The sequence below is a fragment of the Rubricella aquisinus genome, from assembly GCF_014199445.1.
Classification (GTDB): Bacteria; Pseudomonadota; Alphaproteobacteria; order Rhodobacterales; family Rhodobacteraceae; genus Rubricella; species Rubricella aquisinus.
This window is the reverse complement of record NZ_JACIJS010000001.1, coordinates 258,940-370,892: the sequence shown is the minus strand read 5'-3', so window position 1 is coordinate 370,892 and position 111,953 is coordinate 258,940. Positions and strand designations below refer to the sequence as shown.

107 protein-coding genes and 3 tRNA genes (1 of these 110 running past the window's edge) are annotated in these 111,953 nt (G+C 62.4%); 75 read left to right on the top strand and 35 right to left on the bottom strand.

Annotated features, from left to right (window positions below; genetic code table 11):
* Positions 1 to 384, bottom strand: the 5' portion of a protein-coding gene (locus FHS89_RS01765; RefSeq protein WP_184007838.1) for a prolyl-tRNA synthetase associated domain-containing protein. It extends 162 nt beyond the left edge of the window; 384 of the gene's 546 nt are visible here — the first part of the coding sequence; the start codon lies at positions 382 to 384; its stop codon lies off the left edge, out of view.
* Between the two features lie 51 nt (positions 385 to 435).
* Positions 436 to 1,674 (bottom strand): MFS transporter, encoded by a 1,239-nt coding sequence (locus tag FHS89_RS01760; RefSeq protein ID WP_184007836.1) that lies wholly within the window; start codon positions 1,672 to 1,674, stop codon positions 436 to 438.
* Positions 1,675 to 1,766: 92 nt separating this feature from the next.
* Here FHS89_RS01760 and FHS89_RS01755 point away from each other — a divergent pair, with 92 nt between their 5' ends.
* The 3 genes from FHS89_RS01755 to FHS89_RS01745 all read left to right on the top strand — a co-directional run bounded on the left by FHS89_RS01755 (position 1,767) and on the right by FHS89_RS01745 (position 3,582).
* Positions 1,767 to 2,822, top strand: coding sequence for an aminotransferase class V-fold PLP-dependent enzyme (locus tag FHS89_RS01755; protein ID WP_184007834.1), 1,056 nt, complete (start codon positions 1,767 to 1,769; stop codon positions 2,820 to 2,822).
* A gap of 89 nt (positions 2,823 to 2,911) precedes the next feature.
* Positions 2,912 to 2,986, top strand: a tRNA-Gly gene (locus FHS89_RS01750).
* Between the two features lie 170 nt (positions 2,987 to 3,156).
* On the top strand, positions 3,157 to 3,582 hold the full coding sequence (locus FHS89_RS01745; RefSeq protein WP_184007831.1) for a VOC family protein: 426 nt from the start codon (positions 3,157 to 3,159) through the stop codon (positions 3,580 to 3,582).
* Between the two features lie 12 nt (positions 3,583 to 3,594).
* Here the strand turns inward: FHS89_RS01745 and FHS89_RS01740 are convergent.
* The 3 genes from FHS89_RS01740 to FHS89_RS01730 all read right to left on the bottom strand — a co-directional run bounded on the left by FHS89_RS01740 (position 3,595) and on the right by FHS89_RS01730 (position 4,898).
* A tRNA-Arg gene (locus tag FHS89_RS01740) sits at positions 3,595 to 3,671 on the bottom strand.
* Positions 3,672 to 3,738: 67 nt separating this feature from the next.
* The gene (locus FHS89_RS01735; RefSeq protein ID WP_184007829.1) at positions 3,739 to 4,050 is read right to left on the bottom strand and encodes an ETC complex I subunit; all 312 of its coding nucleotides are present in this window, start codon (positions 4,048 to 4,050) and stop codon (positions 3,739 to 3,741) included.
* A 200-nt stretch (positions 4,051 to 4,250) separates the two neighbouring features.
* Positions 4,251 to 4,898 carry a thermonuclease family protein gene (locus tag FHS89_RS01730; protein ID WP_184007827.1) on the bottom strand — a complete coding sequence of 216 codons (648 nt, stop codon included), beginning with the start codon at positions 4,896 to 4,898 and terminating at the stop codon, positions 4,251 to 4,253.
* Between the two features lie 166 nt (positions 4,899 to 5,064).
* Here FHS89_RS01730 and uvrB point away from each other — a divergent pair, with 166 nt between their 5' ends.
* Positions 5,065 to 7,245, top strand: coding sequence for an excinuclease ABC subunit UvrB (uvrB, locus tag FHS89_RS01725; protein WP_184007825.1), 2,181 nt, complete (start codon positions 5,065 to 5,067; stop codon positions 7,243 to 7,245).
* 28 nt (positions 7,246 to 7,273) lie between these two features.
* Entirely contained in the window at positions 7,274 to 7,702 is a 429-nt protein-coding gene (locus FHS89_RS01720) for a hypothetical protein (protein ID WP_184007823.1), read from the top strand.
* On the opposite strand, the gene FHS89_RS01715 is transcribed toward FHS89_RS01720, so the two are convergent.
* A complete protein-coding gene (locus FHS89_RS01715; protein WP_184007821.1) occupies positions 7,603 to 8,196 on the bottom strand; it encodes an REP-associated tyrosine transposase in 594 nt (197 codons plus the stop codon). The two genes, FHS89_RS01720 and FHS89_RS01715, sit on opposite strands and share 100 nt — an antisense overlap.
* A 118-nt stretch (positions 8,197 to 8,314) precedes the next feature.
* Here FHS89_RS01715 and FHS89_RS01710 point away from each other — a divergent pair, with 118 nt between their 5' ends.
* Entirely contained in the window at positions 8,315 to 10,006 is a 1,692-nt protein-coding gene (locus tag FHS89_RS01710; RefSeq protein WP_184007819.1) for an ATP-binding protein, read from the top strand.
* Between the two features lie 6 nt (positions 10,007 to 10,012).
* On the opposite strand, the gene FHS89_RS01705 is transcribed toward FHS89_RS01710, so the two are convergent.
* From FHS89_RS01705 to FHS89_RS01695, 3 genes are all read right to left on the bottom strand, one after another.
* Positions 10,013 to 10,489: a DUF427 domain-containing protein gene (locus FHS89_RS01705; protein WP_184007817.1), complete on the bottom strand. Its 477-nt coding sequence runs from the start codon at positions 10,487 to 10,489 to the stop codon at positions 10,013 to 10,015.
* An 85-nt stretch (positions 10,490 to 10,574) separates the two neighbouring features.
* Entirely contained in the window at positions 10,575 to 12,869 is a 2,295-nt protein-coding gene (locus tag FHS89_RS01700; protein WP_184007815.1) for a glycosyl hydrolase family 28-related protein, read from the bottom strand.
* Between the two features lie 152 nt (positions 12,870 to 13,021).
* On the bottom strand, positions 13,022 to 13,423 hold the full coding sequence (locus FHS89_RS01695) for a DUF4864 domain-containing protein (RefSeq protein ID WP_184007813.1): 402 nt from the start codon (positions 13,421 to 13,423) through the stop codon (positions 13,022 to 13,024).
* 149 nt (positions 13,424 to 13,572) lie between these two features.
* Here FHS89_RS01695 and FHS89_RS01690 point away from each other — a divergent pair, with 149 nt between their 5' ends.
* Together FHS89_RS01690 and folE2 are read left to right on the top strand one after the other, a co-directional pair.
* The gene (locus tag FHS89_RS01690; protein ID WP_184007811.1) at positions 13,573 to 14,760 is read left to right on the top strand and encodes an MFS transporter; all 1,188 of its coding nucleotides are present in this window, start codon (positions 13,573 to 13,575) and stop codon (positions 14,758 to 14,760) included.
* Positions 14,761 to 14,914: 154 nt separating this feature from the next.
* Positions 14,915 to 16,018, top strand: coding sequence for a GTP cyclohydrolase FolE2 (gene folE2, locus FHS89_RS01685; RefSeq protein WP_184007810.1), 1,104 nt, complete (start codon positions 14,915 to 14,917; stop codon positions 16,016 to 16,018).
* A gap of 8 nt (positions 16,019 to 16,026) precedes the next feature.
* On the opposite strand, the gene FHS89_RS01680 is transcribed toward folE2, so the two are convergent.
* Positions 16,027 to 18,219, bottom strand: a complete 2,193-nt coding sequence (locus FHS89_RS01680; protein ID WP_184007807.1) for a primosomal protein N' — start codon at positions 18,217 to 18,219, stop codon at positions 16,027 to 16,029.
* 159 nt (positions 18,220 to 18,378) lie between these two features.
* Here FHS89_RS01680 and fsa point away from each other — a divergent pair, with 159 nt between their 5' ends.
* The 4 genes from fsa (at position 18,379) to FHS89_RS01660 (ending at position 21,591) form a co-directional block, all read left to right on the top strand.
* Positions 18,379 to 19,032, top strand: coding sequence for a fructose-6-phosphate aldolase (gene fsa / locus FHS89_RS01675; RefSeq protein ID WP_184007805.1), 654 nt, complete (start codon positions 18,379 to 18,381; stop codon positions 19,030 to 19,032).
* 14 nt (positions 19,033 to 19,046) lie between these two features.
* Entirely contained in the window at positions 19,047 to 19,721 is a 675-nt protein-coding gene (locus FHS89_RS01670; protein WP_184007803.1) for a DUF484 family protein, read from the top strand.
* Positions 19,718 to 20,632, top strand: coding sequence for a tyrosine recombinase XerC (locus FHS89_RS01665; protein WP_184007801.1), 915 nt, complete (start codon positions 19,718 to 19,720; stop codon positions 20,630 to 20,632). The genes FHS89_RS01670 and FHS89_RS01665 overlap by 4 nt, the downstream gene beginning before the upstream one ends.
* Before the next feature lie 65 nt (positions 20,633 to 20,697).
* Positions 20,698 to 21,591 (top strand): DUF7946 domain-containing protein, encoded by an 894-nt coding sequence (locus FHS89_RS01660; protein ID WP_184007799.1) that lies wholly within the window; start codon positions 20,698 to 20,700, stop codon positions 21,589 to 21,591.
* Here FHS89_RS01660 and ettA read toward each other — a convergent pair.
* Entirely contained in the window at positions 21,581 to 23,248 is a 1,668-nt protein-coding gene (gene ettA, locus FHS89_RS01655) for an energy-dependent translational throttle protein EttA (RefSeq protein ID WP_184007798.1), read from the bottom strand. The genes FHS89_RS01660 and ettA overlap by 11 nt on opposite strands.
* 126 nt (positions 23,249 to 23,374) lie before the next feature.
* On the opposite strand from ettA, the gene FHS89_RS01650 reads away from it, so the two are divergent.
* The 7 genes from FHS89_RS01650 to ltnD all read left to right on the top strand — a co-directional run bounded on the left by FHS89_RS01650 (position 23,375) and on the right by ltnD (position 30,603).
* Positions 23,375 to 23,593: a DUF2798 domain-containing protein gene (locus FHS89_RS01650; RefSeq protein WP_184007796.1), complete on the top strand. Its 219-nt coding sequence runs from the start codon at positions 23,375 to 23,377 to the stop codon at positions 23,591 to 23,593.
* A 75-nt stretch (positions 23,594 to 23,668) separates the two neighbouring features.
* A complete protein-coding gene (locus tag FHS89_RS01645; protein WP_184007794.1) occupies positions 23,669 to 24,265 on the top strand; it encodes a nicotinate-nucleotide adenylyltransferase in 597 nt (198 codons plus the stop codon).
* Between the two features lie 44 nt (positions 24,266 to 24,309).
* Positions 24,310 to 25,248 (top strand): ABC transporter permease, encoded by a 939-nt coding sequence (locus FHS89_RS01640; RefSeq protein ID WP_184007792.1) that lies wholly within the window; start codon positions 24,310 to 24,312, stop codon positions 25,246 to 25,248.
* Between the two features lie 53 nt (positions 25,249 to 25,301).
* On the top strand, positions 25,302 to 26,066 hold the full coding sequence (locus FHS89_RS01635; RefSeq protein WP_425502769.1) for an ABC transporter permease: 765 nt from the start codon (positions 25,302 to 25,304) through the stop codon (positions 26,064 to 26,066).
* A complete protein-coding gene (locus FHS89_RS01630; protein WP_184007790.1) occupies positions 26,063 to 27,754 on the top strand; it encodes an ABC transporter ATP-binding protein in 1,692 nt (563 codons plus the stop codon). The genes FHS89_RS01635 and FHS89_RS01630 overlap by 4 nt, the downstream gene beginning before the upstream one ends.
* 421 nt (positions 27,755 to 28,175) lie before the next feature.
* Positions 28,176 to 29,642 (top strand): ABC transporter substrate-binding protein, encoded by a 1,467-nt coding sequence (locus FHS89_RS01625; RefSeq protein ID WP_184007788.1) that lies wholly within the window; start codon positions 28,176 to 28,178, stop codon positions 29,640 to 29,642.
* A gap of 85 nt (positions 29,643 to 29,727) precedes the next feature.
* On the top strand, positions 29,728 to 30,603 hold the full coding sequence (gene ltnD, locus FHS89_RS01620) for an L-threonate dehydrogenase (RefSeq protein ID WP_184007786.1): 876 nt from the start codon (positions 29,728 to 29,730) through the stop codon (positions 30,601 to 30,603).
* 49 nt (positions 30,604 to 30,652) lie between these two features.
* Here ltnD and FHS89_RS01615 read toward each other — a convergent pair whose 3' ends face one another.
* Together FHS89_RS01615 and ubiG are read right to left on the bottom strand one after the other, a co-directional pair.
* Positions 30,653 to 31,051 carry a (R)-mandelonitrile lyase gene (locus FHS89_RS01615; protein WP_184007784.1) on the bottom strand — a complete coding sequence of 133 codons (399 nt, stop codon included), beginning with the start codon at positions 31,049 to 31,051 and terminating at the stop codon, positions 30,653 to 30,655.
* 5 nt (positions 31,052 to 31,056) lie between these two features.
* The gene (gene ubiG, locus FHS89_RS01610; RefSeq protein ID WP_184008441.1) at positions 31,057 to 31,806 is read right to left on the bottom strand and encodes a bifunctional 2-polyprenyl-6-hydroxyphenol methylase/3-demethylubiquinol 3-O-methyltransferase UbiG; all 750 of its coding nucleotides are present in this window, start codon (positions 31,804 to 31,806) and stop codon (positions 31,057 to 31,059) included.
* Between the two features lie 70 nt (positions 31,807 to 31,876).
* On the opposite strand from ubiG, the gene pip reads away from it, so the two are divergent.
* Entirely contained in the window at positions 31,877 to 32,848 is a 972-nt protein-coding gene (pip, locus tag FHS89_RS01605; protein WP_184007782.1) for a prolyl aminopeptidase, read from the top strand.
* A gap of 100 nt (positions 32,849 to 32,948) precedes the next feature.
* Positions 32,949 to 33,590: a YiaD family glycine zipper/OmpA-like lipoprotein gene (locus tag FHS89_RS01600; protein ID WP_246413511.1), complete on the top strand. Its 642-nt coding sequence runs from the start codon at positions 32,949 to 32,951 to the stop codon at positions 33,588 to 33,590.
* Positions 33,591 to 33,665: 75 nt separating this feature from the next.
* On the opposite strand, the gene FHS89_RS01595 is transcribed toward FHS89_RS01600, so the two are convergent.
* The 5 genes from FHS89_RS01595 to FHS89_RS01575 form a co-directional block, all read right to left on the bottom strand.
* The gene (locus FHS89_RS01595) at positions 33,666 to 34,361 is read right to left on the bottom strand and encodes an orotate phosphoribosyltransferase (protein ID WP_184007780.1); all 696 of its coding nucleotides are present in this window, start codon (positions 34,359 to 34,361) and stop codon (positions 33,666 to 33,668) included.
* 73 nt (positions 34,362 to 34,434) lie between these two features.
* Positions 34,435 to 35,007: a PDC sensor domain-containing protein gene (locus tag FHS89_RS01590; protein ID WP_184007778.1), complete on the bottom strand. Its 573-nt coding sequence runs from the start codon at positions 35,005 to 35,007 to the stop codon at positions 34,435 to 34,437.
* A 104-nt stretch (positions 35,008 to 35,111) separates the two neighbouring features.
* Positions 35,112 to 36,143 carry a dihydroorotase gene (gene pyrC / locus FHS89_RS01585; RefSeq protein ID WP_184007776.1) on the bottom strand — a complete coding sequence of 344 codons (1,032 nt, stop codon included), beginning with the start codon at positions 36,141 to 36,143 and terminating at the stop codon, positions 35,112 to 35,114.
* Positions 36,144 to 36,219: 76 nt separating this feature from the next.
* Entirely contained in the window at positions 36,220 to 38,997 is a 2,778-nt protein-coding gene (locus FHS89_RS01580; RefSeq protein ID WP_184007774.1) for a [protein-PII] uridylyltransferase, read from the bottom strand.
* A 1-nt stretch (position 38,998) separates the two neighbouring features.
* Positions 38,999 to 40,225, bottom strand: a complete 1,227-nt coding sequence (locus FHS89_RS01575; RefSeq protein ID WP_184007772.1) for a penicillin-binding protein activator — start codon at positions 40,223 to 40,225, stop codon at positions 38,999 to 39,001.
* Between the two features lie 92 nt (positions 40,226 to 40,317).
* On the opposite strand from FHS89_RS01575, the gene rsmI reads away from it, so the two are divergent.
* The 7 genes from rsmI to FHS89_RS01540 all read left to right on the top strand — a co-directional run bounded on the left by rsmI (position 40,318) and on the right by FHS89_RS01540 (position 46,189).
* On the top strand, positions 40,318 to 41,175 hold the full coding sequence (gene rsmI, locus FHS89_RS01570) for a 16S rRNA (cytidine(1402)-2'-O)-methyltransferase (protein WP_184007770.1): 858 nt from the start codon (positions 40,318 to 40,320) through the stop codon (positions 41,173 to 41,175).
* Positions 41,172 to 41,525, top strand: a complete 354-nt coding sequence (locus FHS89_RS01565; protein ID WP_184007768.1) for a YraN family protein — start codon at positions 41,172 to 41,174, stop codon at positions 41,523 to 41,525. The genes rsmI and FHS89_RS01565 overlap by 4 nt, the downstream gene beginning before the upstream one ends.
* 101 nt (positions 41,526 to 41,626) lie before the next feature.
* A complete protein-coding gene (locus FHS89_RS01560) occupies positions 41,627 to 42,232 on the top strand; it encodes a BON domain-containing protein (RefSeq protein WP_184007766.1) in 606 nt (201 codons plus the stop codon).
* Positions 42,233 to 42,251: 19 nt separating this feature from the next.
* Complete coding sequence (gene gshB / locus FHS89_RS01555; protein ID WP_184007764.1) at positions 42,252 to 43,193, top strand: glutathione synthase; 942 nt, start codon at positions 42,252 to 42,254, stop codon at positions 43,191 to 43,193.
* Positions 43,193 to 44,104 (top strand): alpha/beta hydrolase, encoded by a 912-nt coding sequence (locus FHS89_RS01550; RefSeq protein ID WP_184007762.1) that lies wholly within the window; start codon positions 43,193 to 43,195, stop codon positions 44,102 to 44,104. Before gshB ends, FHS89_RS01550 begins: the two co-directional genes overlap by 1 nt.
* A 73-nt stretch (positions 44,105 to 44,177) precedes the next feature.
* Positions 44,178 to 45,272, top strand: a complete 1,095-nt coding sequence (hisC, locus tag FHS89_RS01545; RefSeq protein WP_184007759.1) for a histidinol-phosphate transaminase — start codon at positions 44,178 to 44,180, stop codon at positions 45,270 to 45,272.
* On the top strand, positions 45,269 to 46,189 hold the full coding sequence (locus FHS89_RS01540) for a prephenate/arogenate dehydrogenase family protein (RefSeq protein ID WP_184007757.1): 921 nt from the start codon (positions 45,269 to 45,271) through the stop codon (positions 46,187 to 46,189). Before hisC ends, FHS89_RS01540 begins: the two co-directional genes overlap by 4 nt.
* A 2-nt stretch (positions 46,190 to 46,191) precedes the next feature.
* Here FHS89_RS01540 and FHS89_RS01535 read toward each other — a convergent pair whose 3' ends face one another.
* Positions 46,192 to 47,181, bottom strand: a complete 990-nt coding sequence (locus FHS89_RS01535) for a DUF2125 domain-containing protein (RefSeq protein ID WP_184007755.1) — start codon at positions 47,179 to 47,181, stop codon at positions 46,192 to 46,194.
* Between the two features lie 71 nt (positions 47,182 to 47,252).
* Here FHS89_RS01535 and FHS89_RS01530 point away from each other — a divergent pair, with 71 nt between their 5' ends.
* From FHS89_RS01530 to lpdA, 18 genes are all read left to right on the top strand, one after another.
* Positions 47,253 to 47,798 (top strand): gamma-glutamylcyclotransferase, encoded by a 546-nt coding sequence (locus FHS89_RS01530; RefSeq protein WP_184007753.1) that lies wholly within the window; start codon positions 47,253 to 47,255, stop codon positions 47,796 to 47,798.
* A gap of 304 nt (positions 47,799 to 48,102) precedes the next feature.
* A complete protein-coding gene (locus tag FHS89_RS01525) occupies positions 48,103 to 49,176 on the top strand; it encodes a biopolymer transporter ExbB (protein WP_184007751.1) in 1,074 nt (357 codons plus the stop codon).
* Between the two features lie 4 nt (positions 49,177 to 49,180).
* Positions 49,181 to 50,992, top strand: coding sequence for a peptidoglycan -binding protein (locus FHS89_RS01520; RefSeq protein ID WP_184007749.1), 1,812 nt, complete (start codon positions 49,181 to 49,183; stop codon positions 50,990 to 50,992).
* Complete coding sequence (locus tag FHS89_RS01515) at positions 50,989 to 51,456, top strand: YaiI/YqxD family protein (RefSeq protein ID WP_184007747.1); 468 nt, start codon at positions 50,989 to 50,991, stop codon at positions 51,454 to 51,456. Before FHS89_RS01520 ends, FHS89_RS01515 begins: the two co-directional genes overlap by 4 nt.
* A gap of 282 nt (positions 51,457 to 51,738) precedes the next feature.
* Positions 51,739 to 53,151: an FAD-binding oxidoreductase gene (locus FHS89_RS01510; protein WP_246413509.1), complete on the top strand. Its 1,413-nt coding sequence runs from the start codon at positions 51,739 to 51,741 to the stop codon at positions 53,149 to 53,151.
* 217 nt (positions 53,152 to 53,368) lie between these two features.
* Positions 53,369 to 54,364 carry a PhoH family protein gene (locus FHS89_RS01505; RefSeq protein WP_184007745.1) on the top strand — a complete coding sequence of 332 codons (996 nt, stop codon included), beginning with the start codon at positions 53,369 to 53,371 and terminating at the stop codon, positions 54,362 to 54,364.
* Positions 54,365 to 54,376: 12 nt separating this feature from the next.
* Complete coding sequence (ybeY, locus tag FHS89_RS01500; RefSeq protein WP_184007743.1) at positions 54,377 to 54,889, top strand: rRNA maturation RNase YbeY; 513 nt, start codon at positions 54,377 to 54,379, stop codon at positions 54,887 to 54,889.
* A gap of 27 nt (positions 54,890 to 54,916) precedes the next feature.
* On the top strand, positions 54,917 to 55,834 hold the full coding sequence (locus FHS89_RS01495) for a hemolysin family protein (RefSeq protein WP_184007741.1): 918 nt from the start codon (positions 54,917 to 54,919) through the stop codon (positions 55,832 to 55,834).
* A complete protein-coding gene (gene lnt, locus FHS89_RS01490) occupies positions 55,831 to 57,333 on the top strand; it encodes an apolipoprotein N-acyltransferase (protein WP_343051306.1) in 1,503 nt (500 codons plus the stop codon). Before FHS89_RS01495 ends, lnt begins: the two co-directional genes overlap by 4 nt.
* Positions 57,334 to 57,553: 220 nt before the next feature.
* Positions 57,554 to 58,747: an ADP-forming succinate--CoA ligase subunit beta gene (gene sucC, locus FHS89_RS01485; protein ID WP_184007739.1), complete on the top strand. Its 1,194-nt coding sequence runs from the start codon at positions 57,554 to 57,556 to the stop codon at positions 58,745 to 58,747.
* A 35-nt stretch (positions 58,748 to 58,782) separates the two neighbouring features.
* Positions 58,783 to 59,205: a hypothetical protein gene (locus FHS89_RS01480; protein WP_184007737.1), complete on the top strand. Its 423-nt coding sequence runs from the start codon at positions 58,783 to 58,785 to the stop codon at positions 59,203 to 59,205.
* Positions 59,206 to 59,239: 34 nt separating this feature from the next.
* Positions 59,240 to 60,121 carry a succinate--CoA ligase subunit alpha gene (gene sucD, locus FHS89_RS01475; protein ID WP_184007735.1) on the top strand — a complete coding sequence of 294 codons (882 nt, stop codon included), beginning with the start codon at positions 59,240 to 59,242 and terminating at the stop codon, positions 60,119 to 60,121.
* Between the two features lie 83 nt (positions 60,122 to 60,204).
* Positions 60,205 to 63,162, top strand: coding sequence for a 2-oxoglutarate dehydrogenase E1 component (locus FHS89_RS01470; protein ID WP_184007734.1), 2,958 nt, complete (start codon positions 60,205 to 60,207; stop codon positions 63,160 to 63,162).
* A gap of 3 nt (positions 63,163 to 63,165) precedes the next feature.
* Positions 63,166 to 64,704, top strand: a complete 1,539-nt coding sequence (odhB, locus tag FHS89_RS01465) for a 2-oxoglutarate dehydrogenase complex dihydrolipoyllysine-residue succinyltransferase (RefSeq protein WP_184007732.1) — start codon at positions 63,166 to 63,168, stop codon at positions 64,702 to 64,704.
* Between the two features lie 59 nt (positions 64,705 to 64,763).
* Positions 64,764 to 65,123 (top strand): hypothetical protein, encoded by a 360-nt coding sequence (locus FHS89_RS01460; RefSeq protein WP_184007730.1) that lies wholly within the window; start codon positions 64,764 to 64,766, stop codon positions 65,121 to 65,123.
* Positions 65,123 to 65,947: a sulfotransferase family 2 domain-containing protein gene (locus tag FHS89_RS01455; RefSeq protein WP_184007728.1), complete on the top strand. Its 825-nt coding sequence runs from the start codon at positions 65,123 to 65,125 to the stop codon at positions 65,945 to 65,947. Before FHS89_RS01460 ends, FHS89_RS01455 begins: the two co-directional genes overlap by 1 nt.
* Positions 65,937 to 66,332 (top strand): MAPEG family protein, encoded by a 396-nt coding sequence (locus FHS89_RS01450; protein WP_184007726.1) that lies wholly within the window; start codon positions 65,937 to 65,939, stop codon positions 66,330 to 66,332. Before FHS89_RS01455 ends, FHS89_RS01450 begins: the two co-directional genes overlap by 11 nt.
* Positions 66,333 to 66,372: 40 nt before the next feature.
* On the top strand, positions 66,373 to 67,761 hold the full coding sequence (gene lpdA, locus FHS89_RS01445; RefSeq protein WP_184007724.1) for a dihydrolipoyl dehydrogenase: 1,389 nt from the start codon (positions 66,373 to 66,375) through the stop codon (positions 67,759 to 67,761).
* Positions 67,762 to 67,940: 179 nt separating this feature from the next.
* Here lpdA and FHS89_RS01440 read toward each other — a convergent pair whose 3' ends face one another.
* Complete coding sequence (locus FHS89_RS01440; protein WP_184007722.1) at positions 67,941 to 68,336, bottom strand: MAPEG family protein; 396 nt, start codon at positions 68,334 to 68,336, stop codon at positions 67,941 to 67,943.
* Positions 68,337 to 68,454: 118 nt separating this feature from the next.
* Between FHS89_RS01440 and FHS89_RS01435 the strand changes: the two genes are divergently transcribed.
* Positions 68,455 to 69,036, top strand: a complete 582-nt coding sequence (locus FHS89_RS01435; protein WP_184007720.1) for a TetR/AcrR family transcriptional regulator — start codon at positions 68,455 to 68,457, stop codon at positions 69,034 to 69,036.
* 196 nt (positions 69,037 to 69,232) lie between these two features.
* Here FHS89_RS01435 and FHS89_RS01430 read toward each other — a convergent pair whose 3' ends face one another.
* The 7 genes from FHS89_RS01430 to FHS89_RS01400 form a co-directional block, all read right to left on the bottom strand.
* Positions 69,233 to 69,967 (bottom strand): hypothetical protein, encoded by a 735-nt coding sequence (locus tag FHS89_RS01430; protein ID WP_184007718.1) that lies wholly within the window; start codon positions 69,965 to 69,967, stop codon positions 69,233 to 69,235.
* Between the two features lie 18 nt (positions 69,968 to 69,985).
* Positions 69,986 to 70,777 carry a tryptophan synthase subunit alpha gene (gene trpA, locus FHS89_RS01425; protein WP_184007716.1) on the bottom strand — a complete coding sequence of 264 codons (792 nt, stop codon included), beginning with the start codon at positions 70,775 to 70,777 and terminating at the stop codon, positions 69,986 to 69,988.
* A gap of 15 nt (positions 70,778 to 70,792) precedes the next feature.
* Entirely contained in the window at positions 70,793 to 71,098 is a 306-nt protein-coding gene (locus tag FHS89_RS01420) for a hypothetical protein (RefSeq protein ID WP_184007714.1), read from the bottom strand.
* Between the two features lie 217 nt (positions 71,099 to 71,315).
* On the bottom strand, positions 71,316 to 71,882 hold the full coding sequence (locus FHS89_RS01415; RefSeq protein ID WP_184007712.1) for a DUF2239 family protein: 567 nt from the start codon (positions 71,880 to 71,882) through the stop codon (positions 71,316 to 71,318).
* Between the two features lie 49 nt (positions 71,883 to 71,931).
* Positions 71,932 to 73,152, bottom strand: a complete 1,221-nt coding sequence (gene trpB / locus FHS89_RS01410; protein WP_184007709.1) for a tryptophan synthase subunit beta — start codon at positions 73,150 to 73,152, stop codon at positions 71,932 to 71,934.
* Between the two features lie 461 nt (positions 73,153 to 73,613).
* Positions 73,614 to 74,486, bottom strand: a complete 873-nt coding sequence (locus tag FHS89_RS01405; RefSeq protein WP_184007707.1) for an S-methyl-5'-thioadenosine phosphorylase — start codon at positions 74,484 to 74,486, stop codon at positions 73,614 to 73,616.
* A gap of 26 nt (positions 74,487 to 74,512) precedes the next feature.
* Positions 74,513 to 74,935, bottom strand: coding sequence for a DUF1178 family protein (locus tag FHS89_RS01400; protein WP_184007705.1), 423 nt, complete (start codon positions 74,933 to 74,935; stop codon positions 74,513 to 74,515).
* Between the two features lie 165 nt (positions 74,936 to 75,100).
* Here FHS89_RS01400 and FHS89_RS16400 point away from each other — a divergent pair, with 165 nt between their 5' ends.
* The 7 genes from FHS89_RS16400 (at position 75,101) to phoB (ending at position 83,088) form a co-directional block, all read left to right on the top strand.
* On the top strand, positions 75,101 to 76,387 hold the full coding sequence (locus FHS89_RS16400) for an ATP-binding protein (protein ID WP_184007703.1): 1,287 nt from the start codon (positions 75,101 to 75,103) through the stop codon (positions 76,385 to 76,387).
* Between the two features lie 114 nt (positions 76,388 to 76,501).
* Complete coding sequence (locus FHS89_RS01390) at positions 76,502 to 77,491, top strand: substrate-binding domain-containing protein (RefSeq protein ID WP_343051302.1); 990 nt, start codon at positions 76,502 to 76,504, stop codon at positions 77,489 to 77,491.
* Between the two features lie 146 nt (positions 77,492 to 77,637).
* The gene (gene pstC / locus FHS89_RS01385) at positions 77,638 to 79,014 is read left to right on the top strand and encodes a phosphate ABC transporter permease subunit PstC (RefSeq protein WP_184007701.1); all 1,377 of its coding nucleotides are present in this window, start codon (positions 77,638 to 77,640) and stop codon (positions 79,012 to 79,014) included.
* Positions 79,015 to 79,033: 19 nt separating this feature from the next.
* Positions 79,034 to 80,815 carry a phosphate ABC transporter permease PstA gene (gene pstA / locus FHS89_RS01380; RefSeq protein WP_184007699.1) on the top strand — a complete coding sequence of 594 codons (1,782 nt, stop codon included), beginning with the start codon at positions 79,034 to 79,036 and terminating at the stop codon, positions 80,813 to 80,815.
* Positions 80,816 to 80,848: 33 nt separating this feature from the next.
* Positions 80,849 to 81,637 (top strand): phosphate ABC transporter ATP-binding protein PstB, encoded by a 789-nt coding sequence (pstB, locus tag FHS89_RS01375; RefSeq protein ID WP_425502768.1) that lies wholly within the window; start codon positions 80,849 to 80,851, stop codon positions 81,635 to 81,637.
* Positions 81,637 to 82,362: a phosphate signaling complex protein PhoU gene (gene phoU, locus FHS89_RS01370; RefSeq protein ID WP_184007697.1), complete on the top strand. Its 726-nt coding sequence runs from the start codon at positions 81,637 to 81,639 to the stop codon at positions 82,360 to 82,362. Before pstB ends, phoU begins: the two co-directional genes overlap by 1 nt.
* Before the next feature lie 24 nt (positions 82,363 to 82,386).
* The gene (gene phoB / locus FHS89_RS01365; protein WP_184007695.1) at positions 82,387 to 83,088 is read left to right on the top strand and encodes a phosphate regulon transcriptional regulator PhoB; all 702 of its coding nucleotides are present in this window, start codon (positions 82,387 to 82,389) and stop codon (positions 83,086 to 83,088) included.
* 18 nt (positions 83,089 to 83,106) lie between these two features.
* Here phoB and FHS89_RS01360 read toward each other — a convergent pair whose 3' ends face one another.
* Together FHS89_RS01360 and FHS89_RS01355 are read right to left on the bottom strand one after the other, a co-directional pair.
* Complete coding sequence (locus tag FHS89_RS01360; RefSeq protein WP_184007693.1) at positions 83,107 to 83,754, bottom strand: hypothetical protein; 648 nt, start codon at positions 83,752 to 83,754, stop codon at positions 83,107 to 83,109.
* Positions 83,755 to 83,824: 70 nt separating this feature from the next.
* On the bottom strand, positions 83,825 to 84,439 hold the full coding sequence (locus FHS89_RS01355; RefSeq protein WP_184007691.1) for a GcrA family cell cycle regulator: 615 nt from the start codon (positions 84,437 to 84,439) through the stop codon (positions 83,825 to 83,827).
* A 132-nt stretch (positions 84,440 to 84,571) separates the two neighbouring features.
* Here FHS89_RS01355 and FHS89_RS01350 point away from each other — a divergent pair, with 132 nt between their 5' ends.
* Positions 84,572 to 84,949, top strand: a complete 378-nt coding sequence (locus FHS89_RS01350) for a nuclear transport factor 2 family protein (protein WP_184007689.1) — start codon at positions 84,572 to 84,574, stop codon at positions 84,947 to 84,949.
* 4 nt (positions 84,950 to 84,953) lie between these two features.
* Here the strand turns inward: FHS89_RS01350 and FHS89_RS01345 are convergent, their stop codons facing one another.
* Positions 84,954 to 85,595 (bottom strand): LysE family translocator, encoded by a 642-nt coding sequence (locus FHS89_RS01345; RefSeq protein WP_246413507.1) that lies wholly within the window; start codon positions 85,593 to 85,595, stop codon positions 84,954 to 84,956.
* 59 nt (positions 85,596 to 85,654) lie between these two features.
* Here FHS89_RS01345 and FHS89_RS01340 point away from each other — a divergent pair, with 59 nt between their 5' ends.
* Positions 85,655 to 86,476 carry an ABC transporter permease gene (locus FHS89_RS01340; protein ID WP_246413505.1) on the top strand — a complete coding sequence of 274 codons (822 nt, stop codon included), beginning with the start codon at positions 85,655 to 85,657 and terminating at the stop codon, positions 86,474 to 86,476.
* Here the strand turns inward: FHS89_RS01340 and FHS89_RS01335 are convergent.
* On the bottom strand, positions 86,466 to 86,918 hold the full coding sequence (locus FHS89_RS01335; RefSeq protein ID WP_184007687.1) for an NUDIX domain-containing protein: 453 nt from the start codon (positions 86,916 to 86,918) through the stop codon (positions 86,466 to 86,468). The two genes, FHS89_RS01340 and FHS89_RS01335, sit on opposite strands and share 11 nt — an antisense overlap.
* Positions 86,919 to 87,078: 160 nt before the next feature.
* Here FHS89_RS01335 and hslO point away from each other — a divergent pair, with 160 nt between their 5' ends.
* From hslO to FHS89_RS01310, 5 genes are all read left to right on the top strand, one after another.
* Positions 87,079 to 88,077, top strand: a complete 999-nt coding sequence (gene hslO, locus FHS89_RS01330) for an Hsp33 family molecular chaperone HslO (protein WP_184007685.1) — start codon at positions 87,079 to 87,081, stop codon at positions 88,075 to 88,077.
* A 135-nt stretch (positions 88,078 to 88,212) separates the two neighbouring features.
* Positions 88,213 to 90,063, top strand: coding sequence for a prenyltransferase/squalene oxidase repeat-containing protein (locus FHS89_RS01325; protein ID WP_184007683.1), 1,851 nt, complete (start codon positions 88,213 to 88,215; stop codon positions 90,061 to 90,063).
* 73 nt (positions 90,064 to 90,136) lie between these two features.
* On the top strand, positions 90,137 to 91,438 hold the full coding sequence (locus FHS89_RS01320; protein WP_184007681.1) for an FAD-dependent monooxygenase: 1,302 nt from the start codon (positions 90,137 to 90,139) through the stop codon (positions 91,436 to 91,438).
* Positions 91,435 to 93,411, top strand: coding sequence for an RND transporter family protein (locus FHS89_RS01315; RefSeq protein WP_184007679.1), 1,977 nt, complete (start codon positions 91,435 to 91,437; stop codon positions 93,409 to 93,411). The genes FHS89_RS01320 and FHS89_RS01315 overlap by 4 nt, the downstream gene beginning before the upstream one ends.
* On the top strand, positions 93,408 to 93,866 hold the full coding sequence (locus FHS89_RS01310) for a hypothetical protein (protein ID WP_184007677.1): 459 nt from the start codon (positions 93,408 to 93,410) through the stop codon (positions 93,864 to 93,866). Before FHS89_RS01315 ends, FHS89_RS01310 begins: the two co-directional genes overlap by 4 nt.
* Here the strand turns inward: FHS89_RS01310 and FHS89_RS01305 are convergent.
* The gene (locus FHS89_RS01305) at positions 93,863 to 94,999 is read right to left on the bottom strand and encodes a citrate synthase (protein WP_184007675.1); all 1,137 of its coding nucleotides are present in this window, start codon (positions 94,997 to 94,999) and stop codon (positions 93,863 to 93,865) included. The genes FHS89_RS01310 and FHS89_RS01305 overlap by 4 nt on opposite strands.
* 77 nt (positions 95,000 to 95,076) lie before the next feature.
* On the opposite strand from FHS89_RS01305, the gene FHS89_RS01300 reads away from it, so the two are divergent.
* From FHS89_RS01300 to leuC, 3 genes are all read left to right on the top strand, one after another.
* The gene (locus tag FHS89_RS01300; protein WP_184007673.1) at positions 95,077 to 96,402 is read left to right on the top strand and encodes a CoA transferase; all 1,326 of its coding nucleotides are present in this window, start codon (positions 95,077 to 95,079) and stop codon (positions 96,400 to 96,402) included.
* A 214-nt stretch (positions 96,403 to 96,616) separates the two neighbouring features.
* A complete protein-coding gene (locus FHS89_RS01295; protein ID WP_184007671.1) occupies positions 96,617 to 97,678 on the top strand; it encodes a hypothetical protein in 1,062 nt (353 codons plus the stop codon).
* Positions 97,679 to 97,886: 208 nt separating this feature from the next.
* Positions 97,887 to 99,287, top strand: coding sequence for a 3-isopropylmalate dehydratase large subunit (gene leuC / locus FHS89_RS01290; protein ID WP_184007669.1), 1,401 nt, complete (start codon positions 97,887 to 97,889; stop codon positions 99,285 to 99,287).
* Between the two features lie 105 nt (positions 99,288 to 99,392).
* On the opposite strand, the gene FHS89_RS01285 is transcribed toward leuC, so the two are convergent.
* Positions 99,393 to 100,607, bottom strand: coding sequence for an MFS transporter (locus tag FHS89_RS01285; RefSeq protein ID WP_184007666.1), 1,215 nt, complete (start codon positions 100,605 to 100,607; stop codon positions 99,393 to 99,395).
* Positions 100,608 to 100,718: 111 nt separating this feature from the next.
* On the opposite strand from FHS89_RS01285, the gene leuD reads away from it, so the two are divergent.
* The 3 genes from leuD to FHS89_RS01270 are packed head-to-tail and all read left to right on the top strand — an operon-like array spanning position 100,719 to position 103,288.
* A complete protein-coding gene (leuD, locus tag FHS89_RS01280; protein ID WP_184007664.1) occupies positions 100,719 to 101,324 on the top strand; it encodes a 3-isopropylmalate dehydratase small subunit in 606 nt (201 codons plus the stop codon).
* A 45-nt stretch (positions 101,325 to 101,369) separates the two neighbouring features.
* Positions 101,370 to 102,167, top strand: a complete 798-nt coding sequence (locus FHS89_RS01275) for a hypothetical protein (protein ID WP_184007662.1) — start codon at positions 101,370 to 101,372, stop codon at positions 102,165 to 102,167.
* Between the two features lie 32 nt (positions 102,168 to 102,199).
* The gene (locus tag FHS89_RS01270; RefSeq protein ID WP_246413503.1) at positions 102,200 to 103,288 is read left to right on the top strand and encodes an endonuclease/exonuclease/phosphatase family protein; all 1,089 of its coding nucleotides are present in this window, start codon (positions 102,200 to 102,202) and stop codon (positions 103,286 to 103,288) included.
* Here the strand turns inward: FHS89_RS01270 and FHS89_RS01265 are convergent.
* Positions 103,249 to 104,175, bottom strand: a complete 927-nt coding sequence (locus FHS89_RS01265) for an NAD-dependent epimerase/dehydratase family protein (RefSeq protein WP_184007658.1) — start codon at positions 104,173 to 104,175, stop codon at positions 103,249 to 103,251. The two genes, FHS89_RS01270 and FHS89_RS01265, sit on opposite strands and share 40 nt — an antisense overlap.
* A 103-nt stretch (positions 104,176 to 104,278) precedes the next feature.
* Here FHS89_RS01265 and FHS89_RS01260 point away from each other — a divergent pair, with 103 nt between their 5' ends.
* The 7 genes from FHS89_RS01260 (at position 104,279) to FHS89_RS01230 (ending at position 110,226) form a co-directional block, all read left to right on the top strand.
* On the top strand, positions 104,279 to 105,160 hold the full coding sequence (locus FHS89_RS01260) for a LysR family transcriptional regulator (protein WP_184007655.1): 882 nt from the start codon (positions 104,279 to 104,281) through the stop codon (positions 105,158 to 105,160).
* A gap of 54 nt (positions 105,161 to 105,214) precedes the next feature.
* Positions 105,215 to 106,321 carry a 3-isopropylmalate dehydrogenase gene (gene leuB / locus FHS89_RS01255; protein WP_184007653.1) on the top strand — a complete coding sequence of 369 codons (1,107 nt, stop codon included), beginning with the start codon at positions 105,215 to 105,217 and terminating at the stop codon, positions 106,319 to 106,321.
* Between the two features lie 160 nt (positions 106,322 to 106,481).
* Positions 106,482 to 107,459 carry a DMT family transporter gene (locus tag FHS89_RS01250; RefSeq protein ID WP_184007651.1) on the top strand — a complete coding sequence of 326 codons (978 nt, stop codon included), beginning with the start codon at positions 106,482 to 106,484 and terminating at the stop codon, positions 107,457 to 107,459.
* Between the two features lie 48 nt (positions 107,460 to 107,507).
* A tRNA-Pro gene (locus tag FHS89_RS01245) sits at positions 107,508 to 107,584 on the top strand.
* Positions 107,585 to 107,687: 103 nt separating this feature from the next.
* Complete coding sequence (locus FHS89_RS01240; RefSeq protein WP_184007649.1) at positions 107,688 to 108,122, top strand: ion channel; 435 nt, start codon at positions 107,688 to 107,690, stop codon at positions 108,120 to 108,122.
* 77 nt (positions 108,123 to 108,199) lie between these two features.
* The gene (locus FHS89_RS01235; RefSeq protein ID WP_184007647.1) at positions 108,200 to 109,033 is read left to right on the top strand and encodes a fumarylacetoacetate hydrolase family protein; all 834 of its coding nucleotides are present in this window, start codon (positions 108,200 to 108,202) and stop codon (positions 109,031 to 109,033) included.
* A 119-nt stretch (positions 109,034 to 109,152) separates the two neighbouring features.
* Complete coding sequence (locus tag FHS89_RS01230; RefSeq protein ID WP_184007644.1) at positions 109,153 to 110,226, top strand: Hint domain-containing protein; 1,074 nt, start codon at positions 109,153 to 109,155, stop codon at positions 110,224 to 110,226.
* Between the two features lie 3 nt (positions 110,227 to 110,229).
* On the opposite strand, the gene FHS89_RS01225 is transcribed toward FHS89_RS01230, so the two are convergent.
* Positions 110,230 to 110,583 (bottom strand): hypothetical protein, encoded by a 354-nt coding sequence (locus tag FHS89_RS01225; RefSeq protein WP_221229198.1) that lies wholly within the window; start codon positions 110,581 to 110,583, stop codon positions 110,230 to 110,232.
* 296 nt (positions 110,584 to 110,879) lie between these two features.
* On the opposite strand from FHS89_RS01225, the gene FHS89_RS01220 reads away from it, so the two are divergent.
* A complete protein-coding gene (locus FHS89_RS01220; protein ID WP_184007642.1) occupies positions 110,880 to 111,902 on the top strand; it encodes an aspartate-semialdehyde dehydrogenase in 1,023 nt (340 codons plus the stop codon).
* Positions 111,903 to 111,953 lie beyond the last annotated feature (51 nt).

Here is a 111,953-nt window from a genome sequence, read left to right as displayed (position 1 = left end):
CTGCGCATCCAGAATGACGCGCACGGCCTGCCTGTCGCGGTCGTGATGGGCGGCAAGGGGTGTGACCGCGCCAGGGGTCACGCCCAGATGCTCCTGCAACACGTCCGGCTTGGCGAAGCTCAGTTTCTTGACGCCGATCACCTTCTCCAGATCGCGGATGCGGATTTTGCGATCCTCAAAGCAGGTCACCAAAACCAGCTCCCCCGCCTTGTTCTTGAGGAACATGTTTTTGCAATGCGCCCCCGGCAGATCGCCGCGCAGGGCCTGACTGTCCTCCACCGTGAAAAGGGGCGGATGCCGGTGCATCGTCCAGCCGATGTCGTGGTCGGCCAGAAAGGATAGAATGTCAGCTTCGGCAGCGGGTGGGGTGGGCGTGTCGGTCATGATGGCGCGGAACCTAGCGTGACCGTGGTCCGGTGCAAAGGGGCCGGGGCGCTATTTCTCCTTCGGAAATCTCAGGATCGCCACGCCCAGCACGAACATCGCGGCCAATCCGGTCGCACCCATCCAGAACGGCAGGCGTAGCGCTGCCTCCCGACCCATCCCCGGCTCCGCCCATGTCACCACAAACCCCGCGGCGAGCGCACCAAGCGGGATCGTGCCCCAGCCAAAGAACCGATAGATGCTGTTCACCCGACCCAGCAGCGCATCCGGGATCACCCGCTGGCGATAGGACACCGTGACGACATTCCACAAAAGGGCCGCTGCCATCTCCAGAAACAGGGCGAGGCCCGCGAGGATCGGGGAGCTTGTCACCGCCAGCAGAACCAGCGGCACTGGCATCAGGGCCAAGGCCAGCAAAAGGCTCGCGCGCGGCCCGATCCGGGCGGCCAGCAGCGGGCAAAGCACGCCCCCGACCACGCCACCCGCCGCACCAAGGGTCAGCAGCAGCCCATGCCCGACCGCATCCAACCCCAGCACCTCCTGCGAATACAGGACAAGCACGGTCATCGCCATCGCGCTCATGGCGTTGAGACAGCCAAGCATCAGCGCCAGCCGCAGGATCAGCGCATGGGCACGCAACCAGCGCAAACCTCCGATGAATTCGGTCACAAACCGGTCCCGTGCGGCACGCGGCACGTCACTGGCACGCGGCAGGATGCACCAGATGCCGAGTGCGGACAGGGCAAACATCAGCGCGTCAAACGCGAATGGCGCAGGCACGGCAAAAGCGATCAGCAGCCCGGCCAAGGGCGGGCCGACAAACGCGCCCATGATCTGCTCCACCGACCAAAGCTGCCCGTTTGCGCGCTCCAGATCCGGTTTGTCCACGATTGAGGGCAGGAAGGTCTGCGCCGCGTTGTCGCGAAACACCTCCGCCGTGCCAAGCAGAAAGGCAAGGGCGGCAAGGGCAAAGATCATGCCCTCCTGCCCCATCCCCATGGTGACCAGCGCCACAGCGCATAGGCTCAGCAACAGCCGTATCAGATCGGCCCGCACGATCACCATCCGCCGATCCGCCCGGTCGATCAGCACGCCAGCGGGCAGCGCGAACAGGAACCACGGCACCTGCCCGGCAAAAGCGACCAGCGCGATATGCAGGGGATCGCGGGTCAGGAGCGTTGCAAGCCACGGAAAGGCAAGTGCCGCCACCCCATCGCCTAGGTTCGATGCGGCACTCGCAGACAAAAGCAGTCTGAAGTTTCGATTGCGTGACAGCAGCGCGCTGGCCATGGGGATTCTCTTAAAAGGGTTATGTCAGCCTATCGGCTAATAAGCTGTCCGCAAGGCTTGACACTCGGCTGACGTGAACGTCACATCGGCATATGACCGGGTCTCTTTATTTCAACACCGCCAGCCTTGGCCTGCCGTCCACGGATGTGATCGCGCGGATGCACGCCCATATGCGGGTGATCGAGGCCAAAGGACCGCTTGCCGCAGCCGAGATCGCGCAAGAGGAGCTTTCCGCCTTGCCGCAGAGCGCCGCGCGGCTTTTGGGTGGGGATCGGGACGGGATCGGGCGGACGACGACCACTTCGGCCACGCTGATACAGATGCTTGGTTGGTGCGATCTGGCGGGCAAGCGGGTGCTGGTCACACCCCATGAATGGCACAGCACGCTCTACTACCTCGCGCTGCACAAAGGGGCAAAGGTGGAGCCGCTTCCGATGCTTGATCTTGATGCGCCGGACCTCAGCGCATGGCAGGACCGGATCGGGGAGGATGTCGCCGTAATCTCTGCCCCGATGGTGAGCAGCATCACCGGGCGGGCCTATCCGATTGCCGAGATTGGTGCGCTCAAACGCCCCGAGGGGTGCCTGTTCCTTGTCGATGGCGCGCAGGCGTTGGGGCAGGTGCCACTTGATATGGCTCAGCTTGGCTGTGACGGGTTTGTCGCGACCCGCCGCAAATGGCTCGGTGGGCCGCGCGGCACGGCGCTGTTCTGGATGTCGCAAGCGAAGCGGCGGCGCGTGCCGGTCGATGTGCTGGAGCCGTTTGACCTGAACGACCTGTCGTGGATCGGGGCGCTCGCCGCGATGAACGCGGCGCTTGACGAGGGTGTGGAGCAACGGCGCGCCGCGATCCGGCAGCGGGCGGACGTGCTCTACAACGGCGCGGCCACCTATGGCTATTCCGGCCCGGCGCCGATGACAGGCGCGGTGACGCTGCATGTCCCGCAAGCACGGGTAGAGCCGCTCAAAGCGGCCTTTACCGCGCGTGGCATCACGGTCAAATGGCCGAACCCGGCAACGGATGAGCCGCTGTCCCCCCGCGCGCCAAAAGGGCATGTGATGCTGCGCCTCTCCCCCGGCCTGACGGCGACGGGGCAGGATTTGGACGCGTGCCTTGCCTGCCTGAAAGCGGCGGCAGACGGTTCTTGATCGCTTCGACAATCGCCATGGAAATTCGGTGTATTTTGCTCTTGCGCTCCTGCCGCGAATCCTTATACATCGCCCACATTCCGAAGGAGGCGGGCGTAGCTCAGGGGTAGAGCACAACCTTGCCAAGGTTGGGGTCGTGAGTTCGAATCTCATCGCCCGCTCCATTGGAAACCTCGCAAAAGGGCCGCGTTTCGCGGTCCTTTTTCGTTTGTGGTGGCGGTGACGCGGCTTGATTTGAGGTTCGGTGGGCCCTGTCGATTGCGCTCCTGCTGCGGCTACTCCTATCCTGTCATGGCATGAAAAGGGCGCCGGCGGGCGAAAGAGGGGCTTTGCGATGATTGCTTATGTCACGGTGGGGGCGGATGACATTGCGCGGGCACGGCGGTTCTATACCGCGTTTCTGCCTGCTTTGGGCTATGACATGAGCGAGGGGCCGGAGGGCCTGAGTTTTGCCCTGCCAGTGGCACCGGGGCAGGCGCCACACCCCGATTTCTATGTAAAACCACCGTTTGACGGGGCGACGGCCAGTGCCGGGAATGGCGCGATGGTTGCGTTTGAAGCGCAAAGCCAGCAGCAGGTGCGCACGCTTCACGCCGCCGCAATCGCAGCGGGTGGATCGGATGAGGGTGCGCCCGGTTTTCGGGCGGCCTATAGCGCGGGGTTCTATGTCGGCTATTTGCGCGATCCCCATGGCAACAAGATCGCGCTGTTTTCAAACAACCCAAGCGAGCCGGGCCGCAATGGCGAGGTTGGCGGGTGACAAGTGGATAACTGGCGATCCCGGAAGGACTCGAACCCTCAACCCCCTGATTAGAAGTCAGGCGCTCTATCCAGTTGAGCTACGGGACCGCAACGCCCCGTATATGCCGCGAAGGGGCGCGGGAATTCAATCGTGGATTTGCCGTTTGGGGTCGGTTTAGTGGGTCCAGGCGCCGCGGCGGTTCGATGCGAAATTGTCGCCATAGCCGCGGGGGCGGATCGTCTTTTTCCGCGGTTTCGGCTCGAATGTCTGGAAGGCGATCCCGTGCCGGCGGGCATAGTCCACGGCGGCTTCCTTGGACGAAAAGGTCAGCCGCACCTGCCCGGTCGTATCCGCCGAACCAGCCCAGCCCATCAGCGGGTCGATTTTCTTTGCATCGGCAGGTTCGAATTCAAGCACCCAATGGTTTGTTTTCGCCTGACCGGAGGACATCGCCGTGCGGGCTGGTTTGTAGATGCGTGCAAGCATGGGATCACCTTTGCCAATAACTTGCCCCGTTATCGGGGATGCGGCGGTTGGTTTCAAGATGCCATGGGCGCGCAGGCAAGTCGTTGACCGGCGATTGGGAGCGAGGGGTGGGTGGGTGCCAATCGCCGGCCAACTATGCTGCTTGCAGGTTCCACCCTATGGATGAGGTGTGAACGGAACGTTAACAGCGGAGGAAAAACTTAGCGAAAAGGCGCGCGCCATCCGGCATCCAGCGCCTCACGCTCTGAACAGAACCACCGCTCGCCCCGCGCGGGTGAAATCACGGTGCGGTCATAGTGGCGCGAATAGGGTGTGTGATAGATGCGCGTGCCATCGCGGTTGATGTTGCCCTTGATCGGGCATTGATTCGATGCGGTTTGCGCCGCGCCATCCCATTGCGCCGCGCGATACTCCCACGGTGCCTCAAACGGGCCGGACCACATTCCGGCGTTGCGTGCCTGCGCCTTTTCTTCATGGGGGACATAACGCACGCTATAGCGGCGAAAGGCGAGCGCGTGGCCGCTTTCGACCATCGCGGCGTTCAGGTCCGTGCCATTCGCGCTACACTGCCCGATCAGGCGATCATAGGCGTCGCTGGATTGGGCGGTGCAGGTCACGGTGGCGCGACCGATCAGGCTGCGCAATGCCTCCGTCGCGGCGTGACCACATGCAACTGCGCCGCAGGTCTGGCGCGATTCCGGCGCGTCGATCCCATCAAGCCGCACGATTTGCCCTGCGACCTCGATCGTGTCGCCATCCACGATCCGCGCGGACCCTTCCACGATTTGTGCGGTTCCGGGCGTGGCAAATTCGGCAAGGACCGCGATGAGAGTGAGTAAGTTGCGCATCAAAACGATATGGGGTCGTAATAGTTGCGTTTTAAGATGATTGTGAAGGATTGCGAAACGCGCCGCTCCTGACACACCCTGTCAGGAGGCCACGCCGCGCTTGGTTGACCTTGCCCACCCGACGCCCATATTTTCAGGCAACACTCCACACAGGAAAGCGCGCGCGATGCCCGATACCGTCCACCTCCCCGAGGTGCACCATCCCGACCGTGAAAAGCTTGAAGGTGGCAAGCGGTTCGTTCTGCATGCCCCGTTCGAGCCTGCGGGCGATCAGCCGACGGCGATCCGCGATCTGGTCGAAGGGATCACACAGGGCGAGCAAAATCAGGTGCTGCTCGGGGCGACGGGGACGGGCAAAACCTTCACCATGGCCAAGATCATCGAGGAAACTCAGCGCCCCGCTATCATCCTTGCGCCGAACAAGACGCTCGCCGCACAGCTTTACGGGGAATTCAAAGCGTTCTTCCCGGAAAACGCGGTGGAGTATTTCGTCAGCTATTATGACTACTACCAGCCAGAGGCGTATGTCCCCCGGTCCGATACCTTCATCGAGAAGGAGTCACAGATCAACGAACAGATCGACCGGATGCGCCACTCCGCCACCCGTGCGCTGCTGGAGCGCGATGACGTGATCATCGTGGCGTCCGTGTCATGCATTTATGGCATCGGTTCGGTCGAGACATATACGGCGATGACGCAGGATCTGGAGGTGGGCAAACACTACCCCCAGCGCCAATTCCTCGCCGATCTGATCGCCCAGCAATACAAGCGCAACGATGCGGGCTTCCAGCGCGGCACGTTCCGGGTGCGGGGCGATACGCTGGAATTGTGGCCCGCGCACTTGGATGACCGGGCGTGGCGGCTCTCTTTCTTTGATGATGAGTTGGAGAGCATGGTGGAGTTTGATCCCCTGACCGGGGAGCGGACGGGGACCATGGATAAGGTCCGCGTTTACGCCAACAGCCACTATGTCACCCCGCGCCCGACCATCGCGCAGGCCATTCAGGGCATCAAGGGGGAGTTGAAACTCCGCCTCAAACAGCTTGAGGATGAGGGCAAACTGCTGGAGGCGCAGCGGCTGGAGCAACGCTGCACCTTTGATCTGGAAATGCTGGAGGCGACGGGCGTTTGCAACGGGATCGAGAATTATTCGCGCTACCTCACGGGCCGCTCCCCCGGGGAGCCGCCGCCCACCCTGTTTGAATACATCCCCGACAACGCGATCGTGTTCGCGGATGAAAGCCATGTCTCCGTCCCACAGATCGGCGGGATGTATAAGGGCGATTACCGGCGCAAATTCACGCTGGCGGAGCATGGCTTCCGCTTGCCGTCCTGCATGGACAATCGCCCCCTCAAATTCGAGGAATGGGACGCGATGCGCCCGCAATCCGTGTTCGTCTCCGCCACCCCATCGGCGTGGGAATTGGAACAGGCAGGCGGCGTGTTTGCCGAACAGGTGATCCGGCCCACGGGTCTGCTTGATCCGCCTGTGGAAATCCGCCCGGTGGAGATGCAGGTCGATGACCTCTTGGATGAGATCCGCATCGTCGCGGGGCAGGGCAACCGCGTGCTGGTCACGACGCTCACGAAACGCATGGCGGAGGATCTGACCGAATACCTGCACGAGCAGGGCATCCGCGTGCGCTACATGCATTCGGATATCGACACGGTGGAGCGGATCGAGATTCTGCGCGATCTGCGGATCGGTGCGTTTGACGTGCTGATCGGGATCAACCTGTTGCGGGAGGGGCTCGATATCCCCGAATGCGCGCTCGTTGCCATTCTGGATGCGGATAAAGAAGGGTTCCTCCGCTCCGAGACGTCATTGGTGCAGACCATTGGGCGCGCGGCGCGGAATGCCGATGGCCGCGTGATCATGTATGCCGACCGCATCACCGGCTCGATGGAGCGGGCCTTGGCGGAAACGAACCGCCGCCGGGACAAGCAGATGGCCTATAACGAGGCCCATGGCATCACACCCGAAACGGTGCGCAAGAATGTCGAAGATATTCTGGATGGCACATGGCAGGGGGATACGGATCAGGCCCGGATTACCACCAAGGTGGATAAAAAGGGTGTCGGCGATAACCTCGCCGCGCATCTGGAGCATTTGCGCAAGGAGATGCTGAAGGCTGCCGAGAACCTCGAATTTGAGGAAGCCGCGCGGCTCCGCGATGAGGTCAAACGCCTCGAAGCGGTCGAGCTTGCGATCGCGGACGATCCGATGGCGCGCCAATCCGCGATTGAGGCCGCAGTGGACGCTGGCCAGAAAACCGCCGCCCGCTCCACCATGGGCCGTGGCGGGATGCGCGGCGGCGTGAAGCGGAAGAAGCGGCGGGGTGGGTAATCCCGTCCGCCCTCGTCGGGAGAAAACCATGCGCTTTTTCGCCGTACTGCTTGCCCTGTTCCCTCTCCCTGTCCTCGCCTGGGAGGTGGAGATCGGGCCGGTCTGCACCCTGACCCATGCCACAGCGGATGCGCAGGTGGTGCTCACCTATGACCCTGCCCGCCCGTGGTATTCGATCACCGTGACACGGGATACGGACTGGCCCGCGGCGGCGTTGTTTTCCATGGAATTTGTTGGTCCTGCCCCCAACCGGATCAGCACCAGCAGGCATCAGTTTTCCGCCGATCAGCGGGCCATCCGGGCGGAGGATCGCGGTTTTGGCAATGTGCTCGACGGGCTTCAGTTCAACGAGGTTGCCTATGCCATCGCAGGGGACGCGCGGGTTGCGATCCCGTTGGACGGGGCTGCCGATGCGGTGGCGCTGTTTCGGGACTGCCGCCCGGTGGCGGGGGTGTGAAGCGCGCGCAGGCTCGCGTTTTGTTTCCGCATATCCCGGTGGAGCGATGAATAGGGCCAGTCTTCGGGCCGCGCGCACAGCCCATGTTTCACCGGATTGTTCCAGCACCACCTGACAGCATTGGCTCGCGCCTCCGCCGTTGGGATCGGATGATGATCATACCCGCGAAGCCAGATGCCCCGCTCCCCGTCCCGCATTTTCGGCACACCGGGGGAGGGCGCCACATCGGGCAGCGCGCGGGAAAACCGGGATTTCAGCATCCCGACCCTGTTGCCAATCTCCGTAGCGGTTTCAGGCATCGACCACACGGCATGAAGGTGGTCGGGTAAAACGACCATCGCGTGGCATGTCACGGGATGGTGCTTCTGCATCTTGAGATAGGCGGCGCGCAACGCGTCCACCTCCGCCACCAGGGAAACGACCGTGGGTCGCGCCAGACGGATCGTCAGAAAGAAGCAGCATAGATCATCGAAAAGGTCAGTTCTCTGGGTCATCCCGGAACATTATTTTTGGAAAGGTAAAGACGTGCTTAACAAGTCGTGATATTTCTCCCCGAGGAGTGCTGAACACGGGCATTTCTCATGGGATTAGCTTGCTGAGACTGGCTCGATTATGGCCTTTAGACTTACCCCTCGCGCGCTTGACGAGTTGAGGCGACAAAAGTCGGTTCTCGCCGCTGATTTTCGTGGGCGGGGCGCGGCGAGTATTGCGGCTTTCATCCTGACTGCCGTCATTCTGGGCCCCGAAATTCCGCTGATTTTCGGCACGATCTATTTCATGCTGGAGCTGTATCAGCCGCGTCATTTCGAACGGCTGGAGGATCGGCCAACATCGCTGAACTATGCGTTTCTGCTGATCAATGGTTTCTTGATGATGGCCGTGTTTTCGCTGCCCGCGGTGTTTGTCTGGCAGGTCGATGGCTTTACCCCGAAACTCACGGCGGTGGTTTATCTTGTGGCCACGCAGATGCATGTCGTGCTGGTGCGCTCTACCCATATTCCCTTTGGCGTTTTCAACATGATCCCGATGATCGTGGGCTATTACGTCCTGCTCTACCTCTATCACCTTGAGGGCGGCGCGATGTGGGAGCTGCAATTCGGGGTGATTGGTTGCACGATCCTGAACGGGTATTTCATCTTTGCCATGGTGTTGAACAACCGTGTCGCGCGCGATCTGGCCGCCGCGCGGCATAAGGCGGAGGCGGCGAATGCCGCGAAGTCTCAGTTCCTGTCCGCGATGAGCCATGAATTGCGCACCCCGCTGAACGGGATCATCGGCATTGGCCAATTGATTGCGGAAGACCCCCACCATCCCGACCAACCCGAGCGCGCGGCGCGGCTGATACAGTCCGCGCGTGCCTTGCAACGGATCGTCGATGACGTGCTGGACCTGACGCGGGTCGAGCAGGGGCGTGTCCGCCTTGAGCCGGAAACCGTGCGGCTGCGGGACGAAATCTGCGCTTTGGTCCACCTTTATGAGCCGGAAGCCCGCGAGCGTGGCCTGCGCCTTCATGCGGATGTGGCGGAGAACTTGCCGGAATATGTCCACCTTGATCCGGTGCGCCTGCGTCAAATTCTGGGCAATCTGATGTCGAACGCCGTCAAATTCACGGTAAAGGGGGAGGTCGGCCTGTTCGTGATGCGCGGCCCGGACTCGCAACTGGTGATCCGCGTCAGCGACACCGGCATCGGCATTCCGGCGCAGACGCTCCCCAATATCTTTACCGCGTTTTATCAGCAGGATCACGGGACGAGCGCGATGATGCGGCGTGGCACCGGGCTGGGGCTGACGATCTGTCAGGATCTGGCGCATCTGATGGGCGGGCAGATCACGGTCGAAAGCACCGAAGGTGTCGGCACGACCTTCACCCTGGAATTGCCGCTTGTCGCCACGGAACGGCCCGCTGATGTGACAAGCCCCGCCCCGGCAATCCCGGCACTGCCTCAGGGCCTCACCATTCTGGTGGTGGATGACACGCCCACCAATCTGATGGTGACAAGCGCGCTTTTGTCCTCTCAGGGGTTTGATATCCATGAGGCACGCTCGGGCAAGGACGCGCTCGATCAGTTGACCAGTCTTAAGGCGGCAGTCGTCCTGATGGATGTGAACATGCCGGAGATGGACGGGGTGGAGGCATTCCGTCAGATCCGGGCGCGGAACAATCCCGTTCCGGTCATCGCGCTGACTGCCGATGCGATGGCGGGCGATGAGCAGCGCTATCTTGACCTCGGCTTTGATGGCTATCTCCCAAAACCCGTGGGGCGGGATCAGATGATCCAAGAGATTTCCCGCGTTCTCGCCTAGGGGCGTTCACCAGTGATTTGTGCCCGGCGCGCCCTTGACCGTGCCAATCAGGTTGGGCGTGACCCATCCGCCATAGAAATTGCCGGGCTGTGGCGTCACCTGAACGTCCCCGACGAAACAGGCATCCATCGGTTCGGCATAGACCGCGATATGGCCCCGCAGGGCCGCAAAGGGGGCGGTTGGTGTCGGGTAACACCACGCGGCCCCTGCGGCCTCACTGGTGCCGAGCACGATATCGAAATAGCGCGCCTCCCCTTTCCATTCGCACAGGCTCTGCCCCTTGGCCGGGCGCAGGCAGCCGGGCAGGAAATGGGCTTGCGGCAGGTAATAGGTGGGCGCGTGATGCGTCTCCAGCACCCGGAAACCGCTGTCGGTCCGGGCGATTTCCTTTCCTGCGAAATGAATGGTCAGCGGCAGATCGACCCGTTCCAGCTGTGGCGGGCGGGGATAGCATTGCACGTTTTCGGGTGTGAGTTCTGTCATGGTCCCTCTCCTGCCGCGGAGAGGGGAGGATAGGGCGGTTCTGCCATGAGAAAAGGGGCATCCCGACGGAATGCCCCAAATCCCCTCAGATCGGCTGATCGCTGCGCAGTCGCATCGTGATATAGCCGGTCACCGGCTCCGGCCAATGCAGCGTCACCGCAGCGCCGCCCTCCTGATTGACGGTGATGTAGGGCTGAGCATAGACGATGTTGCCCGCCGCGTTGCGCACTGGCTCCATCATCATCAACCCTTCAGCGGATTGCACTGGCCCGTCAAATGGCAGGCGCGCGCCGCTATAGATCGTCCATGTGCTGGACGGGCTGTTCTGGAAAAACCGCACCCGGCCGGGGCTTTCGGTGCGGATCGCCACGCTTTCATAGGTGTTGCCGATGAACATGACGTCGCGCGCGGCTGCGTGATTGATGGTGCCATAGGTCGTGTCGATACTGTCCACGCGCAGGATCGTATCATTGCCAATCGTCTTGAACGAATTGCCCACCACCGAAATCCCGTCCATCGTCAGGATAGAGCCATGGGGCACCAGCCGGATATAGGTGAAGCCGGGCGCGATATCGGACGCGGTGAAGATATTGCCGACGATGCTCACCGCACCAAATGGCAGGCCGACATCGGGTGTCGCGTCATGCTCATTGGACAGCTCGATCCATGCGTTGTCGCAGTAATTGCCGGTGAGCGTCGTTTTGGTATTGGGCTGTGTGAGCACGATGCCCGCGCTCCGCTCTGCGTTCAGCACGACCGCATCGCCCTGCCACCAATGATTGCCCGTGATGATATGCCCGCCGCCCGCCATCACCGCGAAATGCTTGAACTGCACCGCGCGGTTGTTGCGCACCTTCATGTCGTTTGAGTTGGTGTTGAACGCGATGGAGGTGCGATCCCCGACATTGCTCAGGAAATCGGTGCTGAGGAATTCGTTGGTTTCAATCGTGATCCCGTTGCAGCCCCGGTTGAAGGACGTGATCCCCCGATCCTTGGGCCGCACGAACCAGCAATCATGGATGTGCCACGCGATCCCGTTATACCCCAGCATCACGGCGGAGGCATTGTGGACACAGAGAAACTCGATCTCCGACAGAACCTGACGGCTCATCGTCTCAAACCCGGAGAAATCGAGCAGATAGCGGAACCGGGTAAAGGTATAGCTTTGGCTTGGTTGTGCGCCAAAGAGCGGCTGGCCCAGCGTGACGGTGCCTGCGGCCTCATCCTTGGAAATGACATAGACCTCCCGCCCCACACCAGCGCCGGACACATGCGAGCCAACCTCGATCGCGGCGATGTTGGCGATGCCCGACAGCCGCGTCGGGTTGGCATCGTTGAAGGTGGCCGTCGTGGTCACGACACCGGAATTGAAATCTGACGAATTCGCCGCCTCGATCTGCCCGTTGCGGATAACGCGCCGGTTGGCGAAATGGGTCCGGTTCTTGACCACGGCAGCGACGTCGATGGGGCGTGTCAGCTTGATCCGGCGGCCATTCAGGTCAAGACTGTCATGATCGGTGAAATTATAGAGCGCCTCCAGCGCCCGTTCGAGCGCGATTTGCTCATCCTCGAACGCGTCCTTATAGGCGGCAAAGCAGTAATTGTTGGTCAGTGCGATCAGCCCGGTGGACGCGGTGGAGATGCGCCCCTGAAACCGGACCTCGGCATCAATCGTCAGCGTGGAATTGACCAGATAGGTGCCTTCCGACACCAATAGCCGCTTGCCGGAGGACACGGCGGCGTTGTCCGCCGCGGCAAGGGCGTCGGTGTCGTCGGTTACGCCGTCGCCAAGCGCGCCGTAATCGCGCACGTCGATCCAATCCATCAGGTCGCGGTGGAAAATGTTGGTCGCGTCCTCGATACGGATCGACTCGATGCGGACAAATCCGCCCGTGTCACCAATCAGATCGACCCCGAAATGGCCATAGGCGGGGGTCATGCCCCACACAAGATCGACGCCCGCGCGGTTGCCGGTTCCGACCAGCGCGCTGACCTCATAGACCTGATTGTAGTTCTCCAGAAAAACCGCGTCGCCGGTCACATCCAGCCCGGTGATTTCCACGCCGCTGCCACCTGCGGCAAAGGCCCCAATGCGGACGGAGGGGCGCGCGCCCCCGGTCACTTTCACCCGGGCGGAGATCTTCAGATAACATCCGGGCAGGATCGGCGTTTGCCCGGTGAAGCGGAGTTTTTGGGTGACATCGAGCTTTTCCAGCTCAAGGCACTGGCCAAAATTCGTGTCGGAGGTGATCTGCGTCGCGCGCGGATCACCGTCATAGGTTGGATCACCTGGTCGCCCATCGCCGCTGGACCACACTGTCAGCCCATCGTTAAAGGCGGGCGGCATCAGGGCCAGCCCTTCAGTAATTGCCTTGTTCATATCTGTCCTTACCGGCCCCGGATGCACGGGCCGATCGGACCATTTACGCGTCGCATACCGGCCCGGATCGGGCCATGGCTCGCGTTGTCAGGAGCGGCACGCCATCACGCGCACCGCATCGCAATCCTTAACGAAAACCCCTTAATGCCGCGTTAAGCGCCAAAGGACGCGTCGGGCAGCATTCGCACGCCGTTGATCTTCCAGCCGGTGTCGAGCTCGATCATCTCATATTCCGTCAGATAGCTGCGACCCGCCGTATCCTCGAACGCGACATATTGGTAGATGCGCCCCTCCCGGTTTTCATACAGCCCGAACCGCACACCCGCAGGCCGCCACACCATCGGATAGCCGGTCTGCACCATCTGGCCAAATCGTTGCGGTGTGCGGAACATATGCTGGATCAGGGGTGAGGCGTGATCGAACGCGGCGGCGAAATCATCCCGCGAAAAGGCGTCGATCTGGCTGGCGATCACATCGCGCACAGCACCTTCATCGGCCTTCGCGGGCAACAGCCCGAGGATGCTGATCAGTAGGGCAAGTCCAAGTCTTTTCATCATTGCTACCTCCACATTCCTAAGAGGGTGGCTTTTCGGGCCGTTCTGTCAAATCCGGCGCGGCAGTCTTCCGCCCGCTGGAACGCCCCTCCAAATTCGGGTGGCGCGGCTTGAGTGAACGAAATCGCCCCTCGCGGCATTAACCCCGCATGACACAGACACAGCGCAATCGCCTTATCCACACGCTTTCCCTCTCTGCCTCAAAGACCGCCGATGGGTTTTTGGATGCAAAATTGGTCCTCTCTTGGCTGATGAGCACGCTGGGCGCGCCCTCCGCGCTTATCGGGTTGCTTGTCCCCATTCGGGAGGCCGGGGCGCTGTTGCCGCAACTTGTGATCGCGCGGGTCATGGCCGGATGGGCTGAACGGCGCTGGATGTGGGCGTTGGGCGCGTTTGGGCAGGCGCTGGGCGCGCTGGTGATCGGGGCGGCTGCACTACTGCTGGAGGGGACGGCGGCAGGGATCGTGATCTGCGCGGGCCTCGCCTTTGCCGCGCTGTCGCGGGCGGTCTGCTCGACCAGCTATAAGGACGTCCTGGGCCGCACGGTGCCCAAGGCGCAACGCGGATCGGTGACCGGTCTGGCCTCCTCCGTTGGGGCGATTGCGGTTGTGGCCTTTGCCGCGCTGCTGATCGTGGGGGCAGAGCGGATGGCCATTGTGCTGGCGGCTGTGTTTGGTGCGGCCCTCTTTTGGATGATCGCAAGCCTCACCTTCACCCGCCTCAAAGAAGACCCCGCTGAGACAGAGGAAAACCCCGCGCCGATTGCCTTTCTTGACACGCTTCGCGCGGCTCCTGCCTTGCGCCGCTTCATCGCGGCGCGCGCGGCGTTGACGGCGACGGCACTGGCCCCGCCGTTCCTTGTCACGCTTGATCGGGCCGGGTCGGAAAGCTGGTTTTCGGGGCTGGGGGCGCTTCTCTTGGCCTCCGCGATTGCCGCTTTGATCAGTGGCTGGGCGTGGGGCCGGGTGTCTGATCACTCCAGCCGCCAAACGCTCGCCATCGCGGGAGCGATTGCCAGCGTCACCCTGATCGCCGCTGTTTTCATCCGGGTGGAGATCGCTGCACCTTTGGCCATTTTTGCTATCATGTTCGCGCATCAGGGGGTGCGCACCGCGCGCTCCACCCATCTTGTCGACATGGCAGCGGAGGAGGATCGCCCCGCATGGACCGCCGTGTCCAACACGGTCATCGGGGGTGTTTTGGTGCTGGGCGCGGGCCTTGGCGTGCTGGCTGACAACGCGGGTACGGAGGTCACGCTGATCGTGCTCAGCGCCATGGCTGCACTGGGTGCGCTGTTGTCCCTGACCCTTGATGAAGTGCAGACAAAGACCGATTAACGCGGTTTTTCATTGCATTGAGCGGAGGCAAACCTACTTGTTATGGCGCAACGCGGTGCAGTGCGCTGAGTCTGTCGGTGTGATCCGATAGGTGAGTCTGGGCGTATCACGCTGCACAAAAGATGCGGATCCCATCGGCTCTGGGGAGAGTGAAATGAATATGATCACCACGAAAATCGCTTCCGAAACGGAAGTGTCCAAACCCACCACCGATGAGGCGCAGGCCGCGCTGGAAACGCTGCGCCGATTGGCCGAAGCCGATCCGTCCTCTGCGGCAGCGCTTGATCTGTCCGCGCTGATGGCGCTGCAGCCGCGCGCGCAGGGCATGCTCAATCGCGACTACCCCGAGGATTTCACGCCCGATGCGCAGTACAAGGCCACGATGCCCGATCTGCAAAACGGCCCGGAAAGCCTGATCAAAGGCGCCCATGCGGAGATTCAGCATGTCGGCATCTCCAATTTTCGGCTGCCGCTGAAATTCCGCACCCGCGACGGGGAGGTTCTGACGCTCGAAACCTCCGTCACTGGGTCCGTGTCGTTGGAGGCCACGAAAAAGGGCATCAACATGAGCCGCATCATGCGGTCCTTTTACGCCCATGCCGAGGATTGCTTCGATTTTGAGAAAATCGACGCGGTGCTCGACAGCTACATCACCGATCTGGAAAGTTTCGACGCGCGCATTCAGTTGCGGTTCCGCTATCCGATGCTCAAGACGTCGCTGCGCTCTGGTTTGAGCGGGTATCAGTATTACGACGTGTCCTTTGAGATGCTCAAGCAGGATGGTGTCAGCACGCGTGTGATCCACCTTGATTACGTCTATTCATCGACCTGCCCCTGCTCGCTTGAGCTGTCCGAACATGCCCGGCGGGAGCGTGCGCAGATCGCCACACCGCATTCCCAGCGGTCGGTTGCGCGCATTTCCGCTGCCCTTGAAGGCGATGCGCCGCTCTGGATCGAGGATCTGGTGGAGATGTGCGCCACCGCCATCCCGACGGAGACGCAAGTGATGGTCAAGCGGGAGGATGAGCAGGCATTTGCGGAATTGAACGGCGCGAACCCGATCTTTGTCGAGGATGCCGTGCGGCTTCTTTGTGAAGCGCTTGAAGGTGCGCAGGCCGCCGGGGATTTCCGCGTGATCGCCAGCCATCAGGAAAGCCTGCACAGCCATGACGCGATCTCCATCCTCACGCGGGGGGAGACATTCGCGCAATCGAGCTATGATCCGCGCCTGCTGGAATCGTTGATCCACAGGGGCTGATCACGTCCCTAGAAAAAGGATTGCGGGTCAATGTCCAACGTGACCCGCACGCCATTCGGGGCTTTCACCCGGTCCCGCCATTCCGCCAAGAGGGGTTGCAGTGCGACGCCCTTGGGCGCTTTGACCAGCAATCTGACGCGGGTGCGGCCCCTTACCTTTGCCACGGGCGCGGGCGCGGGGCCAAGGAGGCTCGCGGATGCTTGGGTGAACAGGCCTGCTTCGCGTGCCAGCGCACGCGCGGTGTCGAATGTCAACCGCTCATCCGGTCCGCTGACGATCACTCCGGCCCAGCGGCCATAGGGTGGTGCGCCAAGCTGTTGGCGCGCGGCGGCCTCGCTTCGCCAGAACGCCTCATCATCGCCTGACAGGATCGCGCCGATCACCGGGTTGTCAGGCAGATGCGTCTGGATCAGGCACAGGCCCGGCTTGTCCGCGCGCCCGGCCCGGCCCGCGACCTGCCGGATCAGTTGAAACGTCCGCTCCGCCGCGCGCAGATCACCGCCTTGAAGCCCCAGATCCGCGTCGATCACCCCCACCAGCGTGAGCAACGGAAAATTGTGCCCCTTGGCGACCATCTGCGTGCCGATGATGATATCCGCCCCACCGTCGGCAATCGCGTCAATCCGGTCGCGCAGGGCGCGCGCGCTTTCGGTCATGTCCGATGACAGCACCGCGACGCGCGCGTCGGGCCAGCGGGCCGTGACCTCCTCCGCCAAGCGCTCCACACCCGGCCCGATTGCGGCGAGCGTTTCTTCTTTCCCGCAGGCCGGGCAGGCGGGTGGAATGGGCCGGGTTTCCCCGCATTGGTGGCACATCAGCCGGTTGATGAACCGATGCTCCACCATGCGCGCATCGCATTGGTGACAACCGACCTGCTCCCCACAGGCACGGCACACGGTCAGCGGGGCATAGCCGCGCCGGTTCAGAAACAACAGCGACTGCTCCCCGGTGCCAAGCCGCGCGTCGATCCCTTTCGCCAATTCCCCACCGATCCACTGATCGCGGGGCAGGGCCGCGCCGCGCATATCGACCGCGCGCATCTCCGGCAAAAGGGCGGTCCCGAACCGTTCTGTCAGCTCGATCCGCGCGTATTTCCCGGCCTCCGCATTGGCCCATGTCTCCAGTGCAGGGGTCGCGGTGGCCAGCACGGTTTGCGCGGCAGACAGGCTCGCGCGCAGCACGGCCATGTCGCGGGCGTGGTAAAGCACGCCATCCTCCTGCTTGTAGGAGCCGTCATGCTCCTCATCCACGATGATCAGGCCCAGATCGCGGAACGGCAGGAACAGGGCAGAGCGCGCGCCGACAACGAGCCGTGCCTGCCCCTCCGCCACCGCTTTCCACGCGCGGCGGCGATTGGCCGGGGTCACGCCCGAATGCCATTCGGCGGGTTTCGCGCCGAACCGCTTTTCCACCCGCTCGATAAAGGCCCCGGTCAGTGCTATCTCAGGCAATAGAACAAGCGCCTGACGTCCGCAGCGCAGTGCCTCCGCCACGGCCTCCAAATACACTTCGGTCTTGCCCGATCCGGTCACGCCCTTCAGCAGGGTGGTGCCATAGGTGCCGCTGCGCACGGCTTCGCGCAACTGCGCCGCCCCGCGCCGCTGATCGTCGTTAAGCGGTTTGGACGGGCGGTCGGGATCAAGCGTGGGGAAGGGCGCGTCGCGCGGGGCGGCCTGCACAATGAGGGTGCCCGCCTCCTCCAGCCCTTTCAAAACGCCAGTGCTGACACCGGCGAGCTGCGCCAGGTCAGCGGGCGGCAATGGTGCCCCGCCCAATTCCTCCAGCGTGGCGATCACCCGCGCACGCGCGGGCGTCATCCGGTCGGGCCGCGCGTCACCAAGCCGATACACCCGCCGCTTGCTCGGTGGATCGGCCAGCCCCGGCGCGCGGGTCGCCAGCCGCAGCACCGCATCAAGGGGGGTTAGCGTATATTCCGCCACCCGCGTCAGAAACTGTTTCATCCCCGGCAGCATCGCGGGCGCGTCGATCACCGTTGCCACCGGGCGCAGCTTTTCCAGCGGATAATCCCCGTCCCCGGCGGACCACACCACACCCGTCACCTTGCGCGGGCCAAGCGGCACCTGAACATAGGCACCATTGCTCACGCCGCCCTCTGGCGCACGGTAATCCAGAACGCGCCCGATCGGCTCCGATGTGAGGATGCCGACGCGATCGCCTTCATGGAAAAACTCTGGGGTCATGGCCTGTGTTTGCCTGCAATCACCCTGCCCGCGCAAGAGCCGAGCGCTGCCCGTCGAATTATGGCCTCGGAGCGCCTTTTTGGCGCAATTGACGTATTCCCCCCTTGCCCCCCTTTCGCTATGGTCCGCGCAAATCCACACAAACGAAGGGCCACACGGATGAAATTCTTTGTAGATACCGCCAATATTGACGAAATCGCCGAACTGCACGAGCTGGGATTTGTCGATGGTGTGACGACGAACCCGTCCCTGATCCTGAAATCCGGTCGCGATATCCTCGAAGTGACCAAGGAGATTTGTGACCTGATCCCCGGCCCCGTCAGCGCCGAAGTCGCCGCGACCGACGCCGATGAGATGATCGCAGAAGGCCGTAAACTGGCGCAGATCGCAGATAACATCGCCGTTAAGGTTCCGCTCACCTGGGCCGGGCTCAAAACCTGCCGCACCCTGTCGAGCGAGGGGCAGATGGTCAACGTCACGCTTTGCTTTTCTGCCAATCAGGCGCTGTTGGCGGCCAAGGCGGGCGCGACCTTCATCAGCCCGTTCATCGGGCGACTTGATGATATCAACGTGGATGGCATGGAGCTGATCGCGGATATTCGCCAGATCTATGACAATTATGGCTATGAGACGGAAATCCTCGCGGCCTCTATCCGTACGGTGAACCACATCACCGAATCCGCCCGGATCGGCGCCGATGTGGTCACCGCACCGGCTGCTGTTCTGAAAAAGCTGGCCGATCATCCGCTGACCGATGCGGGTCTTGCCGCGTTCCTGTCGGACTGGGCCAAGACCGGGCAGAAAATCGTCTGATCGGAGCCTGAGATATGACTGACGCCATCGCCGCGATCCGCGAAACGATCCTCGCTCATCCTGACATCGTGCTGGATGATCGGGAGGTGATGGCGCGCCTACTGGACGCCGGGCAGCCCGATGGGGGCAACATCGTCGATCTGCGCGGCGTGTTCGTCGAACGGCTGGAGGGCAAGCTGGGCCAGCTTGAGGAAACCCACCGGTCCGTTCTGGCGGCAGCCTATGAGAATATCGCGGGTACCAATGCGATCCAACGCGCGGTGCTGAGCCTTCTGGAGCCGCAGGATTTCGCGGGCTTCCTGTCGGTGTTGCAAGACCGGCTCGCTCCGGTGCTGACCGTCGATGAGGTGCATCTGGTGCTGGAAGCCGACGGCGCTGCCGCCACCGCTCTTGATCAGTTGCAGGGGGTGAAGGCGCTCCCGAAAGGCTCCATCGCGACCTATTTCGGGGATCGCGACGGGGACGCGCGCAAGGGTATCCTTCTGCGTGCGGTTGAAATCGACGGGATCGTCGCGCCGGAGATCACCTCGGAGGCGGTGCTGCGCCTTGACCTTGGTCCCGGTCGGCGGGCGGCGATGCTGGTGTTTGGCGCACAGGATGCGGGCCGCTTTGCGCCGGATCAGGGCACCGACCTTCTGGCGTTCTTCGCGGGCTGTTTTGAGCGGATCGTGCGCCGCTGGATCGAATGAGTGCGGCGCATGAGGCCGAATATCTGCTGACCCGGTGGCTCAGCGAACTGAGCGCCGCGCGCGGTGCGTCCCCCCATACCATTGATGCCTATCGCCGGGATGTGGCCGGTTTCTTGGGCTTTCTGGTGATCCATCAGGGGGAGGGTGCGGGCCGCGTGGCGCTTGGCAAAGTCACCCAATCCGACATGCGCGCCTATGTGGCCAATGCGCGGGGCCGTGGCCTGAGCGCGCGGTCTGCGGCGCGCAGCCTGTCGGCGGTCAAATCCTTCTTTCGCTGGCTCGCGGATGTCGAAGGGATTGAGGGAACGGCGGTCCATGCCGCCCGCTCCCCCCGCGCGAAAAAGCGGCTGCCGCGCCCGATCAGCGCCGATGCCGCGTCAGAGATGATAGAGATCGCCGCCGCGACCGAACCCCGCTGGGTGGGCGCGCGCGACGCGGCGGTGCTGACGCTGCTCTATGGATTGGGCTTGCGGATATCGGAGGCGCTGTCGCTCACCGGCGGGGACGCGCCCTTGGGCGACGTGCTGACCATCCGGGGCAAGGGCGGGAAAGAGCGGCAATTGCCCGTCCTGCCCGTCGCGGCACAAGCGGTGGAGGCCTATGTCGCGCTCTGCCCGCATCCGCTGGAGCGGCACGCGCCGCTGTTTCGCGGTGTACGCGGCGGGCCGTTCAGCGCCCGGCTGGTGGCAAAGCGGGTTGCGGAAATTCGCGCTGAGCTTGGCCTACCCGAAACCACCACGCCCCACGCGCTGCGCCATTCCTTCGCCACGCATCTTTTGAACGCGGGCGGTGATTTGCGGGCGATTCAGGAATTGCTCGGCCACGCGTCCTTGCAATCGACGCAAATCTACACTGGGCTTGACGAGGCGAAACTGATGGATGTGTACCGAAAGGCGCATAGACGATTCTAAATTGTGTTATTTGACAAAATTAATATTTTGAGATTATTTAATAAAGTGCGTTAAAGGATTCACATATGTCAAATATAATCGAGTTGCGTTATCGAGGCAGCGCTGCTGACGATGCTCAAATCCAATTTTATGATGTTGCGCAGAGTCTAATTGGTTTTGAGAGAGTTATTTCTCTAACTACGCATTTATTAATTAATGGAACAATCAAAACACAGTCGCCCAGCACTCAGGGTTTTCAAGTTTTGGCACAAATAAGTGAGGAAGGATCTTGGAAGCAGGCAGTCGCTGTCAGTTTAGGGACCGCAATTCTCTCTTCTGGTGTGGCTTCATCTGATTCCAGTTTTGGGTGGTTGATGAAGTCTGCTGTTTCTTATGTCATTGCGGAGTCTCTAGGGTTTGAACCTAACTTTGAGGAGGTTCTTGGTAGCCAAATAAGGGAGCATCGTAACCGAGTTGACTCAGATTTTGTGCTTCCGGATAATCTTACTGAAGAACGCTTTGATGCTGTTATTGAAAAATGCGAAAGTGGGATTTTATCAATTCATAGACCCATCGCTTTCTCAAGAACGGCAAATATAGCCGATATAAATTTTAATATTTCAGGAGAAAATGAGCAGCTAGACTACTACTTTGATATAAATACCTATGATTATGTCAAAAAAACCATTACATCAGAGGATTTTTCAGATTATCACGGAATTGTTTCTAGCTACAATGTAAATACTTATAAGGGGCGCTTTTACATACCAGAATTAGAAAGAACTGTATCATTTGAGCTAGGAAACGATATGAAAAATAATGACTTCATTGCTAAGATAACAGATAGCTTAGCTCGAAATGCTCTCTCTCGCATACCAATATCCCAACGCAATTCTGATATTTCATTTAGAGCATTACGTAATGAGAGCATTAACAATCGCTTGAAATCGCTTTTGGTTATTCAAGAAATCACCTCGTAAACTTCTTATACTTAATGCGCTTCGGCTGCGCCGCATCGGCCCCCAGACGGCGGATTTTGTCGGCCTCGTATTCCTCGAAGTTGCCCTCGAACCATTCCACATGGCCTTCGCCCTCAAAGGCGAGGATATGCGTACACAGGCGATCAAGGAAAAATCGGTCGTGGGAGATGATCACCGCACATCCCGCGAAATCGGTCAGCGCGTCCTCAAGCGCGCGCAGCGTCTCCACGTCCAGATCGTTGGTCGGTTCATCGAGCAGCAGCACGTTCCCGCCGGAGCGCAGCAGCTTGGCCATATGCACCCGGTTCCGCTCACCCCCCGACAACAGGCCGATCTTTTTCTGCTGATCGCCGCCTTTGAAGTTGAACGCACCGACATAGGCGCGGCTGTTCATTTCCGCATCGCCCAGCTTGATGATATCAAGCCCGTCGGAGATTTCGTGCCAAACGGTCTGCGCGTCATCAAGGCTGTCGCGGGACTGATCGACATAGGAGAGTTGCACCGTGTCGCCAAATTCCACGCTGCCGCCATCGGGCTGTTCCTGCCCGGTGAGCATTCGGAACAGCGTCGATTTACCCGCGCCGTTCGGCCCGATCACACCGACAACCGCCCCCGGCGGGATGGAGAAGTTCAGGCCATCAATCAGCAACCGATCCCCGAAGCCTTTCTTGAGGTCCGTCACTTCGATCACCTTGCCGCCAAGCCGCGGGCCGTTGGGGATAACGATCTGCGCGCGGGTGACTTTTTCCCGCTCGGATTGGTTCGCGAGGTCGTTATAGGCGTTGATCCGAGCCTTTTGCTTGGCCTGACGCGCCTTCGCACCCTGCCGGATCCATTCCAGTTCGCGCTCAAGGGTTTTCTGGCGGGTCTTGTCCTCCCGCGCTTCCTGCGAGAGGCGCTTGGCCTTCTGCTCTAGCCATGCGGAATAATTGCCTTCATAGGGAATGCCGCGCCCGCGATCCAATTCCAAAATCCATCCGGTGATGTCATCGAGGAAATAGCGGTCGTGGGTGACGATCAGGATCGTGCCCTTATAGGCGATGAGGTGCTGTTGCAGCCATGCGATGGTTTCCGCATCCAGATGGTTGGTCGGCTCGTCAAGCAGCAGCATCTCGGGCGCTTCAAGGAGCAGCTTGCACAGTGCCACCCGGCGGCGTTCCCCTCCCGACAGGGTTTCGACATTCGCGTCATCGGGGGGGCAGCGCAGGGCTTCCATCGCGACGTCGATCTGCGCATCCAGATCCCACAGGTTTTCCGCGTCGATCTGATCCTGAAGGGCCGTCATCTCCTCCATCAGTTCGTCGGAATAATCCTCTGCGATCTGCATCGCGATCTCATTGAAGCGGGTGATCTTGGCCTGCTTTTCCGCCACACCCAGCATGACATTTTCGCGCACGGTGAGGCTTTCATCCAGATGCGGCTCCTGCGGAAGATAACCGACCTTGGCACCTTCGGCGGCCCATGCCTCCCCGGTGAAATCCTTGTCGATCCCAGCCATGATCCGCATCAGGGTGGATTTCCCCGACCCGTTCACGCCCACGACACCGATTTTCACACCGGGCAGGAAGGACAGGCGGATATTCTCAAAGCATTTCTTGCCACCGGGATAGGTCTTGGACACGCCGTCCATGTGGTAAACGTATTGATAAGCGGCCATGGCAAAGCTCCTTGCGGGAATGACGGTTTCCCGGATCATCTAGCCGAAGGCGGGCATGGGGGCAATGGAGGGGTTCTTTTCCGCGATGGCGGCCTCTAGATTGCAGTCAGGTGTAAGGAGGGGCCAATGATACCGGCAAAATACCCGCAAGTCCTGTTTGGCTTCATCCTGTCGGGGCTGATGTCCCTGATCGTGTCTGGCATCGCGACGGCGCGGGCGGTTGGCATTGCAGATCTGTTCAGCTTTTGGCCCGGCGCATGGATCAGCTCATGGCTGGTCGCATTTCCCGCCGTGCTGATCGTCGCCCCGATTGCGCGCAAACTGGTTGCGAAAGTCACGCGGTAGGCGCGCCTTCGGCTTGGCTCCGGTGGAAGTATCGCTGCGCTTTACGCCCCGCGCCCGTCCGCGTATCACCATGCGATGTTTCATGGGTATCCAGTCGCAGTGCCGGGGATGACGGTGGGGTTGCTCGGTGGGTCGTTCGATCCGCCGCATCAGGGCCATGTGCATATTACCCGACAGGCGCTTAAACGGTTCGGGCTGGATCGGGTCTGGTGGCTTGTCACGCCCGGCAATCCGTTGAAAGAGCAGGGACCAGCCGCCCTGTCGCGTCGGATGGATGCGTGCCACACGATCATGCAGCACCCGCGCGTTGAGATCACGGATATCGAGCGTCACCTCGGCACCCGCTACACCGCCGAAACCCTTGCAGCATTACAGTTCCGTTACCCGGGCGTCCGCTTCGTGTGGCTGATGGGGGCCGATAACCTCGGCCAGTTTCACCATTGGAACGAATGGCAAAGCATCCTCGGGCGGATGCCCATTGGCATCCTCGCCCGCCCGGGGGAGCAGGTGCGCGCCGGATTGTCCCGTGCCGCGCGGCAGTATGATTTCGCCCGGCTTCCCGCCGCGCAGGCCCGCGCCTTGCCATTTTCACCCGCGCCGCGTTGGTGCATGGTGCCCGGCCCGATGGTCGATCTATCCTCAACGGCGATCCGCCGCGCTGGGCACTGGTAGCGCATCCGCTTGACGCCCCATCCGCGCCGACCCAAGGTGAGCCCATGCTTCGGTATCTGCTCATCAGACTGGTTTCCCTCACCGCGACGCTGATCGCGGCCTCAGTGGTAATTTTTCTTGTGATGGCGGTGATCCCCGGTAATCCGGCGGTGCTGATCCTTGGCATCAACGCGCAGGAAGACACGCTCGCTGCGTTGCGCGCTGAACTTGGGCTGAACCGCACCCTGCCGGAGCAGTATCTGGCATGGATCGGCGGATTGGTGCAGGGCGATTTTGGCACCTCCTATACCTATAAGGTGCCAGTGGCCGAACTGATCCTTGATCGTATCTGGATTTCGCTGCCGTTGACGCTCTATGCGCTGGCGCTGTCCACGGCGATTGCCTTTCCGGTTGGTATCATCGCGGCGACGGCGCGCGGCGGTGTACTCGATTTCGGGATCATGGGGGCCACGCAGCTTGGCATCGCGATCCCGAATTTCTGGTTCGCGATGATGTTGGTGTTCGTCTTTGCGGTGACGCTTGGCTGGTTCGGGGCGGGGGGCTTTCCCGGCTGGGACGATCCTCTTGCCGCGATCAAGGCGCTGACCCTGCCGGCCATCGCCCTTGCCCTACCGCAGGCGAGCATCCTTGCGCGGGTCATGCGATCCGCCCTTCTGGAGACGCTTGATGAGGATTACATCCGCACCGCGCGCGCCAAGGGGCTGAGCCGGGGCGGGATGCTGTGGCGCCATGCGCTCAGAAACGCGATGATCCCGGTGTTGACCATCCTTGGCCTGCAATTTTCGTTCCTGCTGGCCGGGGCCATCATCATCGAGAACGTGTTTTTCCTGCCCGGTCTGGGGCGGCTGGTGTTTCAGGGGATCACGCAGCGCGACCTGATCGTGGTGCAATCTACGGTCATGCTGTTGGTGTTTGCGGTGATCGTTGTCACGTTTCTGGTCGATCTGGCTTATGCGCTGGTTGATCCGAGGCTCCGGCGATGAGGGTGCCGTTCGCGCTGGCCCTTGGTGGCATTGTTTCGCTTGTGTTCGTCGCAATGGCGGGTCTGTCCTACCTCTGGACGCCCTATGACGCCGAAGCGCTGAGCATCGCGAACCGGCTCAAGCCGCCCTCGGCGGAGCATTGGTTCGGCACCGATCATTTTGGGCGGGACATCTTTTCGATGATCATGGTCGGCGCGCGCACCTCCATCGCGGTGGCGGTTGCGTCGGTTGGCATTGGCATGGGGCTTGGCGTGCCGCTGGGCCTTTGGGCTGCGGCGCGGCGCGGATCGTGGCTTGATGAAGTGATCATGCGCGGCAACGATCTGGTGTTTGCCTTCCCGTCGCTGCTGATCGCGATCATGATCGCAGCCCTTGCCGGGCCAAGTGTGATGAACGCGATCCTCGCCATCGGCATTTTCAACATCCCCGTTTTTGCCCGGCTGACGCGCGGTGGTGCGCTGAGCCTGTGGCAGCGGGAGTTTGTCATGGCAGCCCGCGTAGCCGGGAAAGGGGCCGCGCGGATCAGTGCGGAGCATATCCTGCCAAACCTCGCCAATCTGCTGATCGTACAGGGCACCATTCAGTTTTCGGTGGGTATTCTGGTCGAAGCTGCTCTCAGCTATGTCGGGATCGGCGCGCAACCCCCGACGCCAAGCTGGGGCCGGATGCTCGCAGAAGCGCAAACGATGGTCAGCTTCGCCCCGCATATGGCGCTGTTTCCGGGGCTTGCTATTGTGTTGACAGTGCTGGGGCTGAACCTGATGGGCGATGGCCTGCGCGATCTGCTGGACCCGCGCGGGCGGGAGCGGACGGCATGAAGGGCTTGGAGAAACAATCCGGGGCGCGCAGCGGCCCGGATCGCGCCCGACCCGCCCCCCAGGGCGGGCGCGATACGCCCACCCTCGGGCCGGGCGCGATCCTCTCCGTTCGCAACCTCACCCTCCGCATCGCGGCAACCCCTATCCTCGACGATGTGTCTGTCGATCTGAACGCGGGTGAGGTGCTCGGCATCGTCGGCGAAAGCGGCTCGGGCAAGTCGATGACCGCACTGGCGATCATGGGCCTCTTGCCGAAACAGGCGCACGCCAGCGGCCAGATCATGCTGGAAGGGCGGGATATCCTTCCCCTGCCAGATCGCGCGAAACAGGCGATCCGGGGGCAGGAGATCGCCATGATCTTTCAGGAGCCGATGACGGCGCTGAACCCGTTGCACAGCATCGGCGATCAGGTGGCCGAAACCGTCCGTCTGCACACCCGCGCCAGCCGGGCAGAGGCACGGGCGCGGGCGCGTGACGTGCTGGATCGTGTGGGGTTGAGCGGCCCGCGCTTTCCATTGACGAAATATCCGCATGAATTGTCCGGTGGTCAGCGCCAGCGGGTGTTGATCGCCATGGCCATCGCGCTACGCCCCAAGGTGCTGATCGCGGATGAGCCGACGACGGCGCTCGATGTGACTACGCAGGCAGAGGTGCTGTCGCTGCTCACCCGATTGGTGGAAGAGGACGGCATGGGCCTGATCCTGATCACCCATGACCTTGCCGTGGTGGCCAATATCGCGCAGCATATCGCGATCATGGAACAGGGCCGGATCGTCGAGGCGGGAAAGGTCGATACGGTCTTTGCCCGGCAGGATCATCCCTATACACGCAAACTCTTCGCGGCCTCCGCGCATCAGCCTGACCGCACCATGGCGCGGGGCGATACGCCGGTTCTGGAGGTCCGCGATCTGGTGCGCGACTACGCCCTGCCGCGCAAGCACCTCTTTGCGAAGCAAGAGCATTTCCGCGCGGTGAATGGGGTGAGCTTTACCCTTAGGCAGGGCGAGAACCTCGGCCTTGTGGGTGAAAGCGGCTGCGGCAAGTCAACGCTTGCGCGCGCGATCCTTGGGCTGGAGCCGGTGCAAGGGGGTGATATCCACCTCAACGGTGCGCGCGTGACGGATGGCATGACGTTTGCGCAGCGACGTGGGATCGGGGTGGTGTTTCAGGACCCCTATGGCAGCTTTAACCCGCGCCATAAGGTGGGCCGATTGGTGGCCGAACCGTTCCACCTGCTCGACGATCCTCCGGGCCGCGCGGAGCGCCGGGAGCGCGTGGCGGATGCGCTGCGCGACGTGGGCCTGCACGCCGACGATATGGACAAATACATCCACGCCTTCTCTGGCGGGCAACGCCAGCGGATCGCGATTGCCCGCGCGCTGGTGATCCGCCCGTCGGTGATTGTGCTGGATGAGGCGGTCAGCGCGCTTGACGTATCGATCCGCGCGCAAATCCTTGATCTGCTGGCGGAATTGTCCGCGATCCATACGCTGAGTTACCTGTTCATCAGCCATGATCTGAGCGTGGTGCGGGCAATCACGGATCGTGTTTTGGTGATGAAGGATGGTGAGATTGTAGAGGAGGGCGCGACCGAGAGGCTCTTTACCTCCCCCGAGCACCGCTACACCCGCACCCTGCTCGCCGCGAGCCCGCGATTGCCTGATCGGGGCCAGACAGACGCTCCCTGAACATGGCTGCAAATTAGAGCAGGCCCTCCCGCCCGTCGTTCAGTCGCTGACGCTCCTTCCTCCCGTTGGGCGTGGCGCGGCTACGCCGCGAGAAGAGAAGATTGCGCTGAGGTGTTTGAGGAACAGGTGTGTTCCTCAAATCACGCCTCTCATTTTGGGTGTCACGATTCGCCCGCGCGTCAAGGCCACTCGTGCCTCGGACCTTGACCCACGGCCGAATCGCGGGGGCTGCTCTCGCCACACCAGGTCCAATTCACTTTCTTCAAATATACCCCGCCGGAGGCATCCGCCCGCGTCAGCGGGCGGCCCGGCCCAAAGGGAGCGTCAGCGACGTGCGGGAGCGCCCTTCTGTCAATCTAGACACAGGGGCCGCTTTCCGGCACGGTTGCATAATAAGATGATCCACCAACTGGGGAGCCCAATGAAACATCTTCTTCTGACCGCCTGTGTGGTCGCCCTTGCCGGACCCGCCCTTGCCAAGACGGATATCACCCTTGGGATGCAGCTTGAGCCGCCCTCACTCGACCCGACCGGCGAAGCGGCTGCGGCTGTGGACGAAGTGCTCTACGCCAACGTCATGGAAGGGTTGACCCGGATTGCATCTGATGGCTCCATCCAGCCCGCTCTTGCGCGCGCTTGGGACGTATCTGCGGACGGGTTGGAATACACGTTCCTGCTCAAGGATGGCGTGACCTTCCATGATGGGACGACCTTTGAGGCGTCCGATGTTGTGTTCTCTCTCGACCGAGCGCGGGCCGAGGATTCGACCAACGCGCAAAAAGCCCTTTTCGCCGGGATCGAGAGTGTTGAGGCGCTCAACGATATGGTCGTGCGGATCACGCTTTCCGCGCCAAACGGCAATTTCCCGTTCAACCTTGGTTGGGGGGACGCGGTGATCGTGGCGCCCGAAAGCGTCGACACGATCGCGACCAATCCGATCGGTACTGGTCCGTTCAAATTCGAGGAATGGCGGCAGGGCGATCAGATATCCATCGTCAAGAACCCAGATTATTGGGGCGCGCCGGTGGCGCTTGATCGGGCGGTGTTCAAGTTTATCTCTGATCCGACCGCCGCTTTTGCTGCGATGATGACCGGCGATGTGGATGCCTTCCCGGTGTTTCCGGCCCCTGAAAACCTCGCCCAGTTTGAGGTTGATCCGCGGTTCCGGGTGATCGTCGGCTCCACGGAGGGGGAGACGATCCTGTCCACCAACAACATGCAGCCCCCGTTTGACGATGTGCGCGTGCGACAAGCACTTGCCCATGCGATAGACCGGCAGGCGATCATCGACGGGGCGATGTTCGGCTATGGCACGCCCATCGGCACCCATTTCGCGCCGCATAACCCGGCCTATGTCGATCTGACGGCCCTGTCCTCTTATGACCCGGACCGGGCGCGCGCGCTGCTTGCCGAGGCGGGCTTTGCCGATGGGTTCACCACGACGCTCAAGCTGCCGCCGCCCTCCTATGCCCGGCGCGGTGGGGAGATTATCGCGGCCCAATTGCGGGAGGTCGGGATCGAGACCGAGATCAGCAATCTGGAATGGGCGCAATGGCTGGAGCAGGTGTTCCGGGGGCGGGATTATGGCCTGACCATCGTCAGCCATACCGAGCCGATGGATATCGGCATCTATGCCCGTGACGATTATTACTTCCAGTACCAGTCCGAGGATTTCAAAGCGATCATGGAGAGCCTGAACCTCGCTACCGATCCGGCTGAGCGCACCGCGATCCTCCAGCAGGCGCAGGAACATATCGCCCGCGATTACGTCAATGGCTATCTGTTCCAGTTGGCCAAGACCGGTGTGGCTGATGCCCGTATCCGCGGACTTTGGGCCAATGCGCCGACGCAGGCGAATGATCTGACCGGCGTGTCCTGGGAGGAGTGACCCCTTCCCATCGCCGCGAATTTCGCGCAGCCTTTACCCCGGCCCGAAACGGCCGGGGTTTTCGTTTGCGAAGGGGAGTGGTGGCATGGCGCGAATGGCGGTGATCGGGCTTGGCTCGATGGGATATGGAATGGCGCAATCGCTTTTGCGCGCCGGGCATGAGGTCGATGGTCGGGACGTGGCCGCGGCGCGTGTTGCGCAGTTTCAGGGCGAAGGGGGCCGCACGCTTACGGATGATGTGCTTGAGTGTGTGGTGATCGTCGTGCTGAACGCCGCGCAGACAGAGACCGTCATCACCGATCTGGCCCCCCGATTGCGCAAAGGCTGCGTTTTGCTGTCCTGCGCGACCGTGGCGCCGGAATTTGCCAAACGGATGGAGGCCGAGGCACACGCGTGGGGTCTGCACTATCTTGATGCCCCTATCTCCGGCGGGGCGGCGAAGGCCGCGCAGGGTGCCCTGTCGATCATGGCCGCCGGGACGCCGGAGGCGGTTGCCGCCGCGCAAGAGGCGCTGGATGCCATGGCGGAAACGGTGTTCCGCCTGGGCGATCAGGCCGGGCCGGGCTCCGCGATGAAGGCGGTCAACCAGCTTCTCGCCGGGGTGCATATCGCGGCCATGGCGGAGGCCGTCACCTTTGGCATGACGCAAGGGGTCACCCCGGCGCAAACCGTGGACGTGATCCGCCATTGCGCGGGCACCTCATGGATGTTTGAAAACCGGGGGCCGCATATCGTGGACGGGGATTACAGCCCGCGTTCGGCGGTCAATATCTGGCCCAAAGACCTTGGTATCGTCATGGATATCGCCCGGGACGCGCGGTTCAGCGCGCCGCTCACCGCCGCAGCGCTGCAACAATTTCTGGCCGCCGCCGGATCAGGGCTGGGGGCAGAAGATGACGCGGCGGTGGCCAAGGTTTACGCCCGCAATGCGGGGCTGACTTTGCCGGGCGACGGTCGCTAGATTCTATGCCTCCGGCGGGAGGTATTTAGGGAAAAAAGAAACGCTGGGGTCAGCCAGCATATTGAGCGTCGGTGACATGCTCCATCCATGTCACGTTTGAGCCGGTCTCATCCGCTTCCTGCATCGCGATATGGGTCATTGGCATGTCGGGGGCCGCGCCGTGCCAGTGCCGCTCCTCCGGTGCGATCCAGACCGTATCGCCGGGTAGGATCGTCTCAATCGGCTGTCCTTCAAGCTGGACCAGCCCGCGCCCGCTGATCACATAGAGCGTCTGGCCCAAAGGATGCGTATGCCACGCGGTACGCGCGCCGGGTTGAAAGCTGACGGAGAGGGCGCGGATGCGCGCAGGCGCAGGCGCGGTGACAATCGGCACTTGCAGGACATCCCCGGTAAACCATTCAGGCGGCACGGGGAGTGCTTTACGCTCGGAATTGCGGGTGATGTCCATGATGCTTACTCCGGTTTTACGCTGGCGGTGACGTAGTTCACAGATAGATCGCGCGGCGACAGCGACCAGCTCCATGTGATCGGGTTGAACACGAAGCCCATCCGGTCCACCGGGCGCAGGCCCGCTTTTTCGATCAAACCATAAAGCTCATCCGGCGTGATGAATTTTTGCCATTCATGGGTGCCCTTGGGCAGCCAACGCATCACATGCTCCGCCCCGATGATCGCCATGAGATAGCTTTTGGGATTGCGGTTGATCGTGGAGCAAACCATCAGCCCACCCGGCTTCAGGAGGGCCGCGCAAGCATCGGTATAGCCCTGCGGATCGGCCACATGCTCCACCACTTCCATGTTCAGGACCACATCGAAGTGTTCGCCATCATCCACCAGCGCCTCCGCCGTGGTGTGGCGATAGTCGATCTCAAGCCCGGATTGTTCGGCATGAACCTGAGCCACGGGGATGTTCCGCTCCGCCGCGTCGGCGCCGACCACCGTCGCGCCAAGCCGCGCCATCGGCTCACACAGCAGCCCACCGCCGCAGCCGATATCGAGAATGCGCAGCCCCTCGAACGGTTTGTCGCGGGTGAGATCACGGCCAAACTCGCCCGCGATCTGCTGCGTGATGTAATCCAACCGACAAGGATTGAGCATATGGAGCGGCTTAAACTTGCCGTTCTCATCCCACCATTCGGCGGCCATCGCCTCAAACTTCGCGATCTCGCCCGCGTCGATCGTGTTTGTTCCTGTGCTTTGCATCTTTTGCCCCTCATCAAATTCCGTGTCGGGATGGATTTTCATCCCCGTCGCATTAGGACATAGTGCAATCATGAGAGAAAACGCCCACCCCCATAATGCCGCACCCCGGCGCACGCTCTATCCCTCACGGGAGCCGTTCGACCAGCAGTTTCTCGACATGCCGGGCGGGCACCGCGTGTATCTGGAGCAATCGGGCAAAGTGGACGGCGTGCCGGTGGTGGTGCTGCATGGCGGGCCAGGGGGCGGGTGCAGCCCTGCGATGCGCCGGTTTTTCGATCCTCATTTCTATCGCTCGGTGCTGTTTGATCAGCGCGGATGCGGGCGGTCCTCGCCGCAGGCGGAAATTTCCAACAACACCACATGGGATCTCGTGGCGGATATCGAACGGATCCGCGAACACCTCGGGATTGAGCGGTGGTATGTGTTTGGCGGAAGCTGGGGTGCGACGCTCGCGCTGATCTATGCGCAGGCCCATCCTGAGCGGGTGATGGGCCTCATCCTGCGCGGTGTGTTTTTGATGACCCAAGGGGAGCTTGACTGGTTCTATGAAGGGGGCGTTTCGGCCTTCTTCCCTGAGGAATGGGAACGGTTCCAGTCGCTTATCCCGGTGGAGGAGCGCGGCGACATGATCGCGGCCTATCACCGCCGCCTGTTCGGTGCCGACCGGGCGGAACAGGTGCGCTATGCCCGCGCTTGGGCGGCGTGGGAAAGCAACCTTGCGGCATTGTCCAGCCCGGGCCGCTCCACGGGCGGATCGGGGGAATATGCCCGCGCCTTCGCCCGGTTGGAGAACCATTATTTCACCCATCACGGATGGCTGAACGAGGACACTGCGATCCTGTCCAACACCGATAAATTGCGCGGTATCCCCGGTTATATCGTGCAAGGTCGCTATGACATGATCTGCCCGCCGAGATCCGCCTATGCGCTGCATCGCGCGTGGCCCGACAGTGACCTGCGCATGATCGGTGCGGCGGGTCATGCCCTGTCCGAACCGGGGATTGCCGCCGAACTTGTGTCGATCATGGACGAGTTGCGCTGAATTTTGCGGAACCTCACACGCTTGTGTTCGTTTTCTCTGTAAGTCGCCGCGGCGGACCACCAATATCCGCCTGAAGCCTATGTCGAAAGAGGAGCATTCCATGCGAATGACCAAGTATCGTATCGTGCCCGCGTTGGGCGTTGTTGCAATTCTCGCGGCCTGTGCCGAAGGGCAGGAGCCGAACAACCGGGTGACCGGATCAATCGCAGGTGCGCTTGCCGGCGCCGCAGCAGGGGCGGCGATCGCAGATAATGATCAGCGCGGCGCGATCATCGGCGGCATTCTGGGTGGCATCGCGGGCGGTGCCTATGGTGATTTCCTTGACCAGCAGGAGGCCGAGTTGCGCCGCGATCTTGAAGGCTCCGGCGTCGGTATCGAAAACACGGGGCAAGAGCTGATCGTGACCCTGCCCAACGCGATCACCTTTGCGGTGGATTCCACCACCGTTCGCCCCGCGTTCCGCAACGACCTTGTGCAAATCGCGCAAAGCCTGATCGCCTACCCCAACAGCATCGTTGAGATCACGGGCCACACCGATTCCGATGGTCCCACCGCTTACAATCAGGATTTGTCGGAACGTCGCGCCATCGCGGTCGCTGACATCATCGCGGCAAATGGCGTGCCCGCGAGCCGTATGCGGGTCTTTGGTGGCGGGGAACAATTCCCCATCGCGACGAATGAAACCGAAGCGGGCAAGGCACAGAACCGCCGTGTCGAGATCGTGATCACCCCTCAAGGCTGATCATCCGGCCTGCGGCGGGGATAACGGGAAATGTAATTCACTTTCCCCAAATATTCCCCGCCGGAGGCATAATAGTCAGACCGACTTCTCAGCCGCCCCACCATTGGCCGCAGACCATTCCAGTGGCGCATTCAGGAACGCTTCGACCTGATCGAGCGTCGCCTCATCAAATCGCTTTTCCTCACGCGCCACGGCCAACACGTCCCACCATGTGGCCAGCCAATGCAGCGTGATCCCATCCTTGGCCAGCGCCTCATGGGTGTCTTTGAAAATATCGTAGTAGAACACGACAAAGGTGTGATCGCAGGTGGCTCCTGCCTTGCGGATCGCTTTCACGAAATTTACCTTTGAGCCGCCATCTGTCGCCAAATCCTCGACCAGCAGCACCCGCTGGCCTTCATGGATTGCGCCCTCGATCTGCGCATCCCGGCCAAACCCTTTCGGCTTTTTGCGGACATATTGCATCGGCAGTGCCAGCCGATCCGCGATCCAGGCTGCAAAGGGAATGCCTGCGGTCTCTCCGCCTGCGGCGGCATCAAACGCCTCGAACCCGATATCGCGGGTGATCCGCGCACAGGCAAAATCCATCAGTGCGGAGCGCACCCGTGGAAAGCTGATCAACTTGCGCCCGTCGATATACACCGGCGATGCAATCCCGGAGGTGAAGATATAAGGCTCATCCGCCCGGAAATGCACCGCTTCGATTTCAAGCAGCATACGCGCTGTCAGGCGCGCCATTTCTGCGTCGCTGGGATAGGAATTGCTGAACATGGCTGGCCTCCGCGCAATGAGTTTGCGCGGGGATAGCACCGCTTGCCGATCCGGGGCAACTGCGCTGATCCGATCAGAACAAAATCCCGACATTCAGGGTCAGAGTGACCGCCCCGATCGGGGTCACGCCATCCTCTGCGACCACGCTGCGGGTGATGTCCACCAACACGTCTCCATCAGGTGTCGCCGTATAAGGCTCGCTGATATGTTGCCCGTCCGGCCCCATCAGGTAGCTGCCGACGAAATGCGGTTTGTCCCCCTGATAATAATCGGGTGCCGCGCGGGTCATGCCAACGGTGATGCCGTGCATGTCCATGATCGCGATCCGGTCGATCATGCCGCCCGATTTTTCGGCCTCTTCCCGCGCGATGATGGAGATCAGGCGATCCAGCAGGTCAAAGCTCATTTCCCCGCGCCCGTCCTCCGCGATCCAGCGCGATTGCAGCGCCGCCACCTGTGCGTCAGCCAAATCGGCGTTGAGCGTGTTCTGCTCCTCAATCGAATAGATCACGACAGGGTCGCTGATCCACCCTTCCAGCAGTTTCCCGGCGATCTGCCCCGCAATATCGCGATAGGGCAGATCGTCGGTGGCCAGGGCGGGCGCGGCGGTCAGAAAGGACAAAAATAGGATGAGGATGATACGCATGCGGTCTCCGGGGTCTGGGGTGTCCCCCGGACCCTAGATCACCATGGCCCTCACATGGCCTCACATCCCGGCGAGCTGGCGGGCTTGTGATCGGTGCGTGAGCCTCAGACCACCCGCCAATGCAGAGGATGACCGGGATCAAACAGCGTCACCGGCCCCTCACCCGTGTCGAGCTTCGCCGGATAGGGGACGGCCTCGCCCTTGCGCAGGGTGATCGTGCCCGGATTGGGGGCAAGCCCATAGAATGCGGGCCCATTGAGGGACGCAAATGCCTCCAGCCGGTCCAGCGCGCCTTCCTCCTCGAACACATGGGCAAGGCAGGACATGGTGTTGGTGGCGGAGAACACACCCGCACAGCCGCAAGCACTCTCCTTGTTCGGATCGGTATGGGGTGCGCTGTCGGTGCCAAGGAAAAACCGCGCATCCCCGCTGGTCGCGGCTGCACGCAGGGCGAGCCTGTGCTCCTCCCGCTTGGCCACGGGCAGGCAATAGTAATGCGGCTTGATCCCGCCCACGAGTATATGGTTGCGGTTGATCATCAGATGATGCGTGGTGATCGTGGCCCCCAGCCCGCTTTCGGCGGATTTGACATATTCAACGCCGTCGCGGGTGGTCACATGCTCCATGATCACGCGCAATTCCGGCAGGCGGCGACGCAGCGGATCGAGCTTTGTGTCGATGAACACGGCTTCGCGGTCGAAAATATCAATGTCGTGATCCGTGACCTCCCCATGCACACATAGCGGCAGGCCGATGGCGGCCATGCGCTCCAGCACGGGCATCACCGCATCAATGCTGCGCACCCCGGAGGCGGAGTTGGTCGTCGCCCCCGCGGGATAGAGCTTCACGGCGGTGATCAGCCCCGACGCGGCGGCGGCTTCCACGTCATCGGGATCGGTCGCTTCGGTCAGATAGAGCGTCATCAGCGGCTCAAAATCTGCCCCCTCTGGCATCGCGGCATGGATACGCGCGCGATAGGCGGTGGCATCGGCCCCGGTCACGACCGGCGGGACAAGGTTGGGCATGATGATGGCGCGCCCGAAATCCCGCGCGGTCTCCGGCAGCACGGCCTTGAGCATATCGCCATCGCGCAAATGCAAATGCCAATCATCTGGCCGGGTGATCGTAAGCTCCATAGATGCCTCCTTAGGCGCAACCTTGTGTTTCTTTTTTCCCCAAATACCTCCCGCCGGAGGCTCCCGCAGCCTGCCGTTATTCCGTTCCTTCAGGGCGGCGCATGATCGCCTGCCGCAAGGCCCGCTCCACCGCGTCGCGTTTGTTCTCGGAATGCAGTTTCAGGCCGAACAGGTCTTTGGCATAGAATGTATCGACCGCCTGCTCCCCATAGGTCGCGATGATCGCGGAAAAGATGTTGATATTCGCGGCGGCCAGCGCGCGGGTCAGGTCATGCAGCAATCCGGGTCGGTCGCGGGTATCGACCTCAATGATCGTGAAGATGTCGGAGCCGGTATTGTCGAAGGTGATCGTGGTCGGGACCACGAAATCCGCCTCGCGCCGTTTGATCTTGTCCTTCGGGGCGAGCGCTTCGCGCGTCACCACCTCCCCGCGCAGCGCACGGCCCACCATTTTGGACAGACGGGCATGGCGCGCGGCTTCATAGGGGTGGCCTTCGGCGTCCTGTATCCAAAAGACCGAAATCGCATAGCCATCGGACGTGGTATAGGTCCGCGCATCCCGCACATTCGCGCCCACCAGCGCAAGCGCGCCCGCAAGCCGGCTGAAAATGCCCGGATGGTCCCCGGTGACATAGGTCGCGCGCGTCGCGTCCCGATCCGGGTCTTCTGTATAGTCATCGCCAACAGCATCGAGCGCCAGTTCCGGGATCAGGCGGGCCACGGCCACATGGGTGCCGGTGCCAAGCCCTGCCCAATAGGGCGGATAATGCCGGTCCAATTCCTGCGTGATCTGCGCCTCGCTGAAATCGGTGAGGGAGGCGCGCAACGCGGCCTTTGCGTCTTTCACGCGGCGATCGCGCTCGATCGTGTCGATCCCACCTGTCAGCACATCGCGGGTCGCGTTGTAAAGCTGGCGCAGCAGGACCGCTTTCCAGTTGTTCCATGTGTTCGGGCCGACGCCCATGATGTCACAGACGGTCAGCACCAACAGGAGTTTCAGCCGCTTCTGGCTCGCCACCGCGCCTGCGAAATCCGATACCGTGCGCGGGTCGGAGATATCACGCTTCTGCGCCACATCCGACATCAGGAGGTGATTGCGCACCAGCCACACGACCAATTCGCTATCCGCCTCATCAAGGCCGAGCCGGGGGCAAATCACGCTCGCCAGTTCCGCCCCGATCACCGAATGATCCTCGGGCCGTCCCTTGCCGATATCATGGAGCAACAGCGCGATATAAAGCACCTTGCGGTTCACCCCGTCCTTCAGGATTGAGGAGGCAACCGGCAGATCCTCGACCAACTCGCCCCGCTCGATCTTAGACAGGACAGAGATGCAGGTGATCGTGTGCTCATCCACCGTGTAGTGGTGATACATGTTGAACTGCATCATCGCGACGATGTTCTCGAATTCCGGGATGAACGCGCCCAGAACCCCCGTCTCGTTCATCCGCCGCAGGCCACGTTCGGGGTTTTCATGGCCCAACAGCATGTTGAGAAAAATTTCGTTCGTGCGCGGGTCGCGGCGCACCTCGTCAGTGATCAGATCAAGGTTTTGCGCGGCCATCCGCAAGGCGTCAGGATGGATCAGCGTGTCGCTTTCCAATCCTTCCGCGAACAGGCGCAGGATGTTGATCGGATCGGCGCAGAATTTCTCCGGCTCCTCGACCGTCAGTCGCCCGTCCTGAAGTTGGAAGCCCTCGGGCGTCGTATCGCGCCCCATTCCACCGAGAACCCAGCGCAACCGCCCCGCGATGGTCGGTTTTGCCTTGATATGGCGTGCCTCCAGCGCCACGAGGAAGATGCGGGACAATTCGCCCACCGCGCGGGCCTGCCGGAAATAGGCCTGCATGAACCGCTCGACCCCAAGCTGCCCTTCGGTGTCCTCAAACCCCAGGCGGCTCGCCACCTCCACCTGCATGTCAAAGGTCAGTTGCTCATTCGCGCGCCCCGCCACCAGATGCAAATGACAGCGCGTGGACCACAAAAAGGCTTCGGCTTCGGAGAAAACCGCCAATTCCTCCGCCGTCAGCAGCCCCTTATCGACAAGCTGATAGGGCTGTTCGACATTGTAGAGGTATTTCCCGATCCAATAGAGCGTTTGCAGATCGCGCAGCCCGCCTTTGCTCTCCTTGATGTTCGGCTCCACCAGATAGCGGGAGCCGCCATGGCGGGAGTGGCGCGTTTCCCGCTCGTCCAGTTTGGCTTCGACGAATTCAGGGCCGGTATCCTTGAACAGGTCGTTCCACAGCCTGTCGTCAAGCTCATCGGACAAGCCTTGATCGCCCCAGATCAACCGCCGTTCCAGCAATGCGGTGCGGATCGTGAAATCCTCCCGCCCGAGCCGCAGGCAATCGTCGATATTGCGCACCGATTGGCCGACCTTCAGCTTCAGATCCCACAGGATGTAGAGCACCGTCTCCACGAGGCTCTCACCCCATGCTGTTTGTTTGTAGGGGGTCAGGAACAAGAGATCGACGTCCGAGAACGGCGCCATCTCCCCCCGGCCAAAGCCGCCCACAGCGAGCAACGCCATGCGTTCAGAGGAGGTGGGCGTATGGGCCGGGTGCAAATGATCCCGCGCAAGGTCAAGAGCGGTTGAGACGACCACATCCATCAGCGCGGAATAGGAGGCCGCCGCCAACCGCCCGTCAAACGGATAGGCCTCCAGATCCAGCGCGATCTTTGCGCGACCCTCCGACAGGGCCTCGGACAGGACGGTGACCACCGCCCGGCGCACGCCTGCCGTGTCTCCTGCCTCTTTCGCGGCAAGGATCGCGCTATCACAGCGCGCAGACAGGGTTTCGCGGCTCAGCGGAGAGGGGGTCTGCGCGGTCGGCGCGGGCGCAACGGTCATGTTAGCTGCCAATCACCCCAAACCGCCCCGGCGCGGGGGAGACGACTTCGGGCGTGGTATCCGTCACCCGCATCAGCGTCAGCCCCCGCTCGATATGGCCATTGGGGGTGAAGCGGAACACGCCATTCACACCCGCAAAGCCAAGCGGCGTCTGGATATCCTCGGCGCTGAACGGGGTCGCGTCCTGGGTTTGCTGCGCATCCACGAGCATCGCCCCGGCGGCGGCCACGGCGTCATAGGCAAGCCCGGCAAGGCTATGCGGCTCCCCGCCATAAACGGAGGAATAACGCAGGGTGAACAGTTCCTCCAATTCCGGATCAGGGACAGAGAACCACGCCCCGCGCAGGGTGCGCTCCCGCGCAAAGGCATCGTTTTCCAGCGGCGCGAGCGACACAAGCTGAATGTCGCGGGTATCAAGCCCATAGAACGGCAGGAAGGACGAGGCATAGACAAGCCCCGCATCGCGGTCATTCATCACAACGACCTCCGCGCCGGACGACACCATCGCATTCACATACGCCTCGGCGGAGGCAGGGATGCCCTGCTGCGACCGGGGGTAGGAGGCGGTGGCCACGACCTGCGTTCCGGTCTGCACGGCAGCGGCGCGCACGCCGTCGCGCGCCACGCGCCCTTCCAGATCATCGGTGTGGATCAGGCCCACGCGGCGCAGGCCGCGCTCTGCCGCTTCGGTCAGGGCGCGGCGCGCCGTGTCCTCAAACGTGACACCAAGCACATAGGCCCCATTGCCCGCGACTTCGGTGTTGTTCGACAGGGACAGGACGGGGATGTTCGCTGCCGCCGCAATCGGCTGAACCGCCGCGACGGAGGAGGAAAAGACCGGCCCGACGATCATCTGCGCCCCGTCCGCGATAGCGCGGCGCGCGGCGTCTGCCGCTGTCTCTGGGTTTTCGGCGGTGCCATAGGTGACCAGATCAATCGTGGCACCCTGAATGTCGCGCACGGCAAGGCGGGCCGCATTCTCGATGCTCTGCGCGCGGGCCTCACGATCCGCGTCGCCCGTGCCGTAGGGGGCCAAGAGGGCGATCCGCACGGGGGCTGAGGCGTTGAACTGGCCCGGCACGGTCTCGACTACAGGGGCAACGGGGGCGGGTTGGGCCGACTGACTGGGCACACTCGGAACAGAACAGGCGGCAAGGCCGAATGTCAGGGCAAGGGCTGCAAGCGCAGGCGTCATGCCCCGCTGTCCGAAAGATGCAATCAGGGGCATTGTCTGGCTCTCCACTGCTTTACAGGGTTGTTATCACCGACATAGAACGGAGGGCGTATCAAGTAAACACTGAGCGGGGGCGGGAGCGGCAGATGAGCAACGGACAGCCCCTTGATCCCGCACTTTATGTCGTATCGACGCCGATTGGCTCTGCCGATGACATCACGCTGCGCGCGCTGCATGTGCTGGCGCAAGCGGATGTTCTGGCGGCAGAGGACACGCGGCGGCTGCGCAAGCTGATGGATATTCACGGCATTCCACTGGCCGGGCGGCGCATCGTCGCCTGTCATGATCACAACGAGGCCGCGTCCGCGCAAGGGCTGGTTGCGGCCATCGCGGAAGGGAAATCGGTGGCCTATGCGTCCGATGCGGGCACCCCCCTATTGGCTGATCCGGGCTTCGCATTGGCCCGCGCGGTGATCGCGGCTGGGCAGGATGTGCGCTCCGCGCCGGGCGCGTCCGCGCTCTTGGCCGCTCTTGCGGTCGCGGGAATGCCGGTGGACCGGTTCCTGTTTGCGGGCTTTCCCCCGGTGAAAGAGGGCGCGCGGGCCACGTTTCTGGCGGATGTGATGGCGACACAGGCCACGCTGATCCTTTACGAAAGCCCCAAGCGCGTCGCGCGCACGCTCACGGCCATCGCGGATGTGGAGCCGGAGCGGGAAGTCGCCCTGTGTCGCGAATTGACCAAACGGTTTGAGGAGGTTCGCCGTGGCACGGCGCGCGACCTTGCGGATGCGCTGGCGGCGGAGGCCGACCCGAAAGGGGAGATCGTGCTGGTCCTTGCCCCGCCCGCGCCGCGTAGCCTTTCTGACGCGGATGTGGACGCCCTGCTGCGCGATGCGCTGACCCGTGGCTCGGTCAAGGATGCCGCGTCCGAAGTGGCCGCCGCAACCGGTCAGCCGCGCAAGGGGCTTTATGCCCGCGCGCAAGCCCTGAAAGACGCAAGGTGACCGGCGCCACCAATTACCACGCGGGCCTTGCGGCAGAAGATATTGCCGAGCGGCTTTATACTGCGCAGGGGGCAGAGCTGCTTGCTCGCCGATTTCGCGCGGGCGCGGGGGAGGTCGATCTGATTGTCCGGTTGGCCGGAACGCTCGTGTTCGTGGAAGTGAAAGCACGCAAGACGCTGGAGGATGCCTCCGTCAGCATCTCTGCCAAGCAATGGGCGCGGATCGCGGCGACGGCGCTGGGCTATCTGCAACACGAAAACCTCTCGCTTGACACCCCGATGCGATTTGACGTGGTGCTGGTGGATCGCGCAGGGGGTGCCGAAATCATCGAGGACGCGATGCCCCGCTGAGGCAGAATTTGACAGCAAGGCTTGTCACCCCCTGTCTGACACCCCTTATATGGTCTCACCAAAACAGGGCGTGACGAAAGAAACCTTGAGGGAGCAGACCCATGAAATCCATTTTCCTGACTGGTGCGCTGATCGCAGTAACGGCGTGCGGCCCGGTGGCCATCGCGGGCGTGACCGCCGCGGGCGTGTCGGACAACCAGTTGCGCAGCACCGAAGAGGCGCTGAGCGATACGCAGATCAACCTGCGGCTCGATGCGCAATTGGTGGCGGCGGACAATCCGAATGTCGCGGGCGTGCAAACGCGGGTGAATGAAGGGCGGGTGCTGCTGTTGGGCACCGTGCCCCGACCCGCCGACGCGATTGAGGCGGAAACCATCGCGTGGTCCATCCCCGGCGTGCGCGCCGTGGTGAACGAGATCGAGCCGGGTGGCACCCGGTCCACCGGAACCGTGCTCCGGGATGTGGGCATCGCCAATTCCGCGCGGTTCCGTTTGGTCAACACCGAAGGGATCGACCCCATCAACTATACCGTAACGGTGGTGAACGGGGTGCTGCACCTCAACGGTCTGGCACCCGATGCCGCAGAATTGCAGCGCGTCACCACCGCGATGAGCACCGTATCGGGGGTGGAGCAGGTCGTGAGCCACGTTCTGTTGATCGACGATCCGCGCCGCCTGCGCACCGAAAGCCCGGCGATCAGCCGCTAACCCGTTTCAAGGACACACCATGCCGCTCAAAATCGCCATGCAGATGGACCCGATCGGTCCCATCAATATCAATGCTGACAGCTCTTTCCGCATCATGGAGGAAGCACAGGCGCGCGGGCATACGCTGTTCTACTACACACCGGACAAGCTGATCTATAATCAGGGGAAGGTGTATGGCGATGGCTGGCCCGTCACCCTGCGGCGTGAGGTGGGCAATCACTACACGCTGGGGGAGCGGGTGGTGCAGGACCTGTCAGAGATGGATGTCGTGTGGCTGCGGCAGGATCCACCGTTTGACATGGGCTATATCACCACGACCCATATCCTCGACATGATCCACCCTGACACGCTGGTGGTGAATGATCCGACTTGGGTGCGGAATTATCCTGAGAAGCTCTTGGTGCTGCAATTTCCCGACCTCACGCCGCCCACGATGATCGCCCGTGATATTGGTGCGCTCAAGCGGTTCAAGGCGGAGCATGGCGATGTGATCCTCAAGCCACTTTATGGCAATGGCGGGGCGGGGGTGTTCCGGCTTGGCCCTGATGATCGCAACCTCAATTCGCTGCATGAGCTGTTCTCGGGCATCAACCGCGAGCCGCTCATCATGCAGAAATTCCTGCCCGATGTGGCCAAGGGCGACAAGCGTGTCATCCTTGTGGACGGTGAGCCGGTGGGCGCCATCAACCGCGTCCCGGCAGAAGGGGAAACCCGGTCGAACATGCATGTCGGTGGCCGGGCGGAGAAGGTCGCCCTGACAGACCGGGACCGCGAGATTTGCGCGGCCATCGGCCCGCTTTTGCGCGAAAAGGGTCAGATTTTTGTCGGCATCGACGTGATTGGCGGCCTGCTGACGGAGATCAACGTGACCTCCCCCACCGGCATTCAGGAGCTTGAGCGGTTTGATGGCACCAACATCACCGCCAAAATCTGGGACGCGATAGAGCGGCGCGTCGGCTGATGTCGTTCCGGCTCAAAATGCTCGATCTTGGGCTGAGGGTCACGGAAAAGCGGCGTCTGGCGCGCAGCACCGATCCCATCGCGCTGCGCAATGGGTTTGAGCGGCGGGCGGCGTCCGTCTTTCGCCCGGTTCCGGGCACCCGGATCGTGGACGCGCGATTGCCCGGCGGGGCGGGGCCGATGCCGGTCAAATGGATCAGCACCGAAACCTCCGCCCGCAGCCGGGTTGTGCTTTATTTCCATGGCGGGGCGTATTTCCTTGGCTCGGCCGCGACGCATCAGGCGCTTGGCTCCGCGATTGCCGCCCTTGCGGATGTGCGCGTGGTTCTGCCCGATTATCGCCTGACACCGGAGCATCCGTTCCCGTCCGCGCCAGAGGACGCGCTTGCCGCCTATACCGGCTTGCTGGAGGCGGGCTATGAGGCGGGAAATATCGTGCTGGCCGGGGATAGCGCGGGCGGCGGGCTGGCGCTGGCGCTGTTGCACATGATTGGTGAGGAGGGCCTGCCGCATCCGGCGGCCACGGTCGCATTCTCCCCCTGGTGCGATATGACCCTGTCAGGGGACAGCCTCGTGTCGAACGTGCGACGCGACGCGATTTTGCCCGCCGCGCGCCTGCCGGAGGTCGTATCGCGCTACCTTGACGGGGCGGAACCGACCGATCCCAGAGCGTCCCCGCTGTTCGGGACATTTCGCGGTGCGGGGCCAGTGCTCATTCAGGCGAGCAAGGCGGAACTTCTGGCCGATGACGCGCGGCGGATGGGGGCCAAACTGACCGCCGATGGCGTCGATGTGGAGCTGGACCTTTGGCCCGGCTGCTTTCATTGCTGGCAGATGTTTCACGGCAAATTGCCGGAGGCGGATGTGGCGCTGGATCGTGCTGCGGCCTTTATCCGCGCCCATCTGGGATAGCCCCGGCGCGCGCCCACTGGATTTGCCGCGCACAAGGCGATAGAGCATGGGCCAAACCGATCCGAGGCGCGCCATGACCCAAACCGTCACCCCCCGCAAAGGGCTGCTCGACATTCCACTCTACGTTGCCGGTGCGGCGAAAGCAGGGCATGCGAACCGTATCATCAAGCTCAGTTCCAACGAAAACCCGTTCGGGCCATCGGAGCGCGTCAAGGAAGCCTTCGCTGCGTCGGGTGCCGCGCTGGAACGCTATCCCGATAGTGGTCATTTGGACTTGCGCAGCGCGATTGGAGCCGTGCACGGGCTTGATCCAGCGCGCATCATTTGCGGTGCCGGGTCGGATGAGGTGTTTACCTTCCTCTGTCAGGCCTATGCGGGCGAAGGGGCAGAGGTGATCCATACCGAGCACGGCTTTGCCATGCACAAAATCTGCGCACAGGCTGCCGGGGCGACCCCCGTGGAGGTGGCGGAGCGGGAGCGGTGCGTGGATGTGGACGCGATCCTTGCCGCCTGCACGGACCGGACCAAGATCATCTTTATCGCGAACCCCGCAAACCCGACCGGCACACTGGTGCCGGAGGCCGATCTCGTGCGGTTGGCGGACGCGATCCCGGCAGAGACCCTGCTTGTGATCGACGGGGCCTATGCCGAATATGTGCGCGACCCGGATTATAACGGCGGCAAGGCGCTGGCGACCACGCGGCACAATGTGGTGATGACGCGGACCTTCTCCAAAATCTACGGCATCGGCGCGTTGCGCGTCGGCTGGGGCTATGGCCCGCAGGACGTGATCGACGCGCTGAACCGGGTGCGCGGCCCGTTCAACCTGACGGGCCCAGCGATCGCCGGGGCGATCGCGGCGGTGCAGGATCAGGACTATGTGCAGCGATGCAGCATCGAAAACGAGGTCTGGCGCGACTGGATGACGAAGGAATTGCGCGGGCTTGGCCTTTCCGTTGATCCGTCGCATGCGAATTTCGTGTTGGCCCGGTTCGCGGATGTGGCAGCAGCACAAAGCGCGCTGGAGGCGCTGACCGCGCGCGGCATCCTTGTGCGCAATGTCGCAAGCTATGGCCTGCCATCGGGGTTGCGGATCACGGTCGGCACGCCCGAGGAATGCCGCGACACCATTGCGGCGCTGCGCCAGATTGTGGGTATGAGGACATGACAGCACGGTTTGAACGCATCGCCCTGATCGGGCTTGGCCTGATTGCAGGCTCCATCGCCCACGCCGCGCGGCGCGGGGATCTGGTCGGCACGCTTGTCGGTTATGCCCGTTCCGAGGCGACCCGCGCCAAGGCGGCGGAGATCGGGCTCGTCGATGAGGTTGCCGCCACCGCCGCAGAGGCCGTGAAAGAGGCCGATCTGGTGATCCTGTGCGTGCCCGTCGGCGTGATGGGCGCAGTCGCCGCCGAAATCGGACCGCATCTCAAACCCGGAGCGATCCTGTCCGATGTGGGGTCGGTCAAGCAGACGGTGATTGATGCCGTGGCCCCCCATGTGCCGGACGGGGTGCATTTCGTCCCCTCACATCCGGTTGCGGGGACAGAGCATTCCGGGCCGGAATCGGGCTTTGCCACGCTTTATGACGGGCGATTTACCCTGTTGACCCCGCCCGAAGGTACGGATCAGGCGGCGGTGGACCATCTTGCCGCGTTCTGGCGCGGGCTGGGCGCGAATGTCGAAGAGATGGAGCCGGCGCATCATGACCTTGTGCTCGCCGTTACGTCCCACGCGCCCCACCTCATAGCCTACACGATGGTGGGGGTCGCGGATGATCTGCGCCGGGTGACCCATTCGGAAGTCATCAAATACTCTGCCGCAGGGTTCCGGGATTTCACCCGCATCGCGGCATCCGATCCGACGATGTGGCGCGATGTGTTTCTGAACAACAAGGAAGCGACGCTCGAAATCCTTGGCCGGTTCACCGAGGAATTGTTCGCCCTGCAACGGGCGATCCGCACGGGCGATGGGGATACGCTGCACGCCTATTTCACCCGCACGCGGGCCATTCGGCGCGGCATTATCGAGGCGGGTCAGGACACGGACGCGCCGAATTTCGGGCGCGGGCTTCCCCCGAAGTAAGCTTAGGGCAGCGCCATTCGTGGCGCTGTTCCGATCACTACTGGGCCAATGGCCATCACACCGTCGCGAAAGCTGACAGTCGCGTCGAGCGCGTCGCGGTCCCCGCCCAGCCCTGCCATCAAGCCGAGCGCGAATTGCAGCGCCGGGGCCACATCCGCCCGGATCGCCCCGGCGGCGACAGCCATGTCCAGCATCTCCTGCCAATTGCGCAGGCGCAGCGCGATCTCCCCGCTGGCAAACCCGTTCGCATCGGCGGTCAACATGCCCTGCGCCCGGATGCTGAGCATCGCCCATGTCACGCTCAGATCCGCGATGGAAAGCGCATCAAGGGCCGGCGGCGCGTCCCCCAGTTGCGCAAGGCCGGGCGGTGCGGCGAAGGTCGCGGTCGCATCCAGCGTCACCCTCTCAATCGGTGTGTCAGCAAGCCCGATCCCAGCCCCCAATTCGCGCAACGCGGCGGAGGGCATGATGCCCTCCCCGGTCAAGCCAAGCCGCTGGATGCGGGGCTGTCCCTGCTCCTCCGTGGCCAGGATCATGCGGGTCGCGGTGATCTGGTCGCCCTCCATCGTTAGGGTCAGATCGTCAGCTTCCGCGACCAGTCGCTGGACGACCTGATCCTCCGTCAGGTTGACCGAGGCCCGCAATGGCGCGCCCGATACCGTCACCCTCCCGCGCGGGGTGGCAAGGCTCTGCTCCCCCGGAAAAGCGAGGATGACCTGATCGTCCCGATAGCTCAGCGCAAGGATCTGAAACGCGGGGGCCGACCACGCCCAGCCGCGCGCCGGGTCCGCCAATGCCAGATCGTCAAACCGCGCGTCCACCCGGCTGGGATAGCCCGAAATGCCCAGATCGGCATATTCCGCGATCCAGCCATCCGCCTGCCGCGCGGTAAGCCAGTCGTCAATGCCATTGCGCAGGCTTGACGCGGCCAGCCACCAATAAGCGGACCACCCGATCAGCAGGGCCAGTCCGGCCAGTAACATCGTGCGCATGGGCATAGCGGTTCCTTCTCGCCATCACGGGATGCGCGGTGTATATCGCGCAGCGCAAGAGGGAGGCCAGCATGATTTCGGACGGATTTTGGGTGTTCGCCTATGGCTCCTTGCTGTGGAAGCCCGGTTTCGAAGTGGCCGAGGCACGGCTTGGCACGTTGCACGGATACCATCGCAGCTTTTGCATGACATCGATCGAATATCGCGGCACGCCTGAAAAGCCGGGATTGGTGCTGGCACTTGATGCGTTGGAAGGGGCGACCTGCACCGGCCTTGCCTACCGGGTGGAGGCAGCGCAGGCGGAGGAAACATACGCCTACCTCACCGCCCGCGAATTGGTGACTGCGGCCTACCGCGAAACCCGCCAGACCATCGCATTGGCCGAGGGCGGCACGGTCGAGGCGATTGCCTATGTGATGGACACCGCGCATGGCCAGTATGCGGGCGCGCTGCCACTAGACGCGCAGGCCAAGATCATCGCGGACGCCATCGGGCCAAGTGGGCCAAATGCCGAATATCTGCACAACACCGTTGCGGCGTTGGGCAAGCTGGGCATCCGCGACCCGGACCTTGAGGCGCTGGATAGGATGGTGCGGGCGCGGGTTGGGGGCGAATGATTGCTGCGTAAGCAGGTCCAGCGGCCGCCCGAGAAGGCCGCTCATACAGATCAGCTATGCGATTTATGGCGGTGTTCCGTCCGCATTCTCCGCTTAGGATCGACCGTCGCAAAGCGGCCGCCGGGGGGCGGGCGGCCGCTGGACCGGCGCGCTGCGCGCTTGATTCCGGTCCAAAGAAGGTCGAAAGGCAAGGCCAGCGCCCGAAAGTCCTTCACACGATTTCGCCCCGCCGCAGAGTAAGCATGGAAAACCACGCAGGACAGAGTTAATGTCCCGCAAAAGGCGACAGGGACACAGGCACGCAATGCTTTTTGAAACGGAAAACGATCCTCAGTTTTCACAGCCGTTCCGGCAGATTTTGCTGATGGTTCTGGTGCTGATCCTCGTTGGGGTCGGGGTGTTTCTGATCTACCGGCAGGTGGCGGAAGTGTTCCTTGCGAACATGTATCTCAACGGATTTATCCTTGGGGTGTTCGTGATTGGCGTCTTGGCCTGTTTCTGGCAGGTGTTGCAGTTGGTCACTTCCGTCAGTTGGATCGAGGGGTTCGCGCTGAACCGGCCCGGTCATGAATATGTCCAGCCGCCGCGCCTGTTGACGTCGCTCGCCGCGATGCTGAAGGACAAGCGCGCCCGGCAGGGGATTTCCACCAGTTCCGCGCGGTCATTGCTCGAATCCATCGCAACGCGGCTTGATGAGGCGCGCGACATCACGCGCTATATCATCAATCTTCTGATTTTCCTTGGCCTTTTAGGCACGTTCTATGGCCTTGCGACGACCGTTCCGGCGGTTGTCGATACGATCCGCGCCCTGACCCCGGCGGAGGGCGACACGACGGGCCTGTCGGTGTTTGAGCGGATGATGACCGGGATTGAGGCGCAGCTTGCCGGGATGGGTACTGCCTTCGCGTCCTCGCTTCTGGGGCTTGCCGGATCACTGGTGGTGGGCATTCTGGAATTGTTCGCGGGCCACGGGCAGAACCGGTTTTATACCGAGTTGGAAAACTGGCTGTCCTCCATCACGCGCCTGACCATGGGCGGGGAGGGTGCGGAAAGCAGCGTCATGGCGGATGTGATGGACAACACCGCAACCCGGATCGAAGTGCTGAGCGCCACGGTCGCCGCGAGTGACGAGGCGCGCCGCGCGACGGATCAGCGGCTGGATCAGCTTGTCACGGCGGTCGAAAACCTCACCACACAAATCGCCCAACGCGAAGCTGACGCCGCAATGCTTGATGAGGAAACCCGCGCCCGTCTGCGCAATATCGACATACAGCTTTTGCGGCTGCTGGAGGAAATCTCCGCCGGGCGTCAGGATGCCGTGGCGGAGTTGCGGACCGAAATCAGCGCCCTGACGGATGCGCTGACACGGGAGCGGTGAGCCGATGGCGCTGAACAGGCGCAGCGGAGCGCGGTTCGAGGCCAATATCTGGCCCGGCTTCGTGGATGCGATGACCGCGCTTCTGTTGGTGCTGATGTTCGTGCTGACCATTTTCATGGTCATGCAATACACCCTTCAACAGACGATCACGGGCCAGCGCGGTGAGCTAGAAACCCTGACAGAAGAGCTTGCCAGCCTTGCCGATGCACTGGGGGTGGAGCAGCGGCGGAGTGCTGCGCTTGAGGATGAGGTCACGACCCTCTCCGGCACGCTCGCGGATCGGGAAACGATCGTTGCCAACCAGCTTGCCCTCATCGCGGCCCTGCGCACCGACACGGCAGAGCAGGCCGCGCGGATCGCGTCCTTTGAGGATCAGGTCGCGTCGCTTTTGTCCCGCAATGCCGATCTTGATCAGGCGCTGACAGCCGCGCGGGATGATGCCGCGGCGCGCCGGGCCGATCTGCGCGCCTCCGCAGAGGAGATTGCGCGGCTTGAGACGGAACTCACGGAAACCATCGACCGCGAACAGGCGCTGCGCCTTGCGCTTGCCTCCGCCCGCGATGAGATCGACGCGCAGGCAGAGGCCGCGCGCCTTGCCGCAGCACAACGACAGGCGCTTGAATCGCTGATTGCCGAGTTGCAGACCGAAGCCGCCTCCCGCGAGGCGACCTTGGCCGATTTGGCCGCGAGCCTGTCAGATGCCGAAGGGCGCGGCGATGCCCTGGCCGCGGACCTTGCGGAGCGGGAGGCGGATCTGGCGGACGCGCGGGATCGCGCGGCAGAGATTGCTGCGGATCTTGACGCGGAACAGGCCGCTGCTGCCCTGCTGCGCGAACGGCTAGAAGGGGTTGAGGCGGACCTGTCGGAGGAAGAAGCCGCGCGCCTCGCGCAGGCCGCCGCCGCCGAGGCGCTGCGCGCGCGGCTTGCCAATGCGGATGCGGAACTCACGGCCATGACCCTCTCACTGGAGGAAGAACGCCGCCGCGCGGAAGAAACCCTGACCCTGCTTGCCGCAGCGGAGAATGCGCAACTTAGGCTGGAGACCGCGCGGGCCGATGACATGTCCGAACTGGAACGCCAGCGTGCCCTCTTGGCACAGGCCAACCGAGAATTGGTCGATCAGCGGGCGGAGACAACGGACGCGCGCCGCCGGGTTGCCCTGCTGAACCAACAGGCCGCCGCATTGCGCCGGCAGATTGCCGAGCTTGAGGGGCTGCTTGATGCCGCCGAGGCGCGGGATGAGGAAAACGAGGTGCAGATACAGGCGCTGGGCAACCGGCTCAATTCCGCGCTCGCGCAAGTCGCCGCTGACCAGCGCCGCCGCGCGGCGGAACTGGAGGCAGAGGCGCGCGATCTGCGGAACTACCGGTCGGAATTTTTTGGCCGGATGCGGGAGCTTTTGGGCGACCGGGAGGGTATCCGCGTGGTCGGGGACCGCTTCGTGTTCGCGTCCGAAGTGCTGTTCGCGCCGGGGGCCGCGACGCTGAACGCCGCTGGACGGCAGGAGATCGCGCGCGTGGCCGAGGTGCTGTTGGAAATCTCGGATGACATCCCTGAGGAGATCAATTGGATCCTCCGTGTCGATGGCCATACCGACAATGTACCCTTGGGCAACAGCGCGCAGTTCGCTGATAACTGGGAACTGAGCCAAGCGCGGGCGCTGTCTGTCGTGCGCTTCCTGATCGACGAGCAGGGCTTGCCGCCGGACCGATTGGCCGCGACAGGCTTTGGCGAATTCCAGCCCGTGGACACGGCCAACACCCCGGAGGCGCGGGCGCGCAACCGCCGGATCGAACTGAAATTCACCGAACGATGAGCGGTGCGGTGGAAATCTTGGTCGATGCTGATGCCTGCCCGGTGAAGGAGGAGGTCTACCGCGTTGCCCTGCGCCTTCAGGTGCCGGTGACACTGGTGGCAAACCAATATCTGCGCACGCCCCCAACGCCCCTGATCCGCTGCCAGATGGTGTCTGACGGGTTTGATGCGGCGGATGACTGGATCGCGGACCACGCGGGCCCCAAAACGGTGGTCGTGACCGCCGATATACTGCTCGCGGAGCGGTGCATCGCGGCGGGCGCAAGCGTGCTCTCCCCGACGGGCAAACCGTTCACGGAGAACAGCATCGGCACGACCGTGGCGACCCGCGCGATCATGGCCGATCTGCGCGCTGGTGTCGGTGGCGAAGGCATCGGTGGCCCTGCCCCGTTTCGCAAGGAGGACCGCTCGCGGTTCCTGTCAGCACTCGATACGATGCTGCACCGCGTGTTGCGCCAAGCGTGAGGGCGCGCTCCCGCCCGTCATCGTCCTATCAAAGATAGGCCGCTTCCCGTTGGGCCGGGCCGCGTGCTGACGCACGCGGAGGCTTCGCCTGCGCTGAGGTGCCTGAGGAACAGGCTGTTCCTCAGGTCACCCCGTCCAGCTTGGGGGCCGATTCGCGTGCGCCTCAAGGGTAAAGCGCCTGTCGGCGCCGGCTGCGCCGCCCTTGACCCGCCCCCGAATCGTGCTCTGGTCAGGGCGCCTGCGCGGGGCTATGTCTTAGCCAGAACAGTGGGAGAGCCGATCATGACCGCCATGCTGAACCCTGCCGATAGCGGCTTTCTCTCCGCATTGGAGGCGCGCCTGCCCAAGGGAACCCTGCGGGAGGTCACGCCGTCCTATCTCGAAGAGCCGCGCGGTCGGTATCGCGGGCAGGCCGCCGCCGTGGCGCGGCCCGGATCGGTTGCGGAGGTTTCGACCATCCTTGCCGCGGCCCATGCCGCGCGCGTGCCCGTGATCCCCTATGGCGGCGGCACCGGGCTGGTCGGCGGGCAGATCGCGGAGGCCGGACCGATGCCGCTCCTCTTGTCGCTGGAGCGGATGAACCGGGTGCGCGACGTGGATGGCCCCGGTAACTCCATTGTGGTGGAGGCAGGCATGATCCTCGCCGACGTGCAGGCCGCTGCCGAACGGGTGGACCGGCTGTTCCCGCTGTCTCTCGCTTCCGAAGGGTCTTGCCGGATCGGCGGGAACCTTGCCGCGAATGCGGGCGGGATCAACGTGATCCGCTATGGCAATACCCGCGATCTGTGCCTCGGGCTTGAGGCCGTGTTTGCCGATGGAACGGTCATGCATGGGCTCAAACGCCTGCGCAAGGACAACACGGGCTATGACCTGCGCCACCTGCTGATCGGATCGGAGGGGACGCTTGGCGTGATCACGGCGGCGAGCCTGCGGCTTTTCCCGCGCCCGACGGAAACGGCAACCGCTATGATCGCGATGCGCGATGTGGAGGCGGCCCTCTCCCTCCTTGATCGGACCCGCGATGCGGTGGGGGAGGCGATCAGCGCCTTTGAATTGATCCACCGGCAGGGGCTGGACTTCCTGACGGAGAAGATGCCGGATGTCCCGCAACCGCTTGCGCTTGAGGGCGAATGGATCGTCCTGACCGAGCTTGGCGGGCGGGGCGTTTCAGCGGCGCTGGAAAAGGTGCTGGAGGCGGCGTTTGAGGCGGGCGAGGTGACGGATGCCGTGATCGCGCAAAACGCCGCGCAAGCGCAAACGCTCTGGGATGTGCGCGAAACAATACCGGAGGCGAACCGGCTGGTGGGCGGGATTTCCTCCCATGACATCTCGCTGCCGGTGAGCGATATCCCCCGTTTCATCGGGGAGGCGCAGGCTGCCCTTACCGCGTTTGACCCAGACTTGCGGATCAACTGTTTTGGCCATCTGGGGGATGGCAACCTGCACTATAATGTCTACCCGCCAAAGGGCCGGGCCAAGCAGGAGTATGACAATGCCTATGACCGGATCAAAACCATCGTCCATGACCTGACCCATGCCTATGACGGGTCTGTCAGTGCGGAACATGGGATTGGCCGCCTCAAAACGGGCGATCTGGAGACTTATGGCGATCCGGGCAAATTGATGGCGATGCGCGCGATCAAATCCGCGCTTGATCCTCATGGCATCCTCAATCCCGGTGTGATCCTGCGCTGACGCAAGCCCCAATTCACTTTCTTCAAATATACCCCGCCGGAGGCATGGAATCTCTTACCGGTGCGTCAGCACCGGCTCGGCCCAAAGGGAGCGTAGCGACGTGCGGGAGCGCCCTGTTGCCAAGAATGACACCTGCGTGACTGCTTTCGCCCTTGAACCTCCGGGCCGGGCGCGCCACGATCAGGGAAAGCAAACCCGAGCATGAGGCCCGCACCCTTTGGCGACAGACGCCCTGACCCCTCCGCCCGCACCGACGGAAACCCGCATCGACATCACCGATAACCGCCTTCTTGCGGACGTGTGTGGTCCCGGTGATCTCAATATCATGAAGATCGAACAGTTGCTTGGCGTGGTCATCCTGCGCCGGGACACTGGCCTTGCCGTCGTGGGGGAGGACGCGGATGCCGTCGCCCGTGCGGCTGATACGCTCACCACCCTGCGTGAACGGGCCGAGGCGGGCAAACCGCTTGAAGCGGGTGATGTGGATGCGACCCTGCGCCTGAGCCGCAGCCCCGAACCCGCGTCCGACGATCAGATCGAGATGTTCGAGGGCGCGCCGCTCGAATTTCGCACCCGCAAGAAAACGATCGAGCCGCGCACCGAAACCCAGAAAGGCTATGTGCGCCAGCTTTATGAAAACGAGTTGGTCTTTGGCATTGGCCCTGCGGGTACGGGCAAAACCTATCTCGCGGTCGCGGCGGCCACGAATATGTATCTTGAAGGCATGGTGGACCGCATCATCCTGACCCGCCCTGCCGTCGAAGCGGGGGAGCGGTTGGGCTTCCTACCCGGCGACATGAAGGAAAAGGTCGATCCCTACATGCAGCCCCTCTATGACGCGCTGAATGATTTTCTGCCGGGGCGGCAGGTACAGCGGATGATGGAGGAAAAGCAGATCGAGATCGCGCCGCTCGCGTTTATGCGGGGGCGCACCCTCTCTAATGCCTTCGTTATCCTTGATGAGGCGCAAAACGCCACGTCGATGCAGATGAAGATGTTCCTGACCCGTCTGGGCGAAGGCTCACGCATGGTCATCACCGGGGACCGGACGCAGGTCGATCTGCCGCGCGGCACGTCCTCTGGCCTTGTTGAAGCGGAAAAAATCCTTGCCGGGGTGAAAGGCGTTGCGATGACCTATTTCACCGCCGCCGACGTGATCCGCCACCCGCTCGTCGCGCGCATCATCCGCGCCTATGACAAGGCGGGCTTATGACAAGGCGGAACCGTGACGGAGATTGACCTTGTTATCGAGGATGAGCGCTGGGCGCAGCTTCCGCTTTTGACCCTTGCCACCCGTGCGGTTGACGCGGCCATGGCGGCGGCGGGCGCGCCGGATGGCTATGAGGTCGCGCTTCTGGCCTGTGACGATGCACGCATCGCCAACCTAAACGCCGAATTTCGTGGGAAACCGGTGCCGACCAACGTGCTCAGTTGGCCCGCCTTTGACCTTGCCCCCCTTTCGCCGGGGGAGGCACCGGGCGCGTTGCCACCGGCCAGTGGTTTCGACGACACGCTGGGCGACATCGCGCTGGCCTATGACACCTGCATCGCTGAGGCCCGTGCGCAGGGCAAAACCGTTGAGGATCATGTGACCCATCTGATCCTGCATGGAGCGCTGCATCTGCTTGGATTCGATCACGAAACTGAGGCAGATGCGCATCGGATGGAAACACTCGAATCCCAAACACTTGCCGAAATGGGTATTCGTGACCCATATAGGGATATGAGCGGCCCTTAAGCGGCCGCGTTTTGAGACATAGGAGCCATGGGCGACACAACCGATCCGTCCTCTATCGCCGCGCAGGGCGCGCGGGATGACGACACCCAGATAGACCCCTCTCAGCCGCGCTCGTTTTGGTCGCGCCTGTTCGGGCCGGATGAGACAGAGGCCGCCGATACGCCCTCTGACGCGCAAAGTGCGATGGAGGCGGCCTCCGACGCGGGTGCGCAGGAGATGCTCCTCAACCTTCGTGAGATGCGCAGCCTCAAGGTGGAGGACGTCATGGTCCCCCGCGCGGATATCGTGGCCCTGTCCAAAACCGCCAGCCTTGAAGAGATCGTGGCGCTTTACCGGGACAGCACGCTGACGCGGCTTCCGGTGTATGACGACACGCTGGATGATCCGGTTGGTTTTCTCCATCTCAAGGATCTTGCACTCAACTATGGGTTCGGGGCGCAAAGCGACACATTCGATATTGAGCCGATGATCCGCCGGGTGCTGTATGTGCCGCCGTCGATGCCGCTGGGCGCGTTGTTGCAGCGGATGCAATCGACGCGCATCCATATGGCATTGGTGATCGACGAGTATGGGGGCGTTGATGGCGTCGTCACCATTGAGGATCTGGTGGAACAGATCGTCGGGGATATCGAGGACGAGCATGACGAGGAGGAGGACGCCGCGTGGCGGGAGGAATCCCCCGGCGTCTATATCGTAAATGCCCGTGCCGAATTGCACGATTTCGAGGAGGTCGCGCATGTAGACCTTCTGTCGGACGCGCTGGATGAGGAGGTCGATACGATGGGCGGCCTTGTCTTTATGCTGCTGGGCCGCATCCCCGAGCGGGCAGAGGTGATCAGCCACCCTGATGGCCACGAGTTCGAAGTGATCGACGCTGACCCGCGCCGGATCAAACGGATGCGCGTTCGGATCAACTCCAACGCCCTTCAGCGCGCAGCCGAGTGATTGGCAGACTGACCGCGATGGGCCATTGGCGGCAGAGCCTCGTTGCGCTGCTCTGTGGTGCGTTGATCGCGTCGTCCCAAGCGCCGGTTGGCTTCTTTCCAGCGGCATTTCTGTTTCTGCCCATTCCGTTTTTGCTGGCCGCAGCGGCACCGGGGTGGCGGCGCGCGTTTTGGATCGGAAGTGCGGCGGGCACCGGGTATTTCGCGGCTGGCCTGTTCTGGATCGTTGAGCCGTTTCTTGTGGATGCGGCGCGCACGGGGTGGATGGCCCCATTTGCGCTGGTCTTCATGGCGGTGGGTTTATCGCTGTTCTGGGCGGTGGCTTTCGGGCTTGCGCGTTGGATGGCGCCCGCGTCTGGAATGGGCCGCGCGCTGTCCTTCGCCATTGCCCTGACATTGGCGGAGATCGCGCGCAGCTATGTCCTGACGGGATTTCCGTGGAACCTGCTGGCCTATGGCCTGATCGATACGCCGCTTGCGCAACTCTCTGCCCTGATCGGGCCGCATGGCATCGGGTTCGTGATTGCGCTGGGCGCGGGTCTGATCGCGTTTCACCTGCGCAGCCGCGCGATGCTGGCCTATGGCGGGGCGCTGGTCGCGGCGGTGGTCTGGGGGCTGGTTGCCCTCGCGGCGCCGGTGCCGGAGCGGGCGGAGGAAACGCTGGTGCGGCTCGTGCAGCCCAACGCCCCGCAGCGGGAGAAATGGCTGCCCGACCGCTGGCCCGTTTTCCTTGATCGTGCCGCGCAAGCGACCGTCGCACCGGGGTCGCCGGATGTTGTGATCTGGCCCGAAACCGCCGTGCCGTTCCTGCTGAGTGATCTGGGCGACGCCTTTGCCCCGCTCAGCCAGGATACCGCCGCGCCGATCATCTTTGGTATTCGGGATTTGACGCGGGAGCCGGACTGGCTCGACTGGCGCAACGCGCTTGCCGTCGTTGATACGCGAGGGGAGGTCGTGGCGCGCTATGACAAACACCACCTTGTGCCCTTTGGCGAGTATATCCCGTTCGGGCGTGTTCTGGGCGGGTTTGGTCTGGGCAACTATATCGCTGAATTGCGCGGAGCCTATAGCCCCGGTCCGGGGCCGCAGCTTTTGGATGTGGCGGGCATCCCGCCTTTTGTGCCGCTGATCTGTTACGAGGCGATTTTCCCGCATTTGATGCAGCCCGCTGGCCCGCGGGCCGATTGGCTCGTGCATGTCACCAATGACGCATGGTTCGGGGAGATTTCCGGCCCCTATCAGCACCTCGTGCAGGCCCAATTCCGCGCGATTGAGCAGGGTTTGCCCGTCGCCCGGGCGGCCAACACGGGCGTGTCCGCGATGATTGATCCGCGCGGGCGGATCATCGCGGACATTCCGCTTGGTGTTTACGGATTTGTGGATGCGGTCCTGCCGGGTGCCCTGTCCCGCCCGCTTTATGCCCGGATCGGTGACCTTCCGATTGCCATACTGCTTGTATTGTTGGGTTTGGTGCCGCTTCGTCGCAGACTAACGGAGTGATTCGGGGCGAAGTGACCCGGCGTCGCGCGTTTTTGTGATCACATGATTTTTGCTTGTGATCACAAAAACAGATATTACCCCGAAACAGCGTCAAATCGTCAATCATTCCCCTTTGCAACGATTGTGGCGGGCCGGGTATTCTGCGCCCCGACGCCGCTGACACACCCAGCGTGCACTCTATTGCCTCCGGCAAATCGGGGGCCAGAAAGGAACGGCTGAGATGAACATTCACGAGTACCAGGCCAAGCAACTGCTCAAAGCCTATGGCGCCCCCGTATCCGATGGCCGCGCAGTCATGCGCGCCGAAGAAGCCAAGACCGCCGCAGGTGAGCTTGACGGCCCGCTTTGGGTTGTGAAGGCGCAAATCCATGCAGGCGGCCGCGGCAAGGGTAAGTTCATCGAAGAAAGCGCTGGCGAAAAGGGCGGCGTGCGCCTTGCCAAATCCGTCGAGGAAGCGGCAGAGGAAGCACAGAAAATGCTGGGCCGCACGCTCGTGACCCATCAGACCGGCCCGGCGGGCAAGCAGGTCAACCGCATCTACATCGAAGACGGCTCCGACATCGAGCGTGAGTTGTACCTCTCGCTTCTGGTGGATCGTGCGTCCTCCCGCATCTCTTTCGTTTGCTCCACCGAGGGCGGCATGGATATCGAGGAAGTGGCAGCACAGACGCCTGAGAAAATCCTCTCCTTCTCTGTCGATCCGGCATCGGGCCTGTCCGGCTTCCACGGTCGCCGGGTTGCCTTCGCGCTGGGCCTTGAGGGCGCGCAGGTCAAGCAATGCGTGAAGCTTATCAACCAGCTCTACAAACTCTTCGTGGAAAAAGACCTCGAGATGCTGGAGATCAACCCGCTGATCGTGACCGATAAGGGCGACCTGAAATGCCTTGATTGCAAGATGGGTTTTGACGGCAACGCGCTCTATCGCCACCCGGACGTGATCGCCCTGCGCGATGAGACGGAGGAGGACCCCAAGGAACTCGCCGCGTCCAAATTCGATCTGAACTACATCGCGCTGGATGGGGAGATCGGCTGCATGGTGAACGGCGCGGGCCTTGCCATGGCGACGATGGACATCATCAAGCTCTACGGCTCGGAGCCCGCGAACTTCCTCGATGTGGGCGGAGGTGCGACGAAGGAAAAGGTGACGGAAGCGTTCAAGATCATCACCTCTGACCCGAACGTCAAAGGCATCCTCGTCAACATCTTCGGCGGCATCATGCGCTGCGACGTGATCGCAGAAGGCGTGGTCGCGGCGGTGAACGAAGTGAGCCTCAGTGTGCCGCTCGTCGTGCGCCTTGAGGGCACGAACGTGGAGAAGGGCAAAGAGATCATCAACACCTCCGGCCTGAACGTCATCGCGGCAGACAACCTCGCGGACGCGGCAGAGAAGATCGTGAAGGCGGTTAAGGGGTGATTACAAAGCACGCCATACCTCTGTTAGCGAGCTTGTTGCCTGCCACACCAATAGTCGCCCAGTCATTTGCTGAAATGCAGGCGACTATGGGCGTTAGTATTGTTGCCGATGCTTGCATTGCGAATGCACCAGATTTCTTAAATGGGGTTGGTGTATTGGAAGATGCTGCGCTCCAAAAAGATGGGGATGTATGGATTGGAGGGAATGGCGCGCTTGCAATTTCTTTCCATGAAAACGATGAGATAGCAGCTTGCATTGCCACGATTACTGACACGGAGCCACGGCTTGTTTTTGACAGACTTGTCACTGCAATGCGCGATAACGATCCAAACACTCAGTTCGGGCAAATCGGTGGTGCCCCTGTAATCCGATCCGAGGTGAACGGCACGCTGGTTTTTGGGTCAATCCAACCTTCGCCGACTGGGATTACTGTCCTAATCCGAAGCCCTATTAATTGATCCCACCCGATCAAGAAAATCAAGGAGGCCCAACATGGCCATTCTCGTAGACCAAACCACTAAAGTCATCTGTCAGGGCCTGACCGGCTCTCAGGGCACGTTCCATTCTGAGCAGGCGATTGCGTACGGCACCAAGATGGTCGGTGGCGTGACCCCCGGTAAGGGCGGATCAAGCCATATCGGCCTGCCGATTTTCGACACCGTGTCGGAGGCGAAAGCCGCGACCGAAGCAAACGCCACCGCGATCTATGTCCCGCCGCCCTTCGCGGCTGATGCGATCTTGGAAGCGATTGATGCGGAGATGGAATTGATCGTCTGCATCACCGAAGGCATCCCGGTGCTTGACATGATGAAGGTGAAGCGGGCGCTTGAAGGCTCCAACTCCACCCTGATCGGCCCGAACTGCCCCGGTGTCATCACGCCTGATGCGTGCAAGATCGGCATCATGCCGGGCCATATCCATAAGCGTGGTTCCGTCGGGGTTGTGTCCCGCTCCGGCACGCTGACCTATGAGGCCGTAGCGCAAACGACGGCGGCGGGCCTTGGCCAGTCCACCTGCGTGGGCATCGGCGGCGACCCGATCAAGGGGATGGAGCATATCGACGTGCTTGAGATGTTCCTCGCGGATGATGAAACCGAAAGCATCATCATGATCGGTGAGATCGGTGGCGCGGCCGAAGAAGAGGCCGCTCAGTTCATCGCGGATGAGCGCAAGCGCGGGCGCGCCAAGCCCATCGCGGGCTTCATCGCGGGCCGTACCGCACCTCCGGGCCGCCGCATGGGCCACGCGGGCGCGATCATCGCCGGTGGTAAAGGTGGCGCCGAGGACAAGATCGAAGCCATGCGCTCCGCCGGGTTCGTGATTTCCGAGAGCCCCGCTGGCCTTGGCGAAGCTGTGCTGAAGGCGATTGGGTAAGCAACTCGTAAAGCCCTGGCCGGTGTCTGACCGGGCAGGGCTTCACTGCATCTTGCGCCTGAAATACTGGGAGAGGAAATAAAATGACCGATCAATCCCCGAACGACCAGTTCCGCAATTCCTCTTTCTTGCAGGGGCATAACGCGGAATATGTGGAGCAGCTTCACGCCGCTTACGCGAATGATCCGTCCAGCGTGGATGAAAGCTGGCAGGCGTTTTTCGCGGAACTGGGTGAGGAGAATGAGGCGCAGGCCGCCGCTGCTGGCCCCTCTTGGGCGCGCAGCGATTGGCCGCCCGTGCCCAGTGGCGACATGGTTGCCGCGCTGACCGGCGAATGGGACGAAGCCTCCCCCACCAAACTTGCCGAAAAGATTAAGGGCAAGGCAAAGGATGCAGGCGTCGCCGTGACGGAAGCTCAGGTGAAGCAGGCCGTGACCGACGCTGTGCGCGCGCTGATGCTGATCCGCGCCTACCGTATCCGGGGCCATCTGGCCGCTGACCTTGATCCGCTCAAGCTGGTGGAGCCGACCGCGCATCCCGAGCTTGATCCAAAGAATTACGGCTTTACCGAAGCCGATTACGACCGCCCGATTTTCCTTGATAACGTGCTGGGGCTGGCGACGGCGAACCTGCGCCAAATCCTCGACATCGTGAAGCGGACCTATTGCGGCACCTTCGCGCTTCAGTACATGCACATCTCCAACCCGGAGGAAGCGGGCTGGCTCAAGGAGCGGATTGAGGGCTACGGCAAGGAGATTGCCTTCACCAAACAGGGCCGAAAGGCGATCCTGAACAAGCTGGTTGAGGCCGAAGGGTTCGAGAAATTCCTCCATGTCAAATATACCGGCACCAAGCGGTTCGGCCTTGATGGTGGCGAAGCGCTGATCCCCGCGATGGAGCAGATCATCAAACGCGGCGGTGCGCTCGGCGTGAAAGAGATCGTGATCGGGATGCCCCACCGGGGCCGCCTGAGCGTGCTCGCCAATGTGATGGGCAAGCCCTACAAGGCGATCTTCAACGAATTTCAGGGTGGCAGCTATAAGCCGGATGAGGTCGAAGGCTCGGGCGATGTGAAATATCACCTCGGTGCGTCGTCGGACCGGGAATTTGACGGCAATTCCGTCCACCTGTCGCTGACCGCGAACCCCTCCCACCTTGAGGCGGTGAACCCGGTGGTGCTGGGCAAGGTCCGCGCCAAGCAGGAACAGCTCAACGATGACGCGCGCACGCAGGTGCTGCCGATCCTTCTGCATGGGGATGCGGCCTTTGCCGGGCAGGGTGTCGTGGCGGAGTGTTTCGGTCTGTCGGGCCTCAAGGGGCACAAGACCGGCGGCACGATCCATCTGGTTGTGAACAACCAGATCGGCTTTACCACAAGCCCGCACAATTCCCGATCCTCCCCCTATCCGACAGATATCGCGTTGATGGTGGAAGCGCCGATTTTCCATGTGAACGGCGATGATCCGGAGGCCGTGGTCCACGCCGCTCGCGTCGCGACCGAGTTCCGCCAGAAATTCGGCAAGGACGTGGTGATCGACATTTTCTGCTATCGCCGGTTTGGCCATAACGAGGGCGACGAGCCCATGTTCACCCAGCCGCAGATGTATACCGCGATCAAAAAGCAGAAAACGACGCTCCAGCTTTATACCGAGCGTCTGATCGCGGATGGCCTGATCCCCGAGGGGGAGATCGAGGACGCGAAAGCAGCCTTCCAAGCCCATCTCAACGAGGAGTTCGAAGCCGGCAAGGAATACCGCCCGAACAAGGCGGATTGGCTGGATGGTCGGTGGTCCCATATGGGCCGCAAGGACAAGGACGATTACCAGCGTGGCAAAACCGGTGTGGATGTCGACAAGCTGAAAGAAATCGGCACGACCCTTGCGACCTTGCCCGACAGCGTGAAGGCGCACAAAACCGTGCAGCGCCTGATGGCTGCGAAGAAAGAGATGATCGAGACCGGCAAGGGCATCGACTGGGCCACAGCAGAGGCGCTGTCATTCGGATCGCTGCTGACCGAAGGCTTCCCGGTGCGCCTGTCGGGGCAGGATTGTACGCGGGGCACGTTCTCCCAGCGGCATTCCGGCATCGTCGATCAGGAAACGGAGGAGCGGTACTATCCGCTCAACGCGATCAAATCCGGTCAGGCGCAGTATGAGGTGATCGACTCGATGCTGTCTGAATATGCCGTGCTTGGCTTTGAGTATGGCTATTCGCTGGCGGAGCCGAACACGCTGACCATCTGGGAAGCGCAGTTCGGGGATTTCGTGAACGGCGCGCAGATCATGATCGACCAGTTCATCTCATCGGGCGAGTCGAAATGGCTGCGGATGTCGGGCCTCGTGATGCTGTTGCCGCATGGCTATGAGGGGCAGGGGCCGGAGCATTCGTCTGCGCGGCTTGAACGCTTCCTACAGTTGTGTGCGCAGGACAACATGATCGTGGCCAACTGCACGACGCCTGCCAACTATTTCCACATTCTGCGCCGTCAGATCCATCGCAGCTTCCGCAAGCCGCTGATCATGATGACGCCGAAATCCCTGCTGCGGCACAAACTTGCGGTCAGCACGCTGGAGGAAATGGGGCCAGATAGCTCTTTCCACCGGGTGCTGTGGGATGATGCGCAATATGGCAACAGCGACACCAAACTGGTGGCCGATGACGAGATCAAGCGCGTCGTCGTCTGCTCCGGCAAGGTCTATTATGACCTGTTGGCGGAGCGGGACGCGCGCGGGATTGATGACATCTACCTGCTGCGTCTTGAGCAGTTCTATCCGTTCCCGGCGCAATCCATGTCCAAGGAGCTTGGCCGTTTCCCGCAGGCGGAGATCGTCTGGTGTCAGGAAGAGCCGAAAAACCAGGGCGCATGGTTCTTTGTTGAGCCGAATATCGAATGGGTCCTGACCCGCATCAAATCCAAGCATACCCGCCCCGTCTATGTCGGGCGGTCCGCAGCGGCCTCCCCGGCGACGGGGCTCGCCAGCCAGCACAAACATGAACAAGAGACGCTCGTTGATGCAGCGCTCACCATCGAAGGGAAATAAGTGATGAGCACTGAAGTCCGCGTACCCACCCTTGGCGAAAGCGTTACCGAAGCAACGGTCGCCACATGGTTCAAAAAGCCCGGCGACAGCGTTGCCGTGGATGAAATGCTCTGCGAGTTGGAAACCGATAAGGTGACGGTTGAAGTCCCGTCGCCCGCCGCTGGCACGCTTGGCGACATCGTTGCGGCTGAGGGAGAGACCGTTGGCGTTGACGCGCTGTTGGCCACCATCTCCGAAGGGGGCGAAGCCTCAACGGAAAAGGCCGCTCCGGCGAAGGAGGAGGTGAAATCCTCCGAGGCGACGGACGACAAAATCTCCGGCCAGATCGAAGTCAAAGTGCCCTCCTTGGGCGAAAGCGTGACCGAAGCGACCGTCGGCTCATGGTTCAAAAAGGTGGGCGATAGCGTCGCCGCCGATGAAGTGATCGCGGAGTTGGAAACTGACAAGGTGTCGGTCGAAGTACCTGCCCCGCAGGCCGGCGTGATCGCGAGCATTCTTGTGGGTGAAGGCGAAACCGTGGGCGCGGGCGGCACGCTGGCGCTTCTGTCCGGGGATGCTGCTGGTGCGCGCACCGTCGCCGCTGATGACAGCGCGGATGCCACCCCCCCTGCCGCGTCCTCCGCTGGCAAGGATGTGGAGCACGCCCCATCGGCCAAGAAACTGATGGCGGAGAAGGGCCTGACCCCCGATCAGGTGCAAGGCACTGGCCGCGATGGCCGCATCATGAAAGAGGACGTGCAGAACGCGAAAGCACCTGCCGCCGCTGCCTCCGCCGCCAGCATCGTCACAGCGGCCCCGGCCCCTGCGGCCACGCCACGTGCGCCGGTTCCGGCTGATGATGCCGCGCGCGAAGAGCGGGTGAAGATGACCCGCCTGCGCCAGACCATCGCCCGCCGTCTGAAAGAGGCACAGAACACTGCCGCGATGCTCACCACCTATAACGAGGTGGACATGAGCGCCGTGATGGCCCTGCGCAAGCAATACAAGGACGAGTTCGAGAAAAAGCACGGCGTGCGCCTCGGCTTCATGTCCTTCTTCACCAAGGCATGCGTCCATGCCCTGCGCGAAGTGCCTGAGGTGAATGCGGAGATTGATGGCACCGATGTCGTCTACAAAAACTTCGTGCATATGGGTGTGGCCGCTGGCACGCCCACGGGCCTTGTCGTGCCGGTGATCCGGGATGCGGATCAGATGAGCTTTGCCGCGATCGAAAAAGCGATTTCTGAGAAGGGCAAGCGCGCACGGGATGGCAAATTGTCCATGGCGGAAATGCAGGGCGGCACGTTCACCATCTCCAACGGTGGTGTGTACGGGTCGTTGATGTCCTCCCCCATCCTGAACCCGCCGCAATCCGGTATCCTCGGGATGCACAAAATTCAGGACCGTCCGGTGGTCGTGAACGGGGAGATCGTGATCCGCCCGATGATGTATCTCGCCCTCAGCTACGATCACCGCATCGTGGACGGCAAAGGGGCCGTGACCTTCCTCGTGCGCGTCAAGGAAGCGTTGGAAGATCCGCAGCGCCTGCTGATGGACCTGTAAAGAAACGGTTTCGGCCCCGCCCGGTGCGGCGGGGCCAGCCCAACTCAAGGGAGCCGGGAATGGACCTCGCGATCACATCGTTACGGATCATCATCGGCGTGACCCTTGTGGCCGTGGTTGCCCTGTTCATCGTCGGCGGCTTCATGCCCGAAAGCATCGTCTGGCCGTCCGTCTTCGCCTTCGCCCTCCAGGGCGTGGTGCTGTATCTCGTCCTGATTTTCCTGCGCAAAGGATGGCGCGGCGCGGCGCTCTTGTTCGTTCTGTTTTGCCTTTATCTGCTGATTGGCGGGATCACCGCGCCGTTCAGCGTCATCTCCATCATCGACTATGGCCTTGCGACCGTCGGTTTTGTCGGCATCTACGGAGTGTGGACATGGTGGCGGCATGAACGCCCCCGCCAGATGGGAGAGGACGCGTGATGCACTCCGCCCCGCCCCATGCCCAAGGTGCGATTGCCTTGATGAAGGCAATGCCGGGTCAGATGAGCACGCTGGCCGGAACGATGCGTTGGATGGAATGCACCTGTTATGGCCCCGCGCAGCGCTGGCTGTATAGCCATGTGGGCAAAACGGCGTCCTCCGCGATGCTGCGTGCCCTGTTTCATATCGAATTTGGCTATCCGCTGAGCGTCACCGCCCGGCGCAAGGGCGATATCAACCCCAATGTCGCGATGCACGCGCTGGTGACAACCGGGCTGTTTCGCGCGGCCTCTGACCCCCGGGTCAATTTCGCAGCGGTGATGGAGAAGCGCCCCATCAGTGTCGTCAGCCTGCGCCACCCGTCCCAGCGCGCCCTGTCGGCGTTTCGCTATATCTGCCGGGCGGATGCCGAAGGCGCGGATCAGTTTCTGGCCGAGCGACTGCGCATGACGGCGCTGCATGGGTTTGACTGGACCCGCGATCCCGGCACGGCGGACGGCTTTGCCAGATTTCTCGATTTCGTCGGGGCGGAGATCGCGCATCGCCCGAATGAGCAGATCAATCCGCATTACGCGCCGCAGGTCCAAACGCTCATTTTGGATAAATTGGCCTTTGACGTGCAGGTCCGGGCGGAGGATATGGGTCAGGGGGTGATGGCGCTGTGCGACCGGCTTGATCTGCATCCGCAGCCCATTCTCGATGATCTGGGTCAGCCAAACCAGACGGGCGCGGAGGGCGCGGACTGGCTGGCGCGGCCAGATATCCGCCAACGGCTCGCCACGCTCTATGCCACGGATTATGAGGTATTGAACTATGACCCCTGAATTGACCGTTCTGGCGCTCGCGGCCCTTGTGCAGGTCGTGCAATTCGTGCTGATGGCCGTGCCCGCGAACAAGGAACTCGGCGTCGGCTATACCGCCAGCGCGCGGGACCGGGAGCCGTCACGCCAGATGTCCGAGCGGACCGGGCGGCTCAAACGCGCGATGGACAACCATTTCGAAGGGCTGATCCTGTTTACCATCGCCGTCGTTGTGGTCACGCTTGGCGATCAATCCTCGCCCGTGACGGTGGGTGCGGCCTGGGCGTATCTCGGGGCGCGCATCCTTTATGTTCCGGCCTATGCGTTCGGGTGGCGCCCATGGCGCTCCCTCATCTGGTTCGTGGGCTTTCTTGCAACGGTTGTGATGATCCTCGCAGCCCTTATCTGAATAACGACGCGGGCAATGTGGCCCGGTAAAGGAGAGACAAATGGCAAGCTATGATGTGATCGTGATTGGCAGTGGCCCCGGCGGCTATGTCTGTGCCATCCGCTGCGCGCAACTGGGCCTGAAAACCGCTTGTGTTGAGGGGCGCGATACGCTCGGTGGCACCTGCCTCAATGTGGGCTGCATCCCATCAAAGGCGCTGTTGCACGCGTCGCACATGTATCACGAGGCGCATGAAAACTTCACCAAGATGGGCATTATGGGAAAATCGCCCTCCGTCGATCTGGGCAAGATGATGGAATATAAGGCCGACACGATCGGGCAGAACACCAAAGGCATCGAATTCCTGTTCAAGAAGAACAAGGTCGAGTGGCTGAAAGGCTGGGGCAAGATCACCGAGCCGGGCAAGGTGCAGGTCGGTGACGAGGTGCATGAAGCCAAGAATATCGTGATCGCCACCGGATCTGACGTGGCACCGCTCAAGGGTGTTGAGGTCGATGAAAAGGTCATCGTGTCCTCCACCGGCGCGCTGGAGCTGAAGAAAGTGCCGAACAAGATGATCGTCATCGGTGGCGGTGTGATCGGGCTGGAAATGGGATCGGTTTATTCCCGGCTGGGCGCTGAGGTGACGGTGATTGAATACCTCGACCGGATCGTGCCGGGCATGGACGGGGAAGTCGCCAAGACGTTCCAGCGGATACTGAAGAAACAGGGCATCAATTTCGTGACCGGGGCAGCGGTACAATCCGCAACCGTGAGCCGGAACAAGGCGAAGGTGACTTACCAACTGCGCAAGGATGAAAGCAGCCACGAGATGGATGCCGATATCGTCCTCCTTGCCACCGGTCGTCGACCCTATACCGAAGGGCTTGGCCTTGCCGAAGTGGGTGTCGCGATGACGGACCGTGGCATGGTTGAGACGGACAAGCATTGGCAGACCAACGTCAAGGGCATCTACGCCATTGGCGACGTGATCGCAGGCCTGATGCTCGCCCATAAGGCAGAGGATGAGGGCATGGCCGTTGCGGAGACCATTGCGGGTCAGGCCGGGCATGTGAATTACGACGTGATCCCCGGCGTCGTCTATACCACGCCCGAAGTGGCAAGCGTGGGCCTGACCGAAGATCAACTGAAAGAACAGGGTCGGGCGTATAAGGTCGGCAAGTTCAACTTCATGGGCAATGGCCGCGCGAAGGCCGTGTTTCAGGGTGAAGGCTTCGTCAAGCTGCTGGCCGATAAGGAGACGGACCGCATTCTGGGCTGTCATGTGATTGGCCCGATGGCGGGTGATCTGATCCACGAGGTTTGCGTCGCGATGGAATTTGGCGCGGCTGCCGAAGATCTGGCGCGGACGTGCCATGCGCACCCGACCTTCTCCGAAGCGATGCGGGAAGCCGCACTTGCCTGTGGGGATGGTGCGATCCACGCATAAGCCGGATTTCCTCTATGCGTCATGAACCGCCGCGCGTGCCGCGCGGCGGTGCCTCCGGCGGGAGGTATTTAGGGAAAAAAGAAGGGCATGTCCGCAAATCGTGTGGGTCGGCTGTACGGGACAAAACGGATCTTGGAGTTTTGCTTTTTAAGGTCCGGTTTTGCAGGTCGCGGCGAGTCTTAGCCACTCACCAGGCCAAATGCCATTGCTGCTAGAGCTGCAAATCCAGCGTTCCAAGCCAGGGTACGCAAGCCCACGATGCCCAAGGGGTACAGCAATGCATACGCGACACGCGCGGCGACAAAGATTACGGCCCCCCAATGAGTCAGAGCGTTTGAAGTTCCCAATACCTCGGTCGCCAGTACAAGGGGGACGAACAGAACGGCAGCTTCAATGCTGTTTCTGACGGTTCGGGCAAGACGACCGGCAACAGGGACGTCGGCGTCCACGGAATCAGCTCGGTTTCCGGTTACGTATGCCATGCCTTTGGCCCGCGCCAGTAGCAAAGGTTGAGCAATCAGCAGCGCTGCAAACGTCGCCAGAAAAACTAGAAGGGAGATCATCTCGGTGGTCATATTGTACTTCCTTTCAGATTGGTTCTGTGTACTGTTTCGATCAGTACAAAATGGCTTAAACGCCAATCCCACCCTTAGTCAATCGCATTGTCCGGAGTAGTACAAAATGCCACGTTCGTTGGAGTTTGATCCCGACACCGCTAAAGCCACAATCATGGGAGTGTTCTGGACCAAGGGATACGAGGCAACGAGCCTGAGTGATCTCGAAAGTGCAACGTCACTCGTTCGCACTAGTCTCTACAACTCGTTTGGCAAGAAGCCCGAGATGTTTCTCGACAGTCTGAAGCTTTACCACGAGACGATTGAAAATCAGATCGAGGCAATAACGCGAGGGCGAGGAAGCGAGTCACTCATCGAGGTGATCAGTGCCATGATGGAGGGATCGGATAAGTCGCCCCAACAGCCTGCCGGATGTCTGATGGTTATGTCAGCAACGCAAAGCAAATCCATCGAGCCCCGCCATCTTCAGCTTGTACTGGACTACAGGCAGATGCTTGTCAGAAAGGCGAAACGGGTGCTGGAGCGAGACAGGCAATCGGGGAGGCTCGCACGATATGTTGACCCCGAGGGTGCAGCAGAGTTTTTGGTATGTGTTGTCTGGGGCGCGTTGGCCGCACAATGCCTCAGCGCAGAGCGCGACGCTGCTGCAGACGGGGCGGACATGCTCAAGATGACGATTCAGCATTGGCTCACTAACTGACTGAAACTCTAGTTCACGTCTGAACGAAACTTGCCGTTCGGCGCCCGCGCAGCATCGGTGGGTCTGGGCTCAAAACGGACATTCGTCACTTTCCAGCTGCATTGCTTCGAATATATTGGCTCTCGCGCCGATTGAAGCGAACCAACACAATTTGCGGACATGCCCAGATAGAAACGGAGGGCCGACAGGCGCGTGATCAGGTGTTTTTCGCCAATCCGATGAGGCCATCGCCCAAAATGCCCGTGCCGAAAAAGAATACGGCCAAAGGGATCGGGCTTGCCGCCAAGGCCACCGCGATGGTGAACGGCACGGGCGAGAAAGCGCGGCTGGCCCCCGCCAGCAACGAAATGCCGCCCCCACCCCCGACAACCACATTGCCCGGAAGGTTCAGCAGGGCTGCAATCGCGAGGTAGCGCCAGTTCAGAAGCAGGCGCGCCACGCGGTTATGCTGGAACAGCGCGCACAGCCGATCATGCTCGCTCAAATCGGGGTGGTTTCGGGCGGACAGGAAATGCCCGCGCTCTTGCAAGCCCAACCGATCCAGAATCGCGAGCAACCTGTGTTCCGGGACCGAGCGGCCAACAGCGAACGCGATAAACAGCCCCAAAACCGTCGCCAGCAACACGACCGGCGCGGCGTTTGCGCCAAACAGCACCATGATGGCGATGCCAAGTTCCGCACCGGGAATGAACGGCACGGCCAGCAGCAGCGCATAGGCCACGATCAGCAGGATCAGCAGCCAATGCCCCTGAGCGGCGTTCATAGACCAGCGGGCGATGTCATCAAGGGACGGAAGCTGCCCGCGAAAATGCACGACCAGCCCGACAAGCACGCAAAGCAGCAGGATCAGACAGGCGGCAAGGATGCGTTTCCAGACCGCCCGGCCAAGGGTCAGGCCGTCCTGCCCCGGCAGGTCGGCGGGGCGTTTCATGATGCGATCGGGGGTCTATCACACCCCATGGGCCGCATCGGTTAGGCTTTTGACGAAGGCCAAGACATCCGCCGTGCTGTCGCCGTTGGCGATGCGCTCCACGATGGCGGAGCCGACGACGACGCCATCCGCGACCTTGGCCATTTCGGCAGCGCCCTCGGGTGTCTTGATCCCGAAACCGACGCAGACGGGCAGGTTTGCCGCCGCCTTGATCCGGGCCACATCGGGGGCGACCTGTGCTGCATTCGCGGTGGCCGCGCCAGTGATCCCGGTGATGGACACATAATACACGAAGCCCGACGTGTTCTTTACCACAGCGGGCAACCGCTTATCGTCGGTCGTGGGGGTGGAAAGGCGGATGAAGTCGATGCCCACCTCCTGCGCGGGAAGGCACAGCTCCGCATCCTCCTCGGGCGGCAGATCGACAATGATCAGGCCATCGACGCCCGCGTCTGACGCGGCAGTGAGGAACGCCTCCACACCCATCGCATAGACGGGGTTGTAATACCCCATCAGGACGATCGGCGTTGTGGCATCCTTCACGCGGAAAGCGCGCACCATATCAAGCACGCGCGACAGGGTCATGCCCGCCTCAAGCGCGCGTTGCCCGGCAAGCTGGATCGCCGGGCCATCGGCCATCGGATCGGTGAAGGGCATGCCCAACTCGATGATGTCCACGCCCGCGCCCGGAAGCCCCTCCAGAACCTCCTGACATTTCGCCTGATCGGGATCGCCCGCCATGATGAAAGAGACGAAGGCCGTGCGGCCCTCGGCGGTCAGTCTGGCAAAGGTGTCATCAATGCGGCTCATGGCGCGGGCCTCCTGTTAGTCTTTGCGAAAGAACTTCTTGTCGCGGGGTTTGCCGTCACGGCCCATGGGGCGGTCATCGCGTGGCTTGTCGCCGCCCTTGTTGAAGCCGCCACGGTCGCCGCCGCCCTTGTTGAATTTGCCGCCGCGGTCATCCTCGCGCGGTTCCCACTTTTTTAGCAGGACAGGGGCAAAGGTATCGCGGCCAATCACGCCCTCATTGCACCAGACGGTGTGCACCTTGTCCCCGTCGACGGCCTCAACGGCCATACGCATCGAGCCTGCGGTCAGAACGACGATGTCGCCCACTTTCAAGTCAGTCATGTCTCATCCTTTAGGGGCCAGTTGCCCCCGATATCCCGGCGAAAACGCCTTTGGTTCCTTGGCTGGAATGAGGCAAACGCTGCCCGGACGCAAGCCCTTTCACGGGATCAAAGGGCGTCTCGCACCGCCAAATCGGCCAAATCGGGGCTGTTGAGGGCTTAGAAGGCGCGAAAGCGCCGGTGCCGGTCGGATCGCCCTTGGGCCAGCCTGCCCGCGGCTATTCGTCAAAGGCGGGCGCGGCAAGCACTTGCGCGAAGCGGGCCGGGTCTTTCGGCCACGTGGCGAGTATCGTCAAGAACGTCGCCTTGTCGCCCGCATAGAGCGCGCGCGCGGCCTCCTCATATCCCGGCTGATCCCCGAGCAATGCAGACATGAACCGATCCGCCCGCGCCATGGCCTGTTTGCGCGATTGCACGGGATGCACCGGGGCCTTGCGCGTCTCATCAATCAGGCGGCGCAGGGTTGCAGACGCGCCCCCGGGTTGCGCGGCGAGCCAGTCCCAATGCCGGGGCAGGAGTGTGACCTCTTTTGCCACCACGCCCAGTTTGGGCCGCCCACGTTTGGCGGGTGGAGCGGGGGGCATGTGTCGTGACATGACCTCAGCATCAGTGCCGCTGAGGTCGAGATCGACAAACGCACCGGTTGCCGCGTCGAACACTTCGGCCGGTGCGTCAGCTCCGTTTTTCTTGAGGAAAAGGGCAACCTCTGGCGCGGGGCCAGAGGTGAGTTTTGTCATATCGCGAAAGGCGATGAGGTGGCGTATCTGCTGGGAATTATTACTCATTCCATTTTATACCCGGGTAATATAATGGCGTCAATATTACCCGGGTAAATTATAGATCCTCACCCAGCGCATCGGCAACGGTGAAGATATCCTTGTCGCCCCGGCCACACATGTTCATGACAAGGAGGTGATCGCTTGGCAGATCGCCCGCGATCTTGCTCACATGGGCAAGTGCGTGGGATGGCTCCAGCGCCGGAATGATCCCTTCGGTCACGCAGCACATCTGGAACGCGGCGAGCGCCTCCTTATCCGTGGCGGACACATACTCGACCCGACCGATATCATTGAGCCATGCGTGCTCCGGCCCGATTCCCGGATAATCGAGACCGGCGGAAATCGAATGCCCTTCGATGATCTGGCCGTCCTCGTCCTGCAACAGGTAGGTACGGTTCCCGTGCAGCACACCCGGGCGCCCGCCGGTAAGGGAGGCAGCGTGCTCCATCCGGTCATCGACACCATGTCCACCCGCTTCGACGCCGATGATCCGAACCGATTCGTCATCAAGGAACGGATGGAACAGGCCCATCGCATTTGACCCACCGCCGATGCAGGCCACCAGACTGTCGGGAAGGCGGCCCTCCCGCTCCAGCATCTGCGCCTTGGTCTCTTTCCCGATGATGGATTGAAAATCCCGCACCATCGCCGGATAGGGATGCGGCCCCGCGACGGTGCCGATGCAATAGAAGGTCTCATCCACATTCGTGACCCAGTCGCGCAACGCTTCGTTCATCGCGTCCTTCAGCGTCCCCCGCCCGGAGGTGACGGGAACCACCTTCGCGCCAAGCAGGTTCATGCGAAAAACGTTGGGCTTTTGCCGCTCAACGTCGGTTGCGCCCATGAACACGATGCACTCCAAACCGAAGCGCGCGCAGACCGTAGCGGTGGCAACGCCGTGCTGCCCTGCGCCGGTCTCAGCGATGATCCGCTTTTTGCCCATGCGGCGGGCCAGAAGGATCTGCCCCAGAACATTGTTGATCTTGTGCGCGCCTGTGTGGTTCAGCTCATCGCGCTTGAGATAGATTTTGGCGCCGCCAAACTTCTCCGTCAGACGCTCCGCGAAATAGAGCGGTGAGGGCCGGCCCACATAGTGCTTCCACAGATCATCCATCTCCGCCCAGAAAGACGGATCCGTCTTGGCCTTCTCATACTCTGCCTCAAGATCCAAAATCAGCGGCATCAGTGTTTCGGAAACGAAACGTCCCCCAAACAACCCGAAGCGTCCTTCGGCATCGGGGCCGGCGGAATAGGCATTGGGTGCATGTGTGTTCATCGTGCGACCTCCCTCATCAGACAAGACCTTCTACGGGGGATCATGATGACTGAAAAGCAACGAAATGGAAAAAGGGCGCGCTCCCGCACGTCGGCTTCGCCTCCCTTTGGGGTGAGGGCGAGAGACAAACGCTGCGGGGCAGCGTTTGCGCCCAAACGCGCGGAATGGAATGAAGCGCCGCGAAAAGGGAAGATTGCGCTGAGGTGTTTGAGGAACAGGTTTGTTCCTCAAATCACGCTTCCGATTGTGCAGCTACGATTCGCCCGCGCGTCAAGGCCGCTCGTGCCTCGGGCCTTGACCCACGGCCGAATCGCGGGGGCTGCTCTCGCCACGCCAAGTCCAATTCACTTTCTTCAAATATACCCCGCCGGAGGCATAAATCTCTTACCGGTGCGCCAGCACCGGCCCGGCCCAACGGGAGGACGGAGCGCAGCGACGGAACGACGGGCGGGAGCGCGCTGTTAAAGCACCCGCCCTGCGATTGCGTCGAGTTTTGCCATCAGCGCAGGGTCGCGTTTTTCGGGGGCGGTCATGATTGCCGTATCCAAGGCGCGATCGCATCCATGGGGGCAAATGGCACGCTCCGCGCCCAACAGGCCCGGCAGGGCGGCGACCATGTTGCGTGCCTTATCGGCGTTGCCCAGCAGGGTCTTGATCACCTCGCTTACGTCCACTTCGCCATGGTCGGGATGCCAGCTGTCGTAATCCGTCACCATCGCGACGGAGGCATAGCAAAGCTCCGCTTCGCGCGCGAGTTTCGCCTCTGGCATGTTGGTCATCCCGATCACGTCGCAGCCCCAGACCTCCCGATAGAGTTTGCTTTCGGCAAGTGTCGAGAATTGCGGCCCTTCCATCGCAAGATATGTGCCACCCCGATGGGTGGTGATCCCCGCGCCGCGCGCGGCGGTCTCCGCAGCATCGGACAGGCGCGCACAGGTCGGATGGGCCAGCGCGACATGTGCCGTGCATCCCGTCCCGAAAAAGCTCTTCTCCCGTGCGACGGTCCGGTCGATGAACTGGTCCACGATCACGAAATCCCCCGGCGCCATTTCCTCCCGGAAGGAGCCGCAGGCGGAGACGCTGAACACATCCGTTACGCCCACCCGTTTCAGAGCGTCAATATTCGCGCGATAGGGCACCGTCGTCGGGCTATGTACATGGCCGCGCCCGTGGCGGGGCAGGAACACCATCTCAACTCCATCCAGCGTCCCGCTCAACAGCGCATCGGACGGCGCGCCCCATGGGCTGTCGACGCTGATCCATTCCGCCCCTTCCAGCCCCTCAATCTCGTAGAGGCCAGACCCCCCGATGATCCCGATTTTCGTGCGTGTCATGGGGCCTCCGTCCGTGTCCTGCTTGGTCAGTTGGTTTTGCGTGTGGGGGCGAAAGGCAGGGGCACCACTGGTATCCCGTCCTCCGCGAGCGATTTTGCGTCGGCAAGCTTGGCCTCTCCCCAGATCGGGCGGTCTTGTGCTTCACCGTCATGGATGCGGCGGGCCTCTGTCGCGAAGGTGTCGCCAACGTAGTCCGCTTCGGCCTCGACTTTCGTGCGCAATGCGCGCAGCGCCTGCTCAGCCGGGTGCGCAGGGGCGCTGAGAGCTGGTGCGTTGTCCTGCTCTTTCGTGCGGACCCGCGGGGCCATGATCGCCTTCTCCACCGAAGATACGCCGCACACCGCACAGGCCACATGGCCGGCCGATTGCAGCCGGTCAAAGGTGGCACTGTCCTGAAACCAGCTGTCAAACTGGTGCCCGTCTTTGCATTTCAGCGCGTAGCGGATCATTGGTGAGCCTGCCCCTTTCGTTCTCAAGCCTGTATATAGGGCGCGCGGAGTTGCGGCGCAAATCATGTCTCCCGATAGCATCCACGCGCGCGTCGGCGTTGAATGGCCTTCCCTATTCGGGAATTGGGCTGCTAGAACACTCCGGGATGTGACGGGGAGTGCGCGGTGTCCAATCGGCTCTGGACGGCTCTATGTGTGGCTTTGGTTGCGGCGTTTGCCGCGGCCAGTGTGGGCGATATGGGTGGGCTTGGCCGGTTCCTTGTGGTGTTGGGCTTTGGGATGCTCGCGGCCTTCACGCTGGAAATGGTGCTTGATCCGCCCGAGCCGAAACAGACCGCCCCCCAGCGGGAGCCAGTGTCGCGGGGTGGGTTCAGCCGCTCCATGCTCGACCGGATGCCCGCGCCCTTTATCCTGATCGACCTGCGCGGGCGTGTGACCTATTCCAACGGAGAGGCCGCGCGCGTCCTGCCCCGGATCAGACCCGGCGCGCATTTCTCAACCATGATGCGCGCACCTGATTTCATCGAAGCGATTGAATCGGTGGCCAAGACGGGGCGGGAGCGTCATGTGCATTTCATCCTGCCCTCCCGCGCGCAGCAGCATGTGGTGGCGCACATCGCCCTTTTGCCTGCGGGTGGCGAATTCGGGCCGGATGAGCAGATCATGATCCAGATCGAGGATCAGACGGAGCAATACCGCGCCAACACCCTGCGCAGCGATTTCATCGCCAATGCGAGCCATGAGTTGCGCACGCCGCTGGCCTCCATCATCGGGTATATCGAAACCCTGCGGGGCCATGCCAAGGACGACCCAGAGGCGCGGGAGCATTTTCTGGGCATCATGGAAAAGCAGGCCGCGCGGATGCGGCGGCTCGTCGATGATCTGATGTCGCTGTCGCGGATCGAATTGTCAGAGCATGTGCGCCCCGGTGATCTGGTTGACCTCCATACACTCGCGCGGGAGGCCGCAGCCGGGCTTGAGCCGCAACGCGCGCAATATGAGGCGCGCCTCACGCTGGATTTGCCCGACACACCGATGCTGGTGAAGGGGGACCGGGATCAGCTTGTGCAGGTGCTCGTTAATCTGATCGACAACGGCATGAAATATGGCGGCGATGGCGCAGGCGTGACGGTGCAAAGCGCCGGAGAGGACACGCGCTATCCCGGCATGGTGGGCATCACCGTCGTCGACAGCGGCCCCGGCATCGCGCGCGAACATATCCCCCGCCTGACGGAGCGATTCTATCGCGTCTCCGCCAAGCAGAGCATGGAAAAGGGCGGCACCGGGCTGGGCCTTGCTATCGTGAAACACATCGTCAAACGGCATATGGGTGACCTCGCGATTGAGTCGACCCTCGGGCAGGGCAGCCGATTCACCCTGTGGTTTCCAATGGCAAAAGGCGCAGCCCAGGATAGCGCCGCTCCTGAAAGTATCGAAAAAACAGACGCTTAGACTGTCATATTTCCGATAACGGCTTTCGTTAGACATTCACCATCCCCGAAAGACGGGGTGATCCTCTGGCCCGGACCGGGCGGAGGGCAATGAATTCAAAAACGGAGTATCCCCGTGAAAGCCACAAACATCTTCGCGCTCGCCGCCGCAGGTGCCATCGCCGCAACCGCCGCAACCGCGCGTGACCAGATCCAGATCGTTGGTTCCTCCACCGTCTTCCCGTTCGCAACTGCGGTTGCTGAGCAGTTTGGCAACACCACCTCCTTCCCCACGCCGATCATCGAATCCACCGGTTCCGGCGGCGGCTTCCGCCTGTTCTGTGGCGGTGTTGGCGTTGAGCATCCCGACATGACGAACGCGTCCCGCCGGATGAAAGTGTCTGAGTTGGAGACCTGCTTTGAGAACGGTGTGACTGAAGTTACCGAATCCAAGATCGGTTTTGACGGCATCGTCCTCGCGAACTCCAACGCGGCACCGACCTATGACCTGACCATCGGTCAGATTTGGCAGGCGCTCGCGGCAGATGGCCCGCTCCCGACCATGTGGAATGAGATTGACCCCTCCCTTCCTGCCGTGGCGATCGAAGTGTTCGGCCCGCCGCCGTCCTCCGGCACGCGTGACGCGTTCGAAGAGCTGATCATGGAAGAGGGTTGTGAGACCGTTCCCGGCGCGAATTGCGAAAACTCCGCGCATATCCGTGAGGATGGAATCTACGTGGATGCGGGCGAAAACGACAACCTGATCGTGTCCCGCCTGACCGCAAACCCGCAGGCGCTGGGCATTTTCGGCTTCTCCTTCCTTGATCAGAACTCTGATGCGATCCACGGCTCCCTGATCAACGGTGTCGAGCCGACGTTTGAGGCAATCCTTGAAGGTGACTATCCGGTGTCCCGCTCGCTCTACTACTACATCAAGAAAGCGCATGTCGGCGTTGTCCCGGGCATCGAAGAGTATGCGGCTGAGTTTGCTTCTGAGGAAGCGGCTGGCGAAGATGGCTATCTGATTGACCGCGGCCTGATCCCGCTGTCCGAGGAAGGCTTTGCGATCAACCAGGCAAACGTTTCCGACCTCGTGAACCTCACCATCGAAGACCTCCAGAAGTAATCTGACCTCAGATTGCCGGGAGGGCGGGTGCATGTCGCACCCGCCCTTCTCGTTTTTTACAAAACTGTCACATAACCGTCATGGAAGATGTTGCATAAGCCGCGCAAACAGACATCAGACGAGTCATTCTGACAAACGGAGCCGCCATGCTGCCCCTTACCGCGATCCTGATCCTCGGACTCTCGCTCTTGTTTTTCGCGCTGTCGCGCAATCGCGCAATCGGCCTTGCTGATGGTCGTTTGGCCAATCTGCATTCGCGCCCTGCCTATCATGGGGCCTATAGCCTTTTGTGGACGCTGCTGACCGGTATTTCGGTGCTGCTGATCGTGGGCCTGTCATGGTCGGCGCTGCTGGAAGCCACCTTGATGGCCGAGATTGCGGCAGCCCTGCCGGGTGAGCCGAACATCGTGCATCAATTGGTGCTGGGCGATGCGCGCGCGATTGCGACGGGCGGTGTGGCCAGCCAGACGGATGCGCTGCGCGAACGGATCGCGGATGCCTACGGCGCGGGTGAGACGCTGCGCCTTTGGGTGACGGCGGCCTTGGCGACGGGTGTGGCGCTGGTGACCGGCTACATCACCTATAACAAGGTGTCGCTCGCATGGCGCGCCCGCAATCGCGCGGAAAAGATGATCCGCGTGATCCTTGCTGCCTGTGCGACCGTGGCGATCCTGACCACGATCGGGATCGTGTTGTCGCTGATCTCCACCACCATGGAATTCTTCGGAAATATCGGCTGGCGCGTCGATAAGTTCCTTTTCGGCACGACATGGTCGCCCTTGGCGGGTGTGCAGGACGGCCAGCTTGACCCGGATCGCGTCGGTGCCGTGCCGCTGTTCCTTGGCACGTTCATGATCACGATCATCGCCATGCTCGTGGCGGTGCCGGTGGGCCTGTTTGCCGCGATCTATCTGAGCGACTTCGCATCGAAGCGCACGCGCGCATGGGCCAAACCGCTCTTGGAGATCCTCGCGGGTGTTCCGACGGTTGTGTACGGCTTTTTCGCGGCGATCACCGTTGCACCTTTTATCCGCGATCTGGGGCAGTCCATCGGGCTTGCCACATCGTCCTCCTCTGCTCTGGCGGCGGGGATGGTGATGGGGATCATGATTATTCCGTTCATCTCATCGCTGTCGGATGACGTGATCAACTCCGTTCCGCAATCGTTGCGGGATGGCTCCTATGGCCTGGGTGCGACCAAGGCGGAAACGATCCGTCAGGTCGTGCTGCCCGCGGCCCTTCCCGGGATCGTGTCTGCCGTATTGCTCGGCGTGTCACGCGCGGTGGGGGAGACGATGATCGTGGTGATGGCCGCCGGGCAGGGCGCCAACATGACGTGGAACCCTCTTGAGGCTGTCACGACCGTTACGGTGCAGATCGTCATGCTCTATACCGGGGACACCGACCTTGCGACCGCCTCCGGCCCCGTTTTCGCGCTTGGGTTTACGCTGTTCTGCGTGACGCTGGCACTCAACATTCTGGCGCTCAAGATCGTGCGCCGGTACCGCGAACTTTACGACTGAGGCTGATGCAATGGTGGATATGACTGAGCTTTCCAAGGTGCACGGCTCGAAAGCGTCGGCAGACCGGCTCAAGAAACGGCGCGCGGCGGAATGGCGGCTTAAGGCATATGGGATCGCGGCAATCGCGTTTGCCGGTGCGGCCCTCGTGATCCTGCTGTCCTCCGTGGTGCTGAACGCGCGCTTCGCGATTACGGAGACCTATATCAACGCGGAAATCACGATCCCGCAGGAGGTTGATCCCGGCAACACCCGCGATCCCGAAGTGATCGGCCAGGCGCGGTTCGCCAATATCGTGCGTGACGAGTTCCGGGATATGTTCCCTTATGTCTCTGGCCGGTCCAACCGGCGGGAATTGTCGGACCTTTATTCCTCCGGCGCTGTGTTCGAATTGCGCGACTATGTGATGGAGAACCCCGAGGTCGTTGGCGATCGGATCGAATTTGAATTCGTCGCCTCCGACGTCACCGACCTCTATATGAAGGGCGCGTTCGGCACGCTGGAGCCGCAGGATAACAGCATCGACATTACCCTCGATTTCATCGGTGACGACACGGTGGAGATCGTGGCGGATGCGCCGATCTTTTCAGGCATGCAGGCGCTGGTGCGGCAGGACCTGGTCAAGCTGGCGGATCGCAGGCTTGAGGAAGCAGGGCGTCAGGACGCGGGCGTGATCGAGTTCGAACGCCGCGCCTCCGTTGCCGAAACGGAAGAAGAGCGCGCACTCAATCAGGCCACCGCCGATGCCCGCGCGGTGGAGCGGGACCGCCTGCGCGCCGAAGCGGACGATTTGATGAACCGCTCCCGCGATCCAAGCGGGTTTGAGCAAGTGCTCGAAACCAATCCATCCGTCTATATGGACGTCAACGAAGGCTGGCTGCGGATCACTGGTGTGGGCACCAACACGGCCACGGCAGAGATCGTCGTGCCGATGGCCGAGCGGATCACCGATCCCGCCAGCTATTCCTACTACATCAACGAAGTGCCGCAGCAGCAGCGCCCGATCTCTGACCAGAAAATCATCTGGATCGAGGAATTGCGCGACGCGGGCGCGATTGAGACGAAGCTGAACTGGCGCTTTTTCCAGGCCGCGGACTCGACCCAGCCCGAGCTTGCCGGTGTGTGGGGCGCGATTGTCGGCTCCTTCTGGACGCTGATCGTGACGGCGACGCTCGCGGTGCCGATTGGGGTGCTGGCGGCGGTCTATCTGGAGGAATTCGCGCCCAAAAACCGGGTGACGGATTTCATCGAGGTGAACATCAACAACCTCGCCGCCGTGCCGTCCATCGTGTTTGGTCTGTTGGGTGTGTCGATCCTGTTTGCGCTATTGCAGTTGACCGGGCAGGATTTCCGGCAGACCCCGATCATCGGCGGGATCGTGCTGGCGCTCATGTCGCTGCCGACGATCATCATCGCGTCGAGAGCCTCCATCCGGGCGGTGCCGCCGTCGATCCGGGATGCGGCGCTTGGCCTTGGTGCGTCCAAGCTCCAATCGACCTTTCACCATGTGCTGCCCCTCGCCCTGCCGGGGATTCTCACGGGCACCATCATCGCGATGGCGCAGGCACTTGGGGAAACGGCCCCTCTGATCCTTGTCGGATTGGTGGCCTTCATCACCGAAGCACCCACTGGCCCGACCGACAGCTCAACCGTGTTGCCGGTGATCGTGTTTAGCTGGTCGGGCAACCCTGAGCGGGCCTTTGAAGCGAAAACCGCAGCGGCAATCTGCGTCTTGCTGCTGTTCCTTATCATTATGAACGCGCTGGCTGTCTTCCTCCGCAAGCGTTTCGAGCGGCGGTGGTAAACCATGGACACGGGAACCGAAAACATGACCAATATGCGCATGACTGACAAATCTGTAGACACGAACGATATCAAAATCTCCGCCCGCAATGTGGACGTCTATTATGGCGATACCCATGCGATCAAATCGGTTGATGTTGATATCCTCAACCACACCGTGACGGCGTTTATTGGCCCGTCGGGGTGCGGCAAATCCACGTTCCTGCGGTGCCTGAACCGGATGAACGACACAATCGACATCGCGCGCACGACGGGGGATATCCACCTCGACGGCTCGGACATCTACGCCAAGGATGTGGACCCGGTGCAATTGCGCGCGCGGGTCGGGATGGTGTTCCAAAAACCAAACCCGTTCCCGAAGTCGATCTATGACAACGTGGCGTATGGCCCGCGTATCCACGGGCTTGTCGCGAACAAGGCCGAGCTTGATGAAGTGGTTGAAAAATCCCTCAAGCGGGCTGCGATGTGGAACGAAGTGAAAGACCGCCTCGATCAGCCCGGCACGGGCCTGTCCGGCGGCCAACAGCAGCGCCTGTGCATCGCGCGCGCCATCGCGACGGCACCCGAAGTGCTGTTGATGGATGAGCCGTGCTCGGCACTTGACCCGATTGCGACGGCGCAGACCGAAGAATTGATTGACGAGCTGCGGCAGGACTACGCCGTGGTGATCGTCACCCACTCCATGCAACAGGCCGCGCGCGTTAGCCAAAAGACCGCGTTTTTCCACCTTGGCACATTGGTGGAATACGGCGCGACCAGCACGATTTTCACCAATCCTGAGGACGAACGGACGCAGGATTACATCACAGGGCGGTTCGGCTAATGAGCGAACGGAATCTCAAACATCACGGCGGCCAGCATATCGTTTCGTCTTTTGACGATGATCTGATCGCCGTACAGGCCAAACTGTCCGAAATGGGCGGTCTGACCGAGGACATGCTGGTCAACGCGCTCGAAGCGATCAAGAATCGCGATCCGCAGCTCGCACAGGACGTGGTGGCCAAGGACAAGCGGCTCGACCGGCTGGAAATGGAAGTCGAAGAGCTGGCGACCCGCATCATCGCGCTGCGTCAGCCGATGGCGCAGGATTTGCGGCTGGTGATCTCCGCGCTCAAGATGGCTTCGACGCTGGAACGGATCGGCGATTTGGCTAAGAACGTGGCCCGGCGGGCCGTGGCGCTCGCATCCGTCCGTCCGACGCATCTGTCCAACTCCATCGTGCGGATGGGGAACCAGACGCTCGGCCAGTTGACCGAAGTGCTTGATGCGTTCACGTCGCGCGAAACGCCGCTGGCGGTCGCCGTCTGGCGGCGCGATATCGAACTGGATGAGATGTATAACTCCATCTTCCGCGAGGTCGTGACCTATATGATGGAAGACCCGCGCATGATTGGGCTTGGCTCGCAATTCCTGTTCATCGCGAAAAACCTTGAGCGGATGGGCGATCACACCACCCATATCGCGGAGATGGTCTACTACATCGTGGAAGGTGAGCCGCTAGGCGATGATCGGCCAAAAGGCGAGCCGATCGGTCTGGACGGGCTCTAGGCGGGTTGAACGGAGGGCAAACCGATGGGTGCCAAGGTTCTGGTCGTTGAGGATGATGCAGCCCTCGCGGAACTGCTGACCTATAACCTCGGGAAAGAGGGGTTTGAGGTGCGCCATGCCCCGGATGGGGATGAGGCGCTCCTCGCGATTGACGAGGATATGCCCGATCTGATCGTGCTCGATTGGATGCTGCCGCATATGTCGGGGATCGAGATTTGCAGGCAAGTCCGCGCCCGCCCTGAAACCCGCGAAGTGCCGGTGATCATGCTCACCGCGCGCGGGGAAGAGGATGACCTTCTGCGCGGGTTTGAGACGGGGGCGGATGACTACCTGACCAAGCCGTTTTCGATGACCGAGCTTGTCGCCCGGATCAAATCCCTCCTGCGCCGGATGCGCCCCACCATCGCGGGCAATGTGGCGACATTTGGCGATATCACGCTTGATCGGGAAACCTGCCGCGTGCGCCGGGGCAGCCGCGATGTGCATCTTGGCCCCACGGAATTTCGCCTGCTCGACGTGTTGATGCAGCGCCCCGGCCGGGTGTTCAGCCGCGAACAACTGCTTGATCGCGTGTGGGGGCATGACGTCTATGTCGAGATCCGCACGGTGGATGTGCATGTGGGCCGGCTGCGCAAGGCGCTTAACCGGCGGGGCGAGCCTGATCCGGTGCGCACGGTCCGGTCTGCGGGCTACGCGCTGGATGAGACATATAAGGCGTCGGCCTGATCTGAAGGGCGTCGCGCGCTAAAACGACAGCCGTGCGCCGAATTTCAGGAAGGGCAGAAACTCAAGGTCAGCAGCACCCTGCCGAATCTGCGCTGTTTCCGCGTCGATATCTGCCTGCGCGACGGTGCCCGTCGTCTCCGTGATGTTCACGTTGAACGCGCTGTTCCCGATCACCCCGATATCCATATCAACCGAAAAACGGGACAGGTGCCCGGAATACCCGATGGTGGCCAAGGGGCGCACATCGTTTTTTGGGTCGATCAGGGTGTTAAGCTGCGCGTTGTTATAGACCGTGTTGCCGATCTGGGTTGGCGTCGTGATGGTGGAGCGGGAATCGACCTTTTCATTCCCTGCCCAGATGCCGCCGCCCACGCGAAATCCGCTCTCAAACGGATAAAAATCCGCGATCAACCCGACCCCGCCGATGGTGAGCTTCGAATCGTAGTTGATCCCCTCAAAGGTCAGGTTGGTGGAATAGGAGCCAAAGCCGATGGGCGCACGCAGGCCGAAACTTTCGTTCAGCCGGTAGCTGGGTTCGATCACCAACCCCATGCTGCCCACACCAGCGGTCACGCCAAAGCCATGCTCTGACCCGTCCTGCGCAAAGCTGGCGGAATAGGTGGCAACACAGGCGGCGGTTGCCAGGGCCGATATCGAAAATCGCATCCTGTCAGTCCTCAAAACGAGTGGCCCACCTTACCTAGAGTAAAGCAGACCCACCCGATTCGGGGAAGGATTAGCGAGACGCGCGACGATCCCGGCGCGAGGACATTGGCTGGAACGCGATGCTAACGTGCTGTTCGCAATAGGGTTTTCCTGCCGCACAAGGATGCCCGCAGAACCAGAAATCGTCCGTCGCAGGATCCCCGATGGGCCATTTGCAGGTCCGTTCGGTCAATTGCATCAGCGTCAGCTTCTTCGCGTTTTTCTCGAATTGCGCGATATTGGCGAGCGTTTCGGGGCTGACCTCGTTGCCGGTAGGTTGCGGCGGCAGGGGCTGACCGGGGATCAGTTGCGGCTTGCTGCGCGGGATGTGCACGGGCGCGGGTGCAGGCTCTGCTTTTGGCTCGGGCGTGGCCGCGGCCGCAGGGGCCGGTTTCGGCTCCGGCGCGGGTTTCTTTGGCTTTTCCGCTGCCGGTTTCGGTGCGGGTGCGGCCTCTGCCTTCGCGGGTTCAGCGGCGGCGGCGGTCTTGGTCGTGGTGGTCGTGCGGTTCGACAGGCCAAGGCGATGCACCTTCCCGATGACCGCATTGCGGGTCACACCGCCCAGTTCCTTGGCGATGACGGAAGCGGATTTCCCCTCCCCCCACATGGTTTTCAACTTCTCTACGCGTTCGTCAGTCCAGGACATGAACGATCCTTTCGGCTTTCCAAAACGGGAGCACGGCACATGTTGTGCCGCAACTTGACCCTGAGCTATGAGGGAAATCCCGGTTGCTCTCTATTTTATAGTTTGGCGCGGTGGATACAAGGGTGCGAAGTCATGGATGCAAAAGAGGTGGTCAGGGCGTTCTGGACGGCGATGGCCAGCAATGATTTCGTGGCCGCATCACAGCACCTGTCGCCGGATTTTGAAGGCATCTGGCCGCAAAGCGGTGAGGTGATCACGGGTCGCGCCAATTTTGCCGCGATCAACACCGCTTACCCTGCGTCGGGTCTTTGGCGCTTTACGCTCAAGCGGATCATCGCGGACGGGGTGGAGGTTGTGACGGATGTGGACGTGACCGACGGCACGGTGCGCGCCACCGCCGTCACCTTTCATAGCGTTGCGGGCGGTCTGATCCGGCGGCAGGTCGAATACTGGCCCGATCCCTTTCCCGCACCGCCATGGCGGGCAGACTGGGTCAGCATCCAGCCGTAAGCCATCAGCGCGGTTGAAGCGCCAGCCGTGCGGCCAGCATCACGAACAGCGCGCTGGTGCCATATTGCAGCGCCCGCGCCGCACCCGTGTTGCGGGCCAGCAGCCGGGCAAATCCACCGCCGAGGCTCCCGACCACAAGGTTGATGCTCGTCCCGCCCACATTCAGGATCAGCCCGAAGATCAGGAATTGCAGCAGGATCGGCCCGCGATCCGGCTCAACGAATTGCGGAATGAGCGCGAGGAAAAAGAGCGCGATTTTCGGGTTCAGCACATTCACCACAACCCCGCGGCGGAACGCGCCCCAAACGCTCGCACGTCCCACCTGCGTGGGCTCCAACGTCGTGATCGGATACCGCAACCCCTGAAGGGCCAGCCACACCAGATATCCCACCCCGGCCCAGCGGATCACCTCAAACAGCACCGGATGCGCGGCGATAAAGGCCGCAAAGCCAAGCCCCGCCGCGAATGTATGGATCAGCGCGCCCACCGCCACGCCCCATGCCGCCGCCCGCCCTGCCGATGGCCCGCTTCGTACGCCCTGACCAAGGCAGAACAACATATCCGCCCCCGGCGTCAGGTTGAGCGCCAGCGCGATGGGAACAAAGATCAACAGGGCAGCAGGATCAATCATCGGAGGGTCTTTCATTGCCGAGGGCGCGGTTTGGCATTAGGTAACGCGATCTCAGACCGCGAAGGAATAGCCAAATGCAAGCCACCGATCCCACTGACCCAACCCAACAAATGGGCCAGCGCCGGTTTGGCCGTGTGAACACGCTTGGCGCGCTGACCCTCGCCCAGCGGGAGATCATGCGCTTCACCAATGTCTGGACCCAGACCCTGCTTGCGCCCTTGGCAACGGCGGGCCTGTTTATCGCGGTGTTCACGCTCGCGCTGGCCGATCGGCGCGGGGATGTGATGGGCGTGCCTTTCTCCCAATTCATCGTGCCGGGCATCCTGATGATGACCGTGATCCAGAACGCGTTTGCCAATACATCAAGCTCTGTCGTGATCTCCAAGGTGCAGGGCAATATCGTGGATACGCTGATGCCGCCGCTCAGCGCGTCCGAAATCCTGTTCGGCTATGTTGCGGGCGGGCTGTTGCGCGGGGTGATGGTGGCGATTGCGGTCGCCGCGATCTTCTTTCCACTGTTGGGGATCGGCGTGTCGCATCTGGGCTGGGCGGTGCTGTTTGTGGTGCTGGGATCCGTGATGATGTCGCTTGTCGGGCTTTTGGCCGGGATCTACGCGGACAAGTTTGATCAGATGGCCGCGATCACGAATTTCGTCGTCACGCCGCTCTCGTTCCTGTCAGGGACGTTCTATTCCATCGAAGTGTTGCCGCAACTGATGCAGGATTTGAGCCACGCGAACCCGATTTTCTATGTCATCGACGGGGCGCGGTATGGCGTGCTGGGGGTGTCGGACAGTTCGCCCGTGTTGGGCGCGGTCGTGGTGATTGGCACCTGCGTGGCGCTATACGCGATGGCGTGGTGGATGGTGGACCGGGGCTACCGGCTCAAAAGCTAACGCCGGAGCGGATAAGCGTGCGCAGCGCGTGCGCCTCCGCCCCCACGGTCAGGCGCCGCGCGGCTTCATCCGCTGACAGCCAGATGGGCGTGTGATCCGGCTCCGTTGGGTCACGGAGCGGCAGGACCGCCCGCGCCAGATAGATGTGGCACACCTTCCGCGCCCACCAGCCATAATCGGGCATAAAGACATAGCGCTGATAGACCGTCAGCCGCCGACGCGGGGCAATCCGCCAGCCGGTTTCCTCCATCACCTCGCGATGCAGGGCTGCCACTGGCCCCTCGCCGGGATCAACGCCGCCGCCCGGCAAAAGCCAACCGCCATCCTTGCCCGTGCTGTGCGCCAGCAAGATGCGGCCCGCGCCATCCCCGATGATGCCATATGCCCCCGGACGGTCGCGATAGGGCGCGCCCTGCACATATCGTTCGCCAAAGCGGCGCATGACTGGCCTCCTTCATTCCGATGCGCCAGACCGGATCATGTCCATGCCCGGGAATCAAGCGGATGCACCCCGCCAAACCGCCCCCGCCTCGCCGGGGGGTTTTCAAGTGGGGTCAGGCATACTATCTGACGCCCTTACCCGAGTTTTCCGGAGCCTTACCATGACATCCGCAGATACAATGGCGTGGGATGACATCATCCTGCCCTTCCAGCTTGATAAATCCGACATGCGGGGCCGCGTGGCGCGGTTGGACGATACGCTTGAGCAGATCCTGACCCAGCATGATTATCCCATGCCTGTCGCCGCCCTTGTAGCGGAGGCCGCGATGCTGACCGCGCTCATCGGGCAAACGATCAAGCTGCGCTGGAAACTGTCGCTCCAGATCCGGGGGGAGGGCGCCGTGCGCCTGATCGCGACGGATTACTACGCTCCCGAAAAGGACGGCGCGCCCGCGCGCATCCGCGCTTATGCCGGATATGACGAGGACACGCTTGACCTGAATGCCGAGCCGTTTTCGCTGTTCGGGAAGGGGTATTTCGGGATCATCATTGATCAGGGGCAAGGGATGAGACCCTATCAGGGCATCACGCCGCTTGCCGGTGGCTCGCTTGCCTCCTGTGCGGAGGCATATTTCGCGCAGTCAGAGCAGTTGCCGACCCGCTTTGCCATTGCCAGCGCCCAATCCCAGATGACCGGGGAGGACGCGCCGCGCTGGCGGGGCGGGGGCGTCATGCTCCAGCATATGCCGCCCGCAGGAGAGCATGTGGCCCAGACCGAGGATGGCGGGGATGACACCGGCCTGATGCGGGCGGAGGACTTGATGGATGAGACGGTGCAGGAAAACTGGACCCGCGTGAACACGCTCCTTGAAACGGTCGAGTTGACCGAGCTTGTCGGCCCGCATGTGGCCCCCGACCGGCTCCTGCTGCGCCTGTTCCATGAGGAAGGGCCACGCGTCTATGACCCGCAGACGGTCGAGTTCGGCTGCACCTGCAGCGAAGAAAAGGTCCGCCAGTCCCTGTCGATCTATTCGGCCAAGGATATCGGCACCATGACCACCGAGGAGGGCACTGTGACCGCCGATTGCCAGTTCTGCGGCGCGCATTATGTGCTCGATCCGGCCACGGTCGGATTTGAAAGCGACCCCTCGCAAGGGTAGCGCCCAGCCCCGGCGGATGCTCTGCCGAGGCATCCCATAGGCTAGGCAGCGCGAGCGGCTCTGTTAAGGTTGGGCAATGGCGGATCATCCGCCCTGACCAATAAGCAGCCGCCGCTCATGCCGCATCCGCAAACCATGCCCCCCAGTCAAGCTGCCCTCGCCGATGGCCTGTCCCGGGCGATAGGCTATGTCCGGGCGCGGCAGCGCAGTGATGGGGCGTGGTCTCTACCCGTGCGCAGCGATCCACGGATCACGGCATTCACCCTCGCCACCCATGCCCAGCTTGGCCGCGCAGCGACCGGGCAGACCCGCGCGCTGGAACGGTATCTCGCCGCCACCCAAAAGCCCGATGGCACATGGGAGGGGTGGATCGGTGGCGGGGAGGCGTTGGAGGTCACCGCCGTCTGCGCCATGGCGTTGGAATATGCCACCACGACAGAGGGGCAGCATGCCTGTCAGGCGGCCTCCCGCTGGCTGGAGACCCTGCCGCCCCCCCGGATCGACGGGTTCTGGCTTGGCTATCTCGCGCATCACGGGGATTTGCGATGGGACGAAATTCCGCATGTCTCGCTGCGCCTCTTATCGGTGCCCCGATGGATGCACCCCAATATCCATGATTTCGGCGTGTTGCGGCTCGCCCTAGTGGCGATGGGGGTGATACAAGCGGTCGCGATGCCCCGGCCCGCGCCCCCGGTGCCCAAATGGCGCGCCCCTTGGCTGAGTGCGGCACGGGCGGCCTTTGGTGGCGGGGCTGCGGCCCTCAGCAGGGCGTTGCGCGCGGCGGATCGGTTGGGGGGCCGGGGCGGGCGGGTTGAGGCGGCACTGCAATGGTTGCTTGCCCGGCAGGAGGCCGATGGCTCCTTCTTTTCGTCAACGCATCTGACATCGGCTGTCCTGCGCGCGCTTCACGAAGCGGACCCGGTCCGGTTTGCCCCTGAAATCAATGCTGGTTTTGCCGCGCTGGAAGGCTGGCAACATGCCCACGCGGACGGGCGGTGGCAGGCCTTCACGGATGCCACGATCTGGGACACGGCGCTCTTTACCACCCTCTTGCAGGATCATGGCGCGCCGGAGGATCGCGCGCGGATCGCCCATGCGCAGACCTATCTTTTGAGCCAGCAAATTTATCATCCGGGCGATTATCAGGCGCGCGCTTCCTATCCGGCTGTCGGGGGGTGGAGCTTTCAGCACAACACGCGGATGCACCCGGATGTGGACGATACGGTGCTCACGCTTGGTGTGTTGATGCGCGCGGATGAGCCTGATCTGCGCGCCCTGCGGGATGGCGTCGATTGGCTGTTGTCGATGCAAGGGCGGGACGGCGGCTGGGCCAGTTGGGACCGGGACGATCGCGGCTGGGTTCGGCGGCTGGGCGGCGGGCGCTGGTTCTTGTCCGACACGGCCTGCCCCGTGCTGACAGCGCGCGCGGCGGGGCTTTTGCAGCGCGTGGCAATGGGGGAGGTGCAGGGCCTGTCCGACCTTGTCCCACGGGCGGGCGATGCCGCGCGCCGCGCGTTGCGCTTTGTCGATGCGGCGGGGCCAGAGGGGCGGTGGCTTTGCCGCTGGTTCACGCATTACATCTACGGCACGGCCTATGGGCTGGGTGCGCTGATGCAGCATGGGCGGAGCGATGATCCACGGATCGCGGATGCCCTGTCGTGGTTTGAGCGGATCGCGCAGCCGGATGGCGGATTTGGCGAGGCGCCAGTGTCGCTGATCGAAGGGCACTATGCCTCTGCACCGTCCAATCCGTTTCACACCGCCTGCGTGTTGCGGGCCTTCGTCGCCGCAGGGCAGGGCCGCCACCCTGTTGCCCATCGTGCGGCGCAGTGGCTGTTGCAGCATCAGGATGCCGAGGGCGGGTGGTCCTGTGAGATGCTCTATGCTGCCGGGATACCGGGTGTGTGGTACACGGATTTCACCTCCACCCCCACCTATGAGGCGACACAAGCTTTGCAGCACTACAGCACCGCGCAGGATTGTTGACACGATCCGATGCCGCCGCGTTAATGATCTCATGTGGGACGAATGCGTGCAGGGAGTTGGGGACGGCCCGGCCATGACTGCGCCAGCCGCGATCGGCTGGGCAGGGCGTAGTGGGTCGGCGACCGACCTGCCGCTCGGGTGCCGCGATGTTACGATTATCGGGTCTGGCGTGGTCGGCCTTGCCATGGGGCTTGCCCTGTCGCGCGCGGGCCTGTCCGTCACACTGGCAGAGCAAGCGGCGGCGGATGCGGTCCATGCTGGCGGTGATCGGGCCTATATCCTCACGGGCCCCTCTCGGGCGTTATTATGCGATCTGGGCGTGTGGGACGATCTCAAACCCCATGCCGTGCCGGTGCATCATATCCATGTGGGAGAAAGCGCCGCACGGGCCGCCTGCCCCGATGTCGCGGTTCGTTTTCAGCAGGACCGGCCCAAGGACGGCCCGCTCGCCCATATCCTGACAGAACGGCATTTGCGGGCAGTGCTGACCCAGCGGATCCAGCGGGAAAAGGCCGTGCAGCTTTGCCATGGGCTGTCCTTGCGCAAACTCGCACGGGCCGGTGGGCAGATGCGGGCAACTTTCGCGAACGGAGCGGTTGCGGGCAGCGCGCTCGTGATTGGCTGCGATGGCGGGCGCTCGCCAACGGCGGATTTGGCGGGGATTGCTCAAGACCGCGTGCTGTTTGATCAGACGGCACTGGTGATGACCGTCCGCCACCGCGCGCCACGGCGCCATGGTACGGCCTATGCTTGCCTGTTGCCGGGTGGCCCGCTTTCGGTTTTGCCGCTTGGCCCGGATCGCGCGTCGATCATGTGGGCGGACCGGAAGGAAAGTGCCGCAGCCCTGCGCGCCTTGCCCGAGCACGCGTTTCGCGCCCGCCTCAATGAGATGCTCGCCCCGATCCTTGGCCCCGTGGAGCCGGTGGGCGCGGTGACGCAATTTCCGCTGTCTGCCTCCTGTGCGCGCCGGTTTATCGCGCCGGGGGTGGCGCTTGTGGGGGATGCGGCGCATGTGTTTCATCCGGTAACCGGGCAAGGGCTGAATTATGGGCTGCGGGATGTCGCCGCGCTGACCCGCATTCTGGTTGCTGCGCGCCGGGCGGGCACGTCGCTGTCAGACGCGAGCGTGCTGCGCCGCTATGACCGGGCGCGGCGGGGGGATGCGCGGCTCATGGCGCGCACGACGAATGCGATCCTCACCCTGTTTGGCAGTGAGGCGCCATTGGTGCCCGGGCTGCGGTCGCATGGGCTGACAGCGCTTGCCGCGTTGCCCATGCTGCGCCGCTATCTGGTGCGGCGGGCAAGTGGGCCGAGGATGGAATTGGCAGGGCTTATCCCAGACGGTCCAACCCTGTCCGATCCGGTCAATCCATGATCCGCCTTGGCGCGCGCATCGCGGCCATCCTGTGCCTGACGCTGCTGAGCGCGATTATGCTGCCCTCCCTCCGGGTGGAGGGGGATATGACCTCCGCTATTGCGCGCGCAGCCCCGCTTGACGGGTCAGACGCCGCGCGCGTGCTTGACCGCTGGCAGGATCCTACGGTGACGCTGCTCGCCACATGGCGGGGGGAAGGGCATGACGGGTTTATCGCTGCCCTGTCCGATCTGGTGTTTGAGTTGAGCTTCGCGCCGGGCGTCGCGCAGGTGATCTCCCCTTTCACGATTGAGCAGGATGGCCGCGCGCCGCTTGTTCTGGCCGCAGAGGGCATGATGGAGGCCGCGCCTGCACTCCGCGCAGCGCGGGAGGCGACGCGGTTCGGCCCGTTCCTAATCGGGGAGGATCTGAAAAGTACCCTCCTTTTCGTGCAAGGCGACAGGCAAGCATTGGACGCGTTGCCGGACCAATTCACCCGCTGCCCGGCGGAGGCCGCGTTGTGCCTGCGCCCTATCGGCCCGGTTGCGGCGGAGCAAGTGATCGAGCGACAATTGGCGCGCGATAACCTCCTTTTGCCACTGATCACGGCAGCGGTCAGCACGGGCATTGTCGTGCTGTGGTTCGGCAGTCTGCGCATTGCGGTGCTGCTGATGCTGCCGCCGGGGATCGGGGTGGTCTGGTATCTGGCGCTGATCGCGGCCCTTGGCATGCCGCTTGATGTGTTCAACACGCTGGTGCCGACGATTCTTTTGACGCTGGGGCTGGCGGATATGCTGCATCTGCGCCGCGCGGCGGACACCGCAGAGGATGGGCGGCGGGCGCTGCGCGCGGTGCTGCCCGCAATCACAGTGACCACGGGAACCACGGCACTGGCCTTTGCCTCCCTCGCGCTGGAGGGCAGCGTTGCGATGGAGCGGCTGGCGATTTGCGGCGGTGTCGGGATGGTCACGCTTTGGCTGGCGGTTGTCATCATTGGCCCGATCTGTGTGCCAGCGCGCGGGCCAAGGAAAGGCCCCACTGGCCCGCGCCGCCGGATGATCGCCGCCCTTCACCGGTTTCAGCGCCGGATGGCGCGGCAGGGTGCCTTGTTGCGGCCCGCGGCACTTGGGCTGGCCGCCCTTGGGATGGGCGTGGCGCTGTCGGTTCCGGCCGATTTCACCTTTGAGGAAAACCTGCCCGCCGGAGCGGTTGCCGACGCGGTAGAGGACGGGATCGCGGCGGGCCTGTCGATGGCACCCCTCTTTGCGATTATCCCCGCAGCCGATGCGGCGGCGGAGCAGCGCGCGCTGAGCCTCCTCTATGGCGCGGGCGATGGGGCCGCGACGGAGGATCTGAGCAATGCGCGCCTGTCAGGGGGGCGGATCGCTTTGCCCTATCCCATCGCGCTGGGGGCCAGCGCGCGGGACATCAGGGCCGAAGCGGCGGCTTTGCGTGCGCGGCTTGCGCCCATGGGGGACATCACGCTTCTGGGCTATCCGCTGCGGGTGGCCGATACGATCACCCGCGCGATCGCGCGGCTTCAGCTTGTGCTGGTGGTCGGCGTGCTCGCGCAGGCGCTTATCCTGACCGCGATGCTGCGTTCCGGTCGGGCGGGCATGGCGAGCCTTTTGCCCAATATCCTGCCGCTTCTTGCAATTCAGGTGGCGATGGCCCTGTCGGTGGGCTGGGTGAATGTGTCTGCCGCCGTGGCGATGATCGTGGCGTCCGGCATCGTGGTGGATGACACGGCGCATCTGTTATGGGCCTCCCGCGCGGGGCGGGGTAGGCTCGCGATCGGGCGCGGATTGCGCAAAACGATGGAGCCGATCACCTTGACCACCGTTACGCTCATCGCGGGGCTGAGTGTGTTGGGCTTGAGCGGCCTGCCGGGGCTTCAGACCTTTGGCGCGCTGATGGTCGTGGCGCTGTGCATCGCTTGGATCGGTGATCTGATCCTATTGCCCGCTTTCCTGCGGTGGAGGACGGGACGATGACCCGGATGTTTGCTGCGATCTGTGCGGTCCTGTGGCTTTTGGCTGGCGGCCCTGCTTCTGCGTTGCCGAAAGAGCGCCTTTTGGGACAATGGAGCGGCAACGGGCATCTCGTCCATCCCGATACGGGGCATCAGCTTCGCCTGATGTGCCGCCTGCGGGGGGAGGACGCCGGGGCAGAGGGGCTGACCCTGACGCTGCGCTGTGCAACCTTGCAAGAGGCGCAGACGGTACCCCTGCTGATCGCTTATGACCCGTCTGGCGCGGTTGGCGCGGTGACGGTCACGCGCGCCGATGGCACTGCGGTGCCGCTGGCGTTCGTGGCGGACGCGGCGCGCCTCACACTGACCGATCCGGTGGCCGGGGTGTTGGACCTGACGCAATCGGACACGGGGCTGATCCTGTCGCTCGACAGTCCCAATCTGGGGGCTGGAGTGCTGGACCTGTCCCCGGATTAAGGGGCGGCGTAGCGGGCGCGGGGGCGGATGATCTCCCCGCTTTGGGCCTGCTCGCGTGCATGGGCGATCCATCCGGCAAGCCGCCCGGTCGCAAACAGGATGAAGGCTGCGTCCTCCGGCAGATCAAAAGTCAGCCCCAAAACGGCCAGCGCCCCGTCAATATTCGCCGGAATGCCCAACAGCGCCGACAGACGAGCCAGCGCCAGATGCGCCGGGTGCGCCGCTGGCAGGGCCGCGCGCAAATCCACCGCTCGCGGATCCCCATCGGGGTAAAGCGGATGGCCAAAGCCGAACGCATAGGGAGGGTCCGCTGCATGCTCTGCAAGGAAGCGGTCGGTCGCGCCGGACAGTTCGGCACGGATCGCCCGCTGCGCCAGATGCCCCGCCCCGCCATGGCGTGGGCCGCTGAGAGTGGCCATGCCGCTCAGCAACGCGGCAGGCAGGCTCGCCCCGGTGGAGGCGGCGACCCGCACGGCGAAGGTCGATGGGTTCAACTCATGATCGCTCAATAGAACCAGCGCGCGGCGCAACGCCTCTGCCTCCTGAGCATTCACACCCCACGTTTGCGCGAACCGTTCGTGGATCGGTCCGCCTGCCGCCTGGCCCAGCAGGGCATTCGCGACGCCAGACATCAGCGTGCCGCCGATGCGCGCCACTGCGGCACTGGGAAGGGCGGCAAGGGGGCGCGCGTCACTGACCTCCCCGGACAGATAGGTCATCGCGCGGGCGAGGGGGCGCGCCGCCCTTTGTGGCGGTGTGACGGCGGGGCTGGTGACGCTCTCCACTTGCCATAAATGGGCCGCGACCTCCTCCAATGTCATGTCTTGCGCGCAAGATAGGATGGAGCGGCCACGGACCCACACCACCCCGTTGCGCAACTCCGATATCGCGGTGCTCAGCACCGGATCACCCCAGCGAATGGCCTGCTCGGCCACCGCCGCGCGGGCACGGGGCCGCCGATTGCTGCGCTGAAGGGCGATCACATCGGTGCGGGCATAAAGGCTGCGCCGCGCATCCGCGGGATCGGCCAGAACGCGGATTTGCTTGCGACTGACATAGGCGTAGAGCGTCTGCGCCTTCACACCAAGCAGTGCGCAGGCGGCAGCCCCGTCAATCCAATCATCCGATTTCATATTGATTATATTGATCAAGATTTACAGCCGGTCAATCGCGCGCTCCACTCCCTGCAACCAAACCGAAGGAGCCTGCCATGACCCCGAATTTTGATGCTCAGATCCGAGCCGCCTTGGGCACCGATTTGCCCGCATTCGAGGGGCTGACCGTGACGGGCGAAGGGGAATTGCCGGCCTGCTTCGCGGTGTCCGACCTTGCCCTGTCCACGATCTGTGCCGCGATGGGGGAGGTGGCGGCGCTGACTGGCGCGGGCAGGGCGGTCGTGGACCGGCGGCTTGCGCTCAAATGGTTCGACATGACGCTCAAGCCTGACGCATGGCAGCTTCCTTCCGCGTGGGATGCGATTGCCGGGGATTATGAAGCGGCGGATGGTTGGATTCGCCTGCACACGAACGCGCCGCATCATCGGGATGCCGCATTGTCCGTGTTGGGCACACCGGCAGAGCGGGAACAGGTGGCTGCGCGCGTCGCGACATGGGCCAAAGACGCGCTTGAACGGGCGATCGTGGAGGCAGGCGGTGCGGCGGCTGCGATGCACAGCCTCGACACATGGCAGCGGCATCCGCAGGGGCAGGCGGTTGCCGCTGAGCCGCTGATCGCGTGGGAGGCCACGGGAGTGGCACCGCGCGACACCCGGCTCAAAGGGTTGCGCGTGCTTGACCTCACGCGGGTGCTGGCCGGGCCTGTGGCCACGCGGTTCCTCTCCGGGTTCGGGGCGGATGTGCTGCGCATTGATCCGGCCTGGTGGAGTGAGCCGGGGGTTGAGCCGGAAGTCACTTTGGGCAAACGGCGCGCGGGTCTTGACCTCACGGCGCAGGAGGACCGCGCCACGTTCCGCCATTTGCTGTCTAAGGCGGACGTGTTGGTGCATGGCTACCGCGCCGGGGCGCTTGAGGCGCTGGGGTTTGGGCCGGAGGCACGACAGGCCATCGCGCCGGGCCTGATCGACGTGTCGCTCAATGCCTATGGCTGGACCGGGCCATGGGCCGGGCGGCGCGGGTTCGACAGCCTCGTGCAAATGAGCAGCGGTATCGCCTGTGAAGGAATGCGTCTGACGGCGGGCGACAGACCGCGCCCGCTGCCGGTGCAGGCGCTTGACCATGGCACGGGGTATCTCATGGCTGCGGCGGTTTTGCGCGCGCTGCGAAGGCGCCAAACGACGGGAAAGGCATGGTCCGCGCGCCTGTCCCTCGCCCGTGTCGCGGGCGTGTTGACACAGGCAGGCGCGCGCGATCTGAGCGGTGCTGCGCTGGGCGATCTGGTGTCGGATTGGTCCGAATCGGTCGAACAGACCGATTGGGGCCCCGCGCGGCGCGTGATCTTTCCCGGAACGCTTGATGGCGCAGGCCCGAGTTGGCCCCGCGCAGCGGGGCGGCTGCGCGTTGATCCGGCGGCGTGGTAACGCCTCCCGGTTGCATGAAAAGGCGATAGAAAGTTGCGCATTCCCGCGCGGATCGGCACGAATCCCCGGCACTTTACGTCAAGGGCAGCGCCTTACCCGCCATTTTGTTCATATTTGTGACGTTCATGGTTAATCAGCATGTTTTCAACTGGGCGTTGTTGGGGCATAGATTGTCGCAGGGGGCTTGCGGCTCTAGCGCGCGGGGAGAGCGACTATGAACATCTGGAAATACCTTCGAGGGGCCAGCGTTGCGCTGGCACTCATGACCGGAGGCATTTATGCGCAATCGCTTGATGAAGGGATTGCGGCGTGGTTGGACGATGATGATGCGAAGGCATTGCCGATCCTGTCCGAGCTTGCCAATCAGGGAAATATGGAGGCGCAGTTCATTCTGGGCCAGATGGATCGGATCACGCCGCCGGGTGCGGATAGTGAGTTCGTCATGGGGTTGGAACGGCGCGACCGTATCCGGCTGTTGCGTGCGCAGCAGGGCCTGTCTGGTCGGGGTTGGACCGTGGTGCGGGAGCGGGACGGCGATCCGCTGGCGGCAGCACTCAACGCCTCGCGCCTGCCGGATGCCGGGATCGATACCGCGCAGTTCCTGTACGAGAACGGAGAGCGTCAGGCGGGCGCAAGGCTGGCCTTTGATATCTTTGATCGGGGCAACATTAGCGAGATCATGAGCCTGCCCAGCGATGACCCGCTGTTGCAGAGCCTCGATTTCGTGCGCTGGATTCGGTCCTATTTCGGGTCGCCGCCCTCACCGAACGCGTGGAACTGGCTCAACGAATCCCCGGCGGAGGGGCGTGGCGCGGGCCTGATGATGGTGAGTTTCGTGGCCCCCGTGCTGGCACCGCATTTGCGCCCGAGCAAGGATTTGCGGCGCTTTACGCTCGCGATGCGCGGTGCGCCTGCCGAATTGATGGATGAGTTGCTTTTGCCGAATGCGGCAGACGTGATCCGCCGTCAGTTGGAGGATGACCCGGAATTGCGCATCGTCGGGCGGCTTTGCAATGAGCTGTGCCCCGATCAGGTGGGGTATTGCGCGATGGACGCAATCACCCGCGTGGGCGGCTATGACCGCCTCTTGGGGCTTGATACGCCCTATGAAGGGGCGATTTCGCAGGCCACTTTTCAGGAGTCCCGCCGCGCGCGGAACATGCTGATGCGCTGGATGGTGTCAACGGATCAGCAGTTCGACCTCGCTGGTGGGCGCACCATCAGCCAGTGCCTCAAGCGTGCCGTTGAAGAGGCGGGCACCGCCGCCGCGAACTGAGCGTTGCCAACGCTTGCGCGCGCAGCGCACGGGGGCTAAACCTCGCCCTATGAAAGCTGCGCGCGCATCCCAGCCGGTCCTTGCCGATCAGGCCCGCCTGCCCTGGAGGTTCCATGGGCAACGCGTTGCGTCCGCCGCGGGGTAGGGGCAAGCGCCACCGACCATCCCCACCCCTATTGCACAAAAATCGCCGCCGGAGGCACACCCCATGGCAAAGACCCTTTATGACAAGATCTGGGACGCGCATGTCGTCCATGAGCAGGAGGATGGCACCTGCCTGCTCTATATCGACCGCCACCTCGTGCATGAAGTGACCAGCCCGCAGGCCTTTGAAGGGTTGCGCATGGCCGGTCGCACGGTGCGCGCGCCTGAAAAGACCGTCGCGGTGCCGGATCATAACGTCCCGACGGATGTGGGCCGCGAAAAGGGCATCGAAGATGAGATGTCCCGCATTCAGGTCGATACACTGGCCAAAAACGCAAAGGATTTCGGCATCACGTATTATGGCGTCGACGACGTGCGTCAGGGCATCGTGCACATCATCGGACCGGAGCAGGGTTGGACCCAGCCCGGTATGACCATCGTGTGCGGCGACAGCCATACCGCGACCCATGGTGCCTTTGGCGCGCTGGCGCATGGCATCGGCACGTCGGAGGTGGAGCATGTGCTGGCCACCCAGACGCTGATCCAGAAAAAGTCGAAAAACATGAAGGTCGAGATCACGGGCAAGCTGCCGCTTGGCGTGACCGCAAAGGACATCACCCTCAGCGTGATCGGCGCGACCGGCACGGCAGGCGGCAATGGCCATGTGATCGAGTATTGCGGCGAGGCGATTGAAGCCCTGTCCATGGAAGGGCGCATGACCGTCTGCAATATGGCGATCGAGGGCGGCGCACGCGCAGGCCTGATCGCACCCGATGAGAAGACCTTTCAATATGTGATGGGCCGCCCCCACGCGCCGAAAGGCGCCGCATGGGAAGCAGCGCTCGCTTATTGGAAAACGCTCTACACCGATGAGGGCGCGCATTTTGACAAGGTCATCACCCTGCGCGCCGAAGATATCGCACCGGTTGTGACATGGGGCACCAGCCCCGAGGACGTGTTGCCGATCACCGCCGAAGTACCCTCGGCAGACAGTTTTGAGGGTGGCAAGGTCGGTGCGGCGCAACGCTCCCTCGACTATATGGGCCTCAAGCCGGGGATGAAGCTGTCGGATGTGGAGATCGACACGGTGTTCATCGGCTCCTGCACCAATGGCCGGATCGAGGATCTGCGCGAAGTGGCGAAGGTCATGGAAGGGCGGCATGTGAAGGACGGCATCCGCGCCATGATCGTGCCCGGCTCCGGCCTTGTCCGCGCGCAGGCCGAGGAAGAAGGCATCGCGCAAAAGCTGATCGAGGCAGGCTTTGAATGGCGGATGGCCGGCTGTTCCATGTGTCTGGGCATGAACCCCGATCAGTTGGCGGAAGGGGAGCGCTGCGCCTCCACCTCCAACCGGAATTTCGAGGGGCGTCAGGGTTATAAGGGTCGCACGCATCTGATGAGCCCGGCGATGGCGGCCGCAGCCGCGATCACGGGTCGGTTGACGGATGTGCGCGAACTGATCTGATCCGCGATCTAGGTGTTTTGCAGCGGCCAGCCCATCGCGGCTGGCCGTTTGCGTGCTGAGAGTGCGGAAGCCTCCGGCGGGAGGTATTTGGGGAAAAAAGAAACACTAGGGCAGCGCGCGGGCCAATCGTCTGGAGATTGGCCAGAAGGCGATGCTGGCGAGGACGCACCAAAGGGCCAGCACGGGGGCTTGGGCGGTGAACGGGACGCCCGCATCAATCGCAAGCCCGGTCAGGCCCGGACCGATTGCGGTGGCCATCACCATGCAAGAGGCGATCACCGCCTTGATCCCGCCGATGGCGTTGGTGCCATACAGCGTGGGCCAGATCGTGCCGTAGAGGGTAGAGGAGACGCCCGTTGTCAGCCCCATGATGGCAAGGGTCGCGATCCAGATCGCCTCAGACCCGTCCTGCCGCAAGATCAGCATCGCGACAGCCATCGGCAGGAGATAGACCGGCAAAAGCCGCACCGCACCGATCCGGTCCACCAGATGCCCGGCGACAAACGCCGCCGCGACGGACACCATCGCGTAGAGCGGATAGGCCGCCGCCATGCGCGCCAGCGACCAGCCTTGGGTTTGCGCCACATGAACCTGCTGGAAGAAAACGCATGTCCCGATGAAATTCGTGGCGAGAATCCCCGGCAGCAGGGCCCAGAAGGACCAATGGCGCAGCATGTCCCGCCTGCTCCAATGCCGGGCCAGCATTCCAGCGGCCATTAGCCCGTCGCCTTCGCCCTCCGGGCTGCGGGGCTGCCCCATCAGCCGCCACAGGGTTGGGAGCACAACTAGGAGGAGGACGCAGGCGGCGAGCCACCATGTGCCGCGCCATCCGATCAGGGTGATGGACCACACCGTCAGGGGTGGCAGCACCGCCTCCCCCACCGGATAGCCCATGATCGCTACGGCAACCGCCCGGCCCCGGTTGGCGCGAAACCAGCGCGCCATCGCGGTCATCGACAGATGGGTCATCATGCCCTGACCGCAAAACCGGATCGCAAAGAGCGCCGCCAGAAGCACCGGCACGGATTGCGCAGCCCCCATGGCGAAACACGCCACCGCAAAGCCAAGCACGATCCAGCACATCAACCGGCGCAGCGGCATCACATCCGCAAGCCGCCCGCCCTGCACAAGCAGCGCCGCCGACGCCAGCGTCGCAATCGTGTAGAGCCCACCCCATTGCCCATCCGACAGTCCGAACGCGCCGCGAATGTCCCCGGCAAAGAGGGAGATGAAATAGGTCTGCCCAAAGGACGAGCTGACCGCCAAAACGGCACCCGCCCCGAGCCAAGGGGCATTCTGGCGATAAAAGGCGGTCTTCATCCCGCAGGTCTATGCCCCAATACGCATCATGGGAAGGGCCGGGGGCTTGTCACACGGTGGTGCGCGTGGTTTATCCCTGCTTGAGACACGCTAGCCCTTTGGAGAGGTATCATGGACAAGTTCACCACATTGACCGGCGTTGCAGCGCCCATGCCGCTTGTGAATATCGACACGGACATGATCATCCCCAAGCAGTTCCTCAAGACGATCAAACGCTCCGGGCTTGGCGTGAACCTGTTTGACGAGATGCGCTATGACCGGCAGGGCAATGAAATCCCCGATTTCGTGTTGAACCAGCCTGCCTATCGCGATGCCAAGATCCTTGTCGCTGGCGACAATTTCGGCTGCGGCTCCAGCCGAGAGCACGCGCCATGGGCGCTCGCCGATTTTGGGATCCGCTGTGTGATCTCCACCAGCTTTGCCGATATCTTCTTCAACAACTGCTTCAAGAACGGGATCCTGCCGATCGTTCTGCCGCAAGAAGAGGTGGACAAGCTGATGGATGACGCGGCCCGTGGCGCGAATGCCGTGGTGACAGTCGATCTGGAAAACCAGACCATCACAGGCCCAGATGGCGGCACCATCTCTTTCGATGTGGAGCCATTCCGTAAGCATTGCCTGCTAAATGGACTGGACGACATCGGCCTCACTCTGCAACACTCAGCCAGTATTGATGCGTTTGAGGCTGCGTATGAAACGCGGGCTCCCTGGGTCTGATCGTCGCTGACAGTTTGGCCCTGGCGACTTCTTGAGGGGGAAGGTTTGGGCCAGATAATCAATGCGATATCGCGGGCGATCATGGTGTTCATGGTCATGGTCGCGCCGTCTTTCCTGCTTCCGGGCGCGTCCCGGACCGGGCAGGAAATATCGCTTATCATTGGCGGTCTGCTGGCCGTGTTTACCGTTGTGGAATATGCGTCGAGCCATCCCGGGCTTGTCGATTTCCGCTTCGCGCCGCCCTATAACCGGTTCCGCTTTTTCAGTTTTACCGTCGTTTTGCTGTCGGTCGTGTTTCTGTGCCGTGCGACCGAAGGGTTGGACGCGTTTGCCGCGCAATACCTCGCCATGGCGGATCAGTTCGTGGCGCTGTTGACCTTTCCGGTCAGCCCGGTCGTGTTGGCGCAGGAATTGATCGGGTCCGAGGGCGACGCGGCGTTTCAGGCGCTGATTGCCCGTGCAACCGCGCTGTCCTATGGGATGAGCCTTGTTGCGGTGGTGTTCTTCACGCTGTTTCTGTGGCTGATGCGCTGGCCCGGTCAGCGGGAGAACTTCAACCTCTGGATCAATATGCCGACCTTTGACCCCACGCTGGGCAAGGATATCACATGGCGGCTGCGTCGCGGGGGGCTGTTGAACGTGATTGTGGGGCTGGCGCTGCCCTATGCGGTTCTGGTGATCGTGTCGCGGACTGGCGGGTGGTTCGATCCATCCGCGCTGCAAAACTACCAGTCGCTGATCTGGGGGTGCGTGATCTGGTCGGTGCTGCCGCTGGTCCTGTTCATCCGGGGGCAAGCGATGCTTAAGATCGCGTGGCTCATTGATCGGGCGCGCACGGATTGAGGCAACTTGCATGGGCATTACTGATGTGCCTGATGCCCGTGACCGCGCAGGCCGAAACGCTGCGCATTGCCACCTATAACGCGAGCCTCACGCGGAATGGCGCGGGCCTGATGCTCGCCGCGATCGAGCGGGGGCAGGATGAGCGGCTCGCGCGTGTGGCCGCGATCATCCAGACGGTACGCCCGGACATTCTGCTGATCAACGAATTGGATCATGACCCGGAGGGCCGCGCGCTGGCCGCGCTGCAAACCTATCTCACCACCGGGCGCATGGGGGCAGAGGGCATCACCTACGCCCATGTGCTGACCGCGCCAGTCAATACCGGTGTGCTGACGGGGCAAGACCTTGATGGTGATGGGCACGCCTTTGGCCCACGGGACGCGCAAGGGTTCGGGCGGTTTCCGGGGCAATACGGCATGGCCATTCTCAGCCGGTATGACATTAGCGGTTTTCGGAGCTTTCAGGAGGTGTTGTGGAGTGATCTGCCCGGGGCGATCCCGCCGGAGGGCGTTTTTGCTGGGCAGCGCCTCTCCTCAAAAAGCCATTGGGATGTGGAGGTACGCGTCGCGGGTCGCCCGCTGCACCTCTTGGCCAGTCATCCCACGCCGCCGGTGTTTGACGGGCCGGAGGATTTCAACGGGCGGCGCAACCATGACGAAACGATGTTCTGGGTGCAGTACCTGTCTGGCCAAGCCTTTCGCGACGATCAGGGGCAGACCACCCCCGCGCCGACCGCGCCCGTCTTGCTGCTGGGCGATCTGAACGCCGACCCGTTTGATGGCGATGCCCGGCGGGATGCGCTCTCTGCGCTGCTCTCCCACCCCCGCTTGCAAGACCCCACCCCGATGAGCGATGGCGCGGTTGCTGCCGCCCGCGCGCAAGTCGGGGCGAATGCAGGGCATCAGGGCGACCCGGCGCAGGACACCGCCGATTGGAATGACGACCGGGGCCCGGGCAATCTGCGGGTCGATTATGTGCTGCCCGATGCGCGCCTGACTGTCCTTGGCTCAGGCGTGTTTTGGCCCGCGCCGGGACAGCCGGGGGCCGATCTTCTGGGGGAAGGCCGCGATCAGGCTTCGGATCATCGGCTTGTCTGGGTCGATATCGACTGGCCCGGCTGAGCGATCAGGGATCGCAGCGCCACCTGCAAGGGCGTGCACTCAAAATCGGGCAAAAGTGCGGTCAGCGGCGCGGGGTCAAGCCCGTGTGGCACCTCCCACAGATAGCGCATTTCCAACACTTCGCGCATCAGCGGGGAGAACAGCGACACCAGCTTGACCGCACCCCACCGCATGGGGGTTACACGCAGGGACTGGCCCGCGCTCTCGCTGATTGCGGCAAGGAGGTCTTGCCCCGTGAGTGTGTAGCCCTGAAACGGAATATCCGCGAAATCAGGCAGGCTACCCTGCTCAATAAGTGCAACAGCCGCCCGCGCAACATCCGGCAGATAGGCCCAGGCGTGGGGGCGGTCCAGCGGGCCGGGATACATGATCGCACCCTTTCCAAGGGGTTTGAGCATGTGGCTCTCAAGCCAGTTTCCGCTGGCTTCCGTGTCAATAAAATCCCCTGCCCGCAGGATCAGTGTCGGGACATGCGCGCGGCGATAGGCGTTTTCCATCTCGATCCGCAAGCGCCCTTTCTTGGTCTGTGCCACATGGGGTGTTGTGGTCTGCAAAAGGCGCGGCATCCGGGTGCCATAGGGATAGATATTGCCCGGAATGATCACCCGCGCGCCGCATGATTGAGCCGCCGCGATGACGGAGCGGGTGATCCGGGGCAGATCACGGCTCCAGTCAGGATAGGCGGGGTTGAGCGCATTCACGATGACATCTACGCCTTGCGCCGCCGCAATCAGGCCATCGGGTGCCATCGGATCCCCCGCGCGGGTGCCAGAGGTGCCGCCCGGACGCCGCAGGGTCTCCACTCGCCAGCCTGCTGTGCGGAACGCGTCCGCGCTGTGCTTGCCGAACCTGCCGGTGGCACCGAGGATCAATACGGTCTTGGTCATCTTTCTCTCCTTCATTGGGACTGAGGAGAGGATTACCCATTTATTTTTGATATAAAACTGGCCAATAATGACGACACCGCATTCAAAAATGAATGGATAAGACATGCAAGACTGGTCGCTGATCCGATCCTTTCTCGCCGTTGCAGACACCGGGTCGTTGTCAGGGGCGGCAGCGCAATTGCGGGCAAGTCAGCCGACGCTGGGCCGGCACATCCGGCAGTTGGAGGCCAATTTGGGCGTCACCTTATTCCAGCGCGCGCCGCGTGGCCTGACGCTGACGGAGGATGGCACGGCGCTCCTGCCGGCCGCGGAAGCGATGCGCGCCCATGCCGAGCAGTTCGCGCTGACCGCCGCCGGGCAGGATCAGCAGCTTCAGGGCACGGTGCGGATCACGGCCAGTGTTGTGGCCTCTCAATACGTCCTGCCGCCCATTCTGGCACAGATACGAACGGCTGAGCCGGGCATTTCCTTGGAGCTTGCCCCCTCCGACACCAGCGAAAACCTGCTCTATCGGGAGGCGGATATCGCCGTGCGCATGTACCGCCCCCGACAGGAAGCCGTCATCACCCGCCATATCGGACAGCTTCCCATGGCGCTTTTCGCGCATCGCAACCTGATTGCCGCGCATGGGATGCCGCGCACGCTGGAGGACGTGATGCGGATCGGGCTTGTCGGCTTCGATCAGGACCGTCGCATGATCACAGAGATGGAGAAGCTGGGCATGTCCGTCACCCGCACCGATTTTCCGGTGCGCAGCGACGATCAGGCGGCGATTGTCGCGCTGATCCGGGCGGGATGTGGCATTGGCGCGATGTTCCGCATGATCGGAGAGAACGATCCAGACCTCTGCGAGGTGATGCCCGATATTCCCGTCCAGCCGATCGATATTTGGCTCACAGCGGCAGAGGCGATGCAGCGGGTGCCGCGTATGCGCCGGGTCTATTCGCTGTTGGCGGAGGGCCTGCGCCCGTTGACCCGCGCTTGACCACCCTGCGCCACGGGTTTACTCCCAAACCAACACATTTTGAGGAGATATCCCATGGCGAACCCTTCCCTGTTGATCCTGCCCGGTGACGGTATTGGCCCCGAAGTGATGGCGGAAGTGCGCCGGATCATCGACTGGTACGGGGAAAAGCGTGGGATCGTGTTCGACGTGGAAGAGGGTCTTGTCGGTGGCGCATCCTATGACGCGCACGGCACGCCGCTGACGGATGAAACCATGGCGCGCGCGCAAGAGGTGGACGCCGTCCTGTTGGGTGCTGTGGGTGGGCCGAAATACGATGTGCTCGACTTCTCGGTCAAGCCGGAGCGGGGTCTGTTGCGCCTGCGCAAGGAGATGGACCTCTTCTCCAACCTGCGCCCGGCGCAGTGTTTCGATGCGCTGGCGGATTTCTCTTCGCTGAAGCGCGACGTGGTTGCCGGCCTTGATATCATGATCGTGCGCGAACTGACCTCCGGCGTCTATTTCGGGGAGCCGCGCGGCATCCACATGGAAGGGAACGAGCGCGTCGGCATCAACACCCAGCGCTACACCGAAAGCGAGATCGCGCGCGTCGCCCGCTCCGCATTCGAGTTGGCGCGCAAGCGCGGCAACAAGGTCTGCTCGATGGAGAAGGCCAACGTGATGGAATCGGGCATTCTGTGGCGCGATGTGGTCACCGAAATCCACGAGAAAGAATACAGCGACGTCGAACTGAGCCATATGTACGCAGATGCGGGCGCGATGCAGCTTTGCCGCTGGCCCAAGCAGTTTGACGTGATCGTCACCGATAACCTCTTTGGCGATCTGTTGTCGGACGCGGCGGCGATGCTGACCGGGAGCCTTGGCATGTTGCCCTCCGCGTCGCTGGGTCTGCCGATGGCGAATGGCCGCCCGAAAGCACTTTACGAGCCGGTCCACGGCTCCGCCCCGGATATCGCAGGCCAGGGCAAGGCGAACCCGATCGCCTGCATCCTCAGCTTTGCCATGGCGCTGCGCTACTCCTTTGGTCAAGTAGATGAGGCCGACCGGCTGGAGAAGGCCGTGGACGCGACGCTTGCCGCGGGTGCGCGCACTGCGGACCTGCTTGGCCCTGAAGGCGGCACGCCCATCTCCACCGCTGAGATGGGGACGGCGATCCTCGGCGCGCTCGACGCGTCGCTCTGATCCGCGCCACCGCTTATGAAAGGGCGTGCCACCCGGCGCGCCCCTTTTTGTTGGGTGCAGCATCCCGGTCAGCGCATGGCGACAGGGCGCGAAAGAGACTTGCCCGATCCTCAAAACAGGCGCAGGCTGAGACACTGATTTTATTCAGTGGCTTTTCCGTATGACCCCTCCTGTCCAATCCAACCGCCGCGGGGCGGTGTTCGCACTGGCTGCGTTCGGCCTGTTCTCCACCCATGATGTGATCGTGAAATATCTGGGCGGCACCTATTCGCCGATCCAGATTCTGTTTTTCAGCGTGCTATTCGGCTTTCCGTTGGTCACGATTGCGCTGTTGCAGGACCGCACCGACAGCAACCTGATCCCGCGTCATCCATGGTGGACCGCGCTGCGCACCGGGGCGGCGGTGGTGGTGGGCATTTCGGCCTTTTATGCCTTTTCAGTGCTGCCCTTGGCGCAGACCTACGCGATCCTGTTCATGACGCCCTTGCTGATCACCATTCTATCGGTGCCGCTTCTTGGGGAGGTGGTGCGCCTGCGGCGGTGGGCGGCTGTGGTGATCGGCCTTGTTGGTGTGTTTGTCGTGCTTGATCCGGCGGCATCCGATCTGGGATTGGGGCATCTTGCGGCCCTTCTTGCGGCGACGGGCAGTGCCATCGCGGCCATCGTGATGCGCAAGATCGGCGGGGAGGAGCGGAGCGTCGTTATGATGCTTTATCCCATGGTCGCGAATTTCGTGGTCATGGGCAGTCTCTTGCCATTCGTCTATGTCCCGATGCCCGCGCAGCATCTGGGCGCGGTGGCCCTGATCGCGCTTCTTGGGTCATTGGCGGCGTTCCTCGTCATCCAGTCCTATAAGCGGGCGGAGGCCGTGGTGGTTGCTCCGATGCAATACAGTCAGATCCTGTGGGCGACGGGCTTCGGCTTTGTCCTCTTTGGGGAGCGGCCAGAGCAGAACGTGGTCATCGGGGCTGCGATCATTGTGGCGAGCGGGGTCTATATCCTCCTGCGCGAAGGGCGCGGCGGCGCGTCCCTGACGCGGCCTGTCCTGCGCGCGTTCCACTTGCGGCAGGACACGGGCACGTTGCCCCGGATCGGTCTGTGGCTGGGGCGTAAGAATGACGAGGACAATGGGCACTGACCCCCTTGCCAAATCTGGCCTGCGGGGATAAATCCGGCGCCATTCGGTCGGAGTGTAGCGCAGCCTGGTAGCGCACCTGCTTCGGGAGCAGGGGGTCGGAGGTTCGAATCCTCTCACTCCGACCAAATTTCCCCTTATCAACGCCTGACACCGCGCGCCCTTGTCCGCCATTGCACCGCGCGCCTGTGCGGGGTCATATCGCGTGAGACGACAGATAAGGGACGCGCCATGATTCAGCAGCTTTTGCTCGGGACCATCATCACGCTGATTTCGCTGGTCGGTGGCTCGGTGCTTTGGTGGCTGCTGAACGGGGCATTGGAGCGGCTGGAGCCATGGCTGAAACGCCCGCCGCATTCCCTCAAATCCCTCGCTGTCATCCTTATCGTGGTGACGGCGACCATGGTGATGATGACCTTTGGTGTTTGGGTTTGGGCGCTGATGTTTGTGCAACTGACCATTTTCGACACGTTGGAGGAGGCGGTCTATTTTGCGCTCGTTGCCTATACCACGCTTGGGCTGGGGGATGTGTCGGTCCCGACCGACCAGCGGCTTTTGGGTGGGATGACCGGGGCGAACGGCTTTTTGATGTTCGGCGTGATGACCGCGATGCTGACAGATACGTTGCGCCATGTCCGCCGGGTGCAGCACAATCTGCGCGATTAAGCTGGTGCCGGGTTGGACCATTGCCTTGCCCGGCATAGGCTGGCGGACAAAAGGAACAGGCGCGAAGGGGGCAGTCGATGAAATTCTTGCGGATTGGTGAGGCGGGGCAGGAGCGCCCGGCGGTTCTGGCGGCAGATGGCACGCTGCGGGAGGCCTCCACCCTTTTGTCTGACGTCTCTGGCGCGGCGCTGTCCGATTTGCCCGCGCTGGGGCCAGAAGCGATTGCCGCCCTGCCGGTGGTGCCGGACGGTGCGCGCATCGGCCCATGCGTCGGGCAGGTGGGAAAGTTGATTTGCATCGGCCTCAACTATTCCGACCATGCAGCGGAATCCGGCATGGCCGTCCCGGAGGAGCCGATCGTGTTCATGAAGGCAACCTCCGCGATCTGCGGGCCGAATGATCCGACGATCCTGCCACGCGGATCGCAAAAGACCGATTGGGAGGTCGAGCTTGGCGTCGTGATCGGCACGCGCGCGCAGTATGTGGAGGAGGCGGATGCTTTGTCCCATGTCGCGGGCTATTGCATCGTGAACGACATCTCCGAACGCGCGTTTCAGATGGAGCGTGGCGGGCAGTGGACCAAGGGCAAGTCCTGTGACAGTTTCGCGCCATTAGGGCCGTGGCTTGTGACACCGGATGAAGTGGCCGATCCGCAGAATTTGTCTATGTGGCTGGATGTGAATGGTCAGGCCATGCAGCGCGGCTCCACAGCCACGATGGTGTTTGGCGTGGCCCATCTGATCCATTATCTCAGCCAGTTCATGACGCTTCATCCGGGCGATGTGATCGCAACCGGAACACCACCGGGCGTGGGCATGGGCATGTCCCCACAGCAATACCTGCGCGCTGGCGATGTGGTGACATTAGGAATCGAAGGGCTGGGGACGCAGCGTCAAGCCATTGTCGCTTAGGGTTTCTGATATTCAGATGCCTTAATTGGGCCATATTTGATACGCATTTTAGACAAATAGGCTGAGGCGCAATCTTTGGTTGTGCCGAGCGTGAGTTTTGCCAACGTGGGGGCGTGGCAATGGTAGTTGAATCCAAGACATTCTTCTCGACGACGACGACGTATAATAACGGCGATACCAATTTTAACGGTAAATCGGCCAACTTTACGATTCAGTTTCGTTCGTCTGACCCTGACGGCGCTGGACCACTGACCGGCGATATCGTGTTGGACTATAACACCGCCGGAACACTCACAGACCCCGATACCGAAATCTTCATCAACGGCCAATGGCGAACCTTTGAGGTTCTGCGCGTTGATACGATGGCCCCAGGGGAAACCTTTGAGGGTGAAACGGTCGTCATCCTCCAAATTGCGGGACTGCCCGGCGGGGCTAACTCGATTGCGTTTTGGCCGGAATTGGAACCGACACAGGCAGAGGTGGCGGCCTTTCCAAATGGCCGTGCTGATTTAACCGGGCCAAACACACAGGCACCGCCCTATTCCAACATCTGTTTCGGGCCGGGCACGCGGATTCTCACGCCATGGGGCGCGGTCCCGATCGAGAGTCTAAAAGCGGGCACCCATTGCGTGCACCCCGACCGCAGCCCGACACCCATTCGCTGGGTCGGTCAGCAGCATTGGTCGGCGGAGGATTTGCAGCAAGCGCCCAAACTTTGGCCGGTGCGGATCAAGAAAGACGCGCTCGGGCCGGGGTATCCGCGCACGGACCTTGTGGTGTCGCAACAGCACCGCATCCTGATTTCTTCCCCTGAGTTGGATATCCGGTTCGGCGCGTCGGAGATGTTCGTGCCCGCGATCTGGCTCACCGATCTGGACGGGGTGGAGACATTCTGCCCCGAGGATGGGATCACCTATTACCATATCCTTTTTGACGCCCATCAGCTTGTGTTTGCCAATGGGCAACTGGCCGAAAGCCTGCTGATGGCACGACAGACCTGCGATGCGCTCAACCGCGAAATGTGGGAGGAGGTCCGACAGATCTTTCCCGGCATTGATCCGGGTGCGGTGCCGGTTGCCCATGGGCAATGGATTGCCTGCCGTCCCGTCCTGCGAAAGCATGAGTTTCAGGCGACGCTGGAGGACATTGCGCGGGGCGTCATGGCACCCCCAGCGCAGAGCGTCCCGGCCTGATCGTCAGGGAAGCGTCACCACAAAATCCGGCCCCCAGCCATGCACGCTGTCATGGGCGCGCACCAGCACGGTGGTTGCATCATCAGGAAGGGTGATCCCCGACAGGCTGCGGGTGAAGGGCTGCTCGGTGACATGCGGGTGATGAAGGACGCGGTGACCCAAGACCGTGTTGTCCGGCAGGCGAATGTCCCAGCCATCCGCGTAATGGTCCCAGCCGGTGTCGGCATGGGCGACGGTCACTTCTGCCCGCCAAGTGGAACCGGTTGGCGTAAGGGTGACGTCAATCACTCTCGGCTGGCCGGCCACCGCAGCCCCGCAGATCAGCAAGGCCGCAATCGTCAGGGCGTGTTTCAGCAAGGACGCGATGCGAGGCAGGCCAAACGGAATTTCTGCTCTGCACAGTCACAGCCGCTGAACAGGAAATCGCCGATAAGTTTGGTCACGCTGATACGATGACGGATCATTTCGAATCTCCCAGTCTTGGTTGTGAAATCAGAATACCTGTTTCTGAATGAAATGCGCGTCACAAGTTTGCGACTGTCTCGTGCGCAAATCGAAACAATCCAGCGCGCCTGCGCGCGATTGCGCATTTCCCTTAGACCCGCAATGCGCTATAGCCGCCCGGCTAAACCCCCAATCAGGAGAAATAGGAGATGGGTTATCGTATTGCCGTCGTCGGCGCCACGGGCAACGTGGGCCGCGAGATGCTGAACATCTTGGCCGAACGTGAGTTTCCGGTCAAAGAGATTGCCGCACTGGCCAGCCGCCGGTCGCTGGGCACCGAAGTCAGCTTTGGCGATAAAACCCTGACCACCCTTGATCTGGATACTTTCGATTTTTCAGGCTGGGACATGGCGCTGTTTGCCATCGGGTCTGATGCGACGAAGAAATACGCGCCGATTGCCGCAAAGGCCGGTTGTGTGGTGATTGATAACTCGTCGCTCTATCGCTACGAGCATGACATCCCGCTCATCGTGCCGGAGGTGAACCCCGACGCGATCTACGACTACAAGAACCGCAACATCATCGCGAACCCGAATTGTTCGACCGCGCAGATGGTCGTGGCCCTGAAGCCGCTGCATGACCGTGCCCGGATCAAGCGGGTCGTGGTCAGCACCTATCAATCCGTCTCCGGCTCCGGCAAGGAGGCGATGGACGAGTTGTGGAACCAGACCAAGGGCATGTATGTGCCGGGGCAGGAAGTGGCCCCGTCCGTGTACCCCAAGCAGATCGCGTTCAACGTGATCCCGCATATCGACGTGTTCCTTGAGGATGGCTCGACCAAGGAAGAATGGAAAATGGTCGTGGAGACGAAAAAGATCGTCGATCCCATGATCAAGGTCACGGCGACCTGCGTGCGCGTGCCGGTCTTTGTCGGCCATTCGGAATCGATCAATATCGAGTTCGAAGATTTCCTTGATGAGGATGAAGCCCGCGAAATCCTGCGCGAGGCACCGGGTATCCTCGTCGTCGATAAGCGCGAGCCGGGCGGTTATACCACGCCGGTGGAATGCGTGGGCGATTACGCGACCTTCATCAGCCGCATCCGACAGGACTCGACCATCGAGAACGGGCTGAACCTGTGGTGCGTGAGCGACAACCTGCGTAAAGGGGCGGCGCTCAACACCGTGCAGATCGCAGAACTCCTAGGCCGCAAAGTCCTCAAGAAGGGGTGAGGTGCGTCCCGGAAACGCCCCAGTGGGGCGTTTCAGCACCGAACGCGCGTA

What these genes read in the sequence shown, in the direction of transcription:
- uvrB (WP_184007825.1), top strand. Translation starts at nt 5,065, where the DNA reads ATGCCCGATACCGTCCACCTCCCCGAGGTGCACCATCCCGACCGTGAA.
- gshB (WP_184007764.1), top strand. Translation starts at nt 42,252, where the DNA reads ATGCCGCTCAAAATCGCCATGCAGATGGACCCGATCGGTCCCATCAAT.
- FHS89_RS01730 (WP_184007827.1), bottom strand. Translation starts at nt 4,898, where the DNA reads ATGCGCAACTTACTCACTCTCATCGCGGTCCTTGCCGAATTTGCCACG.
- FHS89_RS01470 (WP_184007734.1), top strand. Translation starts at nt 60,205, where the DNA reads ATGACCGATCAATCCCCGAACGACCAGTTCCGCAATTCCTCTTTCTTG.
- FHS89_RS01625 (WP_184007788.1), top strand. Translation starts at nt 28,176, where the DNA reads ATGAAACATCTTCTTCTGACCGCCTGTGTGGTCGCCCTTGCCGGACCC.
- FHS89_RS01760 (WP_184007836.1), bottom strand. Translation starts at nt 1,674, where the DNA reads ATGGCCAGCGCGCTGCTGTCACGCAATCGAAACTTCAGACTGCTTTTG.
- FHS89_RS01430 (WP_184007718.1), bottom strand. Translation starts at nt 69,967, where the DNA reads ATGAAACGCCCCGCCGACCTGCCGGGGCAGGACGGCCTGACCCTTGGC.
- FHS89_RS01690 (WP_184007811.1), top strand. Translation starts at nt 13,573, where the DNA reads ATGACACAGACACAGCGCAATCGCCTTATCCACACGCTTTCCCTCTCT.
- FHS89_RS01320 (WP_184007681.1), top strand. Translation starts at nt 90,137, where the DNA reads ATGACTGCGCCAGCCGCGATCGGCTGGGCAGGGCGTAGTGGGTCGGCG.
- FHS89_RS01645 (WP_184007794.1), top strand. Translation starts at nt 23,669, where the DNA reads ATGTTTCATGGGTATCCAGTCGCAGTGCCGGGGATGACGGTGGGGTTG.
- FHS89_RS01630 (WP_184007790.1), top strand. Translation starts at nt 26,063, where the DNA reads ATGAAGGGCTTGGAGAAACAATCCGGGGCGCGCAGCGGCCCGGATCGC.
- trpB (WP_184007709.1), bottom strand. Translation starts at nt 73,152, where the DNA reads ATGAACACACATGCACCCAATGCCTATTCCGCCGGCCCCGATGCCGAA.
- FHS89_RS01600 (WP_246413511.1), top strand. Translation starts at nt 32,949, where the DNA reads ATGCGAATGACCAAGTATCGTATCGTGCCCGCGTTGGGCGTTGTTGCA.
- FHS89_RS01495 (WP_184007741.1), top strand. Translation starts at nt 54,917, where the DNA reads ATGGGCGACACAACCGATCCGTCCTCTATCGCCGCGCAGGGCGCGCGG.
- FHS89_RS01700 (WP_184007815.1), bottom strand. Translation starts at nt 12,869, where the DNA reads ATGAACAAGGCAATTACTGAAGGGCTGGCCCTGATGCCGCCCGCCTTT.
- FHS89_RS01355 (WP_184007691.1), bottom strand. Translation starts at nt 84,439, where the DNA reads ATGTCCTGGACTGACGAACGCGTAGAGAAGTTGAAAACCATGTGGGGG.
- FHS89_RS01560 (WP_184007766.1), top strand. Translation starts at nt 41,627, where the DNA reads ATGAAATCCATTTTCCTGACTGGTGCGCTGATCGCAGTAACGGCGTGC.
- ubiG (WP_184008441.1), bottom strand. Translation starts at nt 31,806, where the DNA reads ATGCAAAGCACAGGAACAAACACGATCGACGCGGGCGAGATCGCGAAG.
- FHS89_RS01335 (WP_184007687.1), bottom strand. Translation starts at nt 86,918, where the DNA reads ATGCGCCGCTTTGGCGAACGATATGTGCAGGGCGCGCCCTATCGCGAC.
- FHS89_RS01650 (WP_184007796.1), top strand. Translation starts at nt 23,375, where the DNA reads ATGATACCGGCAAAATACCCGCAAGTCCTGTTTGGCTTCATCCTGTCG.
- lpdA (WP_184007724.1), top strand. Translation starts at nt 66,373, where the DNA reads ATGGCAAGCTATGATGTGATCGTGATTGGCAGTGGCCCCGGCGGCTAT.
- FHS89_RS01455 (WP_184007728.1), top strand. Translation starts at nt 65,123, where the DNA reads ATGCACTCCGCCCCGCCCCATGCCCAAGGTGCGATTGCCTTGATGAAG.
- FHS89_RS01660 (WP_184007799.1), top strand. Translation starts at nt 20,698, where the DNA reads ATGTCAAATATAATCGAGTTGCGTTATCGAGGCAGCGCTGCTGACGAT.
- FHS89_RS01235 (WP_184007647.1), top strand. Translation starts at nt 108,200, where the DNA reads ATGAAATTCTTGCGGATTGGTGAGGCGGGGCAGGAGCGCCCGGCGGTT.
- FHS89_RS01720 (WP_184007823.1), top strand. Translation starts at nt 7,274, where the DNA reads ATGCGCTTTTTCGCCGTACTGCTTGCCCTGTTCCCTCTCCCTGTCCTC.
- FHS89_RS01420 (WP_184007714.1), bottom strand. Translation starts at nt 71,098, where the DNA reads ATGACTGACTTGAAAGTGGGCGACATCGTCGTTCTGACCGCAGGCTCG.
- FHS89_RS01265 (WP_184007658.1), bottom strand. Translation starts at nt 104,175, where the DNA reads ATGACCAAGACCGTATTGATCCTCGGTGCCACCGGCAGGTTCGGCAAG.
- FHS89_RS01590 (WP_184007778.1), bottom strand. Translation starts at nt 35,007, where the DNA reads ATGCGTATCATCCTCATCCTATTTTTGTCCTTTCTGACCGCCGCGCCC.
- FHS89_RS01525 (WP_184007751.1), top strand. Translation starts at nt 48,103, where the DNA reads ATGCTTTTTGAAACGGAAAACGATCCTCAGTTTTCACAGCCGTTCCGG.
- FHS89_RS01735 (WP_184007829.1), bottom strand. Translation starts at nt 4,050, where the DNA reads ATGCTTGCACGCATCTACAAACCAGCCCGCACGGCGATGTCCTCCGGT.
- rsmI (WP_184007770.1), top strand. Translation starts at nt 40,318, where the DNA reads ATGAGCAACGGACAGCCCCTTGATCCCGCACTTTATGTCGTATCGACG.
- FHS89_RS01635 (WP_425502769.1), top strand. Translation starts at nt 25,302, where the DNA reads ATGGCGGGTCTGTCCTACCTCTGGACGCCCTATGACGCCGAAGCGCTG.
- FHS89_RS01415 (WP_184007712.1), bottom strand. Translation starts at nt 71,882, where the DNA reads ATGAGTAATAATTCCCAGCAGATACGCCACCTCATCGCCTTTCGCGAT.
- sucD (WP_184007735.1), top strand. Translation starts at nt 59,240, where the DNA reads ATGGCCATTCTCGTAGACCAAACCACTAAAGTCATCTGTCAGGGCCTG.
- FHS89_RS01715 (WP_184007821.1), bottom strand. Translation starts at nt 8,196, where the DNA reads ATGACCCAGAGAACTGACCTTTTCGATGATCTATGCTGCTTCTTTCTG.
- FHS89_RS01260 (WP_184007655.1), top strand. Translation starts at nt 104,279, where the DNA reads ATGCAAGACTGGTCGCTGATCCGATCCTTTCTCGCCGTTGCAGACACC.
- leuB (WP_184007653.1), top strand. Translation starts at nt 105,215, where the DNA reads ATGGCGAACCCTTCCCTGTTGATCCTGCCCGGTGACGGTATTGGCCCC.
- pstA (WP_184007699.1), top strand. Translation starts at nt 79,034, where the DNA reads ATGACTGAGCTTTCCAAGGTGCACGGCTCGAAAGCGTCGGCAGACCGG.
- FHS89_RS01695 (WP_184007813.1), bottom strand. Translation starts at nt 13,423, where the DNA reads ATGAAAAGACTTGGACTTGCCCTACTGATCAGCATCCTCGGGCTGTTG.
- FHS89_RS01540 (WP_184007757.1), top strand. Translation starts at nt 45,269, where the DNA reads ATGACAGCACGGTTTGAACGCATCGCCCTGATCGGGCTTGGCCTGATT.
- hslO (WP_184007685.1), top strand. Translation starts at nt 87,079, where the DNA reads ATGACATCCGCAGATACAATGGCGTGGGATGACATCATCCTGCCCTTC.
- FHS89_RS01310 (WP_184007677.1), top strand. Translation starts at nt 93,408, where the DNA reads ATGACCCGGATGTTTGCTGCGATCTGTGCGGTCCTGTGGCTTTTGGCT.
- FHS89_RS01305 (WP_184007675.1), bottom strand. Translation starts at nt 94,999, where the DNA reads ATGAAATCGGATGATTGGATTGACGGGGCTGCCGCCTGCGCACTGCTT.
- pstC (WP_184007701.1), top strand. Translation starts at nt 77,638, where the DNA reads ATGCTGCCCCTTACCGCGATCCTGATCCTCGGACTCTCGCTCTTGTTT.
- FHS89_RS01580 (WP_184007774.1), bottom strand. Translation starts at nt 38,997, where the DNA reads ATGACCGTTGCGCCCGCGCCGACCGCGCAGACCCCCTCTCCGCTGAGC.
- FHS89_RS01615 (WP_184007784.1), bottom strand. Translation starts at nt 31,051, where the DNA reads ATGGACATCACCCGCAATTCCGAGCGTAAAGCACTCCCCGTGCCGCCT.
- FHS89_RS01345 (WP_246413507.1), bottom strand. Translation starts at nt 85,595, where the DNA reads ATGAAAGACCCTCCGATGATTGATCCTGCTGCCCTGTTGATCTTTGTT.
- FHS89_RS01450 (WP_184007726.1), top strand. Translation starts at nt 65,937, where the DNA reads ATGACCCCTGAATTGACCGTTCTGGCGCTCGCGGCCCTTGTGCAGGTC.
- FHS89_RS01755 (WP_184007834.1), top strand. Translation starts at nt 1,767, where the DNA reads ATGACCGGGTCTCTTTATTTCAACACCGCCAGCCTTGGCCTGCCGTCC.
- FHS89_RS01405 (WP_184007707.1), bottom strand. Translation starts at nt 74,486, where the DNA reads ATGACACGCACGAAAATCGGGATCATCGGGGGGTCTGGCCTCTACGAG.
- FHS89_RS01270 (WP_246413503.1), top strand. Translation starts at nt 102,200, where the DNA reads ATGCCCGTGACCGCGCAGGCCGAAACGCTGCGCATTGCCACCTATAAC.
- FHS89_RS01515 (WP_184007747.1), top strand. Translation starts at nt 50,989, where the DNA reads ATGAGCGGTGCGGTGGAAATCTTGGTCGATGCTGATGCCTGCCCGGTG.
- FHS89_RS01745 (WP_184007831.1), top strand. Translation starts at nt 3,157, where the DNA reads ATGATTGCTTATGTCACGGTGGGGGCGGATGACATTGCGCGGGCACGG.
- FHS89_RS01550 (WP_184007762.1), top strand. Translation starts at nt 43,193, where the DNA reads ATGTCGTTCCGGCTCAAAATGCTCGATCTTGGGCTGAGGGTCACGGAA.
- hisC (WP_184007759.1), top strand. Translation starts at nt 44,178, where the DNA reads ATGACCCAAACCGTCACCCCCCGCAAAGGGCTGCTCGACATTCCACTC.
- pstB (WP_425502768.1), top strand. Translation starts at nt 80,849, where the DNA reads ATGCGCATGACTGACAAATCTGTAGACACGAACGATATCAAAATCTCC.
- phoU (WP_184007697.1), top strand. Translation starts at nt 81,637, where the DNA reads ATGAGCGAACGGAATCTCAAACATCACGGCGGCCAGCATATCGTTTCG.
- FHS89_RS01680 (WP_184007807.1), bottom strand. Translation starts at nt 18,219, where the DNA reads ATGACCCCAGAGTTTTTCCATGAAGGCGATCGCGTCGGCATCCTCACA.
- fsa (WP_184007805.1), top strand. Translation starts at nt 18,379, where the DNA reads ATGAAATTCTTTGTAGATACCGCCAATATTGACGAAATCGCCGAACTG.
- FHS89_RS01575 (WP_184007772.1), bottom strand. Translation starts at nt 40,225, where the DNA reads ATGCCCCTGATTGCATCTTTCGGACAGCGGGGCATGACGCCTGCGCTT.
- sucC (WP_184007739.1), top strand. Translation starts at nt 57,554, where the DNA reads ATGAACATTCACGAGTACCAGGCCAAGCAACTGCTCAAAGCCTATGGC.
- FHS89_RS01440 (WP_184007722.1), bottom strand. Translation starts at nt 68,336, where the DNA reads ATGACCACCGAGATGATCTCCCTTCTAGTTTTTCTGGCGACGTTTGCA.
- FHS89_RS01285 (WP_184007666.1), bottom strand. Translation starts at nt 100,607, where the DNA reads ATGAAGACCGCCTTTTATCGCCAGAATGCCCCTTGGCTCGGGGCGGGT.
- FHS89_RS01295 (WP_184007671.1), top strand. Translation starts at nt 96,617, where the DNA reads ATGAACATCTGGAAATACCTTCGAGGGGCCAGCGTTGCGCTGGCACTC.
- FHS89_RS01315 (WP_184007679.1), top strand. Translation starts at nt 91,435, where the DNA reads ATGATCCGCCTTGGCGCGCGCATCGCGGCCATCCTGTGCCTGACGCTG.
- ettA (WP_184007798.1), bottom strand. Translation starts at nt 23,248, where the DNA reads ATGGCCGCTTATCAATACGTTTACCACATGGACGGCGTGTCCAAGACC.
- FHS89_RS01360 (WP_184007693.1), bottom strand. Translation starts at nt 83,754, where the DNA reads ATGCGATTTTCGATATCGGCCCTGGCAACCGCCGCCTGTGTTGCCACC.
- FHS89_RS01340 (WP_246413505.1), top strand. Translation starts at nt 85,655, where the DNA reads ATGCAAGCCACCGATCCCACTGACCCAACCCAACAAATGGGCCAGCGC.
- FHS89_RS01640 (WP_184007792.1), top strand. Translation starts at nt 24,310, where the DNA reads ATGCTTCGGTATCTGCTCATCAGACTGGTTTCCCTCACCGCGACGCTG.
- FHS89_RS01535 (WP_184007755.1), bottom strand. Translation starts at nt 47,181, where the DNA reads ATGCGCACGATGTTACTGGCCGGACTGGCCCTGCTGATCGGGTGGTCC.
- FHS89_RS01230 (WP_184007644.1), top strand. Translation starts at nt 109,153, where the DNA reads ATGGTAGTTGAATCCAAGACATTCTTCTCGACGACGACGACGTATAAT.
- leuD (WP_184007664.1), top strand. Translation starts at nt 100,719, where the DNA reads ATGGACAAGTTCACCACATTGACCGGCGTTGCAGCGCCCATGCCGCTT.
- FHS89_RS01665 (WP_184007801.1), top strand. Translation starts at nt 19,718, where the DNA reads ATGAGTGCGGCGCATGAGGCCGAATATCTGCTGACCCGGTGGCTCAGC.
- FHS89_RS01325 (WP_184007683.1), top strand. Translation starts at nt 88,213, where the DNA reads ATGCCCCCCAGTCAAGCTGCCCTCGCCGATGGCCTGTCCCGGGCGATA.
- FHS89_RS01710 (WP_184007819.1), top strand. Translation starts at nt 8,315, where the DNA reads ATGGCCTTTAGACTTACCCCTCGCGCGCTTGACGAGTTGAGGCGACAA.
- phoB (WP_184007695.1), top strand. Translation starts at nt 82,387, where the DNA reads ATGGGTGCCAAGGTTCTGGTCGTTGAGGATGATGCAGCCCTCGCGGAA.
- pip (WP_184007782.1), top strand. Translation starts at nt 31,877, where the DNA reads ATGAGAGAAAACGCCCACCCCCATAATGCCGCACCCCGGCGCACGCTC.
- FHS89_RS01520 (WP_184007749.1), top strand. Translation starts at nt 49,181, where the DNA reads ATGGCGCTGAACAGGCGCAGCGGAGCGCGGTTCGAGGCCAATATCTGG.
- FHS89_RS01670 (WP_184007803.1), top strand. Translation starts at nt 19,047, where the DNA reads ATGACTGACGCCATCGCCGCGATCCGCGAAACGATCCTCGCTCATCCT.
- folE2 (WP_184007810.1), top strand. Translation starts at nt 14,915, where the DNA reads ATGAATATGATCACCACGAAAATCGCTTCCGAAACGGAAGTGTCCAAA.
- FHS89_RS01595 (WP_184007780.1), bottom strand. Translation starts at nt 34,361, where the DNA reads ATGTTCAGCAATTCCTATCCCAGCGACGCAGAAATGGCGCGCCTGACA.
- FHS89_RS01220 (WP_184007642.1), top strand. Translation starts at nt 110,880, where the DNA reads ATGGGTTATCGTATTGCCGTCGTCGGCGCCACGGGCAACGTGGGCCGC.
- FHS89_RS01705 (WP_184007817.1), bottom strand. Translation starts at nt 10,489, where the DNA reads ATGACAGAACTCACACCCGAAAACGTGCAATGCTATCCCCGCCCGCCA.
- FHS89_RS01510 (WP_246413509.1), top strand. Translation starts at nt 51,739, where the DNA reads ATGACCGCCATGCTGAACCCTGCCGATAGCGGCTTTCTCTCCGCATTG.
- FHS89_RS01250 (WP_184007651.1), top strand. Translation starts at nt 106,482, where the DNA reads ATGACCCCTCCTGTCCAATCCAACCGCCGCGGGGCGGTGTTCGCACTG.
- FHS89_RS01530 (WP_184007753.1), top strand. Translation starts at nt 47,253, where the DNA reads ATGATTTCGGACGGATTTTGGGTGTTCGCCTATGGCTCCTTGCTGTGG.
- leuC (WP_184007669.1), top strand. Translation starts at nt 97,887, where the DNA reads ATGGCAAAGACCCTTTATGACAAGATCTGGGACGCGCATGTCGTCCAT.
- FHS89_RS01350 (WP_184007689.1), top strand. Translation starts at nt 84,572, where the DNA reads ATGGATGCAAAAGAGGTGGTCAGGGCGTTCTGGACGGCGATGGCCAGC.
- FHS89_RS01400 (WP_184007705.1), bottom strand. Translation starts at nt 74,935, where the DNA reads ATGATCCGCTACGCGCTGAAATGCAAAGACGGGCACCAGTTTGACAGC.
- FHS89_RS01240 (WP_184007649.1), top strand. Translation starts at nt 107,688, where the DNA reads ATGATTCAGCAGCTTTTGCTCGGGACCATCATCACGCTGATTTCGCTG.
- ltnD (WP_184007786.1), top strand. Translation starts at nt 29,728, where the DNA reads ATGGCGCGAATGGCGGTGATCGGGCTTGGCTCGATGGGATATGGAATG.
- trpA (WP_184007716.1), bottom strand. Translation starts at nt 70,777, where the DNA reads ATGAGCCGCATTGATGACACCTTTGCCAGACTGACCGCCGAGGGCCGC.
- odhB (WP_184007732.1), top strand. Translation starts at nt 63,166, where the DNA reads ATGAGCACTGAAGTCCGCGTACCCACCCTTGGCGAAAGCGTTACCGAA.
- pyrC (WP_184007776.1), bottom strand. Translation starts at nt 36,143, where the DNA reads ATGGAGCTTACGATCACCCGGCCAGATGATTGGCATTTGCATTTGCGC.
- FHS89_RS01300 (WP_184007673.1), top strand. Translation starts at nt 95,077, where the DNA reads ATGACCCCGAATTTTGATGCTCAGATCCGAGCCGCCTTGGGCACCGAT.
- FHS89_RS01460 (WP_184007730.1), top strand. Translation starts at nt 64,764, where the DNA reads ATGGACCTCGCGATCACATCGTTACGGATCATCATCGGCGTGACCCTT.